Here is a 115,343-nt window from a genome sequence, read left to right as displayed (position 1 = left end):
GTGATCGGGGCCTCGATGACGTTTTCGAGCGCCGTCAGATGTGAGAAAAGGTTGAAGTTCTGGAACACCATGCCCACTTCGACGCGACGCTTCAGGATTTCCTTCTCCTTCAACTCGTAAAGCGTCCCACCATCCTGCCGATAGCCGATCAGTTCACCATCGATGGCGATGAACCCGCCGTCGAAGCGCTCCAAGTGATTGATGGAGCGCAGCAACGTCGACTTACCCGACCCCGACTGGCCGAGAATGGCGGTGACACTGCCGGCCGGAATGGAGAGTGTTACGTTGTCCAGAACCTTCAGCGCGCCGTAGCTCTTCGAAACACCGTGGATCGTCACCTCGCCTCCGCGTGCTTGGAGATGTGCGGCATTGGTCCGGCGCTCGACCGACCTGGCCGCCGGTTCTGCCAGCTTTGGCGTTTCCGTTAGCTGCGGCACCAGGCGGCGATAAAGGCTGGAGAAGATCGAAAGCGGCGGATTGCGCAACGCACCTCGCGAATAGTGCCGCTCGATATGATGCTGGATGATTGACAGCGCGGTCAGGATCACCAGATACCAGACGGTCGCGACCATCAGCAGTGGGATGACTTCCAGATTGCGACGGTAGATGATCTGGATCGTGTAGAAGAGTTCCGGCAACGCTAGGATGTAGACCTGCGACGTACCCTTCGCGAGGCCAATGATGTCGTTGAAGGCGGTCGGCAGGATAGAGCGCATCGCCTGTGGCAGAACGATCCGCGATGCTTGACGGCCGCGCGGCAACCCGAGCGCAGATGCCGCCTCGAGCTGTCCCTGATCCACCGAAAGGATACCGCCGCGAATGATCTCGGCGGCGAAGGCCGCCTGGTTGAGCGTCAGGCCCAACACCGCTGCGGCAAATGGCGTGATGAGCTGTGTCGTGTTCCAGCTGAAGAAATCTATACCCGTATACGGCACCCCTACCGTAATCGTCTCGTAGAGATAACCGAGATTGTTGAGGATCAGCAGCAGTACGATCAGCGGGATCGAGCGGAAGATCCAGATATAGGTCCAGGAGACGCCGACCAGCAACGGCGAACGGGAGACGCGCGCGAGCGCCAGGCCGGTGCCAAGCAGAAAACCGAAAAATGCGCCGAGGAGCGTCAGCAGCAGCGTTCGTCCGAGCCCGACCAACACCGGTTCGGCGAAGAACCATTCGGCGAATACATCCCAGCCCCAGCGCGGATTGCCGAAGATGGAATGTAGCGTCGTGGCAATCAACAACAGCGCAAAAATAGTCCCCACCGTGCGAAGCGGGTATCGCGCCGGCACGATGCGGTAGTGGGAGTAGTCACCCTTGGCGGCGGGTACTTTCGGCGGATCTATGGCTAGCTCGTTGAACTCAGTGGCAATGGTCATAACGATCTCCTCACCCGCCGTGCAGGGTTGCCGCGGCAATGGCCCTGCGCGCCGCGTAGGTACCTACCGAGAGAAATTTCTCGAACGGCAGTTTCCGGATTGTTGCCGGGTCGATTGTCGTATCGAACAGCGCCGTGTAGCCATTGGTGAGATAGAGGCCGACTGCTTCCGGCTGACGAAAACCGGTGGTAAGATAAATGCGGGCATAGCCCTGCCGCGCCGCCTGGGCTTCCAGCTCGAACAGCACCTTGCGGGCCAGCCCTTGCCGGCGATAAGCCGAATGGGTCCAGATGCGCTTGAACTCGGTAGTATCCTCGTCCTGATGCCGCATGAAGGCGCCGCCGGCGATCGCCTCTCCGTCGCGCAGAAGCAGAAGGAAATTGCCCTGCGGTGGCTGAAAAACGTCCGGCGCGTAGCGGTTCATCTCCGTCGTGGCGCCTTCGGCGTCATAGAAGGCACCGTAGCGGCTGTCATACTCGCAGGTCAGTTCCTCGATCAGCGGCTTTGCTAGCGGATCAAGCGGTGTTGTGTAGACAAAACGATCGTTCACGGATCACTCCTTCATATCGACTGCTCAGGCAGGAAGGTTTCGGCGAGTCGCGCCCAGAGCCGCGCAGCGGGCGCTATGATCTCGTCATTGAAGTCATAATGGGGGCTATGAAGGGGCGCGCTTTCGCCATTGCCGACGAAGAGGTAGGAGCCCGGCCGCGCCTCCAGCATAAAGGCGAAATCCTCGCTGGCCGTGCGCGGCCGGAAATTCTGAACGATCTGATCCGCAGAAAAATTCTCCTCCGCCACGCGACGAACGAAGCGCGTTTCATCGACATGGTTGACGACCGGCGGAAAGCCACGCCGATAATTGACTTGCGCATAGGCGCCGAAACTGTCCGCATGGGCCTTTGCGAGCGCCAGAACTCGCTCTTCCAACTTGTCCCGTATGGCCGGCGAATAAGCCCGCGCAGTCAACTTCAATTCGACGCTTTCGGGAATAACGTTGGAGGCAGAGCCGCCATGGATGGAACCGACGGTCAGCACCGCCATTTCGAGAGGATCGACATTGCGCGCGACGATACTCTGCAGCGCAGTGATGAAGGAGGCTGAGGCGAGCACCGGATCGACCGCCTCATGCGGCGCCGCTCCGTGCCCGCCACGGCCGACGATGCGGATCAGTGCCTGGTCAACTGAAGCCATCGCCGGTCCTTCGACAAAGCCGAACTGCCCTGCCGCCACGCCGGGCCAGTTATGCAGGCCGAAGACCGCGTCGACAGGAAAGCGCTCGAACAGCCCATCGTCGATCATTTTGCGGGCACCGGCACCGACTTCTTCTGCCGGCTGGAAGATCAGCGTCAGCGTGCCCGAAAACTTGCCGTGCTCGGCCAGGTAACGAGCTGCGGCGAGCAGAATGGTTGTGTGGCCGTCGTGACCGCAGGCGTGCATGACGCCAGGGTTTCGGCTGGCATAGGGAAGATTCGTCGCCTCTTCGATCGGCAAGGCATCGATATCCGCCCGGATACCGATGCTCCTGCCGCCCTGCCCTCGCCTGAGTGTAGCAACCACTCCATGGCCGCCTACACCCTCCGATACCTCGTAGCCATATGAGAGGAGGTATTTGGCTACGATCCCGGAAGTCCGCCGCTCCTGGAAGGAGAGTTCAGGATATTGATGCAGCTCACGGCGGATGGCCACGAACTCATCGATGGAGGCAAAAATTGTCCGTTCGGCGCTGTCGCGAGGACGCGCGCCGTCAATATGAATGTTCATCGTCGTCTGCTTTCCGAAAGTTGAGGCTGCAGTTTTCTGAAACTTGCAGCCGGTTCAGCCTCTCAGCTCCTTATCGTCAGCCTTACGCTCGGACCCTTTCTACATCGCTGCCCGCCCCCGCCTTGTAGATGCTCTCGCGATACGGAAGACCGAGATGCTCGCGAAGCGTCGCTCCTTCCAGATGCGGGTCGAAATAACCCCGCTCCTGAAGGATCGGGGTCACCAACCGGATGAAATCGTCGAGGCCTTCCGCAATTACCGGGAAGCCCAGGATGAACCCATCTGCCGCATCGTTTTCGACCCAATCGATGATCTTGTTAGCGGTCGCATCCGGGGTGCCGACAAACCCCTCGCGCGGCGTGGCTGCCTCTAGCGCTGCCTCCCGCAAGGTCTGGCGCTTTTCCTTGGCGACCCGCTTGATGCGGTCGGTAGTGGAACGAAAACTGTTCTTGCCGATATCGCCGAGCTCTGGGAACGGTTCGTCCAGCGGATAGACGCTGAAATCGTGATGGTCGAAGAAGCGGCCGAGATAGGCAAGCGCCTCCTCAACCGAGATCAGGTTACGGATGATCTGGTATTTTTCTTCGGCCTCGGCCTGGGTTTCGCCGACCACCGGCGCGATGCCGGGGAAGATTTTCACGTCGTCCGCCGAGCGTCCCTGAGCAACCGCCGCCTGCTTTACACGCCGCGAGAAGGTCTGGTTGTCCTCCATCGAGACGGCGTTGGTGAACACGGCATCCGCATGTTTACCGGCAAGCCCGATGCCGGCATCGGACGATCCCGCCTGAAAGATGACCGTCTGTCCTTGTGCGGAACGCTGGATATTGAGCGGGCCTTCCACTTGGAAAAAGCGGCCCTTATGGTCGAGCCGGTGGAGCTTGTCGCGGTCGAAGAATTTGCCGCTCGCCCGGTCGCGCACGAAAGCGTCGTCGTCCCAGCTATCCCAGAGGCCTTTAACGACCTCGAGATACTCGTCGGCAATCTCGTAGCGCAGCGCATGCTCCGGATGGTTGCGGCTGTAGTTCTTCGCGGTGCCTTCGAGCGGCGTCGTGACCGCATTCCAACCGGCGCGACCGCCGCTCAAAAGATCAAGCGAGGCGAACTGGCGGGCGATGGTGAAGGGATCACTATATGAGGTCGAGACGGTGCCCGCGAGACCGATCTTCGAGGTGACGGTGGCAAGCGCCGAAAGGATTGTCAGCGGCTCGAACCGGTTGAGGAAATGCGGAATGGATTTTTCGTTGATATAAAGACCGTCCGCCACGAAGGCGAAGGCGATACCGGCCGCCTCGGCCTTGAGGGCTGTCGTACGGAAGAATTCGAAATTGACGCTGGCATCGACCGGACTCTTGGGGTGGCGCCAGGAGTTCATGTGCCCTCCCGCACCCTGCAGCATGATACCGAACCGGATTTTCTTATTCATCACATACCCTCCTTGGGGCTTTCCTTGGAGAAAGTCATGCGGCGGCGATTAGCGGCTTCCGGGCCAGAAGCTCGATGGATGCCAGCCGCTCGTCGGCACTCACTGCCGGCGGCTCCAGAATGAATTCCTCGATGCCGTGCCGGTTCGAAAGACGGGCCAGTTCGTCATGGATGCTCTCGGGCGTGCCGTGCAGCACGCTCGGTTTGCGCTCCTCGATCCGGTACTCCTTGGCTCCGGCCTGCCTGGCGAACTCCTCCGCCTGCTCGCGGCGGCCGAGGCTTACGGACTGGCCATTGTCGAGGAAGACCTTGAAGACCTTAAGTTCTGCAATCTGTGCTGCGGCATGAGCTGCATTTTCGGAGGCATAAGCGGCAAGCGCCAGGATCGCCGACTTGCCGCCGCTTTCGTTACGGAAGGTTTCGACGCTGACGCGCAGGGTCTCTGGGTCCCCGTTGAGATGCCCGGCGAAGACGAAATTCCATCCATTTACCGCAGCGAGCCGGGCACTGTCCGGGCTGGCGCCCAGCAGGAAACGATCTGCCGTAATGGGCGGCTTCGGACCGGCAAATGCCGGGGCCTCGTCCGACTGACCTGCTATGGCGCTGTCTAGAAACGCCATCAGTTGGGCGAGCTGTTCTGCGAAGTCCGGCTTTACGGAGCGATAGGCCTGCAACGCCGCCGTCGCTTTTGGCAGGCCGCCAGGCGTCTTGCCGATGCCGAGATCTACACGTCCGGGGGCGAGCGACGACAGCAGGTTGAAGACCTCCGCTACCTTGTAAGGACTATAGTGCTGCAGCATGACGCCGCCAGAGCCAACGCGGATGCGAGACGTATTGGCGAGGATCCAGGAAATTAGTACCTCCGGCGCGGAACTTGCCAGTTCGGTGCCGCCGTGATGTTCGGCGACCCAGAACCGGCGGTACCCAAGCTCCTCGGCCCTTTTTGCGAAATTGACCGTATTGGACAACGCCGTAACGGCATTCTCTCCCGGCGGAATAGGGCTTTTGTCGAGAAGGCTCAGGGCATACATCGCAACCTCGCAGGTGGCATTCCAATCCTGCAATCATTTGTCTACCGATTTAATAGACTAATGAAGATCGATATTTCTGATTGTATCCCACTTCGGCGAAATCTTTTTCCGGCATTCAACGTCGCGGGAAGTTGCCGTTCCGATTCTGGTGAGAGTGGGGTACTTATTCAGGCGGCGGGATGATGCTCCCCGTACGCCAGCCTTTGGCCTGCTGGCTCCGCATCGCCTGCCGCCACTCGTTCAGATACAGCCTGGGGAACACTTTTCCATGTTTGGACACGAGTTTGGTTCATTGAAGCTGTTTCGGCTACTGGTGCCACGGTATCAGATCGATCAATATGACACTTAGGAGACCGCGATGAAAAAACTGGCAACAAGTTTGGTTCTGGCGATCAGTCTATTTGGCGGACAGCATGCGTTCGCTGACAGTGCTGCCTGCAGAACAGTCAAGCTGTCCGATCCCGGTTGGACCGACATCACCTCGACAAATTCGGTCGCCAGCGTTCTCCTTGAAAGTCTAGGTTACGAGGCAGATGTGAAGACGATGTCGGTGCCGATCGGCTATGAGGCGCTGAAGAACAAGGAAACGGACGTATTCCTCGGCAACTGGATGCCAGCCCAACAAAAGTTCCGCGACGATCTCGAAAAATCCAAATCGGCTGAACAGATTGTCACGAACCTGACCGGTGCAAAATTTACCCTCGCTGTGCCAAGTTACGTTGCTGCCCAAGGCGTCAAGAGCTTTGGCGACCTTGCGGCCAACGCCGACAAGTTTGAAAACCGAATTTACGGTATTGAGCCGGGAGCTCCTGCAAACCAGAATATCGAGAAGATAATTGCAGACGCCAGATTTGGATTGAATGGATGGAAACTGGTGGAATCCGGTGAACAGGCGATGCTTGCGCAGGTGGAACGTGCAGTGCGTACGCAGAAGTGGGTCGTATTTCTCGCTTGGGCACCACACCCCATGAACACCAAATTTGAGCTGACATATCTATCAGGTGGAGACGATTATTTCGGCGCCAATTTCGGAGGTGCTGAAGTCAACACACTCGCCCGCACGGGTTGGGCGAGCGAATGTCCAAACGCAGCCAGGTTGTTCTCAAATCTCGTCTTCGATTTGAGCATCGAGAACGTGTTGATGGGCAAGATTCTGGACGACGGGGAAGATGGCGAGGCAGCAGCCAAGGAGTGGGTCAAGGCGAACCCGGGACAACTCGATATATGGCTGAAAGACGTGGAGACGGTTGACGGCGCACCAGGGCTGGAAGCGGTTAGAGCCTCGCTGGGGCTCTGACTCGAGCTCCAACCGATAGGCGATAACCTTGCGGCTGCCGAGCGAAGCGAAGTGCCGGGCAATTGCCACAACCGATCCTGCGCGATCCTCCGGTTACAAGCATAACTCTGTCTTCCATACAGGGCGCAGGACTCATGGATAGCCTTGCTTCGATGGCGGGCGGAATGACCGCAATAGGCGAAACGCGCTGGCCGCTGTGATGGAGCCTGCACTATCGGGCAGGCGCCGTAGCGTTCGCATCCGTGGTCGCCCGCAGACCCCCACATCGCCAAGAGCAGCTAGCGCTCAATGCGCGCACGCGCACCGTCGGACAGTTCCTTGAGTATGATCGCACAGGAGGTTGCGCCGGCATCGAGCACGCCAAGCGACCGTTCTCCAAGGCGACTGGCACGCCCGATCTTCGCCACAAGATCTATGGTCGAGTCGCGGCCGGCCTCCGCCGCGGCGACCAGAGCTTCGAGCGCCTCACGGAAGGTTTTTCCGTCCGCAGTCGCTCTGTCAAAGGCCTCGATGGCGGGAACGAGCGTATCGAGCAGCGTTTTGTCGCCTACCTTGGCCGACCCGATCGACTCGACGCCGGAAAGGCCCGCATGCAGCATCTTGCTGTAGAGCGCTGCGTCAATCTTTTCCGTGCCTTGGATGCTTTCGGCAAACTCCGTGAACATGACGCCATAGAGAGGTCCCATCGAGCCGCCAATTTCGGTCATCAGCAGGTCTCCCAGCGTATCCAGAGACTCGGCAAGCGTCAGGTCTTTGCCTTTTAGCCGCTCCGCAGCCATGCCGAAGCCCTTTGCCATATTCACCCCATGGTCGCCATCGCCGATCTTGCCGTCGATCTCGCTGAGGTAGGCGCGGTTTTCGATGATCCGCTCAGCCATTGAGAGAATTATTGCACCTGCGGATGCGTTGTCGAAATTCTGCATGGATGCTCCTCCCGTCACAGGATAATTGTACAACGCGTCTCGACGTCGAGCAGCGCTGCCAGTTCTTCGTCAAGTGCCATGATGGTCAACGTCGCGCCGACCATTTCCAGTGATGTGAAGTAGTTGCCGACCCAGGTCTTGCGGATCTTCAGGCCACGCGCCGATATTTCGCTCTCGATCGTGTCGTTGAGGATGTAGAGTTCATTCAGCGGCGTCGCTCCGAGACCCGAGACGAGCACGGCGACCTCTTTGCCTTCCGGCAGGTCGTGATCGTCGAGCACGATCTTCACCATGTCGCGTGCGACCTCTTCGGCGGTCTTCAGCGCCTCGACCCGTACACCCGGCTCGCCGTGATGCCCGATGCCGACTTCCATCGTACCGGGTTCGATCCGGAAGTTGGGCTGGCCTACGGCCGGCAGCGTGCACGGGCCAAGGCCGACTCCGATCGAGCGGCAATTGTCGATTGCTTTCTGCGCCGTGGCGCGCACCTCTTCAAGGCTTGCGCCCGTTGCGGCCTTGGCGCCGCCTATTTTCCACATGAAGATTTCCCCGGCCACGCCGCGGCGTTTCTCGCGCTCCGCTGCCGGGGCGGAGCAGACGTCGTCATTGGCGACGACGGTTGCTACTTCGATGCCATTTTTCGCGGCGAGTTTCACCGCCATCTTCACATTCATGTTGTCGCCGGCATAGTTGCCGTAGAGCACGACGACGCCTTTGCCACCATCGGCTTCGCGGATGGCGTCATGAAAGCTTTTTGCGGTGGGCGAGGAGAAGAGTTCGCCGACCGCGACCGCGTCGAGCATGTTTGTGCCCGTATACCCGATGAAGGCCGGCTCATGACCAGAGCCTCCGCCGGTTACTACGCCGACCTTGCCGGCAACCGGCGCGTCCCTGGCAACGATGACACGCGGGTTCTCAGCGGAAAGGCGCACGATATCTGAGTGGGCCTTCACAAATCCCCTGACCGTGTCCTCAACCACCATGTCAGGGTCGTTGATAAAACGCTGCATAATCACTCCTTTACGGTTACCAGTGAGGCTGGCGGACACATGCCCGCCCTAACAATTTGGTTGGCGGCTGATTGAGAAAGGGCCGCTGGCCCGGCGAATTGAACGCATCAGGCGCGTGGCTTGACTGAGAACAGCGCTCCTGCGCCAATAATGAACAGCCCGAGAATCGCGAGTTGCGAAGTACTGGGAATTCCTACGAGAATAAGGACATTGCTGACGAGAGTGATCAGCACCACGCCCAGAATCGTTCCGAGGACCGTTCCAGATCCGCCGGTGATCCTCGCTCCGCCGAGAATGACAGCGGCGATCACCTCAAGTTCAGATCCTGCAAGATCAAAGGGGTTTGCCAGACGATTGCTGGATACGTGCATGATACCTGCAACGCCAGCGAGAAGGCCCGCATAGGCGAACCCGAATATATGAACCTTGCGAAGACTATACCCTAGGCGCTCAGCAATCTCCGAGTTGCCGCCGACTGCATAGATCGCACGCCCCATAAGCGTGCGGTTCAGCAAAACCCAGGTCACGGCGATTGCCACAACGAGAACCAGTACATAAGCCGGCATGGTGGCAACGGCGCCATTGGAGCCCTGGTAGTGAAATAGCGGCAGCTTCCCGAAAGCGTCCATGGCGGCCGGGATGTTCATAAACAGTGCGGTGCCGACGAAGGTCAGTAGAAACCCGCGGATCACATACTGCGTACCGATTGTAACGATCAACGATGGAGCCCGAAGCTTGCTGACGAGGAATCCATTGGCCGTACCCAGTAGCGCGCCCCCCAGGGCAGCGGCGAGAAGGATGACTGCAATCGGCATCTCCGGTGCCTGACTTGTGACAAGCATCGTGACGACATACATCACGAACGCGGCAATCGCGGTGAACGAAACGTCCAGCCCCCCGGAGGCCAGTACGACGAGGACGCCGAGCGCGAAGAGACCCCGAACAACGGTCGAGCGCGCCAGGTCAAACAGGTTCGACATCTGCCAGAAGTCCGGATTGATCGACCCCACGACCAGACACACGAGGACAATCAAGAACGCGGTGACAGCCGGTGGATGACGCACGAGCCAGCGTGTCAACCGGTTGAGAGCGCCATGCCGGTCGGTCTGGCCAGAAGGAATTTCGGCGGCGATGTCGGTGGGGTCAGCATCCCCAGGCTCTTCCTTCTGTGATACAGGTTCGGCGGCCATGGACCGGTAGAGTACCTCTTCCTCGAGGCCTTCGGCCTCGAACGTATCGGCGAGGCGCCCCTTGCGCATCACCATGATGCGATCGCAATTCTGTAGCAGTTCGGGCAAATCATCGCTGATGATGATCACGCACATGCCCTCCCCCGCGAGCTGCTGGATAATGCGGAAGATGGTGTCCTTGGAGCCCACGTCGACGCCGACAGTCGGTCCATGCAGGATGAGAAGTTTGGGCTCGATCGTCAGCCAGCGGCCTATCAGGACGCGTTGCGCATTGCCGCCCGATAGCGAGGTGACCGGCTTATCGATGTCGGGTGTCGCCACCTGCAGGTCTTCCACCGTCTTTTGTGCCAGCGCTCTGGCGCGGCGTCCGTCGAGCAGGCCGAACGCGCCCCGCAGCCGATCGAGAACCGCCATGACGATGTTTTCCCGGATCGATTTCTCCAGAAACAGCCCTTCGGACAACCGATCTTCCGGAACATAGCCGATACCGGCATCGATGGCATTGACGGGTGATGAAAGGTTAACGGTTGCATCCGCAAGGGAAACGCTGCCGTGGCTCGGTGGGTTGATACCGGCGAGCGCCAGCGCCAGCTCGTTTCGGCCGGAATCGAGCAGGCCGGTGATGCCGAGGATTTCGCCCTTGGCGACATTGAAAGACACGTCTTCGAAGCCGCGGCCAGCGAGTGTCTGAACAGACAATGTCCGTTCGCCGCTATGCGGCGTGGAGCGATAGCGCTTGTCCTCGAGCTCCTTGCCTGTCATCCAGAAGCCGAGCTTCGTTTTGGACTGTTCTGCGACATCGCATTCTGTAATTTTGAGGCCGTCGCGCATGATGATGGCGGTTCCGCCGATCGCCTTGCACTCATCGAGCTTATGGGTGACGAACAGCACCGAGACGCCGTTGTCATGCAGCGCGCGCACGACACGGATGAGGTTGTCCACTTCTCGGCGTGTCAGTGCCGTCGTCGGCTCGTCCATGATGACGAGACGGGCGTCCGACGCAATCGCGCGGGCAATGGCGATCAGCTGACGGGTAGCAATCGGCAATTGTTCTACCGGTGTTGCAAGAAAATAGGCGTCGGTTGGCAGGCCAACAGCTTCGAGCGCTTTGACGGCGGTCTGGCGCAGGGCTTCGCGATCCAGCTGCCGCGCCAGATTGCCGTTTGCTGCCACGAGCTGGCGAGTCAACGCAACGTTTTCCTCGGCGCTGAGATTGGGCAGAAGAGACAGGTCCTGGTAGACCGTTTCGATCCCCGCGGCGAGCGCGCCTATCGGATCGAGGCTCTCCACGGTCTGGCCATTGATGATCAGTTCGCCGCCATCGGCTGATTGGGCACCGGAGATAATCTTGATCAGCGTACTCTTGCCGCAGCCGTTCTCGCCCATCAGATGATAGGTGCGGCCGCGTTCGATACTGAAACTCACTCCCTTCAGTGCGCGGACGCCGCCGAAGCGCTTTTGCAGGTTTCTGACTTCCAGAAATGGTGTCGCGTCGGCCGAGGCGGAACCTCGGGGACCTTCAATTGTAACGCTGTCTCGCATTATCTCATTCCGTTATGCTGCGCGCCGGCGGTGCTTCGCCGGCGCATTCATGACGATCGTTGCGGGATCAGAACGGGTATTCTTTGTAGTTCGACTTATCGACATCGACCCAGGCTTCCCCGACGATGATGATGCCGTCGCCTGGCCCCTTCTTGACGCTGACCTTGTTGTAGCCGGGAACGCCAAGATCCATGCCGTCGGTGATTTCCTTGCCCTGAAGCAGGAGATCGGAGACTTTGTTCATGACATAGCCCGCATCCTTCGGATCCCAGAAGGAAATGCTCTGGACGGCGCCAGATTCGAGATATTTGGATGTATCCTTCGGCAAGCCCAGACCGACCACGCAGACTTTACCGACGAGGCCGGCTTCTTCTACAGCACGGCCGATGCCGATGACATCAATGGCTGAACCACCCTGAAAGCCTTTGATATCGGGATATTTGCGCAGTATTTCGCGAGCTTTTTCATAGGCCTTGTTGGCGTCGTTAAAGGATTCGTTCTTCTCCGAAACCAGTTCCATTTCAGGGTGCTTTTTCGCATTCTCAGCACCACCATCCGCCCATTGGACATGCGTCAGGCTGCCGAGCGAACCGACGAAGGACGTCCACTTGCCGGAATTGCCCATGCACTGGGCAAGTCGCTCGTTGAAACGTGCGCCAAAGACCGCATTGTCAAAGGCCTCTATGTCGACATTAGTGTTCTTCAGGCTGTCGCCTTCATGCGTAATGATCTTGATGCCGCGGCCCATGGCGCGCTTGAAAGCACCCTCAAGCGCCGACGGATCCATCGGAACGACCGCGATGGCACTGACGTTCTTGGCGACCAGGTCTTCAATCAATCGGAGTTGTTGTGCGGAGTCTGCCTTTGCTGGTCCGACCTGACTTGTCTTGACGCCGGCATTGTCCTTGCCATAGGCGACGACGCCCTGTTCCATGCGGGTAAACCAGTTCTCGCCGGTCACCTTCACGACGGTAACGATTGACGGCGTATCCTGTGCAACGACGGCCTGGGCTGCGCAGAGAGCGCCGAGGGCGACCGTGCAGGCTGCGATTTTCCTGTAGAGAGACATAAGCGTTTCCTCATTATCGTTGTTGCCCCAAAAAGGTGCTGGCTGCGAGGGCATTGCGCCGCCAGCAATGCCGCGGCTTCAACTTCGCAATGGAAGGAAGGACCGCACGTCGAACCGCGAGGTTGCGAGGAAGATCAACAGCAGCAGACCCCAGGCGCAATCGCGGAAAAAATTGGAAATATCGATGAAATTGAAAAGACTGGACAGCATTTGCAATGCCGTTGCCGACAGGACGACGCAAATGATGCGCCCGTAACCGCCTTCGGGGCGAACCCCGGCCATGACCACGATCAGAATGGCGATCAGCACATAGGATGTGCCGTAGTCCCACTTCACGCTGGAAGTGCGTGCAGCGATGATGATGCCGGCGATCGAAGCGAGAACTCCGCAAATCGTATAGATGACGAACAACATGCGCCGGTTTGGAATACCGGCATAACGTGCGGCTTTCGCATTGCTTCCCATCAGATAAAGCTTGAGGCCGAAGGGCGTGTAGCGCAACACCACGCCGAGCATGACGGCAATGGCGATGAACAGGGCGAAACACATGGGCACACCGAGGACCGGCGTGTTGCCGAAATCATCAAGCGGCTCGATGTAGCCGAGGCTGACAGCCGAACCATTGGTGATGAGAACGGCAATCCCGGTGAAGAACAGTTGAGTGCCTAGTGTGGCGATAATCGGGGTTAGCCCGACGAAGGCGACCAGCGCTCCATTGATCATGCCGCCGACGAGGCCGACGAGCAGCGCAATGCCCGCGAACAGCCCGACGAAGGTCAGCGGCAGATCATCGGCCGAAACCCAATCGCGGATCAACAGGTAGGACACAATACCGGAAAGATTGGCAAGCGCGATGCCCGACAGATCAATGCCGCCACTGCCCGCGATCATCGCCAACATGACGCCGAGCGCCAGAAGCGCAAGTTCCGGGACTTGCGCCGACATGGATTGAAAATTGTAAAGGCTGAGAAAGGTATCACCAGCGAGGACAACCGCAACCGCAATCACGAGGGCGTTGACCACCACAAGGAAATTCAACTGCCGATCCGACAATCTGGCAAACACCGCACATCCTCCCGCATAGCTGCAAGCCAACCACCCTGTGAATTGCTCGCCCAACTCCCAGGCCATTTCGCTAGCCGGCGCTGTTGTCGCTCCGTCCTCCGCTAGCCAAGGCCTGGAAAGCTTATGTGAGTTTTTGACATATGTCGATAGTAAATCGAACTTTGTAAAAGGGCCGCCTGATTGCACAGGGGCTCGGCTTCACACCTGTCAGCAAAGGCCGGGACCGGCAGCAAGCGCAGCTTTAAAGGTCAGGACAAGCGTCGCAGGATATCGGCGACAAATTTGCTGCCATGCGATCCTGACGGGAGCGATTTTATCTTTGGATCACGTGGGATATGCAATCGTGAACAGCGCGGAGGAATTCATCGGCAATGCCGGATGGTCGAAGCATTTTAGGTCGAATGCACCAGATTTCCGAGTAGAGCGTTGGCACAAAGGGGCGAAACACCAGCCCTGGTCGCCCGTAGCTTGCGGCTGTGAGCTGGTCCACTAGAGAGAGCCCTGCTCCGTTAGCGACAAGATCGCAGGCTACGAAAGCCATCGGTGTTTCAAGATTTAATTTACGGGGGATTTGGGCGTCGATAAAAACCTGGTCCGCCTCGGTAATGTCGCCAATATCGCCTATCCGGACGAATTCCTCATCCTGGAAGTCGGCGGGTCTGATAGTTTCCCGATGCGCCAGCCGATGGTTTGTTGGCATGATGCAGACCTCCGGAATTCGAACCAGAAGCTCACTCGAAACAAGCGGGTGAATCGCGCGACTGTGCGTGAAGCCGATATCGATCTGGCCGCCAATCGCCCATTCATGGATGCGTTCGGAAGTGCGCGCATGCACTGAAATTGAAACATTCTTCTTTCTTGCAGAGAAGTTCGTGACGATCGGCGGCAGGAATGAGCCCGCCACACTCGGCATAGCGGCGATGTTCAAACGACCAAATTTCAGTTGCCTGATATCGACAGCGGTACGCCGAAGCCGTTGAATGCTCTCCCATGTGCGCTCAACCTCGGCTGCAAACACCTCACCTTCCCGCGTCAAAATCAAACGACGCTTCGTCCGTTCAAATAGTTCCAGCCCAACGTGGCTTTCGAGTTGAGCGAGCAGTTTGCTTGCAGCAGGTTGGGTAATCGACAAGGCGTCTGCGGCCGCGGTCAGCGTTCCCTGACGAACGACCAGACGAAATAGCTCAATTTGCCGAAGTCGCACATCGTCCTCTTACATAACAAAACGGAATGAACTTACGCACGATCTCATATTGATTCTTTCGATCAATCGAGACCTATTCAGAGGTGATTTCTCCCGTCACCAAAGTTGGGGAGAGAGAGCGACAGATTCGAAATACCATAGATAATCGCAATTATCGACAATCGCCTCTAGTTTCACAGATTTCTCAGACGAGCAAGCTGGCGAACAGGGAAATGCCTTGCTGAATCCGCCGGAACCGAAATTGAGGATACTCCATCTCACGAAACGCTCAAAAGCGGCGAGGCCTGCCGATGAGCGCCTTGACCACCTGACAACGGTTTATAAGGACTGTGGCCTATGATGCATGCGGAGACCGTTGACCGGTCAGACGACCACGCTTTCGAAGTAACGAATAAGGTCGTGTTGGCAATCGCGGCGCCGATGACGATAGCCTACCTGACCACCCCCCTCCTCGGGCTTGTAGACACTGCTGTCGTCGGTCAGCTCAATGACGTGGCTATGTTGGGAGGGCTGGCCGCCGGTGCTGTGATATTTGATCTAGCGTTCACGAGCTTCAACTTTTTGCGTGCCGGCACGACGGGTCTCATCGCCCAGGCTTATGGTGCGCGCAATGTTGCGGAAGAACAGCAGATATTCTGGCGCGCTTCAGCCCTAGGAATCCTTTGCGGCCTTCTACTGGTCACTGCCGCACCCCTCATTTCACTGGCCGGAATGTGGTTCATTGGAGCATCGCCGGCGGTCAGCTCTGCAATGGATACCTATATTCGAATTCGCCTGTTGGCCGCACCCCTGTCGTTGCTGAACTATGTAATACTGGGTTATCTACTCGGAAAGGGGGATGCGCGCGTCGCCTTAGGATTGCAGGTCCTGATAAATGTCTTCAACATATGTTTGTCAGTATGGTGGGGCCTCTATCTCAACCTGGGGGTTGCTGGCGTCGCCTGGGCAGCAGTTGCCGCAGAAACCATCGCCGCCATTCTTGGCATGGGAATTGTGCTCAGCGGCTTCGGCCGGATAATCCCGATCTCTTTGAGAATGCTGCTGGCGCCCCCTGCCGTAAAGCGACTGATGGTCTTCAACCGGGACATACTGATCCGCACATTTGTGCTCATGGGAGCGTTTGCCCTTTTCGCCAGGCAAGGAGCGCGCCTCGGGACCGTGGAAATCGCCGCAAACGCCATTCTCATGCATTTTCTCATTATCGTAAGCTTCTTTCTTGATGGATTCGCCGCCGCAGTTGAACAACTGGCAGGCCGAGCTGTGGGAGCACGCTACCTTCCGGCATTTGATAAGGCGGTCAAACTGACAACAGTCTGGGGCGGCGTTTTGGCTGCGGTATTCGGTGTAGTCACTGTTGTTTCGGGCACTGAATTAATCAGCCTGTTCACGACGTCGAAAGAGGTAAGAGAGGAGGCAATAAGGTATCTGCCGCTGGCTGCGTCCACTGGACTCACCGGTGTTCTCGCGTTCCAGATGGACGGCATATATCTGGGAGCAACGTGGTCTTCGACACTCCGGAACATGATGCTTTTCTCATTCGTCGTCTATATAGCCGCGCTTTTCGTTCTGGGCCATTATCTTGCCAACTATGGTCTGTGGTTGGCACTGCACATTTTTCTGATTGTGCGTGGCGTAAGTCTGATGCTCGCGCTTCCACGCCTTCGCACCGCGGCATTCGGGAAAATATAGATCGCGTTCGGTCGTTTGCTGAACTGGCCGCCACGCGAACTTCAGGAAATCAGGAATCGGCAAAGGTGTCCTTCATGGCCGCAATGATGACCACGGCGGATGCTGCTCCGGGATCGATGTGGCCAAGGGATCGTTCGCCCAGGCGCAGAGCCCTGCCGCGCGCTGCCACCATCGATTTGGTTGATTCACAGCCGGTTTCAGCGGCCGACAATATGTCCTGCCACATTTCGACGGCCGTTGCGTCGCGAGCGCGGGCCCTCAATGCCGCCTCGGCAGCGGGAACCCAGGCATCCAGCATTGTCTTGTCGCCGCGTTCGCCCTTTCCTCGTCGCTTTATACCTGAGCTGAATGCCGCGATGAGATCCGCCTGTTCCTGCACCGCCAGGCGATCCTTGCCGGACAGAGCCTGCGCCGCATCTGTAAATGCGGTCGCATAGAGAGGGCCGGTGGAAGCTCCGACTGCATCCAGGAATGTCGATGCCGCAATGCGCAAGATTTCCGAGGGGGAAAGGGTCTCGCAATTCGAACCCGACAATCGTTTGGTCACAGCGGAGAAACCCCGAGCCATTGTTATTCCGTGGTCCGCATCCCCAATCGCTCCGTCAAGCTCCGAGAGCCTGCCTTTTTCGCTATTGATCGCCAGAGATATCCGCTCGAACATTCGGATGATCTGCTGCGTACCTGGCTCACCCATTCCATTTCCTCCCATTCCACTCACGAACTCTCGTTGTAACAGCGGTAATCATGCAATGTTAATCGCCACGCCGTCGCAGGGATGACGAAGGAGTTCCGTGAGCTGGTTGTCCAGATGCATGATCGAAATCGATGCACCAACCATGTCGAGCGACGTACAGTAGTGCCCGATCCAGTTAGCTTCTATTCTGACGCCGCGCGCGGCGAGGCGCTGCCGAACGCGCCGGTAGATAATATAAAGCTCCATAAGCGGGGTGCCGCCAAAAGAATTCACAAGCACCGCCACGCTGTCGCCCTTGGCCGGTTTCATTTCCACGAATATCTGATCCATGATGCGATCGACAATCGCATCGGCTGGTGCCAGCTCCTGTCGGATCACCCCGCGTTCGCCATGAATGCCCATACCGATTTCTATGTCGTCGGGCCCGATATCGAAGCTTGGACGCCGTGTTTGAGGCAATGAGCACGACTCCAGCGCGACCCCCATGGTGAACGTGCGGTCATTGGCATGGCGGGTCATCGCTTCACATTCATAAAGATTCAGACCGCGGTCGCATGCAGCGCCGGCTATCTTGAAGATGAAGAAATTTCCCGCGACACCTCGCCGTCCCTCGCGATCTTCCAGGGAGGAGGATGCGATATCATCGGTCGTCAGGACGGTTCGGACCTTGATGCCTTCAACCTGCGCCATCTCGGCGGCCATCTCGAAATTCATGACGTCCCCGGCGTAGTTGCCATACACGAAAAGCACGCCTTCACCACCACTGGCGGCGCGTGCGCACTCGAGAATTGGCCCAGGCGGTGGAGAAGAAAATACATTCCCAACGGCGACGGCATCGGCGAGTCCCTGGCCGACATACCCGAAGAAACAGGGTTCGTGCCCGGATCCCCCGCCAATCACCAGTCCAACCTTTCCCGGGCGCGGACCATTTCGAGCCATTAAAGCCCGCTGGGATCCGTTGATTGGCGAAAGATGGGAGCTATGAGCCTCGATGAGACCTTCCAGCATTTCCTCCACGACCTCATCTGCATCGTTAAGGAATTTCTTCACGAAATTGCGCGTCCTTAGCGGCTGCGCGACCTCGTCCTGCGATCGCGTTCGTAGCGGCCTGGTGACGTTCGGTCGTACGTCCTCGGCGCTCAATATCGCCGAACCGGTCGCAGCATCGGTTATGAGGATGGTCACGTATCCTCCTCTCAACGCGGCCAGAATTGCGGGAACCTTGTCATAGCCACCGGCTACGGCGATGCGCATGTCGATGGCCTTGAGCGTATCCAGATCGATCCCGATCGTGCGCTCATCCAGCGGGCCCTTCACGGGGGTGCCTTGTCCATCAAGGAAACGGCCCGCCACGACACCCACGGCGTTCTTCGACAGGTATTCTTGAATTGCTACAGACTCAAAAAATCCGCTCGTATGAATAGTGGAATTTGGCCTTAAGGATGCAATTCCGAACAAGGCCTTGTTTGCCTGCTGAAGGACCTCGAACTGATCTTCCACCAGCGGTTCCTGCATGATGATGTCACGCGCCTGGCGACTATTGACCAATGCCGGGGCGGTAATGTTGACAAGACGGCCCTTGACTGCCCGCGCCAGTGCCGCAGCGCAATGCTCTGGCGTGTAGGCAAAATTTGCTCTCGTCCCGCCGGTAGCCTGCACGACGGTTACATCCTGCACACTTGCAGACGTGTGCTCAGCGATAGCCATTACCGTGCGGCCCCACGCGACAGCAAGAGTGTCTCCCGATCTGATCATCCTCGATAGTGCCTGTCCACCAGCGGCCCCTAACCGGTCTATCAGGGGGCGAGCACCATCGTCGCTTGGCACCACGAGGCAGTCGTTCAGACCAAAATGCCGTTTGAGTTCCTTGGCCAACAACAGCGAACCAAGGCGCTCTGGTTCCAACGATATATTGACGATGCCGCGATCGCGTGCATCCGCAAGATAGGTGTTTACGGTCGCGCGGGAGATTCCCATGATCTGTGCAATGTCGCTTTGCGTCCGCCCGTCTTCGTAATACAGCCAGCAGGCCCAGACATAGGGATCATCCCCAAACCTCAGCGGCATGGGAGCTGCAACTTCGACTGCATCGCCTTTCGTTCCCGTGGTCTTTCTTGGAGAAGTGTTCTGGTCAACCATGATGCGCCTACCCGTCCCTATATGTGACAGGCAAAATGAGGCCAATGTGGCAGCATTGCAATTGCCTCCCTGAATTCGGCGGTATCTGAGCGCTGCGCGCATGACAACTCGATGGCTACATCAAACGCGGCATCGGAAGTTCTTGAGCAATCGAGCGGCCGACCCGGCCCTGGCAGAGCCTCCCCCGTGGCCGGCTTCGATGAGCATCCGCTGTGCAACGACCAGTAACAGCATCAGGACAGACGAATTGCGCCACAGGCGTTGGATAGCGCTAATCGGCGGTCCAGCCGCCGTCGACCATGAGGGCCGTTCCCGTGATCATCGACGATGCATCCGAGGCGAGATAGATGACGGCGGCCATGATGTCTTCGACCGTGCCGAGACGACTGAGCTTTATTTTCTCCTCGATCCAGCGCACCCGCTCGGGATCTGCGAAGGTTTGTTCGGTCAAAGGTGTGCGAATGAAGGTCGGGCAGATCGTGTTGACGCGGATACCGCTCCTGCCCCACTCGATCGCCATCGACTTGGTAAAGCCTTCGACCGCGTGTTTGGAGGCGCTGTAGACGGCGCGGTCTATGCCGCCGACCTGCGCCATCTGCGACGAGATGTTAATGAGCGATCCGGGTTTTCCGGCGTCGATCAGACCCTTGGCAATCGCCCGGGTAAGAAAATAGGCACCGCGGACGTTGATGCCGAAAACGGCGTCGAAATCGGCAGTGGTGGTTTCGAGCGCCGGGGTATGGCGGGCGAGCCCGGCGCTGTTCACCAGGATATCGAAGGGGCCGAGAGCCGCGACCTGACGCTCCGTCTCCGTGACATCGGCGACGTCGAGGGAAAGGGCATCGGCAGAGTATCCGCGCGCGCGGATAGCTTCCACGGCCTCGGCGAGCCGGTCCGCGTTGCGGGCCGCGAGAACGACCTGGGCGCCGGCTTCCGCCAGCGCGACGGCGCCGCCCAAGCCGATACCAGAGGACGCGCCGGCGACAAGTGCGCGCTTGCCTTCCAGTCGAAACGAAGGTGTGGTCGGCAATTCCATGGTTCCGGCCCCGGCTTTTGAAGGAATGTGTGCCAGCGGTGGCACGCCCCGTGGGTTATGTACCTTATTCCGCGGCGACGCCATAAGGTACGTTTTTACCGCCATAGCGGCGAACGCGCACATTGGCCTGTTCGGCGTGGCCGACGAAGCCTTCCAGCATGCATAGCCGCGAGCAATAGGCGCCGAATTCGGCAGCAGCGGCATCCGTCGTCACCTTCTGGTAGGAGTGCGTCTTCAGGAACTTGCCCACCCAGAGACCGCCGGTGTAACGCCCGGCTTTCTTCGTCGGCAGCGTATGGTTCGTACCGATGACCTTGTCGCCATTGGCGACATTGGTGCGGGGACCAAGGAATAGCGCGCCGTAGGAATGCATCTTTTCCAGGAACCAGTCGTCGCGGTCGGTCATGACCTGGACATGTTCGGAGGCGATGTCGTTTGCGACGTCGAGCATTTCCTCATAGGTGTCGCAGACGATCACCTCGCCATAATCGCGCCAGGAAGCAGAGGCGGTTTCGGTGGTGGGCAAAATGGCTAGCAGCCGGTCGATCTCGGCCAGCGTCGCGCGTGCAAGCTTTTCCGAATTGGTGACGAGGACGGCCGGGGAGTTGTAGCCGTGCTCGGCCTGGCCCAGGAGATCGGTGGCGCACAATTCGGCATCGACCGTCTCGTCGGCGATGACCATGGTTTCCGTGGGGCCGGCGAAGAGGTCGATACCGACGCGACCATAGAGCTGGCGCTTCGCTTCGGCGACGAAGGCGTTGCCGGGGCCAACCAGCATGTCCACCGGCTTGATCGTTTCGGTGCCAAGCGCCATGGCGCCCACGGCCTGCATGCCGCCGAGAACGTAGATTTCATGCGCCCCCGCCTTGTGCATGGCTGCGACGATCGCCGGATGCGGTTCACCCTTTTGCGGCGGCGCAGCGGCGGCGATGCGTGGAACACCCGCGACAGAGGCGGTCAGAACCGACATGTGGGCAGACGCCACCATCGGGAACTTGCCGCCAGGCACGTAGCATCCGACCGACTGGACCGGAATGTTGCGATGGCCGAGGATGACACCCGGCACGGTCTCGACCTCGATGTCATGCATCGACGCCTTCTGCGCTTCGGCGAAACTCCGGATCTGTGCCTGGGCGAATTCGATATCGGCCATGTCGCGCGCCGTGACCTTGCTCATCGCCGCTTCGATTTCGGAAGCGCTGAGGCGAAAGGAGGGCGGTGAAAACTTGTCGAACTTTTCCGACAGCTCGCGCACAGCGGCGTCGCCGCGGGTCTCGATGTCCTTGAGGGTCGTCTCGACGACGGCGCGAACCCTGGCATCGTCCTCGGCGCGTTCGTCGGCAGGTTTGCCACGCTTGAGATAGGTGATGGTCATGATTGATCTCCCTTTGCGACCAAGCTGTAAGGGCGAAGACATACCGCTTGCAAGTTTTCATAATCATCATGAAAAATTTTCATGATGATTATGCCGAGTCTGGGCTCGTTTGAGCCGGACACTACATCTCGACCACCAGCCGGATCACCTCACCCTTGTGCAACCGGTCGAAACCCTCGTTGATCTCGTCGAGTCTGATCGCACCGCTGAGAAGCTTGTTCACCGGCAGGCGCCCCGACTTGTAGAGGGCGACATAACGCGGAATATCGCGAACCGGCACGCAGGTACCGATATAGCTGCCCTTCACGGTGCGCTCCTCGGCGACAAGGCTGACAATGTTGAGCGGCATGGCCGCCGTTGGCGCAGGCAGCCCGGCCGTCACCGTCGTTCCGCCGCGCCGGGTCATTTTGTAGGCGGTCTCCAGCGCCTTTTCGGAGCCTGCGAACTCGAAGGCGAAATCGGCGCCGCCATTTGTGAGCTTCCGGACTCTTTCGACGGCATCCGCGTCGCGGGCATTGACCGTCGCCGTTGCCCCGAGCTCGCGGGCGGTCTCCAGCTTTTCATCCGACAGGTCGACCGCTATCACATGCGCCGCACCCGTGGCTATCACGCCCAGCAAAGCCGCCAGCCCCACACCGCCGAGACCGACGATCACTGTGGTCTGCCCCGCTTGGACCCTTGCGGTGTTCACCACCGCGCCGACCCCGGTCAACACCGCGCAGCCGAACAGCGCTGCCTCATTGAACGGGAGGTCCTTATCGATCTTGACGATCGAGCACCGCGACACGACTGCGTGGTCGGCGAAGGCGGAGCAGCCGAGATGGTGATGAACCGGCTCTCCATCAGAGTGCAGCCTGATGTCTCCAGTGAGGAGCGTGCCCTTGCCATTGGACGCGGCACCCGGCTCGCATAGTGCCGGTCGTCCCTCCGAGCATGGCAGGCAATGTCCGCAGCTTGGCACGAAGGCCAGCACGACATGATCGCCCACATCCAGATCGTCGACGCCTTCACCGAGTTCGACCACCTCGCCTGCCGCCTCGTGGCCGATTGCCATCGGCAACGGCCGCGGCCTGCTGCCGTTGATGACGGAGAGATCCGAATGGCAGAGCCCGGCCGCACGGATACGCACCAGAACTTCTCCGCGTCCCGGGCGGTCCAGATCAAGCTCGGCGATTTCCAGTGGCTTGCTCATGGTGTAGGGCATGCTGGCGCCCATCTGGCGAAGCACGGCGGCTCTGATCTTCATGTCTCTCTCCTTCAAATGCGATCTGCAGCCAGCGACGCTAGCACGGCAAACACCGCACACGAAAACTTTCGCCGGCGGTTTCGATATGAGCCGCATGCGGCGCCAGAAAATGTCCGGTCATCAGCATCCTGCCGGTATCTGCTATGTCTGCCAGCAGGGCGTTACGGGTGTGTGCCGACTGCACTGGATCCTCGCAGCCCATGCAGCTAAGCCGCGGATATCTGAGCTGGATCGGGTGATGGATGATGTCGCCCGAAAACACGCACTCGCGGCCATTGGAGTGCAGCCAAATGGCAACATGGCCAGGCGTGTGGCCGGGTGCCGGCTTGAACGTCAGGCAGCCGTCAAGCTCGTATCCGTCGTTCACCAGCACCACTTGCCCGGCTTCGACGACAGGCAGGACACTGTCGTTATAAGCGGCAAGATGATGGCTGCCCGGGTCGGAGCCATATTTTTCGGTCCAGTAATCGTATTCCTTCCGCCCGAAAATATATTTTGCGTTCGGGAAGGTCGGCACCCAACGCCCGTCGATGAGCCTCGTATTCCAACCGACATGGTCGGCGTGAAGATGGGTGCAACAGACATAATCGATCGCATCGGGCTCGGCGCCCGCCGCACGCAGGCGCTCAATGAAGGGCGTATCAAGATTGGACCATTGATTGCGCGCGTGACGCTTCTTGTCATTGCCGACACAGGTATCTACGAGGATCTTGTGCCGACCGGTATCGATCAGCCAGGCATGAATGCTGAGCTTGATCTGGTCCGTAGCGGGGTCATGGAACATCGGCGTTAGCCAGGATCGCTCCCGGGCCAGCATTTCCTCTGTGACGAGTGGAAAGAAGGACCTCATCTGGAACGACGTGTCCTCCATCTCCCATATGGCGGAGACCACGATGTCTCCGATGGCAAAGCGGGTCATCACACCTCCACTATCCGTGTGCGCTCAAGCTGACGCAGCGACTGCCTGCTGCCGAACCGGCGGCCAGCCGCTATCCCGTGATGTCGCGAGCCTGTTCAGCAGTTGTTTCAGCACCCAGGCCTCGTTCTCGTCGAGAAGGGCCAGAGTTTCGGCTTCCGCCGATTTCAGCATTGCGACTATCTCGATCATCGCCTTGCGACCCTCCCCGGTTAGATGCGCCGTTCGCGTCATTGTTCCATCGACCTTGATAAGGCCTATGGACTTGAGTTTGTTGATCGTTTCGTCAGTGATCTCGTCTCCGCGCGAGCGGCCGATCTCGCGAATTTCCTCGAGCGCGCGGCCATCCTCATGGCCGAGCAGTGTCAGAACGGCATAGTCCGCGCCACTCCATCCGCGTCGACGCCGTTCTGCCATCGCGTCGCTGCGAATCTGATAGAATACGCGCGAAATCTGATAGATGAAGTCGTCCGGCGAAAGGCTGCTTTCCTTCTTTTCGAACGAGGTTGCGTCGCCGGCGTGGCGAATGAGCCGGCCATACTGCCCGCCGTGAAAGATCAGCGGCGGCGTGCTGGAATGCTGGAAACCGATAATTTCGCCAACGAAAATGATGTGGTCGCCGCCTTCGTACTGATAGGCGGTACGGCATTCGAAACGGGCTGCGCAGTTTTTCAGAAGCGGAATTTCGTCTTCGCCACGCTCGACTGCCAGCCCATCGAACTTGTTTTCCTTCTTGCTGGCGAACAGGCCGGATATGTCGCTTTGGTCTGCCGACAGGATATGCACGGCGAAATGTTCGGCCTGCCTGAAATCCTCGAAGCTGGACGAGGTTTTCGCCAGGCTCCAGAGTATCATCGGCGGATCGAGCGAGACCGAGCTGAAGCTGTTGGCCGTCCGTCCGATATCCCTGTCGCCAACGGCACGAGTGGTGACGACGGTGACACCCGTAGCGAAAGATCCGAGGGCGTTGCGGAGAATGCGTTGATCATGGGACATGGCGTCTGGCTCCTGTCTTATTGATATTGATGGACGGCCCGTGTCGAGGATGCCGGTTCGAGCGCGCCTTCGTTAGATTCCTCTTCGAGATCGGCACCGGCTGCTTCGCGCAACGGAACGATGCTGAGGACTGAGAGGCAGGCAGCTGCCATGATGTAGCACGCAAGCGGTATCCAGGTTCCCGACCACGCCCATAGTGCTGCTGCGATCATCGGCGTCGGCCCACTCCAGAGCACGGTGGCGAACTGGTAGGCGACCGATACGCCGCTATATCGCACCGAGGCGGTATATTGCTCGGCGACGAGGCTGGGTTGCGTGGATTGCGTCGTCGCCTGTCCGAGGACGATGGAAAGTATCATCGCCGCCGTGATCCAGAACACGTTCGCCGTATCGAGGAACAGGAAGAACGGTGCGATGAACAGGCCGTTAAAAATCATCCCGCCCATGAATACGCGCTTGCGGCCGATCCGGTCGGACAAAGCGGCGAAAATTGGCTGGGCGACAAAACAGAATACCGCAGCGATCATCAGGGAATTCAATGCGGTGCCACGATCAATGCCAACCACGGTGGTGAGGTAGACAAGCGAATAGACAGCAACGACGTAGAAACTCGTGTTCTCTGCTGCCTGGCAGGCGATGAGAAGGGTGGTCTTCTTGCCGTGCTTGCCGAGCACTTCGACGACGGGCAGGCGCTCACGCTCGCCCTCGGACTTCATTTTCCGGAAGCTCGGCGATTCCGCCAGGCGGCGGCGCAGGTAGATGCCGAAGACCAGCAGCACGCCGCTGAACAGGAACGGTATGCGCCATCCCCAAGCCATGAACTGTTCGGGCGTCGTCAGCGCGCCGACGAGCGCCATCATGCCCGACGACAGAAGAAGTGCCGCCGGAATGCCCATCTGAGGCCAACTGCCGAAGAAGCCCCGCGTCCGATTGGGCGCGTGTTCGACGACCATCAGTGTTGCCCCTCCCCATTCGCCGCCGACCGCAAAGCCCTGCAGAAAGCGGAGCAATGTCAGAAGGATCGGCGCACCGACGCCGAGCACCGCATAAGTGGGGATGAGGCCGATCAGGAACGTGATGCCCCCCATCATGGTCAGGCTGAGCACCAGCATGGCCTTCCGGCCGATCCGGTCGCCGAAATGGCCAAACACGATGCCGCCCAACGGGCGGGCGATGAACCCGACAGCAAAGGTCGCGAAGGCCGCGATCATGCCCGTTGCGGGGTCGAATTCAGGAAAGAATATTTTGTTGAAGACGAGGGCCGTGGCCGTACCGAAGATGAAGAAATCGTACCACTCCAGGGTCGACCCGATGAAGCTTGCGAGCGCAACCTTGCGGATGTCGGATGTTTCTGTGGCCATAAGCTCCTCCCAAAGCTGATAGTGGCAACCGCATGGACCTCCCTGCGTCCTCCTGCAAGAAGACCCATGCGCGGTTTTCAGGTCACTTCTGAAGCGGGATATCTACATCCAGCAGCGGCGCATGTTGCTGCGCCCCATAGACGTCGGTATCTCCGATATCGCCGGCAGGTACCGCCCGCGGAAAGGTTGCCTTGAAGGCGGACGCCGTGTCGTAGGGAGTGAAGAGCACGTCCTCTTCCTTGACGCCGTAGAGTTTTGAAAACAGCGCGGCGTTCAGCACCCCGGTGGCCTTCACCTCTTGATAGACCGAGTGATCCTCGAACAACACGTCGATCGTCACGTTGAAAGGACCGGCATTCTTGCTTTTGCAGATTTGGGCAATGTCTCTGATGAGGGCCATGGTCAAACTTTCTCGTATTCGATGGGGAAGAGAGCGCAAGGATCACTTACCTCGACTGTATGGAAGATGCTGAAGCGGTACATCGGTCCCATGTCGATATCGGACGGACTGAACGGGAAGGCCATGTTGCCTTCCTTGCAGAGGCGTCCTGGAAAGTCCGCGTGCAGCATGGAGGTCCGGGCCATGGCGATCACCGCATTGGCGACATCCGCAGTCTTTCCGACCACCTCGATCACGAAGCCCAGTTCGTGGCTGGTGATCTGCTTGACCGGCTCCCAGCTGCCCATGACACCATCCTTGCCGTAGCAATGGACGATCATCCGGTAGTCGTCGCGCGGCACGCCGAAGGACTCGGCCTTCACAGCCACCTTCTCACGATGGGTCGCGAGATAATCGTCGATCTGCGAGATCAGGATCGGGTCGCGCGTGCCGCAGATGGCGATGGCGCGATAACCGGCCATCTCGACCCCCTCCAGCTTCACCGTGTAGCGTTCCGCGGGCGTCCAGGTCATCCCGTCGATCTTGACCGCGCGGTCGCTGATGGCCTGGAACCGGCAATTGGCCGTATCGAGAAGTCCGCCTGGCTCGACATGATGGATAGGGCTCGAATTTTCATGCAGCGCGAAGTTCGCAACCGCCAGCGGCGTCGAACGACGGATCGGGTTCGGCGGTTCGCAAACAACATGATCGTCGCGAACACGCAGGAAGATGCAGTCTGGCTCCTTCGGCACCGTCGGCTCGGCGCCGCATTCCAGCATCTTGCCCGCATACCAGGATGGTGCGGGCGCCATGCCGGCGCGGATTGCGGGTGCGGCCCATTGCGCCGGGTCACTGCTGCGACCAGCGAGAATGACCTGCGCTCCTTCGTCGAGCGCCCTGGCGAACGGCTCCGGCCCCATCATGCCGACAACGCGGGTTGCGTTGTCGATCATGCCGCGATCGAGCGGCCTCATCTTCCCCAGCGGCTTGGTCACGCCGGCTGTGGCCCATTGGGCAAGATCGCCCTTGCTCTGTTCCGAATGGATTAGCGCCATCTTGAAAGACAGCTTTTCCTCCCGCGCGATTTCACGCACAAGCGCTGCCGTATCCTGCAGATGCGGCTCCCCGCCCGCACCACCGGATGTACCGATAATGCAGGGAATGCCCGCCGCGACGCTCGCCTGCAGCATCAGCCGCAAGTCACGCTTGACCGACAGGCGGGAGCAGAAGGATTTTCCCGCGCCAAGATAATAGGGCCCTGGATCGGTGCTGCCGCCATCGCAGCCGATGACATGCGGCTCCCAGGACATACCGATCTTGAGCGACTCTTCCGCATAGCCATAGCCGAGGATACCGCTCGTCGAGAGCATTCTGAATTCTTTCATCGATCTTCTCCGACTGCTGTCTTATTCGGCTGCGCGGCGCTGGGCAGGATGGGTCGGCATGGAGATGCCGAGATTTTCGCGGAGCGTCGTACCGGCATAGTCCTTCTGGTAGACGCCGCGTCGCTGCAACTCCGGCACCACGTAGCGCACGAAATCCTCGTAGGCGCCTGGGGTGTGCGTCGCGGCGAGCACGAAGCCGTCGCAGGCCCTCGAGGTGAACCATTCTTCCATCTGGTCTGCGACCATGGTCGGCGTGCCGCAGAAGATCGGGAACTCGCCGATCGTGCCGCGACCGGAATAGTGTACGAAGTCGCGCACGGTCGGGTTGGGTTTGCCGCTCAGCGTGATCACCCGCTCCTTGAAGCCCGACCAGGAAAGCTTCTTCAGCTCCTCGTCGGTGAACTCGCTGTCCATCGGCTTGCTGGCGAAATCAAAGTTGAGTGCTTCCGACAGAAGTACGAGGGCATCGATCGGCTTGGCGAGCGCACGAATATATTCGCGCTTCTCCTCAGCGATCTCCACGCTTTCGCCGACGCAGACATAGCAGGCCGGACAGATTGCAACTTCGTCCGGGTCGCGACCGGCGGCGGCGACTTCTTCCTTTACGGCGGCATACTGCTTCTGGCCTGTCTCGATCGTCGGGTAGACGACGAAGATCAGGTCGCCCCACTTACCGGCAAACTGGCGGCCACGGCCGCTCTGGCCGGCCTGGATGAGCACGGGGCGTCCCTGCGCCGACGGCGGCACAGGCAGTGGGCCACGCGAGCTGAAATACTTGCCCTTGTGATTCAGACGATGAACTTTCTTGGGATCGGCGAACCGGCCCGTCTCCTTGTCGACGATCAGCGCGTCGGGCTCCCAGCTGTTCCACAGCCCCGTCACCACTTCCATGAATTCGTCGGCTCGCTCGTAGCGCAGATCATGGGCGAGATGCTCGGTACGGCCGAAATTGGCGGCCTCCGAATTATTGAGCGACGTCACGACATTCCATGCGGCGCGGCCCTTGGTCATCAGGTCGAGCGTGCCGAACAGGCGTGCCACGTGGAAAGGCTCGTAATAGGTCGTCGAATAGGTGATGCCAAGACCGATATGGCTCGTCGCCATACCAATCGCGGTGATGATCGAAACCGGGTCCATCTTGACGACGCGCACCCCGTTCTCGACTGCCTCTTCGTGATCGTCGCTATAGATATCCGGCATCGCCAGGCGGTCGTCGAAGAATGCGAGATGGAACTTGCCCTCCTCCAGGATGCGTCCGATGCGCTGGAAATACTCAGGCGAGAGAAAGTCGACGGCACCGGCAGGATGCCGCCACGAGCCTGGTGCAATGGAGCAATTCTGCGCCTGCAGAAAGCCAACCATTTTCATCTGGCGTTTTGAACTGGACATCGCTCCTCCCACATCAAGCAAATCAATAAAGTTGCGCAAACGTTTGCGCAATCTGATCCAAACGGTTTATGTGTTCGATGTCAAGTTGCGTTCTAAAATTTTGTCGCCGCCGGCGCATTTTCCACCGACTCGCAGTTGGCGCATATCGACGCGACAGGCCGCCACCGTTTTGCTATGAAGCCGCATGAGCTCAATTTTGACCCCACCAGCACCACGCAGAGCAACGGTCGTCACCCTGTCGGAACTGGCCGGCGTCGCGCCGTCGACGGTGACGCGTGCCCTGAAGGGAGACACCCGCATTTCAAAGAAGACGCGGGACTTGATTCTCGGGCTTGCAAAAGAACATGGCTACATGCCCAATGTTCTGGCGCGCACGCTATCTTCCGGCAAGAGCGGGCTTTATGGCCTCGTTTTGGGATCGGCGGAAAACCCCTTCTACCTGGAACTTCTATATGAAGCGACGCGACAGGCCGAGAAGCTCGGCTTTCGTCTGCTCATCATCCATGCCGGCGGCGGGCCGATCGAAGACATCACTGCCCAGGCGCTAATCCAGTATCAGGTCGACGGCTGCATCATCTCGTCAGCCATCCTGTCGTCGCGCGCAGCGGAAATCTGTGCGCAGAACAACGTGCCGCTGGTCATGGTCAACCGTGTGGCCCTTGCCCATGGCTGCTTTGTCACTTGCGACAACCGCGCCGGTGGAGTCGAGATTGCCAGGCTGATGATCGCCCGCGGCAGGCGCCGTTTCGGGCTGGTCTATACCGCGTCCAGCAGTTCGACCTCGCGGGAACGCGAGGAAGGTTTCGTCTCCGAACTGGAGCAGGCGGGCCTGAAACTGGCCGTCCGCATCGATGGCCACTCCAACTATGACGGAGGCTATGCAGCCGGCCAGGAGATCGCAGCCCTGCCCGCGCATGAACGGCCGGATGCGATATTCGCGCTTAGCGATATTATGGCGATGGGCGTCCTCGACGCATTGCGCCTCGCATCGATCAACGTACCCGAAGATATTGCCGTCGCCGGCTTCGACGGCCTGCCAAGTTCGGCGCGGCCGATCTACGACCTGACCACAATCCAGCAGCCTCTGCCACTGATGATCCAGCGCGCCTTTGAGCTTCTGCAGGCCCGCACCCTCGACCCGAGCCTGCCGGATGAACTGATCGCCATGCGCGGAAAACTCATCATCCGCGGCTCCTGCGGCTAACGTGAAAGGGGCATGTAGTGCCCCTCCCCGACACCGGCATCTTATTACTTACTGAGTGACGGAATGTAGGTCACGATCTCCGGGAAGAAGTAGATCGCCAGCACAGCGCCCAGCATGATGAATACATAGGGCAATGCCCCGTGCATGACCTCTTTCAAACTCGATCTTGCTACGGACTGGATGACGAAGAGGTTCATGCCGACCGGCGGTGTGATCAATGCGATTTCAATCATCAGCACAAAATAGATGCCGAACCAGACCGCGTCGATGCCGTGAACGCCGAGTGACGGCAGCAGCACCGGCAACACGATCAGGATCATCGCGATCCCTTCCAGGAACAGGCCCATGACAAGCAGAACCGCCGTGACCGAGATCATGAAGAGACCGGCTGATTCGATATTGGCAGCGATCCACCCTGAAATTTCGTAAGGAATGCGGTAAAGCATGATCGCCTTGCCGAAGACATTGGCTCCGGCGATGATCAGAAGAAGGTTAGCGGTCGTCAGACCCGCCCCGAATACTGCCTCGCGGAAGTCCGTAAAGGACACGCCACGTCGCATGCCGAAGACATAGATCAGCGTCATGACGAGGCCGACAGCGGCCGATTCCGTCGGTGTGAAGACGCCCGCATAGATGCCGATGATCATAGTCAGCGCGATAACGATTGTCGGCAGGGCTCGCACGCTCGCCATCATGCGCCCGCCATCTCCGGCGGCGGCCTCGGTTTGTGGAGCCCCGCCAAGGAACGACTTGATGACGCAATAAACCAGGAAGGCGGCAATCAGGAACAGGCCTGGGCCCACGCCTGCGAGGAACATTTGCGCCGTGGATTCCTCCGCCACCGCGGAATAGATGATCAGCGGGATCGAAGGCGGGATGAGAATGCCGAGCGTGGCGCCGGCAGCAAGCGTGCCCATGACGAAGCGGCGGTCATAGCCACGGCTCACCATTTCGGGGATGGCAACCGTGCCGATCATGGCGGCAACGGCGACGGAGGAGCCCGAGATCGCAGCGAAAATGCCGCAGGAGATGATCGTCGCGATCGCAACTCCACCCCGCACGCCGCCAACCCACCGCTGTACTGCGTCGAAGAGGTCCTTCGCCACACCTGCCTTTAGCAGGATGTTGGAAGTGAGCAAAAAGACGGGTACGGCGAGCAGGATGAAATTATTCACCGAGCCGAGGAATTCCATGGACACGCTGGCGAGCGGTACGCCCTTCATCATCAGAAGCACGATTCCGGTCGTCGTCAGTGCGATGCCGACTGGAATGCCGGTAAACAGGAAGACGAAGAGCGCGATCAGCACAAGAACGCTTTCCATATCAGATATCCTCGTGGCTGAGTTCGGTCTTGCGACGTTGGCCGGTGGCGACAAGCAGGATCAGATCCAGCGCGGCCTGGATGAAGAATAGGAAAAAACCGACGGCAACCGGCAGATAGAAGAGCCAGTACGGAATGCGCAGCACGCTTGCCGTAGCGCGGCCAACCGCGGCGGAATCAAATGCCGCAATGGTCGCCTCCCAGGAAACAAGAGCACAAGCGACGGAGATGACCGCAAAGGCAAGTCCCTCGAGCATCATCTTGCCACGCTCACCCACGGCATCGGAAAGAAGCGTGATCGAAATCAGTTGCCGGCGATTCATACAGGCCGGAAACAGGAGGAATGTCGCCCAGACCATGCCGAGCCGTGAGGTCTCCTCTACCCAATCCGTCGGACTATTGAAAAAGTATCGCAATGCCACCTCATAGGCGACGATGACGCCGATGAAGAGGTAGATCCATGAACTGTATTCACCGATCTTCAGGATAGTCGCCTCGATGGCGTTCACCCACTTCTTTTCTTGCGGGGGCATAATGCCGTTCCTCCCAGAATTTCACGCCTGACCAACGCAGGCGTTTGCGCATATGCGCAGTTGGCCGTAACGGTGGCTGAGCCACCATCCTTGCTTCTAGTGTTGACCGGTCCTTTGGCCTTACGGCAGCGTGAGGAGCACCAAGCCGCCTATTGCAGTTTCTGCGCTTCTTCGAACACGGAACGGGCAAGTTCGTTTCCGTTTTCGTAGAAGGCTTTGGCGACAGGCGCCGTCTTCTGCTTCCACTGGCCGATCTCTTCGGGCGTGAGATCGATGATCTCCATCTTGTTGGAGAGAACGTCACGCGTGTGCTTCGTGGCGTCGAAGATGCGGTCCATCAAAACGGCCTCAAGCTTGGCGGCTTCTTCTCGAAAGATGGCCCGAAGCTCGCCCGGCATTGCGTCGAGCGCCTTCTCGCTCATCAGGGCGAAATGCGTCTCGTACATGTGGTCCGTGGCGATCACATATTTGGAAACTTCGTAGAGGCGCCGCTCCTCGACCGACGGCCAGCCAGTCAACCCGCCATCGACGATACCGCGCTGGAGCGCCAGAAACTGCTCGCCGCCGCTGGTAACCACCGGTGCTGCGTCGAGCGCTTCGACAAACTCGCTGACGGTCGTGCCGAATGTCCTGATCTTGAGCCCGTTCATATCGGCGGGCAGATGAACTTCCTTGCCCGCTGTAATCATCGTGATGAAGCCGTAAGGGATCCAGAAAAGGGCATGAGACCCCGTCTCGTTGATCCTTTTATCCAGCATGGTGCGGATCGGCGTGCCGGGCAGGACGGCACGGTCAAGTTTCTCGCGGGTATCGAAATAGAAAGGAACGGCAAAGACATTCAGCGCCGGGACAGTGCCGGCGAGAATGGATGCCGACGCGATCCCGATGTCGATCGTGCCATTCGCTACCGCCTCGTCCATGTGCTGATCGCTGACGAGCGATCCGGAATCATAGAATTCGAACACGATTTCGCCATTCGTCCGCTTCGTTACATTCGCGGCAAATTCTTTGACGACCTTGGTGAGATAGTGATTGTGGGGAACGCTCGTCGCGACTCGCAGAGCGCGTTCGGCAGAAAATCCCTGGCCTGCGGTAGCAAGAACGGCCGCGCAAACGATGGCCAGCGTTCTCAATTTCATGGTGCTCCTCCCATTCTGTTTCACGACTGGATAAAACGAACAGGCCCTCCTGCCTGCTCGTTGCCAAGTGCGCAAACGTGTGCATGAAACATGTCAAATTTGCCGCGCTAGTCAAGATTTTTTTCATCTGTCACGAAATTTACGTCTGCCTGGGAATACGCCTGCAACTTTCAAGCGCTGCCGCGCACCATCAGCTTGCCAGGCAGAATGCTGGTCGCCGTATCATCGATCGCGACTGCAGCGCCGGCCTCGATCAGGTTGACCACTTCATTGATCATGCGGGTAATCGGCTGGCGGATTGTGGTCAGGCGATAGGACGTCCATTTCGCCATCGGGATATCGTCAAAGCCAATGACAGAGAGATCGTCCGGCGTCGAAAGTCCCAATTCTCGCGCTGCATCAATGGCGGCAAGCGCCATGATGTCATTGCAGCAGAACACTGCGTCGGGCCGCGTTTTCTGCGTCAGCATCGCCTGCGCCGCGACATAGCCGCCGCGATAGGTATAGCCACCGGCAGCCTCCGCGAACAGCGACTGTCCGCCTGCCTGTAGCGCCTCACGAAACCCCGCCGCGCGATCACGATGCGTCGAGGTATCCAGGATACCTCCGATAAAGCCAATCCGCCGACGCCCGCGCGCCATCAGAAAAGTAGCAGCATCGCGCCCACCCGCATGGTTGTCGCAGGCAACGGCATTAACGCGCACATCGCTCTGTATCCGGTTGAGCAGCACCACACGGATGCCATGCTGTCGGCAGGCCCGCGCCATGTCGGATGTCAACCTCGCCGACGTTACGACGAGTGCGTTAGGTCGTGCTGCCAAGATCTGCGGCGTCAACTGATCCATATCCGTGCCAGGCGCAATCGTATAGACGAGCAACTGCCGGCCCACCGCCTGCAGCGCTTTGGCCAGTGTGTCGAGTACAAGTGGATAGAACGGATTGGCAAGATCGCCAGCCACCAATGTTACCGTGCCAGCAGAAATCATCTCCGCCGTGCGCCGCGCCGGGCTGGTATAACCGAGCTGTGCCGCTACCTGCAGGATTCGCTGCCTCTTCGCGGGGTCGATCGACGATCCGGGCGAGAACGCCCGCGATACCGCGGAAATCGAGACATCTGCCTCATGCGCCACCTGCTTGGCTGTCGGCTTCAATCCTGTCTCCGTGAAATCTTTTCAAAGAATGATGAAAACTTGCATGCGCTATCGCTAGCACATTACCTTTCTCATCGAAAGAGACGTATGGCGATCTGTTATCTGAAGCAGGGCAAAGCAACCACCGTGTGCCGACGATGCGATGGCCCACTCTTACGCTCGACGGCCGCGGGACAGCCCGCCTGAGCCGGCGCCCCCGCCATACCCTCTAACGCTCGGCCCTCTAACGTTTCGCCTTGATGATGCGCATCAGCATTTTATCGCGCCATGAGCGGCGCGCATCGAGCTGTTCGGACGGCAGCACCTCGCGACGCTCCGCATCCGCCCGTGCTATGGCTTCAGGCACCCAATTGCGATTGGCATTCCTCTGCCCGGCAAAGCCGGAATACATCGGCCCCAGCCGTTCCGCATAATCGGCCAACCCTTTCGGCGCGTTGAGATCAATCGTCTCGAACGGCCCCATGAAGGCCCAGCGCAAACCAAGCCCGTCGCGCACCGTCCGGTCGATATCCTCCGCCGTCGCATAGCCTTCCGCATAGAGCGCGAAAGCCTCGTCGAGCAACGCACCCTGCAGGCGGTTGAGAACGAAGCCCGGAATTTCGCGGCTCAGCGATACGGCCGACTGGCCGATATCTCCCATCAACTGCCGTATACGGGCTGCCTCCTCCGGCGCGGTCCAAGGTGTAGGAACGATCTCCACCAGCGGCACGAGATGCGGCGGGTTAACCGGATGCACGACCATCATGCGTTTCCGATTCCTGCAATCCTCGTAGAAGGCGGATCCCGGGAAACCGGAAGTGGAACTTCCGACAACGGCATGTGCCGGCAGGAACGCATCGATGGCGCGGCTCACCTCACGCTTGACGTCGATCCGCTCGAAGACGGATTCCTGCACGTAGTCGCATCCGGCCACGGCGTCCTTGAGGTCCGCCGCAAAGCGGATGCGTGCCAGGATTGTCCCGGCATCATCGCAGAGCCCAGCCTCTACCAGATCGGCCAACGCGTTTTCGACCTGGGAGAAGATGGCTGCCCTGGCGTTCTGGCGGTCGTCATAAATCGAGACCTGCATGCCTGCCCGTGCAAAGACGATCGCCCAGCCCTGCCCCACCAGGCCCGCGCCGACAACGGCAACGTTATTGATAGCTTTCATGACGCAGGGCTCCTCTTGTGCATGCTGGATCGCGCGACGCCTCCGCGTCCGCAGGACCGAGCAAGCATTGCCGGATACGACGCGTCAACTGCCGGACCGCATGGTGAAAATCTTTCATCATCAGGCACGGTTCGTAACAGCCGGGATCACAAGCACGGCGCGACACCCTAACCTTCAGCACGAAACCATCCCGATCGACGTCATCGAGTTGATTGTTTACATTCGATTTAACTCATGCACACTGACCCTAACGTGAAAGAACAGGAAGGGCGGCGTGTCGGGAGGCGCGCCGAATTGTCCGATGGTTCCTCATTCTGAGCATATTCGCGAAATCGAAAGCGTCGGTCTCGGCGCAGCGACCGGTCGTGATGACAATGTCGTGCAAAGCTGGCTGCGCTGTATCAATGAACATCGGCTCGATCCCGCGCAGTCTTGCGAAGCCTATATTGTGCCGGATACCGAGTTACGTGAACATCGTCAGCAGTCGGAAGAACTGATCTCGATAGCACGGTCCGGACTCGAGAATCTGTTTCGGCAGGTCGCGGGTCAAAATTATGTGCTGCTGCTCTCGGATCGCCAAGGTGTGACAGTCGATTTCCTCGGTGATCCACTGTTCGACAATAATTTGCGCAAGGCCGGGCTCTATCTTGGCTCTCAATGGGCGGAATCCCGCGCGGGCACCTGCGCCGTCGGTGCCTGTATCGAGACCGGCGAAGCACTGAGCATCCATCAGACCGATCATTTCGACAACACGCATACCCCGCTTTCGTGCACCGCCGCGCCGATTTACAATGTCCGTGGCAGGCTTTCCGCAGTGCTGGACATCTCCCTGCTGAGTTCTCCCATCAAGAAGGCGAGTCAGAATCTCGCCCTGCATCTGGTTACGGCTACGGTGCGGCGCATAGAGATGGCCAATCTCATGGCGCAGGCCAGACAGGAATGGGTTCTGCGCTTTGCCCGATCACCTGAATTCCTGGACGTTGACCCGGAGGCAGCCATCTCCATCGACGGTTCCGGGCGAATTATCGGCATGACCAATGGCGGCGCCAAGATTCTCGCGCGTTCGGTGAGTCTCGACTGGCGCCGACCTGACGACCTGATCGGACAACCGATCTCGCGTTTTTTCGATATGGAAATCGACGATCTGCCTGATCTGATGCGCCAGCGCCGTCCTCAGGATCGTCTTGTCTTTGCCCGTGACGGTAACGCCCTCTTTGCCCATGCAATCGAGCCAAACGCCACGGCGCGCGCACCTGCAAGCGTTCGCGAAAGCATTCCTCGCTCCCTGCGCAGTCTCGGCGGAGGTGATCCACGTCTCGCAATGCTTCAGGCCAAAGCCGCCAAACTCGCCACAACGCCGCTCAGTATCCTGATTCAGGGAGAAACCGGAACGGGAAAGGAATATTTGGCACGCGCCATTCACGACAGCAGCGGAGTCAAAGGACGCTTCGTGGCGATCAATTGCGCGGCGATCCCGGAACAACTGATCGAGGGCGAATTGTTCGGCCACGTTCCCGGCGCTTTCACCGGCGCCAACCCCAAGGGCCGAAAGGGATTGATCGAGGAAGCCGATGGCGGCACGTTGTTTCTCGACGAGATCGGCGACATGCCCATCCATCTCCAGAGCCGCCTGTTGCGCGTACTTGCGGAGAGGGAATTGCTGCCTATCGGCGCGATGCGCCCGAAACCGGTCAATATTCGCGTTGTCGCCGCCTCGCATCGGCTGCTCGGTACGCTCGTCAAGGACGGGCTCTTCCGGGAGGACCTGTTCTATAGGTTGAATGTGGCAACCCTGACCTTGCCTTCCTTGCGTGAGCGATCCGACTTTGAATGGTTGCTGGATGCAATCTTGCAGAAATACAGCGTGGGCGAGAACGTGCTGACGGTCGCACCCGATGCACTGGACGTGCTTAAGGCCTACGCCTGGCCGGGCAACATCCGCGAACTGGACAATGTCGTTTCAGTTGGCGCTGCGCTTTGTCAGACCGGCATCATCACTCTTGCGGATTTGCCGGAAGCAATGCTCAGCGTGGCGGACCAGAAGCGCCCGGCCGCGCCTGGCTTGCAGAAGTCTGCACTGGAGGCGATGCTCATCGCCTGCGATTGGAATGTTTCGGAGGCGGCCCGCAGGCTGGGCGTCGACAGGTCCACGGTCCATCGTCAGATCAAACGACATGTACTGAGCCCGCGCGTGCACTGAGCAGGTCACGTCGTTTGCTGGTGCACCAGCGTTGCAACAGGTGTTGCACGTGCCGCAATCGATGCAACACTCACCTCCCGTCTAACGCCTGAAGCGCCTGCTTTTTCCTCTCTTTTCCAATTGGCACAGCTTTTGCTTACCTCATCGGTGTGCATTCACGTGAATGCCGAAACTCGGGAGGAAAACAATGTCATTCAATCTTGAGGGGCAGTCGATGGTCGTGGCCCCGAAAATACGACAGCTCGGTCCTGACGCGATGGTCTGCGTGAAGGACAGATAATCGTCACGGGACAAGAAACGAGTTTCAAGGAGGAGACACTATGCTGGAAATTGATCCACGTACAAAGATCGATGCCGTTCTTGGCAAATTGGAGAAAGCCCTGACGGACGGCGACATCGATGCGGCCGCAAGCCTGTTCCAGGCCGATTGCTACTGGCGCGACCTGGTGACGTTCACCTGGAATATTCGCACGATGGAAGGTCCCGATCATGTGCGCGACATGCTGGCCAAGCAGCTGGCCGCTATCAAGCCCAATCATTTTCACCAGGATCCGGCCCATCCGGCCAGCGAAAGTGGCGAAATCACTGAAGGCTGGTTCGAATTTGAGACTGATGTGGCGCGTGGCTATGGCCACATCAGACTGAAGCACGGGCTCATATGGACGTTGTTGACGACCATGACCGAACTGAAAGGTCATGAGGAGCCTAAGGGAACCAGGCGTCCGATGGGCGCCGAGCACGGCAGCGATCCCAGCCGCAAGACCTGGAAGGAAAAGCGGGAACGGGAGGCAGCCGAACTTGGCATAACGACGCAGCCATATGCCGTCATCATCGGCGGCGGCCAGGGCGGCATCGCGCTTGGTGCGAGGCTGCGTCAGCTTGGCGTGCCGACGATCATCGTAGAAAAGAACGAGCGGCCGGGCGACAGCTGGCGCAAACGCTACAAGTCGCTCTGCCTGCACGACCCAGTCTGGTACGATCACCTGCCCTACATCCCGTTCCCGGAAAACTGGCCGGTCTTCGCACCGAAGGATAAGGTCGGCGATTGGCTCGAAATGTATACCAAGGTCATGGAGCTGAATTACTGGAGCTCCACGACGTGCACATCGGCCCAGTACGATGAGAACACCAAGGAGTGGACTGTTACCGTCGAGCGCGATGGCAAGGAAATCGTGCTCAGGCCGAAACAACTTGTGCTGGCGACTGGCATGTCCGGCAAGGCGAATATTCCAAAGTTCAAGGGACAGGATGTCTTCAAGGGCGAGCAGCACCATTCGTCGCAGCACCCAGGTCCGGATGCCTACAGCAACAAAAAGGTGGTAGTCGTCGGCTCCAACAACTCCGCCCACGATATTTGTGCAGCGCTCTGGGAGGCTGGCGCGGACGTCACCATGGTGCAACGTTCATCGACCCACATTGTAAAATCGGACTCGCTGATGGAAATCGGCTTGGGCGATCTCTATTCCGAGCGTGCCGTCGCCTCTGGCATGACAACCCGGAAGGCCGATCTCATCTTCGCTTCACTACCCTATCGCATCATGCACGAGTTCCAGATTCCGATCTACAATGCCATCCGGGAGAAGGACGCCGACTTCTACAAGCGCCTGGAAAAGAGCGGCTTCATGCTGGATTTCGGCGACGATGATTCCGGTCTCTTCATGAAGTATCTCCGGCGTGGTTCGGGCTACTACATCGACGTCGGCGCGAGCGACCTCGTGGCAGACGGCAAGATCAAGCTGGTAAGCGGCGTGGGCATCCTCGAGCTGACGGAAGACTCGATCTTGTTCGAAGACGGCCGCGAACTAAAGGCGGACCTGATCGTCTACGCTACCGGCTATGGCTCGATGAACGGCTGGGCCGCCGATCTTATCTCCCAGGACGTCGCCGACAAGGTGGGCAAGTGCTGGGGCCTGGGTTCCGCCACGACCAAGGACCCCGGGCCGTGGGAAGGCGAGCAGCGTAACATGTGGAAACCGACGCAGCAGGAGGCCCTTTGGTTCCACGGCGGCAATCTGCACCAGTCGCGTCATTATTCGCAATATCTTTCGCTGCAGCTAAAGGCGCGCAAGGAGGGTATTCCGACACCAGTCTACGATCTGCAGAAGGTGCACCATTTGTCCTGAACCCTTCCGGCCCAGGTCCGCGCCGGGGGCTGCCGCATTCATTTGAACCAGAGTGCGGAAGCTCCCGTGCGGGCTGTGGTCCGACGTAAGCAAACCCCAGAGCTTGCTATCGGGCTTCGTAGCGAGCAATCAGCGCCTTATAATCATCGACCACACGCCGATAGTGGGCTGCCCACTGTTTCGAATTATCTATGGGCGTTCCGTCGCATTTCACCGATCCCGCCTTTTCCCTTCCGGTCTCCAGAGCCTCCGCATAGGCCTCGTAGGCCGGAATTTCCGCTTTCAGCCTCTGAATCCATTTATCCTTTCCGTCCGCCATTCTCCCTCCTCGAACCCGTCGCTCTTGGCTAAGCCAAGCCTCCCAGAGCCAATGTGATGGCGCTCTTCAGAGCCATCCCGAGACGAGCCTTCCTCGGCACAACGGGACTTGCGTCCATCCCGGTGCAATAAGTCATGCGCGTGAAGGCTTGATGATGATTTGCCGAGACCAATGCGACGGCGTCCGATCCTTCGCCGCATTGGTCAGCTTCGATGGAGTTGATCAGGCCGAAGATGCCTCATCGGCAATGCCGTCGATCTTGTACTTCTCCAGATAATCGCCGAGAAGGTCTCCATAGTCGTTTTGCAGCGATGAAGCCTGGCTCTCGTTGATAGCCGCAAAAATGAACACGGAGGCCAGGCTCAAGACACCGCCTGCGATGCCAAATCCGGCACCGAGTCCGCTTATCAGACGCGGAACCGTCAGGCCGAGCACGCCCAGCCCGCCTTCTACCGTCACGGCGCTGGCGCCGAGCATACCGAGCGTGCCGGCCGCAATATTGACGCCGCCATATCCCGGATCGCCGTTGCGGATCGCCTTGACGCCGTCAAAGATGCTGTAGGCACCGAGGGCAAGCGCTGCCAGCCCGCCGCCAAGACCTCTAAACCCGAATTCAAACCTGCTTGCATTCTTCTGCAGAAATTCATTGAAGTTCTTCGGATCGTCGCTCACCTTGATCCCGGCTTTCTTCATATAGTCGCGGTAACCCTTCACTCCGCCTTCGGCCAGGAGCGATGCCGTCTGGACCGAGCCGATGGCTATATCGACCTTGTTGCGGTCCGTCAGCTCACCGCCCGAACCGGCCCCCTTGGCTATGGTGATGCCGACCAGAAGCAGCCCGCTCACGCCATGCTGGACACCTTTGTCAAAGAGTCGCTTGGCAGAATTATTGGCGTCCACAAGGCCATAGGCACCCGCCCCTTTTATACCCTGCCGCAACAATTCCCATTGGCCGCGGAAGGCGGTCAGAATCTGGTCCGGCTTTGCCTTTGTACCGTCCGCATTGACGAGCAGCTCCGGATTCGTCTCCTCGATCCCCTCGAGGATCTTTTCGACCTTGTCGTCATCGAGCTTGTCGCCGCCATCAACGCCGAAGGCTTTCTTCAGATCGTCGAAAGAGCCGGCCTCGAAGGTACCCTTCTCGGCAATGGAAGTGAAATTCTCGTTCAGTTTCTTGTCGAACTTGCCGGTGAATGCCGGATCCAGCCCAGCATTGTAAACTGCTGCCTCCAGACTGAAACTGCCGATTGCCTCTTCGGGGGAGTGATCCTTCAGCAGTTCCTTGAGACGATCGCCGGAAACCATCGTTTTCTCGTAATAGTCCTGCAGCTCGCCATTGTGCTTGGAGTTTTTAACCGCCCCCTGCAACGCCTTGGTATCGTCGAGCCCCAGCGCCGCCTGATACATCCTGCCGGTCTGGAGGAAGCTGGCAAGGTTCTCTGTCGGACTGATCGATTTTCCATCCTCGGTTTTCGTTTTCCACTGCTTGTCCAGCAATGCGCCGGTCTTGATGTCCTTGTCGTAATTTTCGGTCAGCGCCTTCTTCAAATCCTTGTCACTGTCGAGGAAATCCGAAAGGGCGGTCTTGCCCGTCTCGTTGAGGAATTTCTCGACTTCAGGGTCCTTGGTGAGCGTGGCGATACGGGCATCGATCTCCTTCATGACCAGTTCCGGGTCGTCGCCGACACCTGCCCGGTCCTTGAGCTTCTTGATGATGTGGTCTTCCTTCCACATCCCGGCCTGCTCACCCATCCCGACCAGATCATAGGCTTTCTGCAGGTCGCGCACGACCGCTGCCTTCTCCTTGGCGCTATACTTTTCGGGGTTCTTGAAGATCTCGTCGTCGAATTTCTCGACCTGTACACCCGAAACCGCATTGCCATCCGCCGCGCGCACGGCAAACCCGATCGCCCCCTTGGCATCCTTGGGCGCGTCATTATTTATCCAATCCGAGATGTCGGTCTTTGAAAGCTTGCCGTCCGAGCCATTGCGCAGCTTGTCATGGCTCGTTTCAAGAATGTCGAAACTGCCGGGTTTCGTCCAGAAGTCGAGCGACTTCCTCAGATCATCGCTCATGAATTTTGGATTCTCATCCTTGAACTTCTGCAGGTCCTTGAGGGTAAGTGTATCTCCCTGCGCACCCGTCGCGTCCCTGATGGCATCGAAATTCTCGTGCAGGATCGAACCGTGCTTGGCAATGATCTTGGATGCGTCATCGGCATCCTTGTTCTTCTTCAGATAGTCCTCATAGGTGCCGCCGACGCCCGAGAGGCTGGAGAAGCCATATTTGCCGAAATCCTGAAGCCGTCCGGCTTCCGTCCCGGGTTCGGCTTCGGCGCTATCGGTGAACCCGTCGATCTTGCCATTGTCGACATTGTCGCCCGTTTGCCGCTTGCCGTCCGCATCATAGTTCTCGATACGCTCCAGCACCTGCACCGCGCGATAGGCGGCATTCCGATCGCTCTCATAGTCCCCGACACGATCCTTCAGCATGTCCTTCACGCCGCTCTGATTGCCCAGATCCTTCAAAAGCCGGCTATCGTCGATGATCTCCCTGGCATCGCGCTTGTCGTAGTCCGGCAATTCCCACTTGATGCCCAGAGCCTCCGCTTGCTTGCGCGCCTCCTCGTCCTTGCCCGCATCCGACCGGTCAGGGAACTTGCCCTTCAGATGCTCGAAACCATATTTGCCAAAGTCTTTCAGGCGCCCGGCTTCCGTCCCGTGGCGGACCTCATCCGAATCCGTGATCCCGTCGATCTTGCCGTTGCCGACATCCTTGCCCTTGGCGATCTTGCCTTCCTCGTCGAATTTCTCGATATGCTTGAGAACCTGTACGGCCCTGTAGGCCGCATCGGCATCCTTCTCGTAATCGCCGACACGTTTCTTCAGGTTCTCCTTCATATCCTTGATATCAGGACGACCCTTGCCGCCGTCCTCAAGATCGACCAGATTCTTCAGCATCGGGTCGGAATCAATGATCGATTTGGCCGAACGCTTGTCATCCTTCGGACGCTTCCATTCGATGCCCAGCGCCTCGGCCTGCTTGCGAGCCTTCTCCTCGTTCTCGATGGGTTGCGAACCACCCCCGTCCGAGGTCTCGCCGCCATCCGATGTGGGCGATTCCGGCTTGTCCCTGACAGGTATATCCTCCAGATTGCCGTTCAGGTTCTTGAACCCGTATTTGCCGAAATCCTGCAAACGCCCGGCTTCGGTCCCGTGCTTGGCCTCATTGCTGCTCGTATAGCCGTCAATCTTGTTGTTACCGACCTCGTCGCCGTCCTGAACCCTGCCCTCGCCGTCGAACTTCTCGATATGCTTGAGCACCTGCACCGCGCGGAAGGCAGCATCCGCATCCCTGTCGAAATCGCCGACACGCTCTTTCAGCATGTCCCTCGCATCGCCATGGTTCTCAAGGTTCTTTAGCAGGCGATTGTCGTCGATGATCTCTTTGGCAGACCGGTCATCGCCCTTCGGACGCTGCCACTTGATTCCGTGCGCTTCGGCTTCCTTGCGCGCTTCCTTGTTATCTGCAGGATTGAGCTTTTCCGGCAGCTTGCCCTTCAGGTGCTCGAAACCGTATTTGCCGAAATCCTGCAGGCGCCCGGCTTCCGTCCCGGCATAGGCCTCACCGCTATTGGTAAAGCCATTGATCTCATTGTTGCCAACATCGCCGCCGTCCAGTTTCTTGCCCTTTTCATCGAACTGTTCGATGTGCTCAAGCACCTGCACCGCGCGATAGGCAGCATCGCGATCATGTTCGAAGTCTCCAACACGATCTTTGAGCTTGTCCTTCACGCCGCTCTGATTGCCAAGGTTCTTGAGAAGAAGATTGTCATTGATAATGTCTTCAGCCGAGCGGTTATCGCCCTCGGGAGTAACCCAGTTGATCCCCAGTCGCGCCGCGTCTTCTCGGGCCTTCGGATCTCCCCACATGGTGTTCGACTTTACCAGATTGCCCTTGAGGTGTTCAAAACCGTACTTGCTCAGATCTTTCAGCCGGCCCGCTTCCGTGCCGTGCCTGACCTCACCCGACCCGGTGATTCCGTCGAGCGCGTCGTTGCCGACATTTGTATCGGTAATAAGCTTCCCATCACTGTCGAACTTCTCGATATGTTCGAGCACCTGATCAGCCCTGAACGCCGCATCGGCATCCTTCTCGTAGTCGCCCACAAGCTTCTTCAGACCGTCCCTCATGTCCTTTACGTCAGGACGGCCCTTGCGGTCTTCTTGACCGATCAGGTCCTTCAACATCGGCGAATGTTCTATGATGTATTTGGCCGAACGGTTATCGCCCTTCGGACGGTTCCATTCGATACCCAGAGCCTCAGCTTGCTTGCGTACATTCTCGTCCGGAGAGTTTTTTGTTGCAGCAATTATTGTAGCCCATTTGTTGGAAAAATCGGGCTGGGGCGCTTTATTGACAACGGCTTTTTCGGATTTCACTGACGGCAAGGGCATTGAAAAGTTCCTCCACTGTTCATACCAAATTGAGAGTAATCAATGTTTTAACTATCACTAACAGACGACATGAGCCCTCTCCCCACGAGAGTCCGTGGGTAGATGTACCGTTGGCAACATAGAGCGGAACCGGGATATAAACCGTTCCCGCACGTACGGTCGGCCAACCTCGGATGCAGTAATTTCACAGTACTTATGGCGTCTCCTCCAAGAGGCAAGCAGAACTGCACCTCCCACCTCTCGACCCTTTATAAGCAAATGCCGTGCCAGTTGCACAAACCTCCTATAAATGCTTGGCAATAAACGGATTTGTGCAAACAAGTTTTTTGCCTGCATCTTAATGTGTGTGTATAACCGCGCAAGATTCTGGGCCTTGTGCGGATTTACGCACAATATTTCCTTTCCGCCTCATGACGAAAAGCGACGGCTTGAAGTTGCCGAATAGACCGTTTTCAAGTGATTCATAATCGAACGCTGGATTTGCTTTACCGACACTACGGATCGCCAGCTCCAGCCCCAATAGCTGTGGCAGGACCTGTTCGGCGAAGCCTGTCGCCTTCGAGACAGGCCCGGACATTGGGTTGCTTGTGGCTGCCAGCCCTATGAAGGTTCTCACGTAGATTTCGCTAACTCGGCAATTATCCTTTTGAGCTCCACGATAGGAAGGTCTCTGGTTTGACGCCATCCGTCCGCGCCTTCTCGATCAGCGGCCTGAGGCTGCCGTTGACGAATTCTTCCATTGTCGTACGCAGCGCGGGGCGATCGTCGCGGAACGCTACACGCCCATCGTTAAGAGCAGCCAAGGTGTCGTTATCGTAGACCCACCGCCCGAGGGTTCCGAACCTCTCCCGGAATACCGTCTCGACCTCGCGATCGCCCCTATCGATGAAGCGATAGTCCACCTCCCTACCGAGAGCCCGGCCGATAATCGCAGCGATCTCCGTCATTGTGTAATCGATGCCCAATTGCTTTACGGATCGGTGCTGGTCGGTCGGCGTGTCGAACTCCTTCGCCGCAAGATCCGCGATGTCCTGAATGGCAACCCAAGGAGCTTTGACGTTTGGGTCAAGCGACCAGCCGATCTTATCGTGGTGCGCGATCGAGTCGATCCATCCGGACAGATCCTGCATGAACCAGCCACCCTGCAAGTGCACCAATTTGATGTCGCGTAGTCGGTTGAGTATCTGATCCAGGATATGGAAACCCTGGAAATGGCCGGTATTTCCGCTGACCTCGGATCCCATCCCGGTCAGGTTCACGGCCAATTTTACAGGGGAATCCCGAAGTGCGTCGAAAAACCGGAGCGCTACCGTAGGGTAGTGCCCATGGAAGTCCTCCGATCCCCAAAGGGTTTTGACCATTAGGAACGCTGCGTCGGCGTCTTCGAAGAATGTGTCAAGCTCACCAGCACCTGTGTCGAAGCTGCCAAGGAACGGTTCTGCGCCTTTTGCAACAAGTGCATCGAGGGCGGGTCCTCCTCTCGAAAGAGCTTTGACTGAATGGCCTTTGGCCAAGAGGTTTTCGGTAAGTTTGGCACCGATCCTGCCGGTCGCGCCAACCACGGCGATACGCATGGCTAATCTCCTAAAGTTGATGAACCAAGACTTTAAGGGGTTGAGTCGCGAGTGAAAGTCGAGATAATGCCATATGATCTCGAAATCGGGCCAACCTTGGAATAAGCCAGCTCCCTGCAGCACTGCTATCGATCTGAGCCTCTCGCATGGGCCGGCGATGGCTATCAAGCTGGACTTCGCAGACTATGAGCCCGAGGGAACGCAGCACCAACACCGGCAGGGTCAACTGATCTTGGCGCTACATGGCGCGGTTACCTGCAGAGTGGAAAGTGGGGTCTGGGTCGTTCCGCCCAACTGCGGAGTTTGGATACCCGGCGGCGTTCCTCACAGCAATCAGGTCACGTCCAATGCTCGTGTGACATATCTGTTTATCGAGCCCGGCGCGGCCCTGCTTCCGGCTGAATGCTGCACGCTTTCGATATCGCCGATGCTTCGGGAGATGATACTTCGGGTAGCGGAACTATCCGAAAGTGATGCGCGCGACGCTCATGTCGATCGGCTCATGCGGGTCATGCTCGATGAACTCGCGCTGATGCCGCGGGAGGGGCTGGAGCTGCCCGTATCTGACCATCCGAAGATCGCCTTGATCGCTGCGGCTCTTCTGGCAGACCCGAGCGACCGCCGAACCCTCGGCCAATGGGCTGAGCATGTCGCCGTCAGTGAGCGATCGTTGAAGAGGCTAATGGTCCAGGAGACAGGATTGAGCTTCGGCCGTTGGCGACGTCAGCTCCATCTAGTCATCGCGCTGCGGGAACTGGCCGGGGGCGCGACAGTCCAGCGGGTAGCAGGCGACTTGGGATATGAATCTACGACGGCCTTCATCGTCATGTTCAAGAAGGCTCTCGGGACCACACCATCGCGTTACTTTGGTGCTCGCTTATTGAACACGGAGCACGCGTATAATTAAGACTATAGCGGCAACGTTCGCGTCTATGGATCAGGCCGGGCAAGCTTGCCGAAAGCAATACCCAGCAGGTCACCAAGGTGCGAACTCTGATAGAGGAGTTCGGCTTTGACGTCGCAAGCCCGGCCGAAGCCCGAACGATCCTCGCCCTCAAGGGCGGCGACCGTGTCGGTTTCTGGTCTGCAATTGCGCTTGTCCAATCGGCGATCCTAAGCAGGTTCGCTGACCCAGTCTTCATGTCCATGGCGTATTCGGATCACGAGAATGGTTTCATCCACTTCGATGCGGTAAACGATCAGATGGGCATTGAACGGATAGATTCTAACTGGCGGTGTAACCTCTTCCCGCTCACGAGCCATTCGCGGATTCGCGGCGATCAGTTCAAGTATTGCGAACAAGTCGTCATGGTAACGCCTGGCCTGTAGCGTTCCGAACATGCGGATACCCTGCTCGGTCAGGGCAATGATGTCCTCTTCCGCTTCGACCGAAAGGCTAAAGTGCATTATCTGCTGCCGCGCGCCGTTTCCGTTCGCGCGACAGCTGCAGCGAAGATCTCGTCCTTCGATCGGCTGCCAACACCACTTCCGAGACCGTCATCAACGAAGCGTTGCATGGCCACGATCTTATCATTACGCGTTTGATCTCTGCGGATCAGATCCCGCACATAGTCACTAGCATTGGAATATCTCCCGGTTTTCGCTTGGGCTTCGACCCAATCTTTCATCGGGGCCGGTAGAGACACGTTCATAGTAGCCATTCAAGCCTCCATTTGTGTGCAGATTAACGGCGTTTGGCAAAGTTTGTCAAACTTTCTCGAACACAGAGCTTCGAACGAGCAGCGTTTATTCTGACAGCGGTGAAGGGAGATGCCCGCAAAGCTCGGCATGCTCGCCACCGCCTGTTGACGCGAGTGTCGTCATCCAGTGGGGAGGCAGGTCGAGGCCAGAATCGATCATCGCCGCCGCCGAGCCGTGAGGTTCGCCATCGGACGATGGCTCGAGCGCTTCCAATGGCAAAAGGTCTTCACATAATACCTTTTGTGTGCTGATATGCTCCCGAACAATCAGGGGAGCTACACATGATGAAAAGCGATGAGCGTTATCGCTCGGAGGAGGCAATTGTTCCATTTCGCGTCCATTCGACATGGACCCGGTCTACTGTCCCGGCGACAGACTATCGGCCCGATCTACCACCGTTGGTAATTCTGCACGGCGGGCCGGGAATGCCTCACGACTATAGCAAACCGATGATCGCTTTCTGCGACGACGGAAGAAAGGTCATACATTATGATCAAATTGGGTGTGGACGTAGCAGCCATCTACCGGATGCACCGAAGACCTTCTGGAACGTGCAGTTGTTCGTCGATGAACTGTCCAATCTCGTAGACTTCTATGGGTTGGAGAACGGTTTCCATCTATTGGGGCAATCCTGGGGCGGAATGCTGGGGCCGGAATACGTGCTTCAATGTCCTGAGGGTGTACTCAGCATGACGCTGTCCAACTCCCCGGCTTCCATGCCACTTTGGACCGAAGGCACGTCGCGGCTCATTGAGGAGCTTCCGACAGATGTCCAAACGCAGATTCGAAAGCATGAAGTTGCTGGTACGACCAGTCACCAAGAATATCTTGATGCTGTCGATTTTTTCTATCACAAGCACTTATGCCGGCTTGATCCGTTCCCTCAAGATCTGACGGATAGCATAGAGCGTATGGCGGCCGACCCCACCGTGTATAACACGATGATCGGGCCGAGCGAGTTTACGATTACCGGCTCTTTGAAGGAATGGACCGTCATCGACCGTCTACACCAGATTGTCACCCCAACTCTTGTTGTTGCGGGGGAGTTTGACGAGGCTCGACCAATAGCATGGCGACCATTTGTCGAGCGGATGCCAAACGCTTCCAGCTATGTGTTTCCAAATGCGAGCCATACACCTCACTTGGAATGTCCCGAGGAATATTTCCGCGTCGTTGGCGAATTTTTACGCACGAACGACAACAATTAAGAGCGTCTGACGAATATGGAAAACTCACAAACCACCCAAGCAAATAGCCTGGAGTCGCTGGGATATAGCCAGCAATTGCAACGCTCGATGTCGCTAACGGACATCGTAGTCTACGGGCTCATTTACATGGTCCCGATGGCACCCATCGCTGTCTTTGGAATCACCTACAATTTTTCGATGGGAATGCCAGCACTCGTATATCTGGTGGCAGCTACGGCAATGGTATTCAGCGCGCTCTGCTATAAGGAAATGGCAAAGCGCTACCCTGTGGCAGGATCAGTGTATTCTTACGTTCGTTTTGGCATCAACAGTTACTTCGGCTATCTCGCAGGCTGGGCCATACTGCTCGATTACCTTCTTCTTCCGGCGCTCTTGGCAGTATTTGCAGCAAGTGCAATGACCGGGCTTTGGCCAGCATTTCCGGCTTGGATATGGGTAGCAATCTTCGTGGCCTTGGCGACTCTGATTAATCTGGGAGGCATTTCGCTGACTGCAACCATGAATAAGGTCTTTCTCGGTATCCAACTTGCGGTGCTCACGATCTTCGCTGTTGTAGTGGGACTTGACCTCATCAATGGACGTATATCCCTGTCTTTGTCTCCCTTCTTCAATAGCGAGGGTTTTTCATGGCAGATAGTGTTTGGCGCCATTCCGATCGCAGCTCTGAGTTTTATCGGTTTTGACGCCATTTCCACCCTTAACGAAGAAGCCAGAGGCGGTGGTGAAACAGTCTCGAAAGCCACAATGATCGTGCTCGTGGCCGTGGCATTTCTCTTCATGCTCCAAGTATATCTGGCCGCGCTTTATGTGCCCGATAACACAATTTTTTCGGAGGGTGATCAGACGAACAATGCGTTCTATAATATCGCTGGACAAATAGGCGGCGACTGGCTTCGCATATTAGTGACGCTCAGCTCCGCATTGATCGCCATTTTTGCCAATTCTCTGGCTTCCATGGCGACCTCGTCACGCCTGATCTTCAGCATGGCACGTGACAGGCAGCTTCCCTCCTTTCTGGCCGCAGTAAGTTCGAATAATGTTCCACGCAACGCGACCTTGCTTATCAGCGTTCTTTCACTTCTGATTGGCATCTTTGGTGCAGAGAACCAGGGTGTTCTGACCACGCTTGTAACATTCGGTGCCCTTACGGCGTATATACTTCTGAATATAGCAGTCCTTGTCCGTTTTGGGCTGATCGACCGCAGTAGGAAGCTATTCTTGCATTGGCTGAGCCCCTTGATTGGCACAGCAATCTTGTCATATGCGCTCTGGCATGCGGATTATCACGCGCAGATCGCCGGAACGATCTGGATGATTGTAGGCGTCTGCGTTGCGCTATCTCTTAAAATGTCTGGTCATCTCGGGCGAGTAGAACAGGTTTCCTGATAAATTGACTTATCCCAAGCCCGAGCTGTGCTTGGGCTTGGGATTTTTTATGAATACTGCGATAACCGCACTGGCATTGCGGAAGGAGTTGCCGCAACGAAGAACGGAACCGAGTGCATGAATGCGTCTTGACGATCTCTTGAGCCACGCTGCAGGACCGGAGTTGAGGACCGCGGCAGTGACGGCGAAACGTGAACTGGCTGACCGCATCATAACGGCCATTGTGATCGGGGCGTATTCTCCTGGTGAGCAACTCCCATCGGAAAGGGAGCTGGCTGACCTTCAAAAGGTAAGTCGCGTCACTGTTCGGGGAGCCCTTGAACTCGTCCGGGAAAAAGGGCTGCTGACGTCGAAACGCGGACGCGGCGGCGGAACATTTGTAAAAGCAGTCAACTTGAAGACTGCGGCTCCCGATTCCGTTCGAAAATTATTGACTGACGAGTTGCCCCAATTGACGGAATTTGTCGATTTCCGTTGTCTGATCGCTGGGTTGGAAGCCAGGACGGCCGCTGAACGACATAGGCAAGAACAATCAGACGAACTACGAGAGATATTGAACGATTTCTGTGCTACTGACGATCTGGCGCAGGCCAGAGTCCTGGATCGCAGGTTGCACCAACAGATCAGCAAAATGGCGGGAAATCCGCAACTGGAATCATTGGTAAATCAGTTGAGTATTAAAGCGACGCTTGGATTTAATTCAGAACCCTACCCACTTGCGTATTTGGACCAAGCCAGAACAGAACATATCGAGCTCGTCGATGCGATAGTGACGCGCGATCTGGCTCGATCATACAGCGTGGCATACAAGCATTTCTCTCTAACGCTCAAGATTATGATCGATGTATTGGAGCTGATCACTTCTTCCTAAATTGGCTGTATGAAACCTGCTCGTTCCCGACTTCCAGATAAGTTTGCATGTCCGTGGCACTTTCCAGAGTCAGCAGGAAGATATCAAAAATGACCTATTTTACCATCGCCATCGCTATTGTGACCCACGAACGAGTCAATACGTTTTCACCGGATCAGATTGGAATGGCCGGCGGGGATCCTCCGCAAGGCTCCTTTTGAGCTGGCGCTCAAATCGGGCAAGACGCCGCCCTGTCGGCGGTTGATCGCGCTCGACGGCAAACCGCTCTGGCTGCTGCAAGGCCTGAATCATCGCGATTGCTCCTCCGCAACGCGGTCAATGATCAAGCAGTAGACCGAGTCCTGGGACTGGTGAGATGAAGCCTGTCACTCCGCCAGTTGATCAGTGGATCTCGGAGGCATAAAGCGCATCCACATCGCCCCAGCACAACTCCGTGGATGGCTAGAAACCGTTGTTCCGCTACACTGTTGCAGAACCTATTGGCGCATGCTCCAATCGTCCGATGAAACAAAACACTCGGGCCCTCGATGGTTCAACACGTCGCGTCTTGTTAAGTGTTTACTTGGTCGGAATGACCCTGACAGGGGTCGTTCTGGGTTTCTGCTGGTATATGTCGCCATTGGCGCTAGGGTTCGCGCAATGGCCAACCGATTCAGAGATGAGATATTGGACCGCGATCCTGTATGATCTGTCCTTCTATGCCGGCATCCCGCTGGTTGTTCTCGGGCCGATAGCTGCCATCGTGCCGTATAGGATGGGCTTTGATCGCACCGCCTTCGCCATTCCCCTGATTTCGCTCGTGACCTTCATGGCTTGCACCGCGGGCGTGCTCATGTCGCTGAAATGAAATCAGTTTTCCCGCCGCATGTCCGGGCGCGCTTCATCGACGAAATACCAATAGGCAAGCCGTGAGAAGGCGCGTCGTCCTGATCGGTGCAACCGGCACATTCGGTAGCCGGTTGGCCGCCCTGTTGGCCCTATCTTCCGAGATCGAATTGGTGCTCGCCGCGCGGCGAAAAGAGGCGTTGGAGACGCTACGCAAATCGCTCGCTGCCCCGATGCGCGCAGCCGCGCGGGCCAGCGAACCATAGCGAGGGTTCATCGGGAAGTGCCTCGAGACAACCAAGCGGCACCGCTGAAACACATCAGCTTTTCGTCACCTGTACGTCTGAACCAGTGCCAGCCTCTTGCGCAAGCTCTATCTCGTCTGGTGTCAATTTCGGCGATGCTCTGGATCCAGATTGTTTACCGTCACCTGAACCGAGGCCACCCAAAAGGGACCGGCTCACGAGATCGGCATTGGGCGCATCGCCCGTCACCAGCACTGTGCGACCTCCGTGAGAAGCAGCATCTCTGAGGGCTTCCAGCCGATTGATTTCCATCATGAAGGCCATGGCATCAGAATCAGTCAGCGTCGTATCAGCACGAAATGCTGAAAGCGCCCGTGCATTGCCTTCTGCAATAATGCTGCGGCTTTCCGCGATGCCGCGTGCGGTGATCGACATTGCTGCTGCCGAGGCTTCCGCGCTCTTGGTGCGTTTTATCTTTTCAGCCTCGCCATCATTCTCGGCCGCTTCCAATCTGCGCTGCGATGCAAGCACTTCGTTGAAGGCTGAGATCATCTCAGGCGTTGGCCGTGGATCATCAATCAGCACCGCCCGGATCTCGTAGCCATAAGCATTGATAGCTTCGTCCAAAGACTCACGGACGGTGCGGGTGAACTCATCTCGATCAGTGTAGAGCTGATCGAAAGTTCGTGCGGCCGCAACGGCGCGCGCATCCGTTGCCACGTAGGATTCGATTTGGGCCTCCGGGTTGTGTAACTCATAGAAAGCCGCTTTGACTGCTGATGGTATGACCCGATATTGCAGACTGATCGGCATCGTCACAAAGGCATTATCCTTCGATTTGACGCCAAGCTGTAAAGCGATCTGCCGGGTTTGGAGGGAAAATGGCTTGCGGGCGCGCTGAAACGGCCATGGAAACTTGATCGACAATCCGGCAGTACGGTAGCCCGTGTAACGCCCGAAGGTTTCAAGTACCCGCGCATGCTGTTGCGGAGTTATGACAAAGAATGTCTTTGCCCATCGCAATATGATCAGTGCACCGATAACTCCCACCAAAGGCGATACCGGTATTTCGAAGCCAAAGAGATTAAATTCCGGAAAACTGAACATGAAAATCCTTCTCGATTATCAACATGTCCGCGCAAGCGGCAAGGCAAAATGGCTTCTCCTGCCAGGTGAGAACGCTACCGCGGCAATCGCCATCGGGCAATACGTGCCTGTCCGACAGTTAGGGCGATCTGGATACTCAATCGATCTCATTGTATGAACAGACGATGGAACTTGACCAAATTCTGGGTCATCCGCTGTTTCCCTTCGCGGATTTTCGCACCAGCGATACATCGTTTATGATGCTCAGCCTTTGCTGGGCAGCGCCGCCGGTCAAATTGGGCTAGGCTGCTGCGACCGACATGTAGTTGGAAGTCACATGCACGGAAGCAGCCTGAAAATCACGCAAAGATCGAACTGTGTCGACTGGCAAGTCAAGGTTCTACTGACTAATCAGCCGTGCGCTGTGCGCGCCTCCTGCTCGGACAGAATGCGTTTCCGGTTTGATTGCTCGTCACGACGGCGAGCCTTCTCGACCCACAACACCGACGCCAGTGTGATGAGACAATAGAGAGCAGTTATCATCGCGACGGGCCAGACAGAGTCATACCAGCCGACAAGCGCAGTCGCTAACAACGGCAACGGACCAACAAAGATGGCGCCGGTAACTTCGCGCGCAAAGGCGATCGCGCTGTAGCGCACCTCGGTTGGGAAGATATCGCAGTAAAAGGCAGGCTGAACACCAAAGGACGATCTGGCGCCAATCGCATGGCCGATGATGATCAGAACAACCGCCATCCACGGTGTGCCCGCGCCCAGCAGCTGGAAATATACCAAGGAGTAGACCGCCGCCGCAGCCGAACCCAAGGCCATGATGACAACCCGTCCGAAACGATCGGACAATGCCCCAAATACCACGCACATGACCGCGCCGAACGCGCTTGAAAGCATGACACCAGTTAGAATGATCTCACGTGGGAAACCAAGTTTAGACGTCGCATAGGCCAAAGTGAATGTCTGGAACACATAGGAAAGGTTCGGCGCGAGGTTAGCGCCCATCGCGGCAAGCATTGTGCGGGGATGATTGCGGAGCACTTCCAGCACCGGCAATTTTGTGTCGCGGCGCTCTTCCTTAACCTGAATAAATTCCGGCGATTCTGGAACCTTGCGGCGTATATAGACGCCGAGAAATAGCACCAGTCCACTCAACAGAAATGGAATGCGCCAGCCCCAACTCATGAATGCGTCTTCCGGCAGCAACGTAAAGAGCGCAAAAACACCCGCCGCCAGAATGGTCGCCACATCCACCGCAGCGGCGGGAAGGCTGGCAAAAAGCCCCCGTCTGTCCGACGCAATCTCGCCTGCCATAACGACGGCGCCGGCATATTCCGCGCCAGCTCCCAGGCCTTGTACAATGCGAAGCAAGAGAAGGAAGATTGGGGCCCAGATACCAATCGAGGCATAGGTCGGCAGCAAGCCGATCAGTGTCGTGCTGACGCCCATCATCAAGAGCGTTAGCATCAGCACCGGTTTGCGACCAATGCGATCGCCCATCCAACCAAAGACGATACCGCCAAGCGGGCGCACCAGGAAACCCACTGTATATGTCGCAAAAGAAGCAATTATCCCCGTGGTGGGGTCAAATTGCGGAAAGAACAGATGGTTGAATATCAATGCTGCCGCGGTGGCGTACAGTATGAAGTCATACCATTCGACGACTGTTCCAATGGTGCTTGCAAATATTGTGCTGGCGAGTGCCCTTGACCCGGTTGTTGGACTCGTTCCCACGAGCGTTCCTCCCATGAACTAATGATAGATTTGTACAGCCTCAGAAGTCCTCTCATCGGCGCCTGAAAACTGGTGCCCTTTTTTCCTTGAAAGCTTCTCGCCCTTCACGCGCATCCTCGGTTGCAAAGCAGATCGTTTGCAGATCGCGTTCGTATTCGATGGCTTTTTCAAGTGGCATCGAAACAGCAGCTTTGAGATTGAGTTTCGCAGTCTCGGCGGCAATGGGTGCGCGCGATGCGATCAAGTTCGCAATTTCGTGGGCGCGTGCAAGCAAATCGGCCTGCGGCACAACCTCGCTCACCAGCCCCCACCGTTCTGCCTTCTCAGCTGAAATCGGATCGCCTGTCATGATCATCAGCGCCGCATTGGATGCGCCGACGGAATGCGCCAGGTGGGCCCCCACTCCGCCGCCGCCGATCCAGCCGAGCTTGATCTCAGGTGCCGCAAACTGGGCATTTTCGGATGCAATCCGGATGTCACAGGACATAGCCGTTTCAAGTCCCCCGCCAAAGGCAAAGCCGTTGACGGCCGCAATCGACGGCTTGAGCAACGCACGAAATGCGTCGCAATAGTCTGGCCGATTACGGAACTGCCATGGTGTCTCATACGCATCGAGTTCGCGGATATCCGAGCCTGCACAGAAAGCTCGCTCTCCGGCGCCAGTCAGAATGACACAACGGATAGTGTTACTATCGTTGCATTCTGTCACTGCAGCAACGATCGCATCAGCCATTTCCGGCGTCACGGCATTGAGCTTTTGCGGGCGATTCAATGTGATGATGGCAATCGCCCCAGCTATTTCGAATTTTATTTCTTCTGTCATTCAAAACCTACCTTTCACCGCCACGCACGCGCGAAGCCGCATAAAGAGATTGCAATTCATTCAGCACTGCGGGTGCAGGGCGGCGTTCATCAAACGCCGCTCTCAACATCGCCGAAGCCTTGCCCTGAAAAGCGATGTAGCCGTCATGACGCGGACGTACATAGGCCTGCTCCAACGTATCCGCCGTATTGCGATAGAAATCGGCCCATTGCCGGTTCACCCGGTCATCGTGCCAGACATCGCGGCGCGATGGTTGACCATCATGGTCGGGAATAAATCTCGATTGGGCTTCGTGGCCCATCAGCCACAACAGATGGCTTTTGAGTTGCGGCGTAACATTGCAACGGCGGGAAATACCAATACCCGTACCACCCAACGTCGAACCAGGACGCCCGCCAACGGCGGCGCGCGGTGCATTTTGAAACATGATAGTCCGTCCACTTTGCGGAGCCGCATAATTCACATAGCCATAGACCAGCGGGCAAAGTGCGACGTCCTCATTCTGACCCATATGTCCCAGCAGGCCGATGGGATTCATTTGCCGGACAGACGCAGGGCTGCGCGCAGCCAGTTCCGCCATCAGGCCATAGACCTGTCGTCCGACAGTTTCGGAAACCAATATGTCCGGATCCGCTTCAGCGGGCGGTTCCCCATGAGCGGCAGCAATAGACAGAAATGACAGACAGGCATGCGGACCAGCGAGCGATAGTGCTACCTTTCCGCTTCTTTGCGAAAGGCGAAGCACTTCATCCCATGTGACCGGAATATCGTCTGCAATATCTGGACGCAGAGCCATAACCTGCGTGGCGGCATCAAGCGGCAGGGCCCAGTGCTTACCCCCAAAGCGATAGCTCGTCAGCGATGGGCCGATGCTGACTTCGCCAAGTTCGGCAATTGTTTGCGCGCCAAACACTTCCTCAAGCGAATGGAGGCAGTTGCTGGAAATGGCCTCACCCACATGCGGATGATCGAGAACCACGAGATCATAGCGTGCGCAGAGATCCGCGATCGGGTGCGATTCAAACCCTTCCAGTGGCTGCTTTTGCCAAAGGATGTCCAAACCTGAATTATTGACGATCGGCAATTTTGCTGCCGCAGCCAATGCGTTGTAGCCGCGCGGATGGTCCCAAGTGAGCGCTTTAACCGCCTGCATTTCAGATGCTGCCCGAAACAATAGCGCCCGATCGCTCCAGCGCTTCGATTTTGTCGGCCGCATATCCGGCTTCAGCCAGTACATCGCGCGTGTCTTGGCCCGTGATTGGTGCTCCGCGATCCACTGTCGATGGCGTTTTGGAGAAACGGATCGGGAAACCCGGTGTCTTCACCCTGCCCTCGGTCGGATGCTCATATTCGACAAACGTGCCATTGTGCTTGATCTGCTCGTCTTCAACGAGATCGGCATAGCCATAGACGGGGCCGCACCAGATATCAGCAGCACGCAGAAGCTCCAGCCATTCGCTGGAAGTCTTTGTCCTCAGCTTTTCCCGGGTCTTGGCAAAGATTTCGTCGCGTCGCGTCCAGGTGTCGACCTCGTCATTCATGGTAAGGAAACTATCTTCGCCGATGACCTTGCCCAGCGTCTCCAACTTTGGAAAAGCGACGATGATGAAGCCATCAGACGTTGCAAAAGCGCCGTAGGGGGCACGGATATAGACATGGGCGTGTGGCTCTGCCGACCGTTCCTGTGGCTTGCCGCCGACGGTGAAAACCGAAAGCTCCTGCATCTGAATGGTCGTGATCGCATCCAGCATATTGACTTGTACCAACTGACCCTCGCCAGTGCGCTCGCGATGGAGTAGCGCAGCAAGCGCGCCTTCAAAGGCGTTGTAGGCCGTGATCGCATCAACAAGATATTGCCCTGCAGCTGTCGGCGGCTCGGCCTCACGGCCTGCCGACAGCATGGCGCCCGACATGCCCTGCAAAACGAGATCCTGACCCGGCCGGTGCACGTAAGGACCATCTTCGCCATAACCGGAGATCGAAACGTAAATCAGCCCCGGATTGATCTTGGAGAGCGACTCGTAATCAACGCCCAGGCGCTTTGCGACGCCTGGGCGATAATTCTGCAAGAACACGTCGGCAGTTTTCACTAGGTCCAAAAGGACCTGTTTCCCATCCGGAGATTTCAGATCAACCGCGAGTGAACGCTTGTTGCGGTTGAGCGACAGAAACGAGACGTTGACGCGGCTGCCCTCGGCTCCGCCCGCCGCCACATGGCGCTGCCATTCTCCCGTGGTCGGCTCAACCTTTACCACATCAGCGCCAAGATCGCCCAAGCGCTGCGCAGCGAATGGCCCGGCCATAGCAATCGAACAATCCAGCACACGATAGCCTGATAAAATACCCATGGCAGCTCCACTTCCCTGCTCAAATCCATTTGCGCAGAAGCTACCTTAAATTTTGCCCATGTCTAGAGTGAGCGCTAACATTTCTACATGCAGATCAACATGATTTGTGTCATACTACTACCAATTGCATTAGCGCTCACATTTTTCGTTTGACCTAACGTGATGTATGTGAATAAGATTTTTACAAGTGAATAGCATATTCACATGGGAGGAGAACACATGACCAAACTAAGCTCAGGCCTCGGTCTGAAGGCACCACTTGCGCTCGTCATCTTGTCGGCTTCCGCATTGAGCACGCAGGCGCTAAGTCAGGACCGCGCCACACTACTCGGCTCACTTCCAACCGAAATTCAGGCGCTTTATACCGATGTGGTTGAAGTGGGCCCTTCGGCTTATGCTGATTTCAAAGCACCAAGCAAACCATGGCGGTGGTGCCATTCGGAATCCTATATGGGCAATCCATGGCGGGTGACCTTCAATGATGAACTCAAGCGCCTCGTAGACAACGCGATCGCGGCTGGTGATGTGTCTGAATTTGTTGTTTCGGACTCCAATGGCGATGCCACGCAGCAGATTTCACAAATTCGGGCCTTCATAGAACAACGCTGTAATGTCATTACGACCATTGCTGGCTCGTCCACTGCACTCAATGCAGTGATTGACGACGCCCATAAGGCGAATATTCCAGTCATCACGTCGGCTGGGGCCGTCACGACGCCGAACGCCATCAATGTCATGCATAACCAGAATCTCTGGGGTTATGAGATGGGCAAGGGCATCGCAGCGACACTCAAGGATGGCGGCACCGTCCTTCAGGTCGAAGGCATTTCCGGTCATCCGCTTGTGCAGCAGGAAAATGCCGGACTTGAAAAGGCTGTTGAAGAATCCACCAACCTGAAGATTGCACGCAAGGTGAGCGGGGATTGGACCGGCACCACAACGAAATCCGCGGTGCTACAAGCACTCGCCACTACGCCCCAGCAGATTGATGCAGTCTGGTCAACGGGCAGCGAAGCTCGTTTCATTGCGGAAGCCTTCCAGCAGGCTGGTCGTCCGCTGCCTCTGATTGCAGGTTCCATTTCAGGCGATGCCCTTGGCTATTGGAATGCCAACCGGGACACGTTCAAGTTCTACGGTGGTGAAGTTTCACCGCATGTCGCGGCACAGAATGCCTTCCGGGTCGCCTTGCGGGTTCTTGAAGGTCAGAAACCGCTCGTCAACACCATCATTGCACCTATGCCGACGATTACGCAGGCCGATCTTCCGACCTGGTACAAGGACTGCATGAAGCCGGATTCCGCAGCCATCTTCCCGATTCCGCCGCAGGATCCATTTCCAGAAGAACTCTTGAATGGCTACTTTTCGAACGGAAGCGCGACAGCGCTTTATGATTTTGCCAAAGTTCCAGCTTCCTGCGCCAAGTAACCGCTTGCCGGACGACACCGTTACCAAATCAATTGGCAACCGCTTTGGCTTGTCGCATGCAGAAAGGCACTTCGATGCCAGAGTCTGAGCATTCGACGCTGGGCACTTCCAGCATACACAGGCTGCTTGCCGAAGCGGGACTGCCCAATATCGCGCACGCTCCCGTCAGGACGCTCCGTGTCGAAAATCTCGAAAAACGATATGGCGAAACGGTAGCGCTCACAAATGCCAATGTGACTTTCAGCCATGGCGTTCATACGATCCTGGGTGAAAACGGGTCAGGCAAGAGCACCATGCTCAAGATATTGTCGGGAGTAGTCGCACCTACCCATGGACGTGTCGTGCTCGATGATCACACCGTCTCTGGCAAATCGCCTGCCGATATGAAAGCACTGGGCCTTGCAACAGTGTTCCAGGAAGTCCTTATCGCTCCACATCGTTCGGTGGTCGAGAACATCTTTCTCGGATTTGACGGGCTCGTCACCCGCAAAGTCAGTAAATCGGGACGTGAGACGGCTGCCGATGCAGTCCTGTCCAAGATCGCGCGCTTTCCTATCGACCTTCATGCAGCTGCCGGCGGCCTGTCACTTGCTGCACAGCAGCTTGTGGTAATTGCTCGCGCTCTCATCAATCGCCCGTCGATCCTGCTTCTCGACGAAGCCACGGCCGCACTCGACTATGCAGATCGCGATCTCGTCTTTGAAGCAATCGAGGATTATGCGGCTTCCGGCAACATCGTGATCTTCATTTCGCATCGACTCGAAGAAGTGAAGCGCCTTTCTGATAAGGTTACCGTGCTACGCAGCGGACACGTTGTCGATACGCTCGACAGGCAGCAAATCAACAGCCAGATACTTCTGAAACTCATGGCACCGGAGGCTCACCTCGATGTCGAGTGATCAAATCATCCTTTCCTATGAGAATCTGGTTCTTGCACCGGGACGCAGGGCTTTGTCGGGCACCATACGCGCAGGCGAAATTACCGGCCTTGCAGGCCTGGAGGGCCATGGCCAGGAGCAGTTTCTGCTGGCACTTGCTGGACTCGTTCGGCCCCGTCAGTCCACGATAGAAGTAATTGCTCGGTCAGGTGAGCGTAACAGCTATCACAATCATCACGCTGCGGCCAAGTGCGGGGTGGTCTATTTGCCGCGCGATCGGCGCGCGACCGGCATTTTCCCAGCGCTGTCCGTGCTCGACAATTTCGGCATGCCTTCCATGCCGCGCTTCTCGTGGGCCGGCATTCTCAATCGTCGCAAACAGAAAGAAGAGCTTCGGCGCTATACCGAATTTCTGTCGATCCGCTATCCGGCAATGGACGCGCCGATCACGGCACTAAGCGGTGGCAATCAGCAGAAGGTTCTGCTTGCCCGACTTCTGGCACTCAAACCGCGTTTGATGCTGCTCAATGATCCAACGCGCGGCGTTGACCTCAATACACGCATGAAGTTCTACGAATCCTTCCGCGAGCTTGCCCGTGAAGAAGGTATCGCGCTCGTCATCCTATCGAGCGAAATCGAAGAAATCCTGCAGATCTGTGACACTGTCTCAGTGTTTCGCGATTTTGAATGCTCGAGAACCATCGGCAAATCCGAAATGTCGATGTCGGGCGTTCTTGCAGCCATGTTCGGACAGAATGAGATTCAGCTATGATAGCATCCGACAGCAAAAGCGGCTTGCCGCGCATGTACTCTGGCCGCCGGGAAACATGGCTGGCCGCAACTCTCTTCGTCATTCTGCTTGTCATCAATATCGTGCTCAACCCGCTGCGCTTCGCACCTTCGAACTGGGGCTCGGTGCTGGGATTGGCAGCACCAATGCTGCTGACCTCGCTTGCTATCACGATACCATTTCTTGCCGGACGCGGCTCGATCGACATCTCTGTGGGTCCGCTTGTCGGCTTGGTCAATGTCATCCTGGTCCAGATACTGATTACAGGAAGCGACGTCTCATCACCCTTCATCATTGTCCCTGCCGCAATCGCAATCGGGGTTCTTGCGGGTGCGCTGAACGGTGTTCTGGCCGCAATCATCCGTATCCAGCCGATTGTCGCGACCCTTGGCACCTATCTTATCTTTGGCGGGCTGGCGCTAACCATCCTGCCTTCGCCATCGGGTTCTGTACCTGCATGGCTGGCATCCCTTGCTGGGCCCTGGTCTATCCTGCCGGTAGGCACGGCGGTCTTGATATGGATCGCTATCAAACGCCTGCCTTTTTATGAGACACTCATGGCCGTCGGTAGTGAGGATCGCGCTGCCTACACCGCCGGCGTCAATGTTCCGTTCGTCCGTTTCATGGCCTATGTGCTGGCTGGATTATTTGCAGGGCTTGCAGCATTGTCGCTCACCGCCCTCATCGGTTCGGGCGATCCTATGATCGGACCTGGCTACACGCTGATTGCCATCGCTGCGGTTGCGCTTGGCGGCGTCAGCCTTGCAGGTGGCGTTGGCGGACTCACGGCCGCATTTCTGGGTGCTGCGGATATTTTCCTGCTGCAAAGCATGCTGACGGCCTTCAATGTCTCTACCTTCGTGCTTCAGGCAGTCTATGGCGCCGTCCTCGTTCTTGCGGTGTGCCTCAACTCCGAACAACTGAAACCACTTCTTTGGCGCAAGGCGGCCCAATCATGATCAAGGTACTTGCGACAAATCGGGCACTGGTTGCCTTCATCGGGGTGATACTGGTCTTCCTGTTGGGAGCGGCCATCATTCCGGGCTTTGCCAGTTTGTTTTCCATCCGTGCCATGCTGGTACTGGCTGCACTACTGGCAATTGCAGCGCTTGGTCAGACGCTGGTGATGATCCTTGGAGGCATCGACCTTTCCATTCCCTTTGTCATAGGCTTTGCCAATGTCGTCTTCGCAAGCCTCTATGGCGATGGAATGCCGCCGCTTGCGGCCGGCATGATCGTGTTGGTATCGGCGGCATTGATCGGTGCTGTTTCCGGTGCATTATCGGCTGCGCTTTCCATTCATCCGCTGATTGTTACGCTTGGCGTCGGGACGATGGTTCAAGCCGGGGTTCAGCTCTGGACACGCGGATTGCCTACCGGGTCTGCACCGCCATTCATCAATGATTTCGTATCGCTGGGAGGCAATATCGGGCCTTTGCCATTTCCGTGGCTCATTCCCTTCACGATTCTCCTTACCCTTGGAACCGTCTTTGTCTTGCAGCGCACGATCTATGGCCGCAAGCTTTATGCACTGGGTTCAAACATAAAAGCTGCCGAACTTGCACTGATCAGACCGGCTGCAATATGGGCGATAACCTTTGGTTTGAGCGCTGTATTTGCGGCCCTTGCTGGCATTCTATTGCTCGGCTTCACCGGCTCCTCGAGCGCTACTGTCGGCACGCCCTACCTCTTCCAGACTGTCTCAGCAGTCGTGATCGGTGGAACTGCACTTGTCGGCGGTCGCGGCGGCTTTGTCGGAACAGTGGCAGGCGCAATCATGCTGATGGAACTACGTACATTTCTCATTGGGCTGGGCTTTTCGGATGCCATGGTACAGTCGGCCCTTGGCGTATTGATCCTGCTCCTGGTCGCGGTCTATGGCCGAGACCGCCATATCCGCAATCTGATCTGAAGGAAATGCAGTTGGACGAGAGGCTCGCACGCACGATTGAAGCCATCAAAGCATCCGGTGCCGATTGGGGACTTTTCACCAGTCCTGATGGCATCGCCTATGCCTCGGGCCATATCGTTTCCATTGAAACGGGACCATCGCCCTTTGCCGGTGGACCAGCCATCGCTCTCGTTGGTAAGCACGGCGAATGCGGGCTTGTTGTCACCAATCTCGAGGCGGAAACGCCAAGCTGGGCAGATATGATTCTCACATATGAAGGTTTCTCATACAAAGAGCCGACGGACATTTTCGCGAACTACTGCAATGCGACGCAAGAGCTTTGCACCAGATTGGGTGTCGGCGGGACGATTGGAATAGAGCAGAACAGCTTCCCGATGTCCCTATTGCCGCTCGTCAGCACGCAGCGGCATGTCTCGCTTGACGATGCCTTCAAGCGCCAGCGCATGGTCAAAACAGCAACCGAGATCACGTTGTTACGTGAGGCCGCATTGACCGCTTCCGCCGGGCAACGCGCATTGATCGAACACGGCAAGCCAGGCCGCAGCGAGCTGGAGATATTTGCAGACGTACGGCTCGCCATGGAAACCAGCGCCGGCGAACGCCTCCCACTCGCCGGGGACTTCATATCGGGCAAGGAACGCACATCGGCATTCATGGGTTGGCCGACAAACCGGGTCATCGCGACCGGCGACCCGCTCATTTGCGATCTCGCGCCACGCGTCAAAGGCTATTGGGGCGACAGTTGCGCATCGGTAATGCTGGGTAAAGCAAGCGTAGGGTTCGAGAAACAGTTCAACGCCGTAAAATCAGCGCTTGATCTGGCGATAGAAATCGTCCGTCCTGGCCTTGGTATCGGTGAACTGGATCAAAAACTTCAGGCGCATATTGCGGCGCAGGGCTATGGCTATGCCCATCACTCCGGGCACTCCATCGGCACATCTGTGCATGAATGGCCGCGACTCGTGAGCTATGAAACCGAAAGATTCAAGAAGGATATGGTTGTGATGGTGGAACCGACCTCCTTCGATCCGGACATTGGCGGTGTGCGGCTCGAATTCATGCTGCATGTAACCGAGATTGGCTGCGAAGTGCTGACTGACTTCGAGCACCGGATGAGCATTTAGCCGCTTGCTCTGATCTTCAACTCGAAACCGACGTCGACGATCCTGGTCGTTGACGTCTCGCCGCGCATGGCTTCCAGTAAAAGCTTGCCCGCCTGCCGGCCAATTTCCGCCGAAGGCACCGCTACTGTCGTCAACGGTGGCAGCAGATGACGCGACAGTTCAAAATCACCAAACCCGGTAATGGCAAGCCGCTGTGGAACCTTGATTCCGATGCGCTGCGTCTCCAGCAATGCACCGGACGCCAGGACATCGCTCGAGAACATGACAGCATCGGCTTCCGGATATTGGGCCAGCGCTTTTCGCAGAAGATCGATCCCTGAAGCTACGGCAATCGGCATTTCAACCGCTACCGTGATGCGTGGCTTCTCGTCCGGAAACTGCTGCTCCATCGCCGCCTTGAATGCAGCTCTGCGCTCAACAGCACGGCTATCACCTTTTCGAACAACACCAGCAAACACAATATAACGTCGACCTGCGTTGATCAGATGACGTACCATTTCGGTGATCGCCGCCGCATTGGAAAACCCGACCAACCGATCGATTGGTTTATCGGTAAAATCCCACCCTTCAACAACAGGAATTTCGGCGCGTTTGAGCAATGCGACGCTGCGTTTGCTATGGTGTGTGCCAATCAGGAAAACGCCATCCGGCCGGCGGCCGAGGAGGCTGCGAATGATCTCTTCCTCGCGCTCAAGCCGATAATCGGTATTGCCGAGGAATATCTGATAACCAGCCTGATGCAGCACTTCGGAGAAGTGCTGGATGGTGTCGGCAAAAACAGACGCGGACAGAGTGGGTATGATCGCCGCGACCGTATTGCTCTTATGCGATGCAAGGTGACTCGCCGCGAGATTGTGAATGTAATGCGTTTTCTCGATAGCAGCTTGAATGAGCTTCTGCTTTTCAAGCGTCACGGAATCTGGAAACCGCAATGCCCGCGAGACGGTTTGCATGGAAACGCCTGCGGCAGCAGCCACATCCGCCATAGTGACGCCAGAGCCTTTGCGGCGTCGTTTCCGGGGTGATGACGTTTCAACGTTCACAGATGGAACGGCCTGACACAGACGGGAGTACCAATTTCGATGCGTTTACCCGTATCGGTCAAATTGCCTGTCTCCTTGTCGATTGCGAAGATCACAATGCAATCTGCATTCTGGTTCGCGACCAGAAGCCAGTTGCCGTCCGGCGTCAGCGTAAAATTACGCGGTGTTGCACCACCCGTAAAGCTGTAACCGATCTCAACCAAGCTTCCATTCTCCTGGTCCACACGAAAAGCTGCGATCGTGTCGTGGCCACGGTTGGAACAATAAAGGAAACGGCCATCTGGCGAGAGGTGAATATCCGCACCATGCGACTCAAAGCCCGCCGGCACCGTCGGCAGGGTCTGAACAAGACGCATGTGCTCGCCGGCACGCTCAATCAGAGAGACGGTCGAATTCAGTTCGTTGGAGACATAAACGAACCGCCCATTGGAATGCTGCGCGATATGGCGCGGCCCAGCACCGGGTGCCGTCGCAACACTGCCCAGCCGCGTGAAAGCACCCGCGCCATCCAGCCGATAGGCGATGACTTCGTCGAGACCAAGATCCGCTGACAAGAATATGCCGCCTTCCGGCGTTTCAACCACGCAATGCGGGTGGCTGCGTTCCTGCCGGTCAGTCGCAGGCCCCAGGGTGCCCGCGTGACGAACACTGCTTGCAGCAGGAGCGAGGCTTCCGTTGCCTCGTACTGGCAGCGAAACAAGCGACTGGTCCGGTCCACCCGATCCCATCCCATAATTGGCGACCAGCACAAACTGTCCGTCACGGGTCACGGTATTGTGTGCGCTTATACTGCCCTGTGTGCTTTGCTTGTTGAGATAAACCAGCTCACGACTTCGAGCATCGAAGCGATAGGCGCTAACCGCTCCTTCGTGCCAGCCGAACACTTCGGAATTCGCGTAAATGACGCCTGAATCTGCGGCAACACTCAGAAAAGTCGGATTATCGACGGACGACGTGGCACAAACATGTGACGCATGTCCTGTCGTTGTATCGAATGCATAGACGGAAAGACCTTCGCCACGCGCCCCCTGAAAATAAGGCGCTTCGCGGTTAAGTGAGCCAACCGCCAGATACAGATTCCTCACGCATTCCTCCAGTGCATCATGTCTGCTTAATGCATTACCCATCCACCATCGACATTCAAGGTCTGGCCGGTGATAAACCCGGCATCATCCGACGCGAGGAACATCAGGGCCGAGGCTATATCCCTGAACGATCCGCGACGCTTAATTGCCTGATGCTCCAGCACGAAATTTGTATAGGCTTCTGGATCAGGATGGATTTTTTCAGCATCCGTTGGAAATGCACCTGGAGAGATTGCGTTGACGGTAATGCCATAAGCACCGAACTCGCGTGCCCATGCGCGGGCAAGTCCGATCAGCGCGCCCTTCGACTGCACGTAAGGCGAGAGAAGCGCCCAGCCGCCATAGGCAGTAACACTGGCAATGTTGATGATCCGCCCCCATCCCTTGTCCCGCATATGCGACAGCGCCACCTGAACGCAAACAATGCCTGCATCGACATTGATGTGTTGCACCTTCTGCATTTCCTCAAGCGTATAGTGCTCAAACGGCTTCGACGGATAAATCGCGGCATTGTTGATCACGACATCGAATCCACCGATTTCATTTGAAATCGCTTCCAATGCCGGTCGAAGTGCCCGCAAATCCGCGAGATCAAGTGTGTGGATCGAAAGCCCGGCAAGACCATGTGCCGCGGCCTTTTTTTCGAGCTCGCCGACCTTTTTAGGATCGTGATCGATAGCCACGACCCGAGCACCTGCGCGGAGAAAACTCAACGTGGTTTCGAGACCCAGGCCCCCGGCAGCACCCGTATAAAGAATAGTCTTGCCTTCGACGGAAAATGGGGACGATGTGCTCATGAACGGCCTCCAATGGCAATATGATTGCCTGATGGCACCGGGAAATCGCCATCAGGCTGTTTGCAAATGGCTAGAATTCGGGCTTCGCTCGCCGCAATTTCCGCGGCATCGGCGAGAATGCGGAACGTGCTATGGTAATTGCGCTCTTCGCCATGTTCGAGCCAGATCAGTTCGCCCCGCTCGCGCGCAGCGCCATGCCCCAGCACATGATTAGTCGCGGGCTCTATGCCGAGCGCATACTGCCCGGCTTGCAAGTTTTGCCACTCATACATGCACGCGAACTGATCCTTGCGGGTGACGACTTCAAAGCCGATGCCGAGCCGATCATTGACCAATGCGACCGGCACTTCGCCATTGGCATCGGCACCCATTTCATGCTGCCAGACCTGTTCATGAAACTGCATCTGCGGCGCCGGCAGTGTGCGATAGCCAACACCCTGCTTTTTGTAGTCGTCTCCGGCATGTGCCGCCCAGACTACATCATTGATCGGCGCGAGATAGCGCGAGCCTTCGGCCAAAACGGGATGCCCGACATTGATGTGATAACAATACATATGCGGCGTGCGATAAAAACCGTTATTGGTCACGCGATCCATCAGCTTGACATCGTTGGTGCCCGCCTTGATTTCGATGCGACGCGTCAGTTCCAAATGTTCGCCAAAGACGGTTCCTTGCGTAACGGTGCCCTCGCACCAGAGATAACATTCGTCGCCGTCCCAGCGTTCTCCATAGCCGGTGAGCTTCGCCGGAATAGTGCCGATGCGCCCATGAATGGAATGCTTGATCGTCTGGCGCGGCTTGTAATTGTAGTGATCTGCAGACTCATCATGCATGAAGAGGATGTGATCCAGACCGCACGTGACCATCAGGCCGGAAAACGAGCGCATCCAGCCGAGGCCGCCTTCACCCTCATATTCATGCAGGCCCGGATGGCGGAAACCGGACGGAGAATGCCAGCCGATAGCCATGCCACGGTATTCGCAATCGGCAATATCCAAAGCCCGATCAACCAGCACGGTGAAGCGCAAACCGGTGCCTGACCGGAATTCCAGCATTCTTATGCCGCGCTCCAAACCATCTTCGAGCACCATCAGGCGAACGCCCGCAAATTGCGCAAAAGAACCACTGCTTGCGGCAATGTCGCGACGCGACCTCACCTCTCCATAAAGCTTCACCATTTTGGCACCTTAAATACTGTAGCGTGCGGCCATTTGAATTCCGAAAGCGGCCGGCGCTCCCAGGATGAACTTCGCATCGGCCACACAGCCCGCTCAACGTGGTATTACAGTCCTTGCGCGCGCAGCGTTCCGTCGAGAAATTTCTTCGCACGTGGCACATCGGTCTCATCGAGATGTTCAATGATCATCGGAATATTCGGATGTTTCTGGGCAAGACGCTTGAGATAAAGGTCATAGTTGAGCGAACCGAGGCCCGGAGCCGGCAGTTCGATCTCACCCACGCCGCGGAAAGTATGGCTTTCAAGCGCGTCGGCGTCGCCGATATCGGCATGTTTTTCGCTTTTGTCATCACCTGAACGCTTGACGTCCTTGGCATGACCGATCTTGATCTTGTCGGACAACGTATCAAAGACCTGATTGAGGATTTCATCCATCCGATCGATATTGTGCGTCTCGAAATAATTTGTCGGATCCATCAACAGGCCAAGGCCCGGATGATCGACCTGTGCAAACATCTTGACCGTTTCCTCAACAGAGCCAACGACGTTGTTCACATAGGTTTCAAGCAGAAATACCGCGCCGTGATCATAGGCGAACTGCGACAGGTCAGCGATGACCTTTCGGCATTCCTCAAAGCCTTCTTCGGTCTTGTTTTTTGGGTGGTGGACCCAGTCGGATTCCGTGTTGTAGGTACCGGTTTCAGAAATCACGTAAGGCGTACCGAGATATTGCGCGTGACGGATGATCTCTTTGAGATAGTCGACGCGCCGCCCGCGCTCAGCCTTGTCCGGATGAATGATGTTCGTATAGCCGGAAATGCACGATATCGGCAAATTGTGATCGCGGAATGTCTCGCGGATCTTGATGCACTTATCCTTGGTGATCTGACCGGCACTCAGGTCAATATCCTTGAAGTGCATGTCCAGCTGGACTGTATTGAAATCAAGCGCGCGGATTTTTTTGGCCGTTTCTTCCAATGAATAAGGAAAATAGCCGCTGAAAATACCCACCTGCATCATGATCCAATCCCTCCCCTTTTACTTCAATTGATTGATATTTCAGACAATCTGACCGTGCGGCACTCATCGATCGACTTATAACCAGCCTCAATGAGCGCGACAGTCTTCACATTGTCGGCCACTGAAAGCGCTGGCGGTTCGCCCGACTGAATGGCGTATTGCAGTTGCTCCATCACGCCGATGAAGGCATGTGGAAACCACATTGTTTCCCACTTCGGACTCACCCATTTGCCGCTCGTCGTCTTCCTGGACACATAGGTCAGCGTGGACGGCGAACCATCGGGCCAGCCGATCGTGCCCTGTGCCACACCATCCGTACCTTCGACGCGCCACTTGATGTAAATATCGCTGTCGAAGCCCTCTTCGCGCGGCCCCGACCAGACATCTTCGATCGAGACAGCCATGACGCCACTTGCGAACATCAGCGTCGAAACGGTAATGCCGTCCTTGTGTTCAAACCTGGTGCGCGGGTCAGTTCGCGTTAGCGTGGTGATCGTTTCTGGCTCACCGAACAGAAATCGCAGTACATCGAGATGATGCACGCTCATATTGGACAATGTCAGGCGATCGTAATCTTCGAGAAATGTCTGCCAATGAGGGATCGCACGCATTTCGATCGTCGCCATCACGGGCGCACCTAGCTCACCCTTGTCGAGAATTTGCTTCAATACGCGCATCGACTGGTCATAGCGCATGTTCTGATTGACCGAGAGGATTTTACCAGCCCGTTCCGCTTCATCGCGAAGAGCAATGGCTTCCTTAAGCGTCAGAGCCAGCGGCTTTTGCGCCAGAATTGCCTTTATGTGCGGCTGTGCGAGCGCTGTGCGAATGAGCGCAGGCTGTTGGTCCGGCGGATATGCTATGTCGAGGACTTCGATTGCTTCATCGGCGATCAGCGCTTCAGGCGTGTCGTGAACCATGCCGATACCCCAGCGTGCGGCCACCGCCTCGGCCTTGGACTTGGTGCGCGAGGCGATTGCCGCGACGGTAAAGCCCGCAATCTTGTAGGCCGCAAGATGGCACTCCGACATGATCATGCCTGCACCGACACAGCCAATTTTGAACTCCCTGGCCCGCAACTGCGGATCAGGAGCAAAGCCCAGCGCTTCCCTCATTGCATCCTCCACTGTACTCCAAGGGTCCACATCTTATCGACGGATCGACAAGCTGGACCCTCCTCCTTCGAGGAGAAGCCAACCTCCATTGGCAACTTGATGATTATTGAAGCCTCAACATCGCAGTGTCAACGCCATTAACAATCATTTTACATCATTTATCATCAATATTGATGACTGGCGCCGATTTTCGTCCGAATTCCACGACTCGCCTATGAACCAATGACGTCTTATGATGGAATTATCTCGTAGCGCACTAGATTCTAACGAGGAAAACCCATGCCCTTAGCACGACCGGGCTTGCATCCTGCGGAATTCGAAATACATCATTTTCCATCATTTTGATGAGGAGTCTGATTTGCGTTCGACGGTGAGCGATATTGCTAAGACAGCGGGAGTTTCCAGTTCTACCGTCGATCGCGTGCTGAACAACCGTGAAGGCGTTAAAGAGCGCACGCGGCAGATCGTGCTCGAAGCCGCCCGGGACCTTGGCTATCTGCCTGGCAGCACACGGTCTAGCCCATATCCCGCCCACCGCATCAGGCTGGATTTCGTTTTGCCAGCGGGCACAAACACCTTCATTGCCAATCTGCGCAACCAGATTGTCAAGCAGGCCGCTCTGCAGCCTGAGATCGAGCTTACAATCCACAGTGTCGAAGGTTTCAACCCCGATACACTGGCGCGCGCACTCGAGGCGCTCAAGGGACAGGCGCAAGGCATTGGCGTGATCGCACTGGATCACCCGGCCGTGCGCGAGGCCATGCGCTCCCTTGCCGAAGCCGGCGCACACATCGTTACCATCGCATCTGACATCCTGCATGTGCCGCGCGTCGGCTATATCGGCATCGACAACCGAGCTGCTGGCCGCCTCGGCGGTTATATTCTCGGCCGTTTCCTTGTCCGGTCAGCAGATAAAAAGATCGCACTTTTTGCCGGATCCCTTTCCTATCGTGGTCATGAAGAGCGTGAAATGGGCTTTCGTCGTGTAATCACGGAGGAGTTCTCACATCTTGACATTGTCGAACTCAAGGAGATCGAGGACAGCCGTGAGAAAGCCTATACGGAAACCATGGCTTTGCTTGAGCGCCATCCAGAGCTTGCTGGCATCTATAATCTCGGCGCGGGCAATCAGGGCATCGGACAAGCGTTGATCGATTCCGGGAAATCAAATTCTGTCATTTTCGTCGGTCACGAATTGACCGAAAACACCAAACGACTTTTGTTGAATGGCACCATGGATGCCGTCATCGATCAAAACCCGCGCGTTGAAGCGCGGGAGGCGCTCGCCGCGTTGATAAACAGCGTCAAGGGTCAGCCCTTCGACAATCATCCGCCACGCATACAAGTAATATTCAGGGAAAATATTCCGGAGCTCTAATCCTTGCCTTTTGCCCAAGGACTTGCAGGCAAGACCGGCTATATGGGCAAATGGCAGTCGATCGGGAAAGGGACGTCGATCCGACCGAATAGCGTTCAATTATGGGTGTTGTCATGTCTGGATGGCGCCCGTTTGGCAGGGTGATTTTGGGAGAAGTTTGAGCTCGGCGGGTCGGGTGCAGTCATGTCTCCGGCCTTTGCGTGCGGCATGTCATGACCGCTGGACCTGTCACGGCAGCTGTATGCGCATTCACATTGGTCGCTATTATGTTCGGAAGATGCGCATTGGCGCAGAGTTGTTATTTCCAGATTCAGCGTTTGGCTGGCGCCGTCGAGCCGCGTACTATCAGCTTGGCCTGCATGGGGGGCGGCAGGTCGGGCATTTCGCCGCGCAGGCGCGCCAACAAATATAGCGCCGCCTCTTGTCCCATCGAAGCTCGGTCCACTTTCACGCTGGTAAGCGGTGGAGTGGTGTGCTGCGCAATGGGATCGTCGTCAAAACCGATGATGGAGAGATCGTTCGGTATGGATATGCCGCGTGCTCTGGCCTCGGTCAACACACCGAAGGCGATCTGGTCGTTACCACAGATGATTGCAGTTGGCGTCGGGCTTCCGGCGGCCAGGATAGCCGCAAGACTGTCCCGACCGAACTGAATGCTCCAAGGCCCCTCGATGAAGTGCTTTGGTCGCATGCCCAGCCCTGCAGCCGCCAATGCGTCGCGGACCCCGCCGACCCGGGCCTCGACCCTCGCATTATTCGCTTGAGGTGGAGCGATCATGCCGACGGTTGTGTGGCCCAACGACAGGAGATAATTCGTAATTTCTTGAAAAGTCTTGAAATTGTCGATGCCGATTGTGGGGTGACGACTATTGGCATTGAAGCCATGAGTGATGACATAGGGTACACGGCGTGCCGCCATTAAATCGAAGATGGGATCGCCGAAATCTTCCCCAACCACGGTTATGGCTTCTACCCCGCGGGCCAGCATGGCCTGGGTACTGCGCATTGCTTGCGCGGGGTCGTGATTGGATACCGACACGATCAGGTTGATTCCAGCATCGGAAAACACTTCCTGCAGAGCGGCGACATGGGTGGCAAATATGCCATTTGCCAGAGTCGGGATCAATGCGCCTGCGATCAGACTGCGGCGTCGCGCCAGTGCGCTTCCTGCTCCGTGCGGCAGCCAGCCAAGGCTTTCAGCGGCCGCCAGTACTCTTTGCCTGATGTGAGGCTGAACCTTGTCCGGCTCGTTAAACGTCCGGGAGACGGTCGCCTGCGACACCCCGGCAACCTTGGCGACGTCAACGGCGCGGGGTGATCGAGGCATTGTTGGCTCTTCAATGGCTTTGGTCATCTATCAGGCCTGTGTCATCCGCTTTGAGGCATAGCTGCGACTGATATTGCATTTCCATACAAGGTTGACAAGGCAAATGAATGCGCATACATCCGTGAAACTACAAGTCCGGCGCTCGTATCAAGCCGGCGGAATGGCGTATATCGGGAGGAGATCGTCATGACCCAATTTAAACTGTCACGCCGGCATTTCATCGGCGCAGCGGCTTCTGGCCTCGTGCTGCCACGAATACCTGACGCTTTCGCCCAATCCGGCTATCCGAGCGGCAATATCACATTCATTGTCGGCTATAATCCCGGCGGCACCAGCGATCTCATCGCGCGCAGCTTTGGTGACGAGATAACCAAGGAAACCGGGCAGACCGTGGTGGTGGACTATCGTCCGGGTGGTGGTGGTGGCATTGCCGGCGACATGGTCTCCCGCGCACGCGCCGACGGCTACATGCTGCTGGCGGTTAGCAACACTTTCTATGCGGTGACACCGTTCCTTGGTAATGTGCGTTACGACCCGCTAGCCGACCTTACGCCGGTGGGATTTGCTGGCGACCAGTTCAATACTATGTCGGTCCATCCCTCGGTTCCGGCCAATACGCTTGAAGAGCTGATCGCTTATGGCAAGGCCAATCCGGGTGTGCTGAACTTTGCCTCCAACGGACAGGGTTCGCTCACACATCTGTGTGGTGAATATTTTAAGCAGCGCACCGGTATTGAAATGACCCACATCCCCTATCGCGGCGCGGCAGATGCCATTCAGTCCACGCTCAAGGGTGAGACGCAGGTCAATTTCTCCATGGGTGATGCCGGCTATCATACACGCGGTGAATTGCGCGGCCTTGCCACGCTTGGGGAAAGCCGCTGGCCATCCCTGCCTGATGTCCCCTCGACAACGGAAGCTGGTCTTCCCGACTGGGCCATCCGTTCGTGGCACGGTGTTGCCGTGCCGAAGGGGACGCCGCCCGAAATCTGCCAGCAGTTGAACGAAATGATGAACCGCTATGTGCAATTGCCCAAGGTGATCGAGCGTTTTGCAACGCTTGGGCTACAGCCCGGTCAGCAGACGCTGGCGCAGCTCGAAGAGCGTCGCCGCCAGGACCATGCAGTGTTCGGGGATCTGATTGCGAAGGCAGGTATCGTCGCAGGCTCCAAGCCTTGAGGCATCCGCAATTGTGCGCATTGAAAGAGATGAGATGACCTATAGAGATAATTCCATGAAGGCCCGCCTCGTGGCCGGCGAAAAAGTTCTCGGCTGCTGGACGTCCTCGGGAAGTCCAGTCGTCACCGAGTTACTGAGCCTCGCGGGCTATGATTACCTCCTGATCGATCAGGAGCATGGCGTGGGCGACAATCTCAGTCTGATCGGCCAGCTTCAGGCTATGGCCAACAACCCGGCCACCGCTATCGTTCGCGTGCCATGGAACGATCATGTGATGATCAAGCGGGCGCTCGATGCTGGAGCAGAAGGAATCATGATCCCCTCCGTCGATACTGCAGAAGAAGCCCGGGCCGCCGTGGCAGCCTGCCGCTACGTGCCCTCCGGTATAAGAGGCGCTGGCTGGGCTGGCAGCAGGTCCTCCCATTATGGGATGATCAAGGATTATCAGCTTACGGCTTCCGAGCGCCTTCTGGTCGTCTTGCAGATCGAGACGGTCAAGGCGGTGGAAAATCTTGACGAGATTCTCAAGGTCGAGGGCATCGATGTCGTGTTCATCGGCGCCATGGATCTGACCGGCTCCGCCGGTCATCTGGCAGACCGTCATCATCCAGAAGTCGTGCCCTATTTCGAACTTGCCGAGCGCAAGATTCTGGACTCTGGCATTCCCATGGGCACCGTTCCCCTGCAACGTTCCTGGCAGGAATTGTTCGATGCCGGTTATGCCATGGTCAATTCCGCGTCGGACACCGCGATCCTGCGGGACCGCTCCCTCGCCGATGTCGGCACGTTCCGTCAGCTTTACGGGCGCACGGGCTAATAAACCAAGGATTTCGACCATGCCCTCATTCGTGTGCAATCCGAAAGATTTCTGGATGGGGCTGCTCTACCTCGTGGTGGGCGGGGCGGGTCTTTTCTATGGCCGGGATTATGTGATCGGTAGCGCGGCCAATATGGGCCCAGGATTCTTTCCGTTCTACATTTCCTGCCTGCTGTTGATTTTCGCGGTGATTTCTTTCGTTCGCAGCGTCACAACGACCGGCGAGGCTGTCGGCCCAATTGCCTGGAAGGCCATTGCGTTGATCACCGGGGGCGTCCTCGCCTTCGGCTTTCTGATTGAACGGGCGGGTCTTGCCATGACGATGCCATTGCTGCTCGTCCTCGGGGCGCTTGCCAGCGACAGGTTCAGCCTGGAATGGCGGACTGCGTTGGGGGTGATCGCCTTCACTCTGGCTTGCGCGGCCCTGTTCACCTACGGCCTCGGCCTGCCCATTCCTATTCTCGGCTCCTGGTTTCGGTGAGGCAGTAAATGGATATGTTGGCCAATCTCGGTTTGGGCCTTGTCACGGCAATGACCCCCTTGAACCTGGTGTATTGCTTTGTCGGGGTTTTCCTTGGCACTGCAATTGGCGTTCTGCCCGGCCTTGGCCCAGTCGCCACCATCGCCATGTTACTTCCACTGACCTTCGGTCTGCCGCCTGAAACATCGCTGATCATGCTGGCGGGCATTTTCTATGGTGCTCAATATGGCGGTTCGACCACGGCTATTCTGGTCAATCTGCCGGGCGAAACCAGTTCGGTGGTCACCACGCTCGACGGTTACCAGATGGCGCGCAATGGCCAGGCCGGCAAGGCACTGGCCACAGCGGCCATTGGCTCGTTCATCGCGGGCACCATTGCCACTCTGGTCATTGCGCTCTTTGCCCCCTTTCTGGCTCAGGTCGCGTTCAACTTCCAGCCGGCGGATTTCTTCTCTCTTATGGTGCTGGGCCTCATCGCTTCCGTGGTGCTAGCCAATGGATCACTACTCCATGCGTTGGGCATGATCCTTATTGGTCTGCTGCTTGGTTTCGTGGGCACCGATATCAATTCTGGTGTTGCCCGCTACACATTCGATGTGCCGGAACTTTATGACGGCCTCGAGTTCGTCGCCATTGCCATGGGTCTTTTCGGAATTGGAGAGATCATCGCCAATCTCGAAGAGAAACTGGACAGGAGCATTTCTCTCAAATCGGTTTCGGGCAGCCTGCCGACGCGGGAAGATTGGAAACGGATCTTCTGGCCCATCCTGCGTGGCACCGGATTGGGTTCCATCCTTGGCGTGCTGCCCGGTGGCGGGGCCAACCTAGCCTCTTTCGCGGCCTATGCAGCCGAAAAGAAAATGTCCCACCATCCCGAAGAATTCGGCAAGGGAGCCATCGAGGGTGTCGCGGCACCGGAAGCTGCCAATAATGCCGGCGCTCAATCCGCCTTCATCCCCATGCTCACTCTTGGCATACCCTCCAATCCGGTCATGGCCCTGATGATCGGCGCCATGTTGATACAGGGCATTCAGCCCGGACCAACCGTCATGACCGACCAGCCAGCGTTGTTCTGGGGGCTGATCGTGTCCATGTGGGTGGGCAACCTGTTCCTTATCATCCTCAACCTGCCGCTGATTGGCTTCTGGGTAAAACTCGTTTCTATGCCGTATCATCTGCTTTACCCGATCATTCTGGGCTTCTGTGCCATCGGTGTGTTTACTGTCAGCAATGCGAGCTTCGACGTCTATCTGATGGCGTTGTTCGGCGTGGCTGGATATCTGCTGCGCAAGATAGGCGCAGAACCGGCACCGATGATGCTGGCGCTCATCCTTGGCTCAATGATGGAAGAATATCTGCGCAGAGCATTGCTTCTATCGCGGGGTGACAGCACCGTGCTGCTCACCAGCCCAATCAGCGCTGGTATCCTTGTGATCTGCGTGGTGCTCGTGGCGCTAGTGGCTCTGCCCGCTATACGGCGTGGACGTGACGAAACCTTTGCGGAATAGGAGCGTTCATGGCGTTCACCACTTTCCTGGCTGGCTCTGTCGATGGTCAGCCCATAGAAGGCTTTGATATTGCGCGTGGAGATACGCGCGTTCGTCTCTTCAGCTATGGTGCGGTGCTCAATCAGCTCTGGCGGCCCGACAGGAAAGGATGCGAGGCGGATATCGTTCTCGGCTACGATCAGCCAGACGCATATGTGACCAATCGCGGCAATGCTGGCGCAGTCTGTGGTCGCCATGCCAATCGTCTTGCCGCCGGTCAATTCACGCTGGACGGTGTCGATTACCAGCTTGCCTGCAATGATGGTGCGCACCATCTCCATGGTGGCCCGAACGGCTTTGGCAAACGTGTCTGGAGAGCCGTGCCGGATGCCTCCGGCCATGCCGTACGATTTGAGCTGGACAGTCCCCATGGCGATGAGGGCTATCCAGGCCATATGACGGCAAGCGTTACCTATGCGCTGGACACCCGCGGTGATCTTGGAATCCATATTCGGGCCAGCAGCGACCGGAACACCATCGTCAATCTCGTCCATCACGGCTACTGGAACCTGACGGGCCATGATTCAGGCTCTGTATTGGGCCAACATCTTCGGATCGCAGCCGGATATTATACGCCAGTCGATGCGGATAAGATTCCATTGGGGACCATGCGGCCTGTCAGCGGCACGCCCTTCAACTTCCGCACTTTACATCCAATTGGAGATCGCATTGAAGACGCATGGCCGGGAGGTGGATATGATCACAATTTCTGCCTTGACGAATGCGCAGAAGACGAGCCCAGTGTCGAGGCATGGGATCCGGTATCGGGGCGCGCCATCGCCATTCATACTAACCAGCCGGGCCTGCAATTTTACACGGCGAACCATTTCGGTGCTTTCCCTGCCACAGGAAAGGGTGGAGCGCATTACGATCGATATGCCGGCTTTGCCCTCGAGACGCAGGGCTTTCCCAATAGCCCCAATGTCAGCGCTTTCCCATCCACAGTTCTCACGGCAGGCGAGACCTATAGGCACGACATGCTGATCCGGTTTTCTCTCAAAGACGTGCCGGAACCGAAATCATGAGCCATTCTCCGGGCCAGCCACGATGCTCATTGCGGCGCATCGGAAACGGAACAACAACCGTTCCAGTTCACCTGGTTACCCATCTGCGGCGGGATGATGCGCGACAGCCCTTCTCTAATAGCTGAGGAATCGCGCAGTATCCGGGTCAATCGGAATACCTTCCGCCGCCCTACGGTCGGCCTCCGCCCACTCCCTGTCCCCTGGCGCCATAACAGGCCCGCCACCTTGCCGGCGAGCAGCGCCCCTTAGAGAAGCGAGATATCCCGCCATGGCTTGGGCAAATAATGTGGCACCAACAAACTTCTCGGGATCTACAACGAGAACGAAGTGCCCCATATTGCGTGGTTGATGCATGTTATCCGTGCCGTACATGGGTATAAAATCAGGATCGAGGGTCGTGCCGGTTAGAAGTGCGGAGAATAGCGTGGCCACTCCAGCCAGACCGGCTCCCTTGTAGCCATATTCTTCGCCGCCGAGTGGCAGAAGCATTTCTACCTTGAACGGGTCGGTGGTGGCCAACCCGCCCTGGTCGGCCGCTACTCCGGATGGAAGTGGGGTGAGAAGCGAGCGATGCAATAGGACACGGTTCATCGGTATCGACGACGTCGCCATATCAAGCAGCCATGGCCGGCTATCCGGGACTGGCGCGGCAAAGGCCAAAGGGTTGGTTCCATGGAAGCGTTGTGCACCGTCGAACAGGCTCACCATTGCGTCGGTATTGGTCGTCGCGAAGGTAATAAATCCTTCCTCTGCGCCCGCCATGGCGTAAGCGCCGGCTGCGCCCAGATGCGAGGAATGCTCGATACCGACTGCTGCCACGCCGCTTTCTCGCGCTATATCCAATCCGACCTCTACAGCCTTGTAGGCTGCATAATGTCCAAGTCCATCGTCGCCGTGGACCATTGCGCTGCCTGCGGCGGTACGCCTTACGGATAATTGCGGTTGCTTGTTTAACCGTCCCTTTGCCAGCATACGGCAATAATGTTCGACAAGCCGGACGCCGTGACTGTCCACTCCGACCATGGAGGCATGCATCAGCGCCCGTACGGCGGCTGAAGTCGATTCCTCACTGGCTCCCGCATCCGACAAAGCCGCCAAGACGCGTCGCCGCAGATCATCGACCGGTACGAGAATTTGGTTATCATCGCGCATAGGGGATCTCACATGGTTACACCACCATCGGCGACGTAGACGGCACCGGTGGTATAAGCAGATTCGTCGGAAGCAAGGTGGACTGCCAGTGCCGCTATCTCCTCTGGCTGACCGAGGCGGCCCAATGGTTGCCGGGCGATAAAATCAGCCCGAGCTCCATCATAATCACCAGTGGCTTGGGCTCTCGCATTGAGCGAGGGACTATCTGTCGTGCCAGGGGCGATGAAGTTGGCACGAATGCCCTGTTTGACAAAGTCAGCAGCAAGTCCTTTGGTCAAGCCCATCAAAGCGGCCTTGCTCGCCCCATAGGCAAACCTGTTTGGTGTTCCTTTGATTGCCCCGGCTATCGAGCCGATATTTATGATGTTGCCGCCGCCCCGCTCGATCATGCGGGGCAGAAATGCCCGAATGAGATGGAATGGGGCCGACACGTTGATGTCGAAGGAGGCTTGCCACTCCTCATCCGGGCAGTCGAGGATTGACCCTGTGTGCACATAGCCCGCGACGTTGACAAGCACGTCCACCCTGCGGGGTATCGCTGCGAAACTGGAAATTGCGGCTCGATCGGAGACGTCCAGACGATGAGCTTCGATCCCTGCGGGTAGTTCAAACGGCGATCGGCTGGTGGCAATCACCTTTGCACCCTCCGCAGCGAAAGCCAATGCAATCGCCCGACCAATACCGGCACCCGCACCTGTGACGAGCGCAATTTTTCCGTCAAGGCGGTTGCTCATGACTTATTTCTCCTGTTCTTCCAGCACTCGCAGATAGGACTTGCGGGTTTGGTCGATATGCGCCGCCAACAGAGCTTGAAGCTCAGGGATATCTCGTCGCTGGACATAGGTGAGCATTTGGCGATGCTCCGCGACTGAACGCGAATTCAAGTCTGCGATCCGCGACAGGCGTGATCGCAATGCCTGTGTACGAAAGCCCACCTGACTGAAAGCTTCGACAAGGAAAGGATTGCCGCAAAGCTCGATGAATACCTGATGGAACGCACCGTCCAGTTTGTGATAGCTGACGGTGTCATCGCGGTCATAGGCCGCCTGCATCTCCTCCATGACGACACTCATCTGGGAAACAAGTGATGTGTGGTTGCGGTTAATTGCCAGGCGGCAAGCGGCAAGCTCCAATACCGTACGCAATTCGCTGATCTGCTCGACCTGTTCTGCTGCTATGCGGAATACGAAAGAGCCTCGTTGCGGAAGCACTTCTACCAATCCTTCGAGCTGGAGCTGCTGTAGCGCCTCTCGCACCGGAGTCTTCGACATACCAAGATCGGCGGCCAACGCATTTTCCGAAAGAGCAGCGCCCAGCTGAATCTTGTTATCGATGATACGGCTTCGCAGTTCGTCCACTACCAGTTCCTTCAGTGACCTTGGTCTCTCGATCTTCATCATTTTGCTCTCGACAATCGCCAATACTGCAACTGCCTCCTTATCAGCCGAAGATCAGGTTGGGTATGTAAAGAACAATGCTCGGGACAAAGATCAGCAAAATCGTCACAATGCTGATAGCCAGCAACAGCGGCCAGCCTTCTTTGATATAGTCCTTTATCGAGACGTTGAGGATTGAGCAGACCGTGTACATGGCAGCTCCAACCGGAGGTGTGAAATTGCCCAAGGTCGCCGCGATCACGAAAATGATCCCGAAATGAACAGGATCACCTCCCAGTCGGGTGACCACCGGCAGAACGATCGGCGTCATCATTATGATCAGCACCGTTGCATCGACAAAGAGCCCGGCTACGATTGTGAGCAGCACGATCAGTACCATCACCACCTGGACATTATCGGTCAGAGTGCCCAACCCGGACGCCACAAGCTCAGGTAATCTCTCGAATACAATTCCGTAACCGAAGATGGCAGATAGGCTGATCAGAAACATTACGGATCCGACATCGCCAAGGCTTGACTCCAGCGCTTCAATGAAGTCGCTCACCTTCATTCTCTTGTAGATAAGAAAGCCGATAAACACGGCATAGAGTACGGCAACGGCGCCAATCTCTGACGGAGTGAAGATACCGGCGCGAAGCCCCACCAGCAGGATAACCGGGAACAGGATGGCCCAAATGCCGCCGCGGAATGCAGTGATCGTCTCTTTGGCTGTCGGGCGCGTCGAGCGTTCCGGGGGATAACCCCGCTTGGTCGCCGTTATCCAGACCGAAAGGCTCATCGCAACGCCCAGAAGCAACGCCGGCAGGATCCCACCGGCAAAAAGGCGCCCGATCGAAACCGATCCAATCGTACCGAACAGAATCATTCCAATACCCGGCGGAATGATGGGGGTCAGCAAGGAGGAAAACGACAGGACGCCCGCTGCAAAGCCCTTGGTCATTCCACGGTCAATCATTTGCTGGCCGAGCATGCGGGACTGCATAGCCGCATCCGCGATCGCCGAGCCGGAAACACCGCCCATTAAGGCAGATAGCACGATCGAGATTTGGGCCAGCCCGCCACGCAGTCGTCCGGTGAGGACGGATGCAAGATTGAGAAGGCCCTCCGTAATGCCCGAGCGGTTCATCAAGTTGCCAGCTACAATGAACAGTGGGACGGCGAGGAGCGAGAAGTTTTGCGTTGTCGATACAGTTATCTGCAGCGGTATCGAAATGGGCAGTTCGGGGTGCTGCAGGAAGAACATCATTCCGGAAATGCCTATGGCGAATGCGACCGGCATTCCGATGACAAGGAAAATGGCAAAGACGATAGCGACAAGGAGCATGGTTTTGCCTCAGCTGACAGATGCTGTCGGGGGTGCGTGTTCCAGGCGGGCGTCCTTGAACTTGATCAATGTCGTGATCAGCATCAGCGTGCAGCCGACGGCAATTGAGCTTGTCACCCAGGAATATGACACTCCAGGAATGCCGTTGAAGGATCTCGCGCGGCTTGCCCATGCCAGAGTTACGCCATACCAAACGCCATAGCAGAGGAACACGGCTATGATCCCGAGATTGATCTTATCAAGGACGCGTCTGGTCGTGGATGGCAATCGTTCTGTGAAAAGATCCAGCGACATGAGGGTGTTGTTGCGCCATGCGATGTCGGCGCAAAGGAAAACGGCCCAGGCGAAAAAGCCGGTTGATAGATCAATGGTCCAATTGAGTGGCATGCTCGCCATGCGCGCGACTCCACCCAATAACACCATACAGATCATGGCGATGAGAAAGAAGCCGGCGAGGATAGCCTCCAACCGCGTAAGGGAACGATAAAATGCCTTCATATGATTTTCCTAGCCAGCCATCACCTATCAGCGGCCCAGTTCTTTGTAGAGCGCGTCTCGAACGTCCGTCAGGTTGAGGGCTTTATATGCTTGCTCACTCGCGGCTCTGAACGCTTCGAGGTTGACATTGTCCACAACGGTCATTCCCGCTTCGATCAGTGCCGCCTTTTCTGTTTCAGCCTGCGCCTGCAGCACTTTCGTCGTCTCCTGCCCTGCAACGCGGCACTCCTCGACGAGCGCTGTCTGGAACTCGGGCGGAAGAGTTTCGAACCACGTCGTTGAAACGACCTCGAAATTCAGAAGCAGGATATGTCCTGTTTCGCTAACGTGACTGACCACTTCTTGGAGATTGTTTGGCCGAATATTAGCGTAAGTGACCTCTGCGCCGTCGATCGCCCGCTGTTGGAGCCCTGGATAGATTTCCCCGAACGCCATAGCCGTGGGCGCCGCGCCTAGCGCACGGGTCGCTTCCTGCCAGATGGGAGCCGGGGGTGTCCGGATGCGAAGGCCGGAGAGATCCTGGGGGTTGCGGACGGGCTGATTGGTAAAGACATGGCGCAGCCCTTGCGAGAAGTCGAAACACACAACCTTGAGACCGTGCTGGGTCGCCAATTTGTCGATCCATCCTTGAACCACAGGCAGTTCGGCCAATTTGAAGGCTTCATCGAAAGACTTGACCAGATAAGGTCCGTTGAGGACCGCGATCTCTGGGACGTAGTTGCCTAGTCGCGCCGCATCGGTGTTTTGGCCGACATTGGCCCCCATACGGATCTGCTCAATGATGTCTTCCTCAACACCGAGCTGGGCAGAGTGAAATACCTCGATCTTGAGCCCGCCCTTGGTGCGCTCAAAGACGCGATCTGCCCATTTCTGAAAGCCCTGGTGATAAGCCTCGGCAGGCGTGTGCACGTGATTAAGCCGTAAGACGTATTCCTGAGCCAGAGCTTGACCGGTGGACATGAGCGCCAACGCGCCGACGCACAACGTCGCTGCAATGCAATTCTTAACAGACATGAATTCCTCCCATAAAGCCACCTTGTTCCCTCAAGGCAGCATGTCTCCTCAAATGCGGATGCTCCACGAAAGTCTGCTGCGTGTTCTCCTCCACCATCAGACTGCTAATGACAGATCTTGCATACTTGCATATCAGATGCAAGATATCAGATATAAGCATGAGACAGGGAGGATACCGGACGATGACGCAACGCTCTATACACGCCTACACATGGGTCCCGCAGTGGACGACAGAGGACGGGGCCTATGCGGTGGAGAGGGCGGCGGCATTTGGGTTCAATCATGTTGTTGTCCCCATCCGTAACCATGAGAACATCGAGCCGACCAAGATTGGGCGGATCTTTGCCGATGCCGGACTTAAGCCCGTAACGACATCGCCGCTGCAGATCGACAACGACATATCAAGTACTGATCGGTCGATCTGGAAGCGCGGCGTTGAACGTCACAAAACCGCGCTGGAACTTGCCGCGGCCATGGGTGCAGATCGAATGGGCGGTATACTCTATTCCGCATTCGGAAAGGCCACTCGTGTGGCCACGGAAGACAACTTCAACGCCGCCGCTGAAGGGCTGGCGATTGTTGCGGACAAAGCAAAAACGATGGGAATGATGCTGTCACTCGAAGTGGTGAATCGTTACGAAACGAACCTTATCAATACCGCATCCGACGCAGTCAGAATGATCGAAACCATCGGCGCAGACAACGTCAAAGTACACCTCGACGCCTTTCACATGAACATAGAAGAAGACGATATGATGGATGCGCTGGAGACTGCCCTTCCCCATCTGGCTTACTTCGAGATCGACCAGAACCATCGAGGATCGCTAAGCCGTGGTACCATCGACTTTTCACCCCTTCTGATCCGCCTTAAACATGCCGGTTATCAAGGACTCGTAGGTGTGGAGGCATTCTCGTCGGCCGTCTCGCATCCAGACATCGTTGCCGGTGTCGGAGCATGGCGGAACTTGTTCGAACACGGAGATCACATTGCACGGGAGGCGGTCGAACTCCTCGAAAAGCATGGATTCTGAGTCCCTGGAACCTGGTTTGTGAAACATTGGTGAACGCCCGGACTCTGTCCGCTGCCAAGGCAGGCAGACATAGTCAACCCTGTCAAAGACCGACGCGCGTCGAATTCTTGATCGATGCACCAACGTCCATGGCGATGCTATTGTCGGCTGCCATGCTGCTGAGCGCCTGCGAATGGCTCGCCCCGCCATCCTTCGCCAGCTTCATAATGCCGATGTGGATCGCCGCGGTCGGCATCGTCTGGACGGTGGCGGTCACGGCGGATGGCGCGCTGCAGGTTCGGCCACATGGCCGGGACCGCCGTCGCCGCCTATTTCTGCACGCAGAGCCTGTTCGTCGGCATTGCCGGCAGCCTGGCGGTGATGCTGCTGCCGGGCGACACAGCCTGGCCGCTCGTCGCCTATTCCGCCGTCATGGCGTTGATCGTCATGATGGCGCCGCGGCTGACGCGGCGATAAGCCAGGACGGGGCGGTGCCTAGGCGCACCGCCCTCGCCAGCAGCTACCAGGCGGTGAAGCCGCCATCGACCACGACGTTGGACCCGGTCATGTAGGAGGATGCATCGGAGGCTAGAAACCGGATGATGCCATTATACTCGTCGATCTCGGCCTGACGGCCCATCGGCACCCTTTCGAGAAAGGCTTCGATGAACTCCTTGTCGAAGCTCGCCGTCTTGACGCCACCGAAGGAGATGAGGTTGACGCGGACTTTCTTGGTGCCCCAATAGGTGCCGAGATAGCGGGTCAGGTTCACGAGCCCGGATTTCGACGCGGCGTAGGAAATGGCCTTGACGAAGGGTATGCCGTCCCGCTTCTCGCGATAGGCATAGAGCGCCTGGTTGGGCGAGACGATGCCGTAGATCGAGCCGACATTGATGATGGAGCCGCGTCCCGCCTCGGCCATCCTGCTGCCGACCACCTGGCTGGTCAGCATGACTCCGGTCAGGTTCGTCTCGATGATCTCGTCCCAGTATTTCTGCGGATAGACCTCGAAGGGCGCGTTCTGCTCGGCCGAGCCGTCCGGCTTGGAATCAATGCCGGCATTGTTGACGAGGATATGCGGCACGCCCCAGTCCGCGATCAGTTTTTCGGTGGCCGTCTCGAGCGCCTCCTTGTCGCTGACGCTGGCCTCATAGACGCGGATGCGCTCGGTTAGCCCCGGAAATTTCTCCGCCAGCTTCTCGTCGCTGAACGGGCGCCGGCTGTAGATCGCCACCTTGGCCCCTGCCTCCGCGAGCGATTTGGTGAACTGGGTTCCGAGTTGGCCGAGGCCGCCGGTGACGACCGCAACGCGGCCTGCAATGTCGAATGGATCACTCATTGATTGGTCCTTGCTGGATATGATGCGCTTTGCTCAGGCGGATTTCGCTGCCGTGTCGATTGCTTCGCGGGCCCGGCGGCATCCCTCATTGAGGAACAGCACGTCATTGCCCATGATGATCATGTCGACGCCCTTTTTCTTGAGCGCCGTGACATTGTCGGCGACCGGCGGAATGCACGGCGCCATGACCTTTATGTTGCGGGCGTGGGCCTTTTCGATAAGCTCGGCGAGTTTGTCTTCCACCTCCGGATGCGACATGGAATAGTCGATGGAAATGCGGCGCGAGATCGAATAATCGGCAGGCCCGAAATTGATCACGTCGATGCCTTCGACATCGAGGATTTCGTCGATATTGTCGAAGAATTCGTAGCTTTCCGCCATCGGTATCACCAGGCGGCTTTCATTTTCGTGCTCCATATAGGCCGACCACTGGAAACCCGGGCCGCCGAAGCCTGCCGCACGGCAATTGGCATCGCCGCCGCGCCGTCCATAGGGTGGAAACTTTGCGGCCCGGACGATGGCGCGGGCCTGTTCGGCGGTGCCGACCTGGGGAACGATGACGCCCGTGGCGCCGAATTCCAGCGATTTGCGGATGTCCCACTCATTAGTGCCGCGCACGCGCACGAGTGGCGCAATTCCGGCAAGCAGCGCCGCCAGTACCAGCTTTTCCATCTGCGGGTCGATGTTGACGGGCGTGTGTTCGGCATCGATGAAGGCGAAGTCGAGCCCCCAATTGCCCGCCGCCTCGATGGCCGTGGTGGACCCCGTGTAGAAGGTCGCGCCGAAGACGGCCTCCCCACGCTTCATCTTGTCGATCAGGGTTCGATTCTCAGGACCGGGCAATTGTCATCTCCTTGGATTTGCATGTCATGAATTGTGCGGCTCATTTCAGATCCGGGGCCACGAAGCTTTGAAGTTCCGGTGTTCTTGGATTGGCGAAGAGCTCTTCCGACCTCCCCTCCTCCCAGATGCGGCCCTGGTGCATGAAAACGGTACGGTTGGCGACGCGGCGGGCAAATCCCATCTCGTGCGTGACGAGAACCATGGTCATTCCCGCCTGGGCGAGTTCGGCAATGGTCTTGAGCACCTCGCCGGTAAGTTCTGGATCAAGCGCCGAGGTCACCTCGTCGAAGAGCATGACTTTCGGCTTCATTGCCAGCGAACGGGCGATCGCCACGCGCTGCTGCTGCCCGCCGGACAATTCGTCGGGAAAGGCGTGCCGCTTTTCCTGCAGGCCGACCCGCGCCAGCACTTCCTCGACAAGCGCCGATTGCTGCTCCTTCGGAACGCCCTTCACCACACGCGGCGCCAGCGTGATATTCTCGGCGACCGACAGATGCGGGAAGAGATTGTAGCTCTGGAACACCATCCCCACCTCCTTCCGCAATTCACGCAGATTGGCGCGCGACCGGTCGAGGACGTGCCCGGCAACCTCGATGGCGCCGTCCTGAAAAGGTTCGAGGCCATTGATACAGCGCAGCATGGTGCTCTTGCCCGAACCGGAGCGGCCGATGACTGCGACGACGTCGCCATTGTCGACGGTGAGATCGATCCCATTGAGGACCGGGACGGCGCCATATGATTTCTTCAGGTTTTCAATGCGCAGCGCCGGCATGCTTTCTCTCCTTCAATCTCTCGCTCCACCACGACAAGGGGAAGCACACGAGGAAATACATCGCGGCGACCGTCAGGAAGACGTGGAAGGGCTGGAATGTCATGTTATTGAGCAACTGCCCTGCGCGGGTCAGTTCCACGAAGCCGATGAGGGCCGTCACGGATGTATTCTTCACGATCTGCACCATGAAGCCGACGGTCGGGCCGAGCGCGATGCGGAATGCCTGAGGCAGGATCACATAGCGCAATCGTTGCGTGCGGCTGAGCGCGAGTGCGTCCGCGGCCTCCCACTGGGTGGCCGGGATGGCTTCGATACAGCCCCTCCAGATATCGGCGAGGAAGGCGGTCGAATAGATCGTCAGCGAGATCGCGGCGGCGGCAAGCGGCGGAAAGTAGAAACCGGCAAAGCTCAGCCCGTAAAATGCCAGGAATACCAGAATGAGCAGTGGTGTCGCCTGGATCAGCTGGATATAGCCGGCGATGATGACTTGCAGCCAGCGTGGGCCAAGCGCCCGGCCGACCGCAAAGATGAGGCCAAAAATGCCGCCGCAGACGAAGGTGCACAGGGAAAGGCCTACCGTCCAGATCAATCCGTTCCAGAGGAACCCGACGCTCGACCAACCGAAGGACTGGATCATGATTCCACCTCGCGCGGTAAAGTGAGTGTTGCAGTGGCCGAACCTGCTGGCGGCGTGCGGCGGCGGAACAGCCACAATCCGACCAGCCAGTAGAGCAGGCGGAACGCAAAGGTGATGCCGATATAGATGGCGGCGAGAACGAGGAAGGTCTCGAGACTGCGGAATGTCTGCGATTCGATCTTAGCGCCCGCGAGCGTCAATTCCGTCGCGGATATGGCCGAAGCGATCGAGGTTCCGAGCAGCGTGAGCGTAAGCTGGCCGGTCAGCGCCGGATAGATGATCCGCAGCGCCGGTATGATGACGACATAGCGCATCACCTGCAATCGCGACAGGCCCAGCGCAAGGCCGGCCTCGATCTGCGTCTTCGGGATCGCCAGAAGGCCGGCGCGGAATATCTCCGCCGAATAGGCGCCGAGATTGAGCGAGATCGCAAGGATCGCCGCGTGATCGGCGCTCAGGCGAAAGCCGATATAGGGCAGCCCGAAGAACAGCAGGAACAATTGCACCAATAGCGGCGTGTTGCGGAAGGCTTCGACATAGGCCGCACCGAACACCGCGCTCCATTTCGGCCCGTCCACCCTCAGCAATGCCACGGCGAGGCCGATCACCAGCCCGACCGCGATGGATTGGGCGGACAGCGTGATCGTGTCGATCGTACCGCTGACGAGCTCCGGCGTTCGGGCGAATACCGGCGCAAAGTTCATTTCATAAGCCATGATGCCTCCTGCTACAGCCGGCCGGCGGTGCTTTCTGCCCCGCCGACCGTCGGGCGCGCCATCATCTGCGCGCCGCCCCCGGTCAGAATGTCGGCAGCTTGCCGCCTGGCGTCGGAATTCCGATCCACTTCTTGTGCAGCTCATCGAGCTTTCCAGTGATTTCGGCGTAGTAGATGAAGTTGTTCAACCACTGGTGGAGTTCGGTCGCATCCTTGCGTGTCGCCATGGACCAGTAGAGCGTGAAGATGGGCAAGTCGTTCTTGACTTCGAGATTGTCGAGGCTGCGCTTGGTGATGACGTCATTGGCGACGGCGGCAACCGCCGCGGTGGCGTCCACCTGCCCCGAAACGAGCGCCTGCATGGCCAGCGCGTCGTCGTCGAAGCGCACGACCTCCAGCCCCTCGATGCCGTAGCCGCTGACAGCGACGTCCTGCGTGCTTCCCTTTGGCACCGATACGCGTTTGCCCTTCAGGTCGTCCAGCGAAGTAAGCTTCATGTCCTTGGCGGCCACGAACCGCATCTCATAGGCCCCGTAGGGATTGGTCATGAGAAAGGTCTTCGCGCGCTCCGGCGTCGCCGTCATATGGGCGATCAGGAAATCGACACGGCCGGATTCGAGTGCAGCCGCACGCGATGCATTGTTCACGGGCACGACGGCGAGTTGCACGCCGAGAGCCTTGGCCGCCTCGCGAGCCAGGTCGACGATGAACCCATCGGGATTGCCGGAAGCATCCACCGTGTCATAGGGCGGGATGCCGGTGAGAACACCGATGGTGACCGTCCCCTTCTTTTCGATATCGGCCGTGGTCTGCGCCTGTGCCGCGGCAAAGGGCGTTGAAAGCAAAGCAACAAGGCCGAGAACGGCCATGGTGTGACGCGCAAATGATCTGATCATATTTTCTCCTCCCGATCCTTCTTCCCGGCGCCTGCTGCCGCGGGTGTTTCGCGACGATTTGATGATGGCCGCCCTGGCTCCGTTACTTCCGAGACCTCCCAGTCACGTCGAGCCACTCTTGACATATGACTTATGACATCAGTATGAGTCAAGTGTAGTTCGGCGAATTTGTCGGGTGACCAGTCAAGCCAGTGCCTGTTGAAGTTTCGAGGGCATTGCCGCAAAGGCTGGAAATATCGACTGGAACAGCGGGAGCGAATGCATGATATCCAATGAGCGAATCTCGGATCAGGGACGGTCCCGGGACCGGCTACATTCTTCGGTGGCCAGTTCGCTGGAAGCCCAGATCATGTCGGGAGAGCTGGCGATCGGTGAGCGCCTGCCTTCCGAGAGCGAGATCGCGCGCGATTTCGGCGTATCCACCCGTTCCGTCCGTGAGGCAATACAGATACTTGAAACCAAGGGGCTCGTCCGACGCCGGCATGGGGAGCGGACGACGGTGGTGCGGGATGATGTCGGCGAATTCCTCGGCACCCTCGCCATAACCGTCAGACAGCTTTTCTCGAGCGACCCGGAATATTTGTTACAACTGATGGTTGTTCGTCGCATGATCGAGACGGAAGTGGTCGGACTGCTGACCGCCAGCGAAGATCCGGTGGACGATGAAGTCCGGGCGGCGCTGGACTCGATGCGGCAGGCGCGCGACAGCGGCGATTTCTCGGGCTTTACCGAGGCCGACGCGGCATTCCATCTCGCACTGGTGCACTCGACCGGCAACCAGATTCTCTCGGTTTTCTACGACAATCTCTATGGTCTCATCACCGAGGTTATCCGAGTGACGAGCCGCGTGCCGAGCAAATCGCTCGATGCGGCCTATGCCGAACATGCGGATATTCTTGCCATGATCCAGAACAGGGACGAGGCAGGTGCAAAGGCCCTCATGCGGGCACAGATCGACAATAGCGCGGCCTATCTGCGCGTTGCCATAAAGAACAGCAAGGACAAGGACGGTAAGAATGCCTGATTTCAACTATTCCGACACTGACTGGGAAGCCATTTCGCGGCTGAAGAAATGGTACTCCGGCGATGTCCACGACAGCATGGAACATCTCGGCCTGTGGGGCTACCTCGAGGGAATCTCCCTGCTCGGCGCGCTGCCTGCCGGCGAGGTCGTCTGCGGGCCAGCCGTGACCGTGCTGTTCGAACCGTCCGATCGCAAGGGCGAGCCGCAGGATGTCTATCACAATGCCATCGACAATACGCCCGAAGGCGGAATTCTTGTCTGCGATGCATCCTGTGCCGATGGTGCCTGCTCGGGCGAACTGATGAGCACCGGGGCGAAGACGCGCGGCGCGGCGGCGACGATCGTCAATGGAACGGTGCGCGACCTGGCGCAGGTCCGCGCGCTTGGCTATCCGCTCTTCGGCACCGCAGTGAGCCCTGTCGGCGTCACCGGCAAGAAGGAGCCGAAGAAATCGCAGGTCCCATTGAAATTCGGCCGGGTCGTGATCAATCCGGGCGATGTGATCTTCGCCGATATCGACGGTGTCGTCGTCATCGCCAAGGACCGGGTGCATGATGTCGCCGACGCGGCAGACGAACTGGGCAGGAACGAAGCTGCCGCAAGACAGCGCATATTGGCCGGGGAGAAACTGCAGTCGATCTGGCCCGCCTGATCAATTTTGGCCGGCAGCGGTGCTACAGCCGTTGCCGGCGTTAATGGCTCTGCAAATTCTTCGTAAACTACCATTGTGAGATTGAAAAGGTTGAACTTCGCGCCGGGAAGTCGCAATGTTCAAGGGCCTCATCATCCTGCTGTTTGCGCGACGGTATCTGGCGTACGATCCGTTGGCGGGAGCAGTTCTGCTCGCTAGAGCGCGATCGAGCGCATTGGCAATCGCTGCCGAATAGATCAACGATAGACCGCGTGGTCGAATGCAAGCTCTCGGCTTGCTGGGCTCCGCATGGCCTGGTGGAGTCCGGCGAACAGGCGATGCTTGCGCAGGTGGCGCGTGCAGTGCGTACGCAGGAGTGGGGCTCTAACGGATGTGTTGCAAAAATCGGTTAGGAGGGAGCTCAGCTTACCGCTGAACACCGGATTTTGTCGAAACGACGGCCTTCGAACATCGATAATTCTCCGCTGAAGACGAGCGGCGTTCCTCCCTGAGACCAGGAACGATCGCATACCTGAATCAGATTTCCTTAGGTTTAACCTGGTTTAAAAATGTGGGCAGCAGGGCGAACGAAACTTTTTTGACCGCGCTTGAAACCCATCAATGGAGATGCCAATCCTCCGAAAGCCTCTATTTCATCAGTGGTGTCAAGGACGATGATATCGGCCCTGTTCCCGGGAGAAAGTCCATAATTCGGGATCCGCATCAGCCGGGCAGCATCTGTGCTGATCATATCGAAGCAACGTGGAAACTCTTCTGGGCCGATATGCATGACGTTGGCATAGAGATTAGCCATTCGTATCAGCGAGGCATCACCATAGGGGGTGAAGGGGTTGAGAACGTTATTCGTTGCCACTGAAACTGTAACTCCTCGTTCAGCCAGAAAATGAATTGGCGCAACACCGCGCGCTGCGCGAAACTGCTGTTCCCTGCCGTTTAGATAAAGGTCGGTGGATGGCAGGGCTGTAACGGCGACGCCTGCTGCGGCAAGCCGGGTTGTAAGCCGCTTGAGCTGTTCGTCACCCATTGCTGCGAGTTTGGTCGCATGTCCGACCGCTACACGTCCCTGCCATCCGGCGGCCTCTGTGCGATTACAGATTTCCTCCAGGTGAGACCCGCCCGGTTCGAGATCGAAATCGAGATGGAAATCAAGATCCACATCGTGCTCCACCGCCATCGCGAACAACCGTTCCATTTGAAACGAAGGGGCGGAATCAGTGTAAGGACAACCGCCAAGCAGATCGGCGCCCTGTGACAGGGCCACCTCGAGAAGAGCTTCAGTACCCGGGTCATTGGTCAGACCCTCTTGTGGAAAGACGCAGATGGCAAGATCAAGTGCGAAGGCGTAATCGATTTTAAGCTGCTTCATTGCTTCGAAGCTGCGCAATCCCACCCTTGGGTCGACCTCGACATGCGCACGCATATGCATTGTCCCCTGACCGATTGCCATCTCGATGGTTCGCGCGCCGCGTGCATATACATCCTCAACAGTGAACTCCTGCTTTAGACGGGAAACGGCAGCAATTGCTCCCTTGAGCCCGCTATCCGTCTGGCGACATCGGCACAGGAGACAGGATTTGTCTAGGTGGATATGGGTATCAACTAGGCCCGGAAACACCAAGCGTCCTGCAAGGTCTTCCTCGATTGCAGCAGTTGATGCCGATGCTGAGCCGATCGATGTTATCCATCCATCCGTAATGACAATATCCTGTACGAACGGGTGGCCTCTAACACGGGCATTGCGCAGAACGAGATCGACGGAGTTCGAGGAAGCCATAGTTGCAATCCGGGATGATTTAAGCATAGGATAATTGTATGCACTTCGAGCGAGATACTGGCAACACTGCGGGAGAATTTGATGGACACGATGGCGCAGCGCGATCTTCAGGCCGTGAAGGAATATCTCGATGCTACAATGGCTCCGGATCCTGTTCGGGCAGAAAAATATGTGGCACCGGGGTTTATCTGCCGCTTCACGGGCAATCGCCTGTTCGAGACGCCCGGCGGCCCCACAGGATTCAATGGCGAGCGATATCAATGGGTAAAAAAGCAGATTGAACGTTACGATGTCGTGCCGGGAAAAGCGGAAACCATCATCTACAGCCTCGGCTATCTTTATGGGGCCTGGCCTGACGGAACACCCTTCAGCAACAATCGTTACATTGACCGGTTTGTTGTGCGTGACGGATTGATCGTGGAAACGGACGTCTGGAACGATAGTGCCGAATGGATACTTGACCCCTCCATTGCACGCTGAACAGTCCCCCTCACGGCCAAAATATCTCTGGGCTCGTGTCTCTATCCGTCAGCCTTATTCTGCATAGGGCGCTAAAATGTCCATCAACCCGCGACTTCGCCCCCCGGATCGTTGCAGCAGCGCACGGGAAGCTACCGCCTCCAGATGATCCTTCATCATAGCTGCCGCTTTTTCCGCAGGTCCGGTGCTAATAATATCAACTAGCTCAAGATGTTCGCTGATAGCGCACTCGGAAGAGTGCGGGCGGCCAAATGCTGCCAGAGCGAGCGCGGCCCGATAGCAGATCTCGGTGACGTAGCGAATGAGGATCGGTTTGCCCGTCATTTCGGCGAGCCGTACGTGGAACTCCGTCGCCAGTCGAATGGACGTACCTTCCGCACCGTGGCGCGCTTCATGCTCGGCTTCGATGATTGCCTTCAGCTGCTTGGTCTGGGTATCGTTAAGCTTGCCAGCCAGATGCCGTACCACTTGGCGCTCGAGATCCACACGGATATCAAAGATGTCACGTGTGTCCTCGAAGGTCGGAATCGCGACAACCGCTATTCTGTTGCGCCGAAGGTCGACAAGACCTTCGGCAGCCAGTTGGCCCAGCGCATGACGGGCAATCGTCCTGCTGACGCCGAAGCGCTCTCCGAGCGCATCTTCCGGAAGCCGATCACCAGGAAGAAGCGCACGCTCGATGATTGCCCGGCGCAGTGCAGTACAAATTCCGGCTACGCGGTCTCCCTCGTCTTTTCCCGAACGTTTTTTTACTGTCATGTTTTCCTCTTGGTACCTGATCTGGATATGCGAGCTGTGTCAGGTTTTCAACTCGCAATCGTGCACTATTTTAAGGCACATTTTTCTAGAATGCATAAATAAAATGCATGCAATCATTATATCTTTTTGTACGCAGTTAAAATGCTCTGGATTATGCCGATCATCGCTAATTTAGAATCTGGCACATTTGTTGCATGCAGTTTTGAGGAGGTATGAAAGGGGCTGCTATGCACAATGAGCGAACAAGGGTTGCGGTGGAACTATCGCAGGCTGCCGTATCCTTCGGACGTGGCAGCAAGGCGATAGCTGCGCTGCAGGAGACGACACTGCGCATCAATGAGGGTGAGTTCGTCGCCCTCGTCGGACCTTCCGGTTGCGGCAAGTCGACAATCTTGAAACTGGCAGGCGGCCTGCTTCAACCGAGCCGGGGTGCCGTAATCGTTGGTGGCAAGGAAGTAAGTGCAAAGGCACTGCGGATCGGCATGGCTTTCCAGAACCCAACGATGCTGCCCTGGTTAACGATTGAACGAAATGTGATGCTGCCACTGAAGATTGTCCGTCCGTTCAGAGCTGACTACCGCTTAAAGAAGAATAGCGAATACAGGGATCGTGTCCATGCGCTGCTCAGGGATGTCGGTCTTGAACGCTTTGCCAACAGCTATCCCTGGCAACTATCCGGCGGCATGCTTCAACGGGCCAATCTTTGTCGCGCGCTTGTGCATGAGCCGCGCCTCCTGCTCCTCGATGAGCCCTTCGGTGCACTGGACCAATTTACCCGCGAGGAACTCTGGGGCACGATGCAGTCGCTCTGGCTGAAACATAAACAAACAGTTCTTCTCGTTACTCATGATCTCAAGGAAGCCGGTTTTTTGGCCACACGCATATGCGTGATGAGTGCCCGCCCCGGACGCATCGTTGACGACAGAGGTGTTGATTTCCCTCGCCCGCGCACGATCGAGAAGACATTCGAGGCAGATTTTGTAGCGCTTAATCAGCGCCTGCGTGAGCTGATTACCCGTAGCCGCACTGACACCGTCATTGAGGAAGCCTGATCCATGACCTATGAGCTGCGCCGGCGCCTCTCGGCAGCCTTCCTCATCTTTGGCTTCTTCCTGCTTTGGGAAGTGCTTTGCCTTTCGATGCAGGTTTCAGATCTGGTCCTTCCACGCCCGACCCAGGTGATGGAGACCCTGATCAGCCGTTTTGGAGTGCTTTGGCCGCATATCGTCCAGACATTGTGGACGACGATGAGCGGCTTTCTGCTTGGCGTTACCGTTGGCGTTCTCATTGGCGCCGGGATTGGAATTTCGCGCACGGCCTACGATACGCTCTATCCGCTGCTCATTGGCTTTTCCTCAATTCCAAAAGTAGCGGTCGTGCCGATTTTTGTGCTCTGGTTCGGTTCCGGTTCAGTTCCGGCAATTCTCACCGCATTGGTGATGTGCTTCTTTCCGATCGTCGTCAATATCGCCACGGGTTTGGCCACTACTGAGCCGGAACTGGAAGACGTGCTGAAGTCGCTGGGTGCGAGCAAGCTCGATATCCTATGGAATGTCGGCCTCCCCCGCACCATGCCATTCTTCTTTGCCTCGCTGAAGATTGCCGTCACGTTCGCTTTCGTTGGCAGTGTACTGTCTGAAACGGTTGCCTCCAACAAGGGGATTGGCAACGTCATGATGACGGCATCTTCAAACTTTGACGTGCCGCTCGTTTTTGCAGGCCTGTTCATACTCGCAATGCTTGGCATGCTTCTCTACGTCGCCTTCTCGTTCGTAGAGCGGCGCGTCACAGGCTGGGCCACGCGCCGGGAAGACTTTACCGCCATCTGAACTTTCAACTTAAACGGAGCCAACTATGCTTAAGACACTCTTTTCCATACTCGCTCTTGGTTTTTTCCTGTGTGGCTCGGCTCTCGCCGAAACCAGTATCAAGCTGACACTCGGCTGGAAGACGCAGGGATCCGATGCTCCTTTTCTTCTTGCACAGCAGAAAGGCTACTTCGCGAATGAGGGGCTGAACGTTACCATCGATCAGGGTGAAGGATCGGCGGCAACGGTCACACGCATCATGTCGGGCGCTTATGATGCTGGGTTTGGCGATATCAACGCAATCATTCAGAACGCCGCTACCCGCCCGAATGAAGTGCCTGTCATGGTCTATCAACTTTGGAACAAGCCGCCATTTGCTATTGTCAGCAAAAAGGAAACCAACATCACTGGACCGGCGGACCTTGAAGGCAGGAAGCTAGGTGGTGCGCAGGGCACACCAACCACCCGGCTTGTTACGGTCCTCGGGACCCTCAACAAGGTCGACATGTCGAAAGTTGCCATCGAAAATATCGGCCCCAATCTTCAGGAGCCGATGCTGATCAAAGGCGACATTGACGGAGCGCTCGTTTTCAATATCACCAGCTGGTTCAATCTTATCAACAACCGGCAAGACCCATCCAAAGATTATAACTGGCTGCTGTTTGGCGACTACGGGCTGGATCTCTATTCCAATGGACTGATGGTTTCTCAGCGGTTGATCAAGGAAAATCCTGAAGCTGTTGCAGCGCTTGTTCGTGCCGTCAACAAGGCTGCGATTGAAATAGGCACCGACACCAGTACAGGTATCCAGTCGGTTGTTTCCTATGACAATCTCGTCAAGGAGGAACTTGAACTCGCGCGCCTGAAATTTTCCTATGAAAAGCTCATACTCTCCGGCGAGACAGAAAAACTTGGCCTCGGTGACCTTGATGACGCACGCCTTGCCCGGAGCATCGACATCATGGCGCAAGGCTATCAGTTGCCGTCGAAGCCGAAGGCGGAACAGATTTTCTCGCGGCAATTCCTGCCGCCGCTGGAGGAGCGCAGGCTCGTCTACAAGGCCGATTAATCAGGACCGTAAAATATATCGGATCGCATGGATCCGGTCGTTCTTACGCGCGAGGTAGAGATGCAGCAACGGGTTGTAAAACATGCTGGAGCGGCGATGGTCACCAGTCCGCACGCTCTGGCAAGCCAGGCGGGCATCGATATCCTCGAAAAGGGCGGCAATGCCATCGAGGCTGCAGTAGCGATGGCTGCCGTGCTGGCCGTGGTAATGCCGCACTTTTGCGGTCTTGGTGGCGATGCCGTCTGGCTGATTGCCGATCGGCAGGGGCGTAGACGCGCCTTGCTCGGCATCGGTCAGGCAGCCAGCAAACTGCCCGTCTATAAAAGCCCGATAGATCTGCGGGGCCCCTCTTCAATGGTAACGTCCGCCTGCGCCGTTGACAGCTGGGATCATGCACTTGCCTTCAGTGCGAGGCACTGGAATGGAAAGCAACGTTTGGGCGATCTTGTTTCGCCAGCGATCGGGCTTGCCGCAGACGGATTCGAGCCAAGCAGATCACAGAACTTCTGGCTGGAGTACCGCAGCCAGGAGCTTGCGCAGTGGCCAGGCTTTTCCAGGCAATTCGATCACCGCGAACGTGACGGCCTCTTCCGGCAGGCAGACCTTGCAGATAGTCTGACCCTGCTTTCCAGACAGGGATGCCGATCCTTTTACGAGGGAGTACTCGGACGCAAGATAGCAGACGGGCTGGCTGCCATCGGTTCGCCGTTAACCGCGGCAGATCTAGCCGCTACCCGCACGCGTCATGCAGAACCGATCTCGCTCGACTATCGCGGTGTCACGATGCTTGCACCGCCACCGCCAACGCAGGGTATCTCAACCCTTGCCATTCTCGGTATCCTTTCCCGCTTCGACTTGCCTTCGTTCCCTGCTCTCAGCACCGCCCGCTACCATCTGCTCGTAGAAGCGGTGAAGCAGGCATTTCTTGATCGCGCCTGCATTGCAGATCCTGAATTCACACCGGTTCCTTCCGCGAAATTACTGGATTCAAGGCACCTCGATACCAAAGCGGCGATGATTGACCGGGGCAAGGCTCTGCCTTGGCCACACCTTGGGCGGGACGGCGATACGGTTTTCTTCGCCGCCACGGATGCGCAGGGCCAATGCGCCAGTGTGCTGCAAAGCACCTATTTCGATTGGGGAAGCGGTGTTATTGTTGGCGATACTGGTATTCTCTGGCACAATCGCGGTGCAGCATTCTCGATCGAAACGGATAGTGTCAATGTGGTCGAGCCGGCCAAAAGGCCATTCTTCACGCTAAATCCAGGTATAGCACTTAAGAACGATGCCCCCTTCCTTCTCTATGGAACACAGGGTGCCGATGGCCAGCCTCAGACACTATCAGTCATCCTGACCGGCCTGATCGATCATGGAATGACCCCGCAGGAGGCACTCGCCCAGCCCCGCTTTCTCCTTGGCCGGACATTCTCTGACAGTCGTGACAGCCTCAAGCTAGAAAGGTCTATAGGAGAGGAGATCAACCAGGAGCTTTCATTGCTTGGTCACGACATAGCGCTGCTTCCGACATTATCGCCCATTTTCGGTCAGGCGGGCATTATCCGCTGCGGTGACAGCATGAGCGGTGCACATGATCCGCGTGGAGAGGGCATTGCCCTCAGCATACCTTCGTGACAGAAGCTAATTACCCGGCTGTGTTGCACATCACTCAGCGACTTGTCACCGCTGCGAAGCGATCGCAAGCAAAGATGGCGGCAATCTTCAGCCAATCGAACTGGCAGCGCTGCCCGACGAATTGACGCCTATTCTAGAGTCAGTAAACCGGTTGCTCGATCGCATAAGGGCGGCGATGGAAGCAGAGCGAGCGTTCACGTCCAACAGCGCTCATGAATTCCGCACTCCCTTGGCCGGAGCGCTGGCACAGACCCAGCTGCTGAAAGCAGAACTGACCGACCGGCGCAGCCTGCGCCGCATCTCCGATGTGGAGGGCTCTTTACAGAAACTGATCCGCCTCGTTGAGAAACTCATGCAACTGGCGCGGGTTGATGCGCGTATCGGCCTATCGTCCAACTCGGTTGATATGAGGCAGCTGTTGAGTTCGATCGTGGAAGAGCTCCAGCGCTCCGCGCGCACAAACGAGCGCCTTCGCTACGAAAATTCGGCTGTCAGGAAGGTACATCTGAAAATAAGCGAGGATGCTTTTGCCATAGCAATAAGAAACCTTATCGAGAACGCGTTGATACATGGAGATGCCCAAAAGCCGGTATATGTCGAGCTTCGCCCCTACGGCGAAATCCAGATATCCAACCACGGTCGGGTACTGGATGCCGATGAACTGGTGAGTGTTCAGAGCCGGTTCAAGCGCGGCAAGACCAATGCGGAAGGCACCGGGCTTGGACTCTCCATCGCTACGGAGTTGATCGGTCAGATGAGCGGTCGTCTCGTATTGAAGTCTCCGGCGCCACAATTGGGTGAAGGCGTACAGGCAATCATCATCTGGCCGCAGGGTTGAAGATCGGGATACCCCGGACCACTGGGATAGGCGAGCGCGCGCCGATCACTGGTCATCAATAGGTCAAGGTGACCACCACGGTGTCGCTGTAGACCCCGGACGACGGAGTGGGTTGTGGAGGAACCCGCCCGTAAACCCGTATAGACTTGGGCAGCGCCATTTCCGGTTCCCGCCACTGTGCTTCCTGGTGTCGTGGTATCGCCCCAAGGCTGGTCGCGTGCAGCGTTCTTGTAGAGGCCGTAGGTAACCGTTTCTGCGCCCTTGGACATCTTGCGAGCAGTCGGTGGAGCGTTCGCCGTACCACCGTTTAAGAGAGATCGTATAGGTCGCGCCCGGCGTGCATCTTGCCGTGACTGATCCGGTAGAATCGACATTCGAACTCAGGATGCCCCTCGGGCCGAAATCGATGTTCTGAACTGATACCAGACAGTTTGCGGCCACGCTCGCGTTCACATTGAAATTAGTGGTGGCCGTCCTTCCGGCCGAAGACGTGCAATCGTTACCTAACGAATACGAATACCTGAAGGGCGTGTTTGCGCCCGAGAACGTAGACAAATATGTGCCAGGATTTGCTGTCGGCTGGCTCCCCAGTACGGCACCATAAACGGTGATGATTCCTGAGCCGGAGCCCAGGGCGCTCAAAGTGAGGGCATAGGCGGGGGATCGTGCGGATATGGCCAGCTGTATGAGCCCCAAATGATGCTTCGGCTTGAGTCAGTGTATAGCTGGTAGTTGAGCGTGTTGGCACCGCTTATCATTTGCCGTGCGGCTTCCGATGATGATCCTCCGCTGCCGGCTGCAAGGTTGGCACAGAGCAATATCCTTTGCAAGACCAACCCCGTGCAATTGACACTGATCGTCGCCGTCGAATTGACTTGGCTCCCTGACAGCGTATCCACCGCGCCAAAATTCATGCTCGATGTGCTGAAACTGCAAGTCTGAGCGAACGCGAGCGAGGGTAACAACAGCAAGAGCAGAAGATAGATGAAGCGCGTCATGTTCTTTCCTTGCTTTACTGGCATCTTACATCGTCGATCACGACCTGTTTCCCCGACTGCTGCTCATAGGGGAACTCGGCAAGACACTTGCTGCCGTCGTTTAGCGATATCTCGACGGTGTTCTGCGATCCGAGATTGCGAATGTAGGCCTGGCCGTCATAGCCAACGACGAACTCTTCACCAGAGCCTTGCAAGACACCATGGACGCCAGCCTGAAGGGGCAACCCTTCCTTGTCCTTGATTGTGACCAGTGCGGCTTTTGAGATCTGGTATGAGTATCCGGCCGCTGTCGTTCGTCTTGCCGACTGGCCGGTTCTGCTGCTGGACTTCCACTCCGGGAGTACCCACATCCACCACAGCGAAGGCATCATCAATCCGGTTCGTGGCGAATACGCTTCCTCCGGCAACTGCGATAGCGCCATCGATTTGCGCCGTAGCCCGCACGTCGCCGTCATATTGCTGCACTCCAGCTTCCAGTCTTGCAAATCGCGAGCGGTAGCTCACCGAGGCTTCTCTGTTGTCGACCTTGCCTTCGGAGGTGCGTGCTCGCCAGCCTATGCTGCCATGCTCCCGCTGTTCCGACTTCGCAACGTCCGCAACGACATTCAAACCATCGGGGCCGTTCTCGATCCCAGTGCTCGCCATTATATTGTCGCCAAGCGGAATGGAGAGCCCTGCAAACACGCCGAAGCTGTCGGGCCAGCACCGCATCGATCGCGGCATAGTCGACGCCCGGTAGATTTTCCGCATCATCACCATCGTCGCCATTCCCTTCCGGATCGATCGGGGCCTCGGGGGCGAACGACACCGGCTGTGCCCACCTCGGTCCCACCGACCGACGTGATCTCGGATGTCTGTCGCAACGTTCGGACGCCGTCTGTGGACAGCACCCAGTCTGGCGCCTGCCCTGCGATGCGCAGGCGGGTGCGCAAAACGTCCCGGACGATGGTGAACTCGTGGGCGGTATGCGGATGTCACGCGTGGCATCGGGGAGACGAGATCTTCGAGATGCACGAATTCGCCATCGCTCCGGGTGAGACGGGTGGTTTGCGATACCGCGACCCCTTGAAATGATGGTTAATACTTAAGATGACTAGAAACTATCTCGGCCTTTGCTTCCGTTGCACTGACGCCTGCCTGGTGGTGTTATCACCTGCGATAAGTACCTCTTATCGCCTGTGAGATGGTCCATGGATTGACCATGCCCGGGCATGGCCGCTAGTCTCCGGCACAATAGCAACCGCGTTGCCGCGCGTCTGCCTGTTGGCGCAAGGAGCTCCCGCATGACCGTCAAGGTCGCCGAAGCCAAGACCCATCTGTCCGAACTGCTGGCGCGGGTCGGGGCCGGCGACGACTTCATCATCCCCCGCGGCAACGATCCGGTCGCCCGCCTGCCCGACCAGGATGCCCGGGCGCCGGATCTGCTGCGCCACGAGATCCGCACTATCCTTTGAACGCCGAGCGGCATGGCCGGATTTCCGCCGACCTGATCCATTCGGCGCTGGCGCGTTTGCGCGGCTGCCCTTGACGCTCGTCGGCGCTGGCGACGATGCCGAGGTGGTCCGGCGCGATCAGCTCGCCGGCATCCTGAGCGACGACGACATCGACACCCTGCGCCATCTGGTCCAAGCCGGCATCGGCGCCAACTCGCTGAAGGCGCTGGCCTCCGATCTCGGCTATCTCGAAGCCTGGTCACTGGCGGCAACCGGCGCCCCCTGCCCTAGCCGGCGCCGGAAGCACTGCTGATCAAATTCGTTGCCCAGCACCTGTGGGACCCGGCCCGGCGCGAGACCGATGCGGCACATGGCGTGCCGAATACGGTTGCGGCCGAGCTGCGCCGTCAGGGCCTGTTGCACGCCGACGGACCGCATGCGCCGGCGACGGTGCAGCGGCGGCTGACCAGTTGGTCGAACAACCGCCCCTCGCCGCCAGCGGCAAGGACGGTAACGCCCCTCCCCTGCCCTGCCTGAAGATCGTGCTCGGCCGCACCAAGACCAGCGTGGCCGGAGACGATGCCTGCGCCTTTGTCGTCGGCGCGCCGGTCACCGCGCTCAGAGCATCGAGCGCGCCGGCATCCGCGACGGCGCCGTGTTCCGCGACATCGACCAATGGGGCAACATCAAAGCCCGGGCGCTCAATCCGGCGGCGGTCAATCACATCCTCAAGACCCGCATCGCCCAGGCCGGTCTCGTTCCGGCCCTGCTCAGCGCCCATGGCCTGCGCTCCGGCTATCCCACCGCCGCCGCCCGCAGCGGCGTGCCCCTGCCCGAGGCCATGCAGCAGTCGTAGCACCGCTCCGTCAACCAGGGGGCGCGCTACTACAACAGCGCCGAACGCCCCAGGGGCGCTCCGCGCGCCTCATCGTGTGACGGCGTGCAGGCGGCGGCTTGCGGTCGTCGCCGGATACATTTTTGTCCGCTGACAAAAACAGTAGAAAACCATGGAAAGTCAGCACGATACTGGCTACATCGTGCGAAAATCAGCGAGTCGTCCGTTAACCTTTCGTTAACCTTAAAGTTCTTGCGGATCATAGAGAATCGGACATAATAACGGTTCATCGGGCCGGATTGCCCTAAAATCGTTACTATGGAAGTCACTGGGCAATGAACGAGATCTCGGTTAGAAAGCCGAACGCAAGGCTGAAGTTTGAAGAGCAGATCCTCGAACAGGGCGATCAGATCTCGAAGAAGCTGCATCTGCTTAGCCTGCAGAATTTTCCGGATACCGGTAAGAAGACACTTCGTTCATTCTCGCTTGCCGAAGCATCACAATATATCGGCGTCAGTCAGAGTCACCTTAAGAAGCTGCATCTGGAAGGCAAGGGGCCAGCCCCTGAGACATCGTCGTCTGGTCGCAGGTCATACACCGCTGAGCAGATGCAAGAGTTGCGTCAGTATCTGGATCAATATGGCCGCTCAGAGGCTCGCAATTACGTGCCGTACAGGAAGGCTGGAGAACATCTGCAGATCATAGCTGTCGTCAACTTCAAGGGTGGCAGCGGCAAGACGACGACTACAGCCCACCTGGCGCAGTACCTCGCGCTTACCGGGCATCGCGTTCTGGCCGTGGATCTTGATCCGCAGGCATCTCTTTCTTCGCTTCACGGCTTCCAACCTGAACTTGATCAAGTTCCGTCAATCTATGACGCAATACGGTACGATGACGAGCGAAAGCGTATCTCTGAGATCATCCAGAAAACGAATATTCCTGGTCTCGATATCATACCGGCAAACCTGGAGCTTCAAGAGTTTGAGTACGACACGCCACTGGCCATGAGCGACCGGAATTCGAATGCCGGCAAGTCTTTCTTCACTCGCATTTCAAAGGCACTCGAGGAAGTTGACAGTTCCTACGATATTGTCGTCATCGATTGCCCTCCCCAGCTCGGCTATCTCACGATCACAGCACTGACAGCGGCAACCGCAGTTCTGATTACAATTCATCCTCAAATGCTTGATGTCATGTCAATGGGTCAGTTCCTTTTGATGTTGGGCAACATTCTTGAGCCTATCCGTGCTGCAGGGGCAGAGGTCAACCTTGAGTGGTATCGCTACCTCGTGACGAGATACGAGCCTACAGATCAGCCTCAGGCTCAAATGGTGGCGTTTTTGCAGACCTTGTTCGGCGAGTTCATCCTCAAGAACCAGATGGTGAAGTCGACGGCGGTATCTGATGCCGGCATCACGAAGCAAACCCTTTACGAGATAGAAAAGAATGCCATGACTCGATCCACTTATGAGCGCGCAATCGAATCCTTAAACGCCGTGAATAGCGAGATTGAAGGGCTGATCCACGGAGCTTGGGGCCGGTGAATTGTCCGCTGACAAAATGCACCTTTTTACACGCAATTCCAGTGCGATAGACTATTGCGGAGATTGATATGGCCAGAAAAAATCTGCTTGCAGGACTTGCCGACACAACCGATGAGCCGGTGGAAGCTAATTACCGGATAGGCGGTGCTTCCAAGTCGATGATCCGATCGGTTAACGAGCTTGCCCGCCAGGCTGATGCTTTTCTCGAAGGCGAACAGGTCATCGAAATCGACCCGGATGTCATTGACGGCTCCTTCGTCTCAGATCGCCTTGGCTCAAATGATGAAGATTACCAAGAGCTCCTGCAGGCGATTAAGGAGCGCGGTCAGGATAGCCCTATCCTTGTTCGCCCACATCCTGATTTCGATAGCCGTTATATGATCGTCTTCGGGCATCGACGCGTTAGAGTTGCTCGCGAGCTTCACCGGAAGGTACGAGCTGTTGTAAAGGCGCTAGACGACAAAACTCACGTCATCGCGCAAGGTCAGGAAAACTCGGCTCGAGCCAATCTTAGTTTTATTGAGAAAGCACTTTTCGCCAGCAATCTCGAAAAGCTTGGATATGACCGAGAAACAATCTCCTCAGCGCTCGCCGCGAATGCGGCGGCGGTGTCCAAGATGGTATCGGTTACCACGCGCATTTCTCAAGATCTGATTTACCGGATCGGCTCCGCGCCTGGAATAGGGCGTGAACGCTGGGTAGAGCTGAGCCTTCTTGCCGAGCGCAAATCTACCCAGATTGCGGAGGTGTTGGCATCCGAAGAATTTGGCAGCCTGGACAGCGACGAACGCTTCAGCCGCGTCTTTGCCGCTGCCAGCATCAAGGGAAAATCGGCGAAGAAGGAGCGTTTAACCGCCTCTCCCGCCAAGTCCTGGATATCCAAGGACTCTTCCGTGATCCTAACGATGAACCAGAAAGCCAAGAAAGTCGCCATCGAACTAGGAAATGAAAATGCCAAACCGTTCAGCGACTGGCTTTCGAGTCGTCTGGACCGTTTGTATGATGAGTTTGAGCAATCGAAAACTGGACCAGCAGGAGACTAAATCGCAAAAGAAAAAGGCCCCCAAAACGTTGCCATCATGGAAGCCCTTCTCGAAGTTCTAGCAGACTGAGAATCGCATTTCCACGAATCACTGTCAAGAGTCTTTGGCGCCGTTTTGGTGAGCGGATTTCTTTTGCCTCACGGAAGGTAAGAGGAAATGCAAGCAATAGAGACTATCACGTCCGCCTTTCGCGGGCGAAAGATGTCGTTTGCGCAATTGCGGGCGTCATCTTCACAAGAGAGTAAAGAAAAGAGCAACGCCGTCGACCGATGGCTCGTCTATAAGCAGCTCTGTATCGCCAAGTCCGTATTCGGTATCAACGACCGCTGTCTGGCTGTGTTGAGTTCTCTTCTGTCATTCTATCCCGAGAACGAGATTTGCGAGAAGAACGGGCTCGTCGTGTTTCCCTCGAACCGTCAGCTGGCGCTGCGGGCCCATGGAATGCCGGAGTCGACGTTGAGACGGCATCTGGCGTCCCTGGTGGATGCCGGCCTGATTGCACGTCGCGATAGTCCGAACGGCAAACGATATTCCTATAAGAACAGGGCAGGGGTGGTCGAGGAGGCCTTTGGCTTTTCCTTTGAACCATTGCTTGAACGCGCCAAAGAGATTGCAAGAGCTGCAGAGACAGTCCAGGCAGATGCATTGCTGCTGAAACGAACGCGTGAACAGGTTAGCTTGCAGAGGAGGGACCTGGGCCAGCTTATCGACGCTGCTCTTGTCGAAGACACCGCCGGGCAGTGGACGCTCGTTCACAAGCGCCTGCGCGCAATCGTTGACGCTATTCCACGGCGTGCATCACAGGCCGAACTCCAGGCAATTCTGGGTGAACTGGCCCGTCTGCGTGCAGATGTCGATAACTTATTGAAAACATTGGATGATACTCAAGAATTGAGCGCCAATGATGCTCAGAATGAGCGGCAGCATATTGAATCCCTGCCTGAATCCCATATTAAATCTAAAAATTCAAAAATGAATGATTTTACGGAGCCACTTCCGTCATCCAATGCTCTTTTGGGGAAACCAAATCCCACATCAGCGCATATCACCGTTCCGCTCGACGTCGTTCTCAGGGCTTGTCCGGATATTCGTGACTATTCACCGAGTGGCGTAAGCTCATGGCGTGACCTCATCGATGCAACACAGATCGTCTCCCGATGCCTTGGCATTGCGCAATCGGCCTACAGCGACGCCAGGCTGATCATGGGCACGGAATGTCTATCGGCCGTCATCGCATGGATCCTGCAACGCTCCAGTGAAATTACGTGTGCCGGCGGCTATCTACGATCGCTGACGCAGAAGGCGAGGCGAGGGGAGTTCGCTGTCAGCCAGCTGCTGATGAGCGGCCTGAGAGCTACTGCCAGATAGTTATGTCAAAATGTACGGCTGGCAAAGAGTAGCACACGCGCAGCGTTTGTCGGCATAACAGAAATGAACCCGGAGATAGCTTCGGAATGGTGAGCATTCACTCTGATTACATTGCGCTGCGATCTTTGCCCACGCCCCCTGCCACCACTGCCCACCCATGAAGGTATGCATATATGACTTAAAGGAAGTGTGGCAGCAATGCGTGGCGGCTAAAACCGGCTGATCCTCTTAGAACCGATTGGGCCCCTGCGTCCGGCGGTATGTGCCAACGATTGCGGCGCGCATCGGGCAGTGGTCGAAATCACCTTCCAGATGCACCGCATTTCCTTGGAAAGTCAGAACCAACCGCGGCGCCGATGTCAGATTGGCATTTCCTGACCCGCCAAGATCTTTCTCGATCAGCAGCCGCCCATCAATGCGATTGCCCACCAAACGACCTTCAGCAACAGTTAGGCAATCAGCCGCGACACCGGAGCCGTCGCGTGGATCGCCACTGCCGTACACTTCCACACGGTATTCGTTCGGGCGCCCGGATAGCTCCGTCACGCGCAATTTGGACACCAGTGGTGATGGCATTTCGTACACGCCAACAGGTGATACATTGACCTGTGTAGCATCCGCGCCAGACGGAATGGGTTCCACCTGTGCCCCCGCCTCAGGGGCCACCAACGCCAAGGCAACTGTCGCCGACAGCGCAATTGCCGCGAGGGGAAGTCTAAGGGAGCGTGCTTGGAACGGATCCATATGCCACTGCGTTTTCGGGCGCATTACTTCTCGCCATCCTACAGCGTTGCCAGACGGCGCTGCCCGAACATGATAGCTGCAAGCGATTTTCAATTTCAAATAAATCCTGCAACAAATCACCAGACAGTGAGCGGAGGAGTTATTTGAGAGCCGAGAAGACGGTCCACTACCTATGCGTTGCCCGAGGAAGACTGAGATGCCTTGGTTCGGCGGTACGCCGTAGATATGACCCAACCGCGTACGAAGTGCTATTGCTATTGCTATTGCGCAGCGTTGGAACCGGTTGCGGCGATGAACGCAAACTTCATATCGCGCTTCGCCTTCAGCTTCGCCACCTTCACCGCTTCAATCTTGTATTCGCGGCTGAACTTTCGTCTGTGTATTCACACTCTCCGCTTTCACGTAGAACACCTTAACTCAGTGTCCTTGAAACCGGCAGCAGGTCAACTCGCCAACAAGATGGCTCGTATCGTATGGGCTTTGATGGCCAAAGGTGGAGTTTATCGAGTTCATCGCGGCAGAGTAACCCTGCAACGATCGTGAGGCTGTCGGAGGTGTAGGAAGGCCAGATGGAAGATATGGCGTAACGGTCGACGAGACGAGACCGGGAAAACCAGATTGCGACAAAGTGCCTTAAGCACGCGGTTGTGACATACGGGCCCGCATGTGGAACGCTGCATCGGCCGCCGGATACATGTCAGCACCCGACTACACGCAATATCTCTGCTAAAAGGTTCTTCTTGCACCCGCCAGTTCGGTCACAACCACGTGTATTATCGTCAAGGATTTGCGGTAAAGCCACCGGTCGTGCACAGCGGCCGGGTTTTCAATGAACGGGCCCATTTCGGCAATGTCTACCGGTAAACCGTAATCGTTAGCGGTAGATCGGCAGTTGCGAACTCTAGTTGTATTAGTTACGGTTGCCGCACGTTCCAGCTGAACCCGTTCTGAGGTTCCGCCGAACGGACGACGGTATGCGTGCAGGAAGTTGTCGATGAACGAGATGCCCAGCTTTTCCACCGCCGCCGAACTGCGCAAGGAACTGGAATATGACTGGTGGCCGAAATGGCTCCAGAAAAATGAAATGCAGCTGGTCGCCGAGCAAGAGCAAGAGTTGCAGGACTGGCTTGCCGGCTCGAACACCTATCATAACTCTGTCCCTAGGTAGCAGGGGACGATTTCCAAGTGCCGGTTGGCGCGGTACCAGCTTGACTATCTCAGTTCGGGCAGCGGCGATGCTGAAGCGCTGGGGTTGATCAGCCACCTGGCGATGAATTCGGACTGGGACCTTGGCAAAAACTGTTCGACAACTGGCGCTCCGAGGATGACGTGATGTTCGCGGCCGCGTTCGACGGCGCGGCGGACTATCATGTGAAGCAGAGCCATCAACATGTCGAGGAAGGCCATGTCGAGCGGCCCGACGAAGGACCTTATCGAGACCTGCGTTTCGAAATCGAGGACCCGAACTACTGGATATTCCCGGTCGAGTTGCTGGCAGTGCTGCGCCTGCGCGAATGGATCGGTCTGTCCAATCCGCTTATGACGCATCCGCTGTTCACGGTTAGCCCGCTCGGCAAGCTGCCGGGCGAACTGCCCAGAACCAGCACGCCGCTCTTCGACGCGGTGGAGAAGAAATTCCGCGAGATGTTTCCGGCAACGCCCTCGCTCGCCGATCTACCCGCCCTGCGCCAGGAACAGGGGACGGCCTAAGCAGCAGTGATAGTCAACTCACGATAACCAGAGAAAGTACACCGCCCATGCACTGCGCCTATCGCCACGATGATATCGGCCCGTGTCTTGCGTGTCATTTTCCGTCAAATGCCGCGATGACCGGCAGCCCAGATGTTTACGTCGATGGTCTCGTCATCTTCATATCACTGTATCAACGGGCCGGTCCGCTCTCACACGCGCAGATCGAGATTTCCGCCGATGGCCTTGGCAAACAGCGGCAGAACCTTACTGAGCGTTTCATCGCGGGGAACCGGCAGAGGATCATGCAGTCTGCCCAGCGGTGTCGCGTCGAACAGTGGGTGAGAGACGTCGATCACGTCCAGGCCCCGCAATTGGCGAATGCGGCAGGCAGCCAGAAGCTCGACAGGGAAGAACCAGTAGTCCTCAGTCTTCACCACGTCATAGTCATCAAAGCCGCAACCCTTGACATGGAAATCGGCGGCCTTGGCCAGGGCATCGCCGAACATTCTTGCGCTCGGATCAAGCAGCTTCTCCAGCATCGGTGCGAAACCCTCCAACTGATCGATTTCCGGTTCGTATTCGTACACCTCGTCGCTGCCCCGCCAGGCCTTGTAAAGTTTGATCGCCACCCAGGGCATGTATTCGCCAAAGGTCTCCCACGGCACCGCGCCGTTGCCGCCTTTCTGCACATCCCAGCGGTCGAACAGGGTTTCGGCCATGCGAACGGCGTGATTGGGCCAGCCGAGCGCCAGCATGGTGCAGACCGGGATGAAGTCGCGGTAGCTCAGACGATAACCAGCCGGGTCATCGGACTCCATGATAGCGTGGGCGCATTCCTGATACCAAAACGTGTAGAGCCCGCCGAGCGACAGCCGCTCATCCGGGAATAGCTTCTCGTTTACGTTCGTATCCATTGCATGCCTCATGTGCCACGTCGCAATGTCACGAAGAGCGCTTGGAATCAGTTTCTTTTGAGTTTGGTCATCTTCTAAGAACGGCGTCAGAATGTCGGCATGGGCACCCTCGTACAATTCTTTGTTGATATTCTTGGTCACCCACCCACGCGCAAATTTCTGCTGATCCGCGAGGTTTTTCTGGAAGGTTTTCATCATGTCGGGATCGGTCATGGTCACTCAGTCCAAAGGTTATACATCGGGCGGGGAACTCTAGGGCGCGTTAATCAGATGGCGGCCCGGTCATCTGCTTGTGTCAGCCCTTGCTTCGCGTCTATTCCCTGATCCGTCTTCGGCTGAACCTCCGCCAAAGTCGGATTGGCGATGAGCAGGAGGCATGTAACCGTCGCCGCTTTTATCCGAATTCGTCTCAATCGGCGGTTGATGTATGCACGAGATCAGATGGATAGTTGGGGTGATCTTTGAGTTCGCTGTCGTCGATATTTAGCATCTTGGCGACACCAGCTGTTTCAAAACACCAATATCCAAAATAGATGTCGTGCTTGTTCTTGTGGTACCGGCCGTAAATTTGGGATGTATGCGCGCTTGGCTTTAACGGCGGGCATCGTCACTATCTGGAAACCTCGGCTGAAGCTGATCAACCATTTCACGCGCCGTTTCCGGTGTAATCTGCCAGCGATCCGGATCATTGAACTCCGTGATCAATCGGATACGATTAGTCGTACGGTTATATTGCAGCAGGACGCGCGTAAGTGCTTCCGGAATGGAATCATCCCGCACGTCCGCGAGAAAATCGAGCACCGGCTCCCTAAGAGCAAGAACTGGGAAGCTTACTGCCCACCAGGCGCCGTCCTTGCCATAGGCATAGCCGCTGTTGCCGAAATTCCGCCCTCCGGCGGAAATGGAAAAGACAACCGCCAGTTCGCTCCAGCGTGGATCATCAAGCTCGCCTGTGGCCAAAACCGCACCGATAATCGCTTTCAGATGAGCCCGCCCGCGTCGGCGTTCTTCGTTATTTTCCGGCCCGGACATGGCGGTTGAGGGGACCTGCATTCCTCTCATTCCCCGAGATTGGGCCGCAATTCCCCGATCATCGCATCAACGTTTTTCGGCGTTACCTGCCAGCGGGAAGGATCATCATATTCGAAATCGGCCTTGACCTGCCGCGTCACCTTGTTGAACTGGAAGAGCATCTTGATAAAACCCTTGTCGCCCTCCTGGCGCAGCCATTCGCGATAGCTATTTACTTGGGGCCGCACTTCGCGAGGTTTGAAACTGATAGCAGTCCAGTTCCCGGAGGCATCATATGCATACCCATATGTGCTGCTTACATCCCCATCACTATCGAATGAAAAGACAACTGAGATTTCAACCCACTCAATGTCAGTTAATCTTTCATTATTTACCAGAACCCGTGCAATGTCACCCATCAGTTCCAAGTTTTCTGACATTGTTTACTCCATGTCTCTGAATGATACGCGGTCAAAATGCTGTCCGCTTTTATTCTTGAATTCCGGCGAATCCTCGTAAATGGTCCGATTCGTTTTTGGATCACGAACTTGATATGTAACATCAAAACTGTCCGGCCTTGTTGATCCTGGCGGATATACATCGATCTGATAGTCTACCTCATAACCTTTCTTGATCCAGTCTGCCCATTCGTTCTCCATCGTTTTCCAGGCACCCGTGTTGAGGTTACCTGCCTGGGGCGCAATTCCGTAGTCAGGAGTATCACCCATGAACCGATGCGCCACAAGGTGGCCGCCATGATCGCCTTCATTACCAAGCCGACCAACCGCAGTCGCATTGTCGCCTCGTGGGGTCCCGCCGAAATCCTGGCGAAGCGTACCCTTTGCGCCTATCGGGCGACCCGTTTCCGGATCGTAGGTAATCTCGTTTTCATTACGTCCCCGCGTGAGTTTCTTTTTGCCAGATCCGGCAGCTCCGGCGCTGACTTCTCTATTGGTATCTTCCCTGAGCACGCCTACATGATTGTCTTCCGGCTTTCCATATTTCGCCTCCAACTCAACCTGGGAGAAGTTTCTTTCAAAGCTCCCCCCATTGGGATTTTTTACCTCGACATGGATTTTGCGATCGGGCAGCCGTCGAAAAACGAACTTCAGGCTTTTGAGTGCTTTTGCAGAAACACCGGCAACTCCTGCTCCGATTGCGAGTTCGCCCAGAAAGAAGGCACCGTCCGTTGCTACTGTAGCAAAGGCATAAGCGACACCACATTCCCGATAGCGGTTGACGATCTCCTCGTAGAGGCCCTGAAAGTATTCTCCCAATTTTTCTGCTGCTATACCGGCGTGACGGGCAGATTCCCGCGAGTTTTCGATGCTTTGGCCCATCAGCTTCTCAGCCTCGACCTTGCGGTCTCCGAATCCCAGAAAATCAAGTATGCTTGCAGCAAGGGCTTGATTGGCCTGAGATTGCGCTATTTCAGAGTGGCCGATCGATGCCAGCCCATGATACCAGCCGCTTTTGGTCAATTCCTCAAAAAGCTGTCTGCGTGCGCTTTCATCTGTCGCCAAAATGTGGATCATCTCAATGACGGCGACGTATTCGTAGAATTTTTCGCCGAGATAGGCGGAATACGAACACTGGCCGCTAAGATGGGAGTTCTCAGTATGGTCGATGCCCACGCCTGAGTTGCTTCCGGAGGGAGACATAAACGAAACATCGTCCATGGTCAGCGCGCCGTCCCGAACTCGGCCCATTCGTAGGATGTCTTTTCCTGAGTGCGGAAAAAGTTGCGCAACTGTTTGGGAGCTAGCCGCGCCATATCCGGAGCCGCCCTCAGACCTCCATGACCGAAGGTGCCAATCGCGAGGCTCGCAAGTTCTCCAACCGCGAGCGTCGTGATACGTTTCATCTCGCGGTCGCTTTCCTTACCGTTGATAGTCTTTTCGACTAACGACTGCATGAATCCGAGTCGCGATGCCTCTGGGATGTCGATGTCGGTGGTGTTTTTTGCTGGCGTCACCCCAATCTCCGACCAAAACTGCTTTCGGAGCCGATCACGTATCGCCTTGTTTTCCTGCTCAGCGGCGAGCCATTCAGCGGTTTGAAGTTTTATCATTGCGAGGCCCTCAGTTGAGGTCAATACGACCAGCTTTTACCTTCATGACCTCATCCTCCTTGATCAAAAGCTTGACGCCTTCAATTATTATGGTGCCGTCTCGTTCCATGAGAATGCGCGACTTGCCACAGACGATCTCATATTTATGGCCCACGACAGTCACCTTGGTCTGCCCAACCTCTTCCCAGGTGCCGACCGCGACGCTTTCGTTCTTCACGCCACCCACGGTGAGCTGATAGCCGCCGCCGACTGTAGTGGCCTTTGCTGCTCCGACAATTTCTGTCGATGATACCATGACAGTCTCGGCTTTGTTTTTGCCGACGCCGATGACCAGATTGCCTTCACCCATATTAGCGATGTCGGGAACACCCAGCTTGTTGGCGAGCCCGGAAATCTTGTCGGTCAGCGCCTTGAAGGCGCCCGTCACCGCTTTTTGCAGTATATTCGGCCCGACCATCAGCGTCATGTTGCCGCCAATCACCTCGTGGTGGTTGTTGCCGACTTCGATCGATTTGTTGTGTCCGACAGATTCCGACTGGTTGTTGTCGACGCGCTTCGAACGGTTGTTCTCGATGTGAAGTGTGTGATCCTTCTGTGCGTGAAGATAGATTTCTTCCCTGTCGCGCTCGTCTTCAAATGACAACTCGTTGAAACCTGTGCCCTTATGTGTGTTGGTCCGGAACACACTCTTGGTCTTGTTGGCAGGAAGCTCGTAGGGCACCTTGTTCGTCGGATTGGGCACGATTCCTGTGATCAATGGCCTATCCGGATCGCCATCGATGAAGGTCACCAGAACTTCCATCGCGATTCTTGGGATTATCTGTCCACCCCAACCGCCTCCGGCCCAGTTCTGTGCAACCCTGATCCATTTGGTGTCGGTCCCGTCCTTTTTGGCGCGGTCTCTTTGCCAGGGGAACCAGAGCTTCACGCAACCATCAGGGTCAACGTGGATTTCCTCCCCCGCAGGGCCAGCCACAACCGCAATTTGTGTTCCCTCGATGCGCTGTTTGCGTGTCGTACGGTGCGGAGTG

At 57.1% G+C, this 115,343-nt stretch carries 106 protein-coding genes and 6 pseudogenes (2 of these 112 cut by a window edge); 39 read left to right on the top strand and 73 right to left on the bottom strand.

Features of this window, described 5'->3' with window-relative positions; translation table 11 throughout:
- The 5 genes from M8997_RS22210 to M8997_RS18285 all read right to left on the bottom strand — a co-directional run.
- Nucleotides 1-1,376 carry the 5' portion of an amino acid ABC transporter permease/ATP-binding protein gene (locus tag M8997_RS22210; protein WP_305884379.1) on the bottom strand. Its footprint begins 412 nt before the window's first position, so the window shows 1,376 of its 1,788 coding nt (coding positions 1-1,376); it begins with the start codon at nt 1,374-1,376; the stop codon falls past the left edge of the window.
- Between the two features lie 10 nt (nt 1,377-1,386).
- A complete protein-coding gene (locus M8997_RS18300; protein WP_250015738.1) occupies nt 1,387-1,926 on the bottom strand; it encodes a GNAT family N-acetyltransferase in 540 nt (179 codons plus the stop codon).
- Between the two features lie 11 nt (nt 1,927-1,937).
- Entirely contained in the window at nt 1,938-3,137 is a 1,200-nt protein-coding gene (locus M8997_RS18295; RefSeq protein ID WP_250015736.1) for a M20 aminoacylase family protein, read from the bottom strand.
- A gap of 82 nt (nt 3,138-3,219) precedes the next feature.
- A complete protein-coding gene (locus M8997_RS18290; protein ID WP_250015734.1) occupies nt 3,220-4,563 on the bottom strand; it encodes an NtaA/DmoA family FMN-dependent monooxygenase in 1,344 nt (447 codons plus the stop codon).
- Nucleotides 4,564-4,594: 31 nt separating this feature from the next.
- On the bottom strand, nt 4,595-5,590 hold the full coding sequence (locus M8997_RS18285; protein WP_250015732.1) for an MsnO8 family LLM class oxidoreductase: 996 nt from the start codon (nt 5,588-5,590) through the stop codon (nt 4,595-4,597).
- Nucleotides 5,591-5,948: 358 nt separating this feature from the next.
- On the opposite strand from M8997_RS18285, the gene choX reads away from it, so the two are divergent.
- On the top strand, nt 5,949-6,887 hold the full coding sequence (gene choX / locus M8997_RS18280) for a choline ABC transporter substrate-binding protein (RefSeq protein WP_250015731.1): 939 nt from the start codon (nt 5,949-5,951) through the stop codon (nt 6,885-6,887).
- A gap of 278 nt (nt 6,888-7,165) precedes the next feature.
- On the opposite strand, the gene dhaL (M8997_RS18275) is transcribed toward choX, so the two are convergent.
- From dhaL (M8997_RS18275) to M8997_RS18245, 7 genes and pseudogenes are all read right to left on the bottom strand, one after another.
- A complete protein-coding gene (dhaL, locus tag M8997_RS18275) occupies nt 7,166-7,810 on the bottom strand; it encodes a dihydroxyacetone kinase subunit DhaL (protein WP_250015730.1) in 645 nt (214 codons plus the stop codon).
- A 14-nt stretch (nt 7,811-7,824) separates the two neighbouring features.
- Nucleotides 7,825-8,820: a dihydroxyacetone kinase subunit DhaK gene (locus M8997_RS18270; RefSeq protein WP_250016051.1), complete on the bottom strand. Its 996-nt coding sequence runs from the start codon at nt 8,818-8,820 to the stop codon at nt 7,825-7,827.
- A gap of 107 nt (nt 8,821-8,927) precedes the next feature.
- On the bottom strand, nt 8,928-10,010 hold the full coding sequence (locus tag M8997_RS18265; protein ID WP_371929610.1) for an ABC transporter permease: 1,083 nt from the start codon (nt 10,008-10,010) through the stop codon (nt 8,928-8,930).
- A pseudogene (locus M8997_RS18260) lies at nt 9,999-11,552 on the bottom strand (sugar ABC transporter ATP-binding protein); the annotation flags it as partial. The gene M8997_RS18265 and the pseudogene M8997_RS18260, both read right to left, overlap by 12 nt.
- 67 nt (nt 11,553-11,619) lie before the next feature.
- A complete protein-coding gene (locus tag M8997_RS18255; protein ID WP_250015729.1) occupies nt 11,620-12,621 on the bottom strand; it encodes a substrate-binding domain-containing protein in 1,002 nt (333 codons plus the stop codon).
- Between the two features lie 78 nt (nt 12,622-12,699).
- Entirely contained in the window at nt 12,700-13,686 is a 987-nt protein-coding gene (locus tag M8997_RS18250; RefSeq protein WP_250015728.1) for an ABC transporter permease, read from the bottom strand.
- A 313-nt stretch (nt 13,687-13,999) separates the two neighbouring features.
- A complete protein-coding gene (locus M8997_RS18245; protein WP_250015727.1) occupies nt 14,000-14,890 on the bottom strand; it encodes a LysR substrate-binding domain-containing protein in 891 nt (296 codons plus the stop codon).
- 336 nt (nt 14,891-15,226) lie between these two features.
- Here M8997_RS18245 and M8997_RS18240 point away from each other — a divergent pair, with 336 nt between their 5' ends.
- Entirely contained in the window at nt 15,227-16,579 is a 1,353-nt protein-coding gene (locus M8997_RS18240) for an MATE family efflux transporter (RefSeq protein ID WP_250015725.1), read from the top strand.
- Between the two features lie 49 nt (nt 16,580-16,628).
- Here the strand turns inward: M8997_RS18240 and dhaL (M8997_RS18235) are convergent, their stop codons facing one another.
- The 11 genes from dhaL (M8997_RS18235) to M8997_RS18185 form a co-directional block, all read right to left on the bottom strand.
- Entirely contained in the window at nt 16,629-17,273 is a 645-nt protein-coding gene (gene dhaL, locus M8997_RS18235) for a dihydroxyacetone kinase subunit DhaL (protein WP_250015723.1), read from the bottom strand.
- A 48-nt stretch (nt 17,274-17,321) separates the two neighbouring features.
- Nucleotides 17,322-19,340, bottom strand: a complete 2,019-nt coding sequence (locus tag M8997_RS18230; protein WP_250016047.1) for a bifunctional sugar-binding transcriptional regulator/dihydroxyacetone kinase subunit DhaK — start codon at nt 19,338-19,340, stop codon at nt 17,322-17,324.
- A 343-nt stretch (nt 19,341-19,683) separates the two neighbouring features.
- Nucleotides 19,684-20,448: an SDR family NAD(P)-dependent oxidoreductase gene (locus tag M8997_RS18225; protein WP_250015721.1), complete on the bottom strand. Its 765-nt coding sequence runs from the start codon at nt 20,446-20,448 to the stop codon at nt 19,684-19,686.
- Nucleotides 20,449-20,512: 64 nt separating this feature from the next.
- Nucleotides 20,513-21,823 carry a histidinol dehydrogenase gene (gene hisD / locus M8997_RS18220; RefSeq protein WP_250015720.1) on the bottom strand — a complete coding sequence of 437 codons (1,311 nt, stop codon included), beginning with the start codon at nt 21,821-21,823 and terminating at the stop codon, nt 20,513-20,515.
- A 121-nt stretch (nt 21,824-21,944) separates the two neighbouring features.
- Entirely contained in the window at nt 21,945-23,069 is a 1,125-nt protein-coding gene (locus tag M8997_RS18215; protein ID WP_250015719.1) for a zinc-dependent alcohol dehydrogenase family protein, read from the bottom strand.
- Nucleotides 23,070-23,106: 37 nt separating this feature from the next.
- Nucleotides 23,107-23,988: an MBL fold metallo-hydrolase gene (locus M8997_RS18210; RefSeq protein ID WP_250015718.1), complete on the bottom strand. Its 882-nt coding sequence runs from the start codon at nt 23,986-23,988 to the stop codon at nt 23,107-23,109.
- 24 nt (nt 23,989-24,012) lie between these two features.
- Nucleotides 24,013-24,981: a flavin reductase gene (locus tag M8997_RS18205; RefSeq protein WP_250015717.1), complete on the bottom strand. Its 969-nt coding sequence runs from the start codon at nt 24,979-24,981 to the stop codon at nt 24,013-24,015.
- 17 nt (nt 24,982-24,998) lie between these two features.
- Complete coding sequence (locus tag M8997_RS18200) at nt 24,999-26,342, bottom strand: MFS transporter (RefSeq protein ID WP_250015716.1); 1,344 nt, start codon at nt 26,340-26,342, stop codon at nt 24,999-25,001.
- 82 nt (nt 26,343-26,424) lie between these two features.
- Nucleotides 26,425-26,742 carry a DUF4387 domain-containing protein gene (locus M8997_RS18195; RefSeq protein ID WP_250015715.1) on the bottom strand — a complete coding sequence of 106 codons (318 nt, stop codon included), beginning with the start codon at nt 26,740-26,742 and terminating at the stop codon, nt 26,425-26,427.
- A 2-nt stretch (nt 26,743-26,744) separates the two neighbouring features.
- Entirely contained in the window at nt 26,745-28,106 is a 1,362-nt protein-coding gene (locus tag M8997_RS18190) for an acyclic terpene utilization AtuA family protein (protein WP_250015713.1), read from the bottom strand.
- Nucleotides 28,107-28,127: 21 nt separating this feature from the next.
- Nucleotides 28,128-29,495, bottom strand: a complete 1,368-nt coding sequence (locus M8997_RS18185) for an LLM class flavin-dependent oxidoreductase (RefSeq protein WP_250015711.1) — start codon at nt 29,493-29,495, stop codon at nt 28,128-28,130.
- A 184-nt stretch (nt 29,496-29,679) separates the two neighbouring features.
- Between M8997_RS18185 and M8997_RS18180 the strand changes: the two genes are divergently transcribed.
- On the top strand, nt 29,680-30,699 hold the full coding sequence (locus tag M8997_RS18180) for a LacI family DNA-binding transcriptional regulator (protein ID WP_250015709.1): 1,020 nt from the start codon (nt 29,680-29,682) through the stop codon (nt 30,697-30,699).
- A 44-nt stretch (nt 30,700-30,743) separates the two neighbouring features.
- On the opposite strand, the gene M8997_RS18175 is transcribed toward M8997_RS18180, so the two are convergent.
- From M8997_RS18175 to M8997_RS18155, 5 genes are all read right to left on the bottom strand, one after another.
- Complete coding sequence (locus M8997_RS18175; protein ID WP_250015707.1) at nt 30,744-32,021, bottom strand: TRAP transporter large permease; 1,278 nt, start codon at nt 32,019-32,021, stop codon at nt 30,744-30,746.
- A gap of 1 nt (nt 32,022) precedes the next feature.
- Complete coding sequence (locus tag M8997_RS18170) at nt 32,023-32,553, bottom strand: TRAP transporter small permease (RefSeq protein WP_250015706.1); 531 nt, start codon at nt 32,551-32,553, stop codon at nt 32,023-32,025.
- A gap of 149 nt (nt 32,554-32,702) precedes the next feature.
- Nucleotides 32,703-33,692 (bottom strand): TRAP transporter substrate-binding protein, encoded by a 990-nt coding sequence (locus tag M8997_RS18165; protein WP_250015705.1) that lies wholly within the window; start codon nt 33,690-33,692, stop codon nt 32,703-32,705.
- A 170-nt stretch (nt 33,693-33,862) separates the two neighbouring features.
- Nucleotides 33,863-34,843 (bottom strand): substrate-binding domain-containing protein, encoded by a 981-nt coding sequence (locus M8997_RS18160; protein WP_250015704.1) that lies wholly within the window; start codon nt 34,841-34,843, stop codon nt 33,863-33,865.
- A gap of 223 nt (nt 34,844-35,066) precedes the next feature.
- Entirely contained in the window at nt 35,067-35,993 is a 927-nt protein-coding gene (locus tag M8997_RS18155) for a 3-hydroxyacyl-CoA dehydrogenase (RefSeq protein WP_250015703.1), read from the bottom strand.
- A gap of 301 nt (nt 35,994-36,294) precedes the next feature.
- Between M8997_RS18155 and M8997_RS18150 the strand changes: the two genes are divergently transcribed.
- Together M8997_RS18150 and M8997_RS18145 are read left to right on the top strand one after the other, a co-directional pair.
- A complete protein-coding gene (locus M8997_RS18150; RefSeq protein ID WP_250016044.1) occupies nt 36,295-38,193 on the top strand; it encodes a sigma-54-dependent Fis family transcriptional regulator in 1,899 nt (632 codons plus the stop codon).
- A gap of 320 nt (nt 38,194-38,513) precedes the next feature.
- Nucleotides 38,514-40,316, top strand: a complete 1,803-nt coding sequence (locus M8997_RS18145; protein WP_250015702.1) for an NAD(P)/FAD-dependent oxidoreductase — start codon at nt 38,514-38,516, stop codon at nt 40,314-40,316.
- Nucleotides 40,317-40,422: 106 nt separating this feature from the next.
- On the opposite strand, the gene M8997_RS18140 is transcribed toward M8997_RS18145, so the two are convergent.
- From M8997_RS18140 to M8997_RS18130, 3 genes are all read right to left on the bottom strand, one after another.
- Nucleotides 40,423-40,635 carry a hypothetical protein gene (locus tag M8997_RS18140; RefSeq protein WP_250015701.1) on the bottom strand — a complete coding sequence of 71 codons (213 nt, stop codon included), beginning with the start codon at nt 40,633-40,635 and terminating at the stop codon, nt 40,423-40,425.
- Nucleotides 40,636-40,857: 222 nt separating this feature from the next.
- The gene (locus tag M8997_RS18135) at nt 40,858-44,886 is read right to left on the bottom strand and encodes a type III effector HrpK domain-containing protein (protein ID WP_250015699.1); all 4,029 of its coding nucleotides are present in this window, start codon (nt 44,884-44,886) and stop codon (nt 40,858-40,860) included.
- A gap of 845 nt (nt 44,887-45,731) precedes the next feature.
- A complete protein-coding gene (locus M8997_RS18130) occupies nt 45,732-46,667 on the bottom strand; it encodes an NmrA family NAD(P)-binding protein (RefSeq protein WP_250015697.1) in 936 nt (311 codons plus the stop codon).
- Between the two features lie 73 nt (nt 46,668-46,740).
- On the opposite strand from M8997_RS18130, the gene M8997_RS18125 reads away from it, so the two are divergent.
- Nucleotides 46,741-47,574: a helix-turn-helix transcriptional regulator gene (locus M8997_RS18125; RefSeq protein ID WP_305884378.1), complete on the top strand. Its 834-nt coding sequence runs from the start codon at nt 46,741-46,743 to the stop codon at nt 47,572-47,574.
- 206 nt (nt 47,575-47,780) lie between these two features.
- Here M8997_RS18125 and M8997_RS18115 read toward each other — a convergent pair whose 3' ends face one another.
- Nucleotides 47,781-48,074, bottom strand: coding sequence for a type II toxin-antitoxin system RelE/ParE family toxin (locus tag M8997_RS18115; protein ID WP_250015692.1), 294 nt, complete (start codon nt 48,072-48,074; stop codon nt 47,781-47,783).
- Nucleotides 48,074-48,328, bottom strand: a complete 255-nt coding sequence (locus tag M8997_RS18110; RefSeq protein ID WP_250015690.1) for a type II toxin-antitoxin system ParD family antitoxin — start codon at nt 48,326-48,328, stop codon at nt 48,074-48,076. The genes M8997_RS18115 and M8997_RS18110 overlap by 1 nt, the downstream gene beginning before the upstream one ends.
- A 321-nt stretch (nt 48,329-48,649) precedes the next feature.
- Between M8997_RS18110 and M8997_RS18105 the strand changes: the two genes are divergently transcribed.
- The 4 genes from M8997_RS18105 (at nt 48,650) to M8997_RS18090 (ending at nt 52,680) form a co-directional block, all read left to right on the top strand.
- A complete protein-coding gene (locus tag M8997_RS18105; RefSeq protein WP_250015688.1) occupies nt 48,650-49,576 on the top strand; it encodes a proline iminopeptidase-family hydrolase in 927 nt (308 codons plus the stop codon).
- A 15-nt stretch (nt 49,577-49,591) separates the two neighbouring features.
- Nucleotides 49,592-50,962 (top strand): APC family permease, encoded by a 1,371-nt coding sequence (locus M8997_RS18100; protein ID WP_250015686.1) that lies wholly within the window; start codon nt 49,592-49,594, stop codon nt 50,960-50,962.
- 121 nt (nt 50,963-51,083) lie between these two features.
- A complete protein-coding gene (locus M8997_RS18095) occupies nt 51,084-51,833 on the top strand; it encodes a FadR/GntR family transcriptional regulator (RefSeq protein ID WP_250015683.1) in 750 nt (249 codons plus the stop codon).
- A 658-nt stretch (nt 51,834-52,491) separates the two neighbouring features.
- The gene (locus M8997_RS18090; RefSeq protein ID WP_250015681.1) at nt 52,492-52,680 is read left to right on the top strand and encodes a hypothetical protein; all 189 of its coding nucleotides are present in this window, start codon (nt 52,492-52,494) and stop codon (nt 52,678-52,680) included.
- Nucleotides 52,681-52,978: 298 nt separating this feature from the next.
- Here the strand turns inward: M8997_RS18090 and M8997_RS18085 are convergent, their stop codons facing one another.
- From M8997_RS18085 to M8997_RS18065, 5 genes are all read right to left on the bottom strand, one after another.
- Nucleotides 52,979-54,010, bottom strand: coding sequence for an SPFH domain-containing protein (locus tag M8997_RS18085; protein ID WP_250015678.1), 1,032 nt, complete (start codon nt 54,008-54,010; stop codon nt 52,979-52,981).
- Nucleotides 54,011-54,400: 390 nt separating this feature from the next.
- On the bottom strand, nt 54,401-55,735 hold the full coding sequence (locus M8997_RS18080; RefSeq protein WP_250015676.1) for an MFS transporter: 1,335 nt from the start codon (nt 55,733-55,735) through the stop codon (nt 54,401-54,403).
- Nucleotides 55,736-55,787: 52 nt separating this feature from the next.
- Nucleotides 55,788-56,558 (bottom strand): enoyl-CoA hydratase/isomerase family protein, encoded by a 771-nt coding sequence (locus M8997_RS18075; RefSeq protein WP_250015673.1) that lies wholly within the window; start codon nt 56,556-56,558, stop codon nt 55,788-55,790.
- A gap of 7 nt (nt 56,559-56,565) precedes the next feature.
- Entirely contained in the window at nt 56,566-57,795 is a 1,230-nt protein-coding gene (locus M8997_RS18070) for a carbohydrate ABC transporter substrate-binding protein (protein WP_250015671.1), read from the bottom strand.
- Nucleotides 57,713-58,906, bottom strand: coding sequence for a CaiB/BaiF CoA-transferase family protein (locus M8997_RS18065; RefSeq protein ID WP_250015669.1), 1,194 nt, complete (start codon nt 58,904-58,906; stop codon nt 57,713-57,715). The genes M8997_RS18070 and M8997_RS18065 overlap by 83 nt, the downstream gene beginning before the upstream one ends.
- Nucleotides 58,907-59,125: 219 nt before the next feature.
- Between M8997_RS18065 and M8997_RS18060 the strand changes: the two genes are divergently transcribed.
- The 6 genes from M8997_RS18060 to M8997_RS18035 are packed head-to-tail and all read left to right on the top strand — an operon-like array spanning nt 59,126 to nt 65,035.
- Nucleotides 59,126-60,331, top strand: a complete 1,206-nt coding sequence (locus M8997_RS18060) for a substrate-binding domain-containing protein (protein ID WP_250015667.1) — start codon at nt 59,126-59,128, stop codon at nt 60,329-60,331.
- Nucleotides 60,332-60,387: 56 nt separating this feature from the next.
- The gene (locus M8997_RS18055) at nt 60,388-61,230 is read left to right on the top strand and encodes an ATP-binding cassette domain-containing protein (protein ID WP_250015665.1); all 843 of its coding nucleotides are present in this window, start codon (nt 60,388-60,390) and stop codon (nt 61,228-61,230) included.
- Nucleotides 61,220-61,981: an ATP-binding cassette domain-containing protein gene (locus tag M8997_RS18050; RefSeq protein ID WP_250015664.1), complete on the top strand. Its 762-nt coding sequence runs from the start codon at nt 61,220-61,222 to the stop codon at nt 61,979-61,981. The genes M8997_RS18055 and M8997_RS18050 overlap by 11 nt, the downstream gene beginning before the upstream one ends.
- Nucleotides 61,978-62,958 (top strand): ABC transporter permease, encoded by a 981-nt coding sequence (locus tag M8997_RS18045; RefSeq protein ID WP_250015663.1) that lies wholly within the window; start codon nt 61,978-61,980, stop codon nt 62,956-62,958. Before M8997_RS18050 ends, M8997_RS18045 begins: the two co-directional genes overlap by 4 nt.
- A complete protein-coding gene (locus M8997_RS18040; protein ID WP_250015662.1) occupies nt 62,955-63,911 on the top strand; it encodes an ABC transporter permease in 957 nt (318 codons plus the stop codon). The genes M8997_RS18045 and M8997_RS18040 overlap by 4 nt, the downstream gene beginning before the upstream one ends.
- 11 nt (nt 63,912-63,922) lie before the next feature.
- A complete protein-coding gene (locus M8997_RS18035; protein WP_250015661.1) occupies nt 63,923-65,035 on the top strand; it encodes a Xaa-Pro peptidase family protein in 1,113 nt (370 codons plus the stop codon).
- Here the strand turns inward: M8997_RS18035 and M8997_RS18030 are convergent.
- The 6 genes from M8997_RS18030 to M8997_RS18005 all read right to left on the bottom strand — a co-directional run bounded on the left by M8997_RS18030 (nt 65,032) and on the right by M8997_RS18005 (nt 71,272).
- A complete protein-coding gene (locus tag M8997_RS18030; RefSeq protein ID WP_250015660.1) occupies nt 65,032-66,021 on the bottom strand; it encodes a LacI family DNA-binding transcriptional regulator in 990 nt (329 codons plus the stop codon). The genes M8997_RS18035 and M8997_RS18030 overlap by 4 nt on opposite strands.
- 53 nt (nt 66,022-66,074) lie before the next feature.
- A complete protein-coding gene (locus M8997_RS18025; RefSeq protein ID WP_250015659.1) occupies nt 66,075-67,205 on the bottom strand; it encodes a lactonase family protein in 1,131 nt (376 codons plus the stop codon).
- Nucleotides 67,190-67,960 carry an SDR family NAD(P)-dependent oxidoreductase gene (locus tag M8997_RS18020; RefSeq protein WP_250015658.1) on the bottom strand — a complete coding sequence of 257 codons (771 nt, stop codon included), beginning with the start codon at nt 67,958-67,960 and terminating at the stop codon, nt 67,190-67,192. Before M8997_RS18020 ends, M8997_RS18025 begins: the two co-directional genes overlap by 16 nt.
- Entirely contained in the window at nt 67,957-69,138 is a 1,182-nt protein-coding gene (locus M8997_RS18015) for an aldose 1-epimerase family protein (protein WP_250015657.1), read from the bottom strand. The genes M8997_RS18020 and M8997_RS18015 overlap by 4 nt, the downstream gene beginning before the upstream one ends.
- A gap of 104 nt (nt 69,139-69,242) precedes the next feature.
- Complete coding sequence (locus M8997_RS18010; protein ID WP_250015656.1) at nt 69,243-70,157, bottom strand: sugar phosphate isomerase/epimerase; 915 nt, start codon at nt 70,155-70,157, stop codon at nt 69,243-69,245.
- Nucleotides 70,158-70,180: 23 nt separating this feature from the next.
- A complete protein-coding gene (locus M8997_RS18005; RefSeq protein ID WP_250015655.1) occupies nt 70,181-71,272 on the bottom strand; it encodes a Gfo/Idh/MocA family protein in 1,092 nt (363 codons plus the stop codon).
- A gap of 358 nt (nt 71,273-71,630) precedes the next feature.
- Here M8997_RS18005 and M8997_RS18000 point away from each other — a divergent pair, with 358 nt between their 5' ends.
- Nucleotides 71,631-72,650, top strand: coding sequence for a LacI family DNA-binding transcriptional regulator (locus M8997_RS18000; RefSeq protein WP_250015654.1), 1,020 nt, complete (start codon nt 71,631-71,633; stop codon nt 72,648-72,650).
- A 310-nt stretch (nt 72,651-72,960) separates the two neighbouring features.
- Here the strand turns inward: M8997_RS18000 and M8997_RS17995 are convergent, their stop codons facing one another.
- Complete coding sequence (locus M8997_RS17995) at nt 72,961-74,004, bottom strand: substrate-binding domain-containing protein (protein WP_250015653.1); 1,044 nt, start codon at nt 74,002-74,004, stop codon at nt 72,961-72,963.
- 159 nt (nt 74,005-74,163) lie between these two features.
- Here M8997_RS17995 and M8997_RS17990 point away from each other — a divergent pair, with 159 nt between their 5' ends.
- From M8997_RS17990 to M8997_RS17970, 5 genes are read left to right on the top strand one after another with little or no spacing between them, the layout of a single operon-like run.
- Entirely contained in the window at nt 74,164-75,156 is a 993-nt protein-coding gene (locus M8997_RS17990) for a tripartite tricarboxylate transporter substrate binding protein (protein WP_250015652.1), read from the top strand.
- Nucleotides 75,157-75,190: 34 nt separating this feature from the next.
- Nucleotides 75,191-75,973: an HpcH/HpaI aldolase/citrate lyase family protein gene (locus M8997_RS17985; RefSeq protein ID WP_250015651.1), complete on the top strand. Its 783-nt coding sequence runs from the start codon at nt 75,191-75,193 to the stop codon at nt 75,971-75,973.
- Nucleotides 75,933-76,454 (top strand): tripartite tricarboxylate transporter TctB family protein, encoded by a 522-nt coding sequence (locus M8997_RS17980; RefSeq protein ID WP_250015650.1) that lies wholly within the window; start codon nt 75,933-75,935, stop codon nt 76,452-76,454. Before M8997_RS17985 ends, M8997_RS17980 begins: the two co-directional genes overlap by 41 nt.
- Before the next feature lie 8 nt (nt 76,455-76,462).
- Complete coding sequence (locus M8997_RS17975) at nt 76,463-77,962, top strand: tripartite tricarboxylate transporter permease (protein WP_250015649.1); 1,500 nt, start codon at nt 76,463-76,465, stop codon at nt 77,960-77,962.
- Between the two features lie 8 nt (nt 77,963-77,970).
- A complete protein-coding gene (locus tag M8997_RS17970; protein WP_250015648.1) occupies nt 77,971-79,026 on the top strand; it encodes an aldose epimerase family protein in 1,056 nt (351 codons plus the stop codon).
- A 114-nt stretch (nt 79,027-79,140) separates the two neighbouring features.
- Here M8997_RS17970 and M8997_RS17965 read toward each other — a convergent pair whose 3' ends face one another.
- Genes M8997_RS17965 through M8997_RS17940 form a run of 6 tightly spaced genes read right to left on the bottom strand, consistent with a single transcriptional unit; the run spans nt 79,141 to nt 84,411 of the window.
- Entirely contained in the window at nt 79,141-80,178 is a 1,038-nt protein-coding gene (locus M8997_RS17965; protein ID WP_250015647.1) for an Ldh family oxidoreductase, read from the bottom strand.
- Between the two features lie 8 nt (nt 80,179-80,186).
- Nucleotides 80,187-80,912: an SDR family oxidoreductase gene (locus M8997_RS17960; protein ID WP_250015646.1), complete on the bottom strand. Its 726-nt coding sequence runs from the start codon at nt 80,910-80,912 to the stop codon at nt 80,187-80,189.
- Between the two features lie 3 nt (nt 80,913-80,915).
- Nucleotides 80,916-81,578, bottom strand: a complete 663-nt coding sequence (locus M8997_RS17955) for a GntR family transcriptional regulator (RefSeq protein WP_250015645.1) — start codon at nt 81,576-81,578, stop codon at nt 80,916-80,918.
- A 40-nt stretch (nt 81,579-81,618) separates the two neighbouring features.
- On the bottom strand, nt 81,619-82,899 hold the full coding sequence (locus M8997_RS17950) for a TRAP transporter large permease (protein ID WP_250015644.1): 1,281 nt from the start codon (nt 82,897-82,899) through the stop codon (nt 81,619-81,621).
- Nucleotides 82,900-82,908: 9 nt separating this feature from the next.
- Nucleotides 82,909-83,397, bottom strand: coding sequence for a TRAP transporter small permease (locus M8997_RS17945; RefSeq protein WP_250015641.1), 489 nt, complete (start codon nt 83,395-83,397; stop codon nt 82,909-82,911).
- Nucleotides 83,398-83,424: 27 nt separating this feature from the next.
- Nucleotides 83,425-84,411, bottom strand: coding sequence for a C4-dicarboxylate TRAP transporter substrate-binding protein (locus tag M8997_RS17940; protein WP_250015639.1), 987 nt, complete (start codon nt 84,409-84,411; stop codon nt 83,425-83,427).
- A 182-nt stretch (nt 84,412-84,593) separates the two neighbouring features.
- Here M8997_RS17940 and M8997_RS17935 point away from each other — a divergent pair, with 182 nt between their 5' ends.
- Nucleotides 84,594-85,442 (top strand): sugar phosphate isomerase/epimerase, encoded by an 849-nt coding sequence (locus M8997_RS17935; protein ID WP_250015637.1) that lies wholly within the window; start codon nt 84,594-84,596, stop codon nt 85,440-85,442.
- An 82-nt stretch (nt 85,443-85,524) separates the two neighbouring features.
- On the opposite strand, the gene M8997_RS22300 is transcribed toward M8997_RS17935, so the two are convergent.
- The gene (locus M8997_RS22300; RefSeq protein ID WP_371929602.1) at nt 85,525-85,698 is read right to left on the bottom strand and encodes a hypothetical protein; all 174 of its coding nucleotides are present in this window, start codon (nt 85,696-85,698) and stop codon (nt 85,525-85,527) included.
- Between the two features lie 29 nt (nt 85,699-85,727).
- Here M8997_RS22300 and M8997_RS22295 point away from each other — a divergent pair, with 29 nt between their 5' ends.
- A complete protein-coding gene (locus tag M8997_RS22295; protein WP_371929601.1) occupies nt 85,728-85,898 on the top strand; it encodes a hypothetical protein in 171 nt (56 codons plus the stop codon).
- A gap of 43 nt (nt 85,899-85,941) precedes the next feature.
- On the opposite strand, the gene M8997_RS17925 is transcribed toward M8997_RS22295, so the two are convergent.
- The 6 genes from M8997_RS17925 to M8997_RS17900 all read right to left on the bottom strand — a co-directional run bounded on the left by M8997_RS17925 (nt 85,942) and on the right by M8997_RS17900 (nt 90,623).
- On the bottom strand, nt 85,942-86,760 hold the full coding sequence (locus M8997_RS17925) for an SDR family oxidoreductase (RefSeq protein WP_250015635.1): 819 nt from the start codon (nt 86,758-86,760) through the stop codon (nt 85,942-85,944).
- 33 nt (nt 86,761-86,793) lie between these two features.
- On the bottom strand, nt 86,794-87,603 hold the full coding sequence (locus tag M8997_RS17920) for an HpcH/HpaI aldolase/citrate lyase family protein (RefSeq protein ID WP_250015633.1): 810 nt from the start codon (nt 87,601-87,603) through the stop codon (nt 86,794-86,796).
- A gap of 40 nt (nt 87,604-87,643) precedes the next feature.
- Nucleotides 87,644-88,375: an amino acid ABC transporter ATP-binding protein gene (locus tag M8997_RS17915; RefSeq protein ID WP_250015632.1), complete on the bottom strand. Its 732-nt coding sequence runs from the start codon at nt 88,373-88,375 to the stop codon at nt 87,644-87,646.
- A complete protein-coding gene (locus M8997_RS17910; RefSeq protein ID WP_250016042.1) occupies nt 88,356-89,015 on the bottom strand; it encodes an ABC transporter permease subunit in 660 nt (219 codons plus the stop codon). The genes M8997_RS17915 and M8997_RS17910 overlap by 20 nt, the downstream gene beginning before the upstream one ends.
- The gene (locus M8997_RS17905) at nt 89,009-89,728 is read right to left on the bottom strand and encodes an amino acid ABC transporter permease (protein WP_250015631.1); all 720 of its coding nucleotides are present in this window, start codon (nt 89,726-89,728) and stop codon (nt 89,009-89,011) included. The genes M8997_RS17910 and M8997_RS17905 overlap by 7 nt, the downstream gene beginning before the upstream one ends.
- 82 nt (nt 89,729-89,810) lie before the next feature.
- A complete protein-coding gene (locus tag M8997_RS17900) occupies nt 89,811-90,623 on the bottom strand; it encodes a transporter substrate-binding domain-containing protein (protein WP_250015630.1) in 813 nt (270 codons plus the stop codon).
- Nucleotides 90,624-90,885: 262 nt separating this feature from the next.
- Here M8997_RS17900 and M8997_RS17895 point away from each other — a divergent pair, with 262 nt between their 5' ends.
- Together M8997_RS17895 and M8997_RS17890 are read left to right on the top strand one after the other, a co-directional pair.
- Entirely contained in the window at nt 90,886-91,647 is a 762-nt protein-coding gene (locus M8997_RS17895) for a FadR/GntR family transcriptional regulator (protein WP_250015629.1), read from the top strand.
- On the top strand, nt 91,640-92,299 hold the full coding sequence (locus tag M8997_RS17890) for an RraA family protein (RefSeq protein ID WP_250015628.1): 660 nt from the start codon (nt 91,640-91,642) through the stop codon (nt 92,297-92,299). The genes M8997_RS17895 and M8997_RS17890 overlap by 8 nt, the downstream gene beginning before the upstream one ends.
- A gap of 532 nt (nt 92,300-92,831) precedes the next feature.
- Here the strand turns inward: M8997_RS17890 and M8997_RS17885 are convergent.
- Nucleotides 92,832-94,073, bottom strand: a complete 1,242-nt coding sequence (locus tag M8997_RS17885) for an amidohydrolase family protein (RefSeq protein WP_250015627.1) — start codon at nt 94,071-94,073, stop codon at nt 92,832-92,834.
- Between the two features lie 81 nt (nt 94,074-94,154).
- On the opposite strand from M8997_RS17885, the gene M8997_RS17880 reads away from it, so the two are divergent.
- Nucleotides 94,155-94,553 (top strand): nuclear transport factor 2 family protein, encoded by a 399-nt coding sequence (locus tag M8997_RS17880; RefSeq protein ID WP_250015625.1) that lies wholly within the window; start codon nt 94,155-94,157, stop codon nt 94,551-94,553.
- A gap of 54 nt (nt 94,554-94,607) precedes the next feature.
- Here the strand turns inward: M8997_RS17880 and M8997_RS17875 are convergent, their stop codons facing one another.
- The gene (locus M8997_RS17875) at nt 94,608-95,312 is read right to left on the bottom strand and encodes a GntR family transcriptional regulator (RefSeq protein ID WP_250015623.1); all 705 of its coding nucleotides are present in this window, start codon (nt 95,310-95,312) and stop codon (nt 94,608-94,610) included.
- A gap of 227 nt (nt 95,313-95,539) precedes the next feature.
- Between M8997_RS17875 and M8997_RS17870 the strand changes: the two genes are divergently transcribed.
- The 5 genes from M8997_RS17870 to M8997_RS17850 all read left to right on the top strand — a co-directional run bounded on the left by M8997_RS17870 (nt 95,540) and on the right by M8997_RS17850 (nt 100,659).
- Entirely contained in the window at nt 95,540-96,364 is an 825-nt protein-coding gene (locus M8997_RS17870; RefSeq protein ID WP_250015621.1) for an ABC transporter ATP-binding protein, read from the top strand.
- Between the two features lie 3 nt (nt 96,365-96,367).
- Nucleotides 96,368-97,141, top strand: coding sequence for an ABC transporter permease (locus M8997_RS17865; protein ID WP_250015618.1), 774 nt, complete (start codon nt 96,368-96,370; stop codon nt 97,139-97,141).
- A gap of 25 nt (nt 97,142-97,166) precedes the next feature.
- Entirely contained in the window at nt 97,167-98,189 is a 1,023-nt protein-coding gene (locus M8997_RS17860; protein WP_250015616.1) for an ABC transporter substrate-binding protein, read from the top strand.
- A 96-nt stretch (nt 98,190-98,285) separates the two neighbouring features.
- Complete coding sequence (locus M8997_RS17855) at nt 98,286-99,821, top strand: gamma-glutamyltransferase family protein (protein WP_250015614.1); 1,536 nt, start codon at nt 98,286-98,288, stop codon at nt 99,819-99,821.
- 175 nt (nt 99,822-99,996) lie between these two features.
- The gene (locus M8997_RS17850; protein ID WP_250015611.1) at nt 99,997-100,659 is read left to right on the top strand and encodes a HAMP domain-containing sensor histidine kinase; all 663 of its coding nucleotides are present in this window, start codon (nt 99,997-99,999) and stop codon (nt 100,657-100,659) included.
- A gap of 55 nt (nt 100,660-100,714) precedes the next feature.
- Here the strand turns inward: M8997_RS17850 and M8997_RS22290 are convergent, their stop codons facing one another.
- From M8997_RS22290 to M8997_RS17835, 5 genes and pseudogenes are all read right to left on the bottom strand, one after another.
- A complete protein-coding gene (locus M8997_RS22290; RefSeq protein WP_371929600.1) occupies nt 100,715-100,819 on the bottom strand; it encodes a spore coat protein U domain-containing protein in 105 nt (34 codons plus the stop codon).
- A gap of 215 nt (nt 100,820-101,034) precedes the next feature.
- Nucleotides 101,035-101,100 (bottom strand): annotated as a pseudogene (locus M8997_RS22285) (hypothetical protein); the annotation flags it as partial.
- Between the two features lie 197 nt (nt 101,101-101,297).
- Nucleotides 101,298-101,573: a spore coat protein U domain-containing protein gene (locus tag M8997_RS22280; RefSeq protein WP_371929609.1), complete on the bottom strand. Its 276-nt coding sequence runs from the start codon at nt 101,571-101,573 to the stop codon at nt 101,298-101,300.
- Nucleotides 101,574-101,671: 98 nt separating this feature from the next.
- A pseudogene (locus M8997_RS17840) lies at nt 101,672-102,350 on the bottom strand (FimD/PapC C-terminal domain-containing protein); the annotation flags it as partial.
- Nucleotides 102,328-102,683, bottom strand: a pseudogene (locus M8997_RS17835) (hypothetical protein); the annotation flags it as partial. The pseudogenes M8997_RS17840 and M8997_RS17835, both read right to left, overlap by 23 nt.
- Nucleotides 102,684-102,940: 257 nt before the next feature.
- On the opposite strand from M8997_RS17835, the pseudogene M8997_RS17830 reads away from it, so the two are divergent.
- The 5 genes and pseudogenes from M8997_RS17830 to repC all read left to right on the top strand — a co-directional run.
- Nucleotides 102,941-103,051, top strand: a pseudogene (locus M8997_RS17830) (type II toxin-antitoxin system Phd/YefM family antitoxin); the annotation flags it as partial.
- Nucleotides 103,052-103,175: 124 nt separating this feature from the next.
- A pseudogene (locus tag M8997_RS17825) lies at nt 103,176-104,026 on the top strand (hypothetical protein).
- Nucleotides 104,027-104,260: 234 nt separating this feature from the next.
- Nucleotides 104,261-105,469 carry a plasmid partitioning protein RepA gene (repA, locus tag M8997_RS17820; RefSeq protein ID WP_250015609.1) on the top strand — a complete coding sequence of 403 codons (1,209 nt, stop codon included), beginning with the start codon at nt 104,261-104,263 and terminating at the stop codon, nt 105,467-105,469.
- 68 nt (nt 105,470-105,537) lie between these two features.
- A complete protein-coding gene (gene repB / locus M8997_RS17815; RefSeq protein WP_250015606.1) occupies nt 105,538-106,512 on the top strand; it encodes a plasmid partitioning protein RepB in 975 nt (324 codons plus the stop codon).
- Between the two features lie 156 nt (nt 106,513-106,668).
- Nucleotides 106,669-107,880 carry a plasmid replication protein RepC gene (gene repC / locus M8997_RS17810; RefSeq protein WP_250015604.1) on the top strand — a complete coding sequence of 404 codons (1,212 nt, stop codon included), beginning with the start codon at nt 106,669-106,671 and terminating at the stop codon, nt 107,878-107,880.
- A 228-nt stretch (nt 107,881-108,108) separates the two neighbouring features.
- Here repC and M8997_RS17805 read toward each other — a convergent pair whose 3' ends face one another.
- Nucleotides 108,109-108,648 carry a hypothetical protein gene (locus M8997_RS17805; RefSeq protein ID WP_250015602.1) on the bottom strand — a complete coding sequence of 180 codons (540 nt, stop codon included), beginning with the start codon at nt 108,646-108,648 and terminating at the stop codon, nt 108,109-108,111.
- A gap of 970 nt (nt 108,649-109,618) precedes the next feature.
- Between M8997_RS17805 and M8997_RS17800 the strand changes: the two genes are divergently transcribed.
- A complete protein-coding gene (locus M8997_RS17800) occupies nt 109,619-109,792 on the top strand; it encodes a hypothetical protein (protein ID WP_250015599.1) in 174 nt (57 codons plus the stop codon).
- A 164-nt stretch (nt 109,793-109,956) separates the two neighbouring features.
- On the top strand, nt 109,957-110,334 hold the full coding sequence (locus M8997_RS17795; protein WP_250015597.1) for a hypothetical protein: 378 nt from the start codon (nt 109,957-109,959) through the stop codon (nt 110,332-110,334).
- 191 nt (nt 110,335-110,525) lie between these two features.
- Here the strand turns inward: M8997_RS17795 and M8997_RS17790 are convergent, their stop codons facing one another.
- The 7 genes from M8997_RS17790 to M8997_RS17765 all read right to left on the bottom strand — a co-directional run.
- Nucleotides 110,526-111,443, bottom strand: coding sequence for a hypothetical protein (locus tag M8997_RS17790; protein ID WP_250015595.1), 918 nt, complete (start codon nt 111,441-111,443; stop codon nt 110,526-110,528).
- A gap of 196 nt (nt 111,444-111,639) precedes the next feature.
- Nucleotides 111,640-111,798: a PoNe immunity protein domain-containing protein gene (locus M8997_RS22275; protein WP_371929608.1), complete on the bottom strand. Its 159-nt coding sequence runs from the start codon at nt 111,796-111,798 to the stop codon at nt 111,640-111,642.
- 23 nt (nt 111,799-111,821) lie between these two features.
- Nucleotides 111,822-112,283 carry a hypothetical protein gene (locus tag M8997_RS17785; protein ID WP_250015593.1) on the bottom strand — a complete coding sequence of 154 codons (462 nt, stop codon included), beginning with the start codon at nt 112,281-112,283 and terminating at the stop codon, nt 111,822-111,824.
- Between the two features lie 5 nt (nt 112,284-112,288).
- Complete coding sequence (locus tag M8997_RS17780; RefSeq protein ID WP_250015591.1) at nt 112,289-112,681, bottom strand: hypothetical protein; 393 nt, start codon at nt 112,679-112,681, stop codon at nt 112,289-112,291.
- Between the two features lie 3 nt (nt 112,682-112,684).
- Entirely contained in the window at nt 112,685-113,920 is a 1,236-nt protein-coding gene (locus tag M8997_RS17775; protein ID WP_250015590.1) for a DNA/RNA non-specific endonuclease, read from the bottom strand.
- Between the two features lie 2 nt (nt 113,921-113,922).
- A complete protein-coding gene (locus tag M8997_RS17770) occupies nt 113,923-114,312 on the bottom strand; it encodes a hypothetical protein (RefSeq protein WP_250015589.1) in 390 nt (129 codons plus the stop codon).
- A gap of 10 nt (nt 114,313-114,322) precedes the next feature.
- Nucleotides 114,323-115,343, bottom strand: partial view of a type VI secretion system Vgr family protein gene (locus tag M8997_RS17765; protein ID WP_250015588.1) — the final stretch only. Its footprint extends 1,115 nt past the window's final position; only the last 1,021 of its 2,136 coding nucleotides appear in the window; its start codon lies beyond the right edge, outside the window; it ends in the stop codon at nt 114,323-114,325.

Source organism: Phyllobacterium sp. 21LDTY02-6 (assembly GCF_023554255.2).
In the GTDB taxonomy this organism is placed as follows: Bacteria; Pseudomonadota; Alphaproteobacteria; order Rhizobiales; family Rhizobiaceae; genus Phyllobacterium.
The sequence above is the reverse complement of the archived record's forward strand: the minus strand, read 5'-3'. Positions and strand labels throughout refer to the sequence as shown.

What these genes read in the sequence shown, in the direction of transcription:
- M8997_RS18295 (WP_250015736.1), bottom strand. Translation starts at nt 3,137, where the DNA reads ATGAACATTCATATTGACGGCGCGCGTCCTCGCGACAGCGCCGAACGG.
- M8997_RS18285 (WP_250015732.1), bottom strand. Translation starts at nt 5,590, where the DNA reads ATGTATGCCCTGAGCCTTCTCGACAAAAGCCCTATTCCGCCGGGAGAG.
- choX (WP_250015731.1), top strand. Translation starts at nt 5,949, where the DNA reads ATGAAAAAACTGGCAACAAGTTTGGTTCTGGCGATCAGTCTATTTGGC.
- dhaL (WP_250015730.1), bottom strand. Translation starts at nt 7,810, where the DNA reads ATGCAGAATTTCGACAACGCATCCGCAGGTGCAATAATTCTCTCAATG.
- M8997_RS18270 (WP_250016051.1), bottom strand. Translation starts at nt 8,820, where the DNA reads ATGCAGCGTTTTATCAACGACCCTGACATGGTGGTTGAGGACACGGTC.
- M8997_RS18265 (WP_371929610.1), bottom strand. Translation starts at nt 10,010, where the DNA reads ATGGCCGCCGAACCTGTATCACAGAAGGAAGAGCCTGGGGATGCTGAC.
- M8997_RS18255 (WP_250015729.1), bottom strand. Translation starts at nt 12,621, where the DNA reads ATGTCTCTCTACAGGAAAATCGCAGCCTGCACGGTCGCCCTCGGCGCT.
- M8997_RS18240 (WP_250015725.1), top strand. Translation starts at nt 15,227, where the DNA reads ATGATGCATGCGGAGACCGTTGACCGGTCAGACGACCACGCTTTCGAA.
- dhaL (WP_250015723.1), bottom strand. Translation starts at nt 17,273, where the DNA reads ATGGGTGAGCCAGGTACGCAGCAGATCATCCGAATGTTCGAGCGGATA.
- M8997_RS18230 (WP_250016047.1), bottom strand. Translation starts at nt 19,340, where the DNA reads ATGCCGCTGAGGTTTGGGGATGATCCCTATGTCTGGGCCTGCTGGCTG.
- M8997_RS18225 (WP_250015721.1), bottom strand. Translation starts at nt 20,448, where the DNA reads ATGGAATTGCCGACCACACCTTCGTTTCGACTGGAAGGCAAGCGCGCA.
- hisD (WP_250015720.1), bottom strand. Translation starts at nt 21,823, where the DNA reads ATGACCATCACCTATCTCAAGCGTGGCAAACCTGCCGACGAACGCGCC.
- M8997_RS18215 (WP_250015719.1), bottom strand. Translation starts at nt 23,069, where the DNA reads ATGAAGATCAGAGCCGCCGTGCTTCGCCAGATGGGCGCCAGCATGCCC.
- M8997_RS18210 (WP_250015718.1), bottom strand. Translation starts at nt 23,988, where the DNA reads ATGACCCGCTTTGCCATCGGAGACATCGTGGTCTCCGCCATATGGGAG.
- M8997_RS18205 (WP_250015717.1), bottom strand. Translation starts at nt 24,981, where the DNA reads ATGTCCCATGATCAACGCATTCTCCGCAACGCCCTCGGATCTTTCGCT.
- M8997_RS18200 (WP_250015716.1), bottom strand. Translation starts at nt 26,342, where the DNA reads ATGGCCACAGAAACATCCGACATCCGCAAGGTTGCGCTCGCAAGCTTC.
- M8997_RS18195 (WP_250015715.1), bottom strand. Translation starts at nt 26,742, where the DNA reads ATGGCCCTCATCAGAGACATTGCCCAAATCTGCAAAAGCAAGAATGCC.
- M8997_RS18190 (WP_250015713.1), bottom strand. Translation starts at nt 28,106, where the DNA reads ATGAAAGAATTCAGAATGCTCTCGACGAGCGGTATCCTCGGCTATGGC.
- M8997_RS18185 (WP_250015711.1), bottom strand. Translation starts at nt 29,495, where the DNA reads ATGTCCAGTTCAAAACGCCAGATGAAAATGGTTGGCTTTCTGCAGGCG.
- M8997_RS18180 (WP_250015709.1), top strand. Translation starts at nt 29,680, where the DNA reads ATGAGCTCAATTTTGACCCCACCAGCACCACGCAGAGCAACGGTCGTC.
- M8997_RS18175 (WP_250015707.1), bottom strand. Translation starts at nt 32,021, where the DNA reads ATGGAAAGCGTTCTTGTGCTGATCGCGCTCTTCGTCTTCCTGTTTACC.
- M8997_RS18170 (WP_250015706.1), bottom strand. Translation starts at nt 32,553, where the DNA reads ATGCCCCCGCAAGAAAAGAAGTGGGTGAACGCCATCGAGGCGACTATC.
- M8997_RS18165 (WP_250015705.1), bottom strand. Translation starts at nt 33,692, where the DNA reads ATGAAATTGAGAACGCTGGCCATCGTTTGCGCGGCCGTTCTTGCTACC.
- M8997_RS18155 (WP_250015703.1), bottom strand. Translation starts at nt 35,993, where the DNA reads ATGAAAGCTATCAATAACGTTGCCGTTGTCGGCGCGGGCCTGGTGGGG.
- M8997_RS18150 (WP_250016044.1), top strand. Translation starts at nt 36,295, where the DNA reads ATGGTTCCTCATTCTGAGCATATTCGCGAAATCGAAAGCGTCGGTCTC.
- M8997_RS18145 (WP_250015702.1), top strand. Translation starts at nt 38,514, where the DNA reads ATGCTGGAAATTGATCCACGTACAAAGATCGATGCCGTTCTTGGCAAA.
- M8997_RS18140 (WP_250015701.1), bottom strand. Translation starts at nt 40,635, where the DNA reads ATGGCGGACGGAAAGGATAAATGGATTCAGAGGCTGAAAGCGGAAATT.
- M8997_RS18135 (WP_250015699.1), bottom strand. Translation starts at nt 44,886, where the DNA reads ATGTTGAAGGACCTGATCGGTCAAGAAGACCGCAAGGGCCGTCCTGAC.
- M8997_RS18130 (WP_250015697.1), bottom strand. Translation starts at nt 46,667, where the DNA reads ATGCGTATCGCCGTGGTTGGCGCGACCGGCAGGATCGGTGCCAAACTT.
- M8997_RS18125 (WP_305884378.1), top strand. Translation starts at nt 46,741, where the DNA reads ATGATCTCGAAATCGGGCCAACCTTGGAATAAGCCAGCTCCCTGCAGC.
- M8997_RS18115 (WP_250015692.1), bottom strand. Translation starts at nt 48,074, where the DNA reads ATGCACTTTAGCCTTTCGGTCGAAGCGGAAGAGGACATCATTGCCCTG.
- M8997_RS18110 (WP_250015690.1), bottom strand. Translation starts at nt 48,328, where the DNA reads ATGGCTACTATGAACGTGTCTCTACCGGCCCCGATGAAAGATTGGGTC.
- M8997_RS18105 (WP_250015688.1), top strand. Translation starts at nt 48,650, where the DNA reads ATGATGAAAAGCGATGAGCGTTATCGCTCGGAGGAGGCAATTGTTCCA.
- M8997_RS18100 (WP_250015686.1), top strand. Translation starts at nt 49,592, where the DNA reads ATGGAAAACTCACAAACCACCCAAGCAAATAGCCTGGAGTCGCTGGGA.
- M8997_RS18095 (WP_250015683.1), top strand. Translation starts at nt 51,084, where the DNA reads ATGCGTCTTGACGATCTCTTGAGCCACGCTGCAGGACCGGAGTTGAGG.
- M8997_RS18090 (WP_250015681.1), top strand. Translation starts at nt 52,492, where the DNA reads ATGAGATATTGGACCGCGATCCTGTATGATCTGTCCTTCTATGCCGGC.
- M8997_RS18085 (WP_250015678.1), bottom strand. Translation starts at nt 54,010, where the DNA reads ATGTTCAGTTTTCCGGAATTTAATCTCTTTGGCTTCGAAATACCGGTA.
- M8997_RS18075 (WP_250015673.1), bottom strand. Translation starts at nt 56,558, where the DNA reads ATGACAGAAGAAATAAAATTCGAAATAGCTGGGGCGATTGCCATCATC.
- M8997_RS18070 (WP_250015671.1), bottom strand. Translation starts at nt 57,795, where the DNA reads ATGTACTGGCTGAAGCCGGATATGCGGCCGACAAAATCGAAGCGCTGG.
- M8997_RS18065 (WP_250015669.1), bottom strand. Translation starts at nt 58,906, where the DNA reads ATGGGTATTTTATCAGGCTATCGTGTGCTGGATTGTTCGATTGCTATG.
- M8997_RS18060 (WP_250015667.1), top strand. Translation starts at nt 59,126, where the DNA reads ATGACCAAACTAAGCTCAGGCCTCGGTCTGAAGGCACCACTTGCGCTC.
- M8997_RS18055 (WP_250015665.1), top strand. Translation starts at nt 60,388, where the DNA reads ATGCAGAAAGGCACTTCGATGCCAGAGTCTGAGCATTCGACGCTGGGC.
- M8997_RS18050 (WP_250015664.1), top strand. Translation starts at nt 61,220, where the DNA reads ATGTCGAGTGATCAAATCATCCTTTCCTATGAGAATCTGGTTCTTGCA.
- M8997_RS18045 (WP_250015663.1), top strand. Translation starts at nt 61,978, where the DNA reads ATGATAGCATCCGACAGCAAAAGCGGCTTGCCGCGCATGTACTCTGGC.
- M8997_RS18040 (WP_250015662.1), top strand. Translation starts at nt 62,955, where the DNA reads ATGATCAAGGTACTTGCGACAAATCGGGCACTGGTTGCCTTCATCGGG.
- M8997_RS18030 (WP_250015660.1), bottom strand. Translation starts at nt 66,021, where the DNA reads ATGGCGGATGTGGCTGCTGCCGCAGGCGTTTCCATGCAAACCGTCTCG.
- M8997_RS18025 (WP_250015659.1), bottom strand. Translation starts at nt 67,205, where the DNA reads ATGGGTAATGCATTAAGCAGACATGATGCACTGGAGGAATGCGTGAGG.
- M8997_RS18020 (WP_250015658.1), bottom strand. Translation starts at nt 67,960, where the DNA reads ATGAGCACATCGTCCCCATTTTCCGTCGAAGGCAAGACTATTCTTTAT.
- M8997_RS18015 (WP_250015657.1), bottom strand. Translation starts at nt 69,138, where the DNA reads ATGGTGAAGCTTTATGGAGAGGTGAGGTCGCGTCGCGACATTGCCGCA.
- M8997_RS18010 (WP_250015656.1), bottom strand. Translation starts at nt 70,157, where the DNA reads ATGATGCAGGTGGGTATTTTCAGCGGCTATTTTCCTTATTCATTGGAA.
- M8997_RS18005 (WP_250015655.1), bottom strand. Translation starts at nt 71,272, where the DNA reads ATGAGGGAAGCGCTGGGCTTTGCTCCTGATCCGCAGTTGCGGGCCAGG.
- M8997_RS17995 (WP_250015653.1), bottom strand. Translation starts at nt 74,004, where the DNA reads ATGACCAAAGCCATTGAAGAGCCAACAATGCCTCGATCACCCCGCGCC.
- M8997_RS17990 (WP_250015652.1), top strand. Translation starts at nt 74,164, where the DNA reads ATGACCCAATTTAAACTGTCACGCCGGCATTTCATCGGCGCAGCGGCT.
- M8997_RS17985 (WP_250015651.1), top strand. Translation starts at nt 75,191, where the DNA reads ATGACCTATAGAGATAATTCCATGAAGGCCCGCCTCGTGGCCGGCGAA.
- M8997_RS17980 (WP_250015650.1), top strand. Translation starts at nt 75,933, where the DNA reads ATGTCGGCACGTTCCGTCAGCTTTACGGGCGCACGGGCTAATAAACCA.
- M8997_RS17975 (WP_250015649.1), top strand. Translation starts at nt 76,463, where the DNA reads ATGGATATGTTGGCCAATCTCGGTTTGGGCCTTGTCACGGCAATGACC.
- M8997_RS17970 (WP_250015648.1), top strand. Translation starts at nt 77,971, where the DNA reads ATGGCGTTCACCACTTTCCTGGCTGGCTCTGTCGATGGTCAGCCCATA.
- M8997_RS17965 (WP_250015647.1), bottom strand. Translation starts at nt 80,178, where the DNA reads ATGCGCGATGATAACCAAATTCTCGTACCGGTCGATGATCTGCGGCGA.
- M8997_RS17960 (WP_250015646.1), bottom strand. Translation starts at nt 80,912, where the DNA reads ATGAGCAACCGCCTTGACGGAAAAATTGCGCTCGTCACAGGTGCGGGT.
- M8997_RS17955 (WP_250015645.1), bottom strand. Translation starts at nt 81,578, where the DNA reads ATGATGAAGATCGAGAGACCAAGGTCACTGAAGGAACTGGTAGTGGAC.
- M8997_RS17950 (WP_250015644.1), bottom strand. Translation starts at nt 82,899, where the DNA reads ATGCTCCTTGTCGCTATCGTCTTTGCCATTTTCCTTGTCATCGGAATG.
- M8997_RS17945 (WP_250015641.1), bottom strand. Translation starts at nt 83,397, where the DNA reads ATGAAGGCATTTTATCGTTCCCTTACGCGGTTGGAGGCTATCCTCGCC.
- M8997_RS17940 (WP_250015639.1), bottom strand. Translation starts at nt 84,411, where the DNA reads ATGTCTGTTAAGAATTGCATTGCAGCGACGTTGTGCGTCGGCGCGTTG.
- M8997_RS17935 (WP_250015637.1), top strand. Translation starts at nt 84,594, where the DNA reads ATGACGCAACGCTCTATACACGCCTACACATGGGTCCCGCAGTGGACG.
- M8997_RS22295 (WP_371929601.1), top strand. Translation starts at nt 85,728, where the DNA reads ATGGCCGGGACCGCCGTCGCCGCCTATTTCTGCACGCAGAGCCTGTTC.
- M8997_RS17925 (WP_250015635.1), bottom strand. Translation starts at nt 86,760, where the DNA reads ATGAGTGATCCATTCGACATTGCAGGCCGCGTTGCGGTCGTCACCGGC.
- M8997_RS17915 (WP_250015632.1), bottom strand. Translation starts at nt 88,375, where the DNA reads ATGCCGGCGCTGCGCATTGAAAACCTGAAGAAATCATATGGCGCCGTC.
- M8997_RS17905 (WP_250015631.1), bottom strand. Translation starts at nt 89,728, where the DNA reads ATGGCTTATGAAATGAACTTTGCGCCGGTATTCGCCCGAACGCCGGAG.
- M8997_RS17900 (WP_250015630.1), bottom strand. Translation starts at nt 90,623, where the DNA reads ATGATCAGATCATTTGCGCGTCACACCATGGCCGTTCTCGGCCTTGTT.
- M8997_RS17895 (WP_250015629.1), top strand. Translation starts at nt 90,886, where the DNA reads ATGATATCCAATGAGCGAATCTCGGATCAGGGACGGTCCCGGGACCGG.
- M8997_RS17890 (WP_250015628.1), top strand. Translation starts at nt 91,640, where the DNA reads ATGCCTGATTTCAACTATTCCGACACTGACTGGGAAGCCATTTCGCGG.
- M8997_RS17885 (WP_250015627.1), bottom strand. Translation starts at nt 94,073, where the DNA reads ATGGCTTCCTCGAACTCCGTCGATCTCGTTCTGCGCAATGCCCGTGTT.
- M8997_RS17880 (WP_250015625.1), top strand. Translation starts at nt 94,155, where the DNA reads ATGGACACGATGGCGCAGCGCGATCTTCAGGCCGTGAAGGAATATCTC.
- M8997_RS17875 (WP_250015623.1), bottom strand. Translation starts at nt 95,312, where the DNA reads ATGACAGTAAAAAAACGTTCGGGAAAAGACGAGGGAGACCGCGTAGCC.
- M8997_RS17870 (WP_250015621.1), top strand. Translation starts at nt 95,540, where the DNA reads ATGCACAATGAGCGAACAAGGGTTGCGGTGGAACTATCGCAGGCTGCC.
- M8997_RS17865 (WP_250015618.1), top strand. Translation starts at nt 96,368, where the DNA reads ATGACCTATGAGCTGCGCCGGCGCCTCTCGGCAGCCTTCCTCATCTTT.
- M8997_RS17860 (WP_250015616.1), top strand. Translation starts at nt 97,167, where the DNA reads ATGCTTAAGACACTCTTTTCCATACTCGCTCTTGGTTTTTTCCTGTGT.
- M8997_RS17855 (WP_250015614.1), top strand. Translation starts at nt 98,286, where the DNA reads ATGGTCACCAGTCCGCACGCTCTGGCAAGCCAGGCGGGCATCGATATC.
- M8997_RS17850 (WP_250015611.1), top strand. Translation starts at nt 99,997, where the DNA reads ATGGAAGCAGAGCGAGCGTTCACGTCCAACAGCGCTCATGAATTCCGC.
- M8997_RS22290 (WP_371929600.1), bottom strand. Translation starts at nt 100,819, where the DNA reads ATGGCGCTGCCCAAGTCTATACGGGTTTACGGGCGGGTTCCTCCACAA.
- M8997_RS22280 (WP_371929609.1), bottom strand. Translation starts at nt 101,573, where the DNA reads ATGAATTTTGGCGCGGTGGATACGCTGTCAGGGAGCCAAGTCAATTCG.
- repA (WP_250015609.1), top strand. Translation starts at nt 104,261, where the DNA reads ATGAACGAGATCTCGGTTAGAAAGCCGAACGCAAGGCTGAAGTTTGAA.
- repB (WP_250015606.1), top strand. Translation starts at nt 105,538, where the DNA reads ATGGCCAGAAAAAATCTGCTTGCAGGACTTGCCGACACAACCGATGAG.
- repC (WP_250015604.1), top strand. Translation starts at nt 106,669, where the DNA reads ATGCAAGCAATAGAGACTATCACGTCCGCCTTTCGCGGGCGAAAGATG.
- M8997_RS17805 (WP_250015602.1), bottom strand. Translation starts at nt 108,648, where the DNA reads ATGCGCCCGAAAACGCAGTGGCATATGGATCCGTTCCAAGCACGCTCC.
- M8997_RS17800 (WP_250015599.1), top strand. Translation starts at nt 109,619, where the DNA reads ATGAACGAGATGCCCAGCTTTTCCACCGCCGCCGAACTGCGCAAGGAA.
- M8997_RS17795 (WP_250015597.1), top strand. Translation starts at nt 109,957, where the DNA reads ATGTTCGCGGCCGCGTTCGACGGCGCGGCGGACTATCATGTGAAGCAG.
- M8997_RS17790 (WP_250015595.1), bottom strand. Translation starts at nt 111,443, where the DNA reads ATGACCGATCCCGACATGATGAAAACCTTCCAGAAAAACCTCGCGGAT.
- M8997_RS17785 (WP_250015593.1), bottom strand. Translation starts at nt 112,283, where the DNA reads ATGCAGGTCCCCTCAACCGCCATGTCCGGGCCGGAAAATAACGAAGAA.
- M8997_RS17780 (WP_250015591.1), bottom strand. Translation starts at nt 112,681, where the DNA reads ATGTCAGAAAACTTGGAACTGATGGGTGACATTGCACGGGTTCTGGTA.
- M8997_RS17775 (WP_250015590.1), bottom strand. Translation starts at nt 113,920, where the DNA reads ATGGACGATGTTTCGTTTATGTCTCCCTCCGGAAGCAACTCAGGCGTG.
- M8997_RS17770 (WP_250015589.1), bottom strand. Translation starts at nt 114,312, where the DNA reads ATGATAAAACTTCAAACCGCTGAATGGCTCGCCGCTGAGCAGGAAAAC.